This is a genomic window from Rhizobium sp. WCS2018Hpa-16 (genome assembly GCF_031843705.1).
GTDB lineage: Bacteria > Pseudomonadota > Alphaproteobacteria > Rhizobiales > Rhizobiaceae > Agrobacterium > Agrobacterium tumefaciens_C.
Genome location: NZ_JAVTIX010000007.1, coordinates 1 through 115,343, shown reverse-complemented (window position 1 = coordinate 115,343; position 115,343 = coordinate 1). Strand labels below are relative to the sequence as shown.

Annotated in this window: 95 protein-coding genes, 1 tRNA gene, 1 other RNA gene and 2 pseudogenes; 44 read left to right on the top strand and 55 right to left on the bottom strand. The window is 57.0% G+C overall.

The genetic code is table 11. The annotated features are described in order from the left end of the window. Positions 1-9: 9 nt before the first annotated feature. Complete coding sequence (locus RQI55_RS18720; protein ID WP_243255085.1) at positions 10-1,380, bottom strand: APC family permease; 1,371 nt, start codon at positions 1,378-1,380, stop codon at positions 10-12. Between the two features lie 492 nt (positions 1,381-1,872). On the opposite strand from RQI55_RS18720, the gene RQI55_RS18715 reads away from it, so the two are divergent. Beyond that, positions 1,873-3,966, top strand: a complete 2,094-nt coding sequence (locus tag RQI55_RS18715) for a methyl-accepting chemotaxis protein (RefSeq protein ID WP_243255086.1) — start codon at positions 1,873-1,875, stop codon at positions 3,964-3,966. A gap of 9 nt (positions 3,967-3,975) precedes the next feature. Here RQI55_RS18715 and RQI55_RS18710 read toward each other — a convergent pair whose 3' ends face one another. The 12 genes from RQI55_RS18710 to RQI55_RS18655 form a co-directional block, all read right to left on the bottom strand. Next, positions 3,976-4,464, bottom strand: a complete 489-nt coding sequence (locus tag RQI55_RS18710) for a MaoC family dehydratase (protein ID WP_243255087.1) — start codon at positions 4,462-4,464, stop codon at positions 3,976-3,978. Between the two features lie 92 nt (positions 4,465-4,556). Continuing rightward, the gene (gene glgX, locus RQI55_RS18705) at positions 4,557-6,506 is read right to left on the bottom strand and encodes a glycogen debranching protein GlgX (protein WP_243255088.1); all 1,950 of its coding nucleotides are present in this window, start codon (positions 6,504-6,506) and stop codon (positions 4,557-4,559) included. Between the two features lie 221 nt (positions 6,507-6,727). Continuing rightward, positions 6,728-8,359, bottom strand: a complete 1,632-nt coding sequence (locus tag RQI55_RS18700) for an alpha-D-glucose phosphate-specific phosphoglucomutase (protein ID WP_243255089.1) — start codon at positions 8,357-8,359, stop codon at positions 6,728-6,730. Further along, on the bottom strand, positions 8,360-9,799 hold the full coding sequence (glgA, locus tag RQI55_RS18695) for a glycogen synthase GlgA (protein ID WP_243255090.1): 1,440 nt from the start codon (positions 9,797-9,799) through the stop codon (positions 8,360-8,362). It lies immediately after the preceding gene. Between the two features lie 5 nt (positions 9,800-9,804). Continuing rightward, positions 9,805-11,067, bottom strand: a complete 1,263-nt coding sequence (gene glgC, locus RQI55_RS18690; RefSeq protein WP_192067118.1) for a glucose-1-phosphate adenylyltransferase — start codon at positions 11,065-11,067, stop codon at positions 9,805-9,807. A 69-nt stretch (positions 11,068-11,136) separates the two neighbouring features. Then, the gene (glgB, locus tag RQI55_RS18685) at positions 11,137-13,344 is read right to left on the bottom strand and encodes a 1,4-alpha-glucan branching protein GlgB (RefSeq protein ID WP_243255091.1); all 2,208 of its coding nucleotides are present in this window, start codon (positions 13,342-13,344) and stop codon (positions 11,137-11,139) included. Then, the gene (locus tag RQI55_RS18680; protein WP_042617605.1) at positions 13,344-15,806 is read right to left on the bottom strand and encodes a glycogen/starch/alpha-glucan phosphorylase; all 2,463 of its coding nucleotides are present in this window, start codon (positions 15,804-15,806) and stop codon (positions 13,344-13,346) included. The genes glgB and RQI55_RS18680 overlap by 1 nt, the downstream gene beginning before the upstream one ends. A gap of 225 nt (positions 15,807-16,031) precedes the next feature. Beyond that, entirely contained in the window at positions 16,032-17,321 is a 1,290-nt protein-coding gene (locus RQI55_RS18675; RefSeq protein WP_311276921.1) for a TadE/TadG family type IV pilus assembly protein, read from the bottom strand. Positions 17,322-17,504: 183 nt separating this feature from the next. Continuing rightward, positions 17,505-18,386 carry a transglutaminase family protein gene (locus RQI55_RS18670; RefSeq protein ID WP_192067123.1) on the bottom strand — a complete coding sequence of 294 codons (882 nt, stop codon included), beginning with the start codon at positions 18,384-18,386 and terminating at the stop codon, positions 17,505-17,507. 3 nt (positions 18,387-18,389) lie between these two features. Further along, on the bottom strand, positions 18,390-20,798 hold the full coding sequence (locus RQI55_RS18665) for a circularly permuted type 2 ATP-grasp protein (protein WP_409233752.1): 2,409 nt from the start codon (positions 20,796-20,798) through the stop codon (positions 18,390-18,392). A 1-nt stretch (position 20,799) separates the two neighbouring features. Beyond that, positions 20,800-24,129, bottom strand: coding sequence for a DUF2126 domain-containing protein (locus RQI55_RS18660; RefSeq protein WP_243255093.1), 3,330 nt, complete (start codon positions 24,127-24,129; stop codon positions 20,800-20,802). Next, a complete protein-coding gene (locus tag RQI55_RS18655) occupies positions 24,083-24,343 on the bottom strand; it encodes a hypothetical protein (RefSeq protein ID WP_243255094.1) in 261 nt (86 codons plus the stop codon). The genes RQI55_RS18660 and RQI55_RS18655 overlap by 47 nt, the downstream gene beginning before the upstream one ends. Positions 24,344-24,442: 99 nt before the next feature. On the opposite strand from RQI55_RS18655, the gene RQI55_RS18650 reads away from it, so the two are divergent. After that, the gene (locus tag RQI55_RS18650) at positions 24,443-26,203 is read left to right on the top strand and encodes an ABC transporter ATP-binding protein/permease (protein ID WP_243255095.1); all 1,761 of its coding nucleotides are present in this window, start codon (positions 24,443-24,445) and stop codon (positions 26,201-26,203) included. Positions 26,204-26,320: 117 nt separating this feature from the next. Here the strand turns inward: RQI55_RS18650 and RQI55_RS18645 are convergent, their stop codons facing one another. The 4 genes from RQI55_RS18645 to RQI55_RS18630 form a co-directional block, all read right to left on the bottom strand. Then, positions 26,321-28,315, bottom strand: a complete 1,995-nt coding sequence (locus RQI55_RS18645; protein WP_311273245.1) for a PhoX family phosphatase — start codon at positions 28,313-28,315, stop codon at positions 26,321-26,323. A gap of 206 nt (positions 28,316-28,521) precedes the next feature. After that, on the bottom strand, positions 28,522-28,710 hold the full coding sequence (locus tag RQI55_RS18640; protein ID WP_243255097.1) for a hypothetical protein: 189 nt from the start codon (positions 28,708-28,710) through the stop codon (positions 28,522-28,524). Between the two features lie 210 nt (positions 28,711-28,920). Then, on the bottom strand, positions 28,921-29,697 hold the full coding sequence (hisN, locus tag RQI55_RS18635; RefSeq protein WP_243256918.1) for a histidinol-phosphatase: 777 nt from the start codon (positions 29,695-29,697) through the stop codon (positions 28,921-28,923). A 319-nt stretch (positions 29,698-30,016) separates the two neighbouring features. Further along, complete coding sequence (locus RQI55_RS18630; RefSeq protein WP_042617597.1) at positions 30,017-30,901, bottom strand: N-formylglutamate amidohydrolase; 885 nt, start codon at positions 30,899-30,901, stop codon at positions 30,017-30,019. 182 nt (positions 30,902-31,083) lie between these two features. Between RQI55_RS18630 and cpdR the strand changes: the two genes are divergently transcribed. The 3 genes from cpdR to RQI55_RS18615 all read left to right on the top strand — a co-directional run bounded on the left by cpdR (position 31,084) and on the right by RQI55_RS18615 (position 32,011). Then, positions 31,084-31,446: a cell cycle two-component system response regulator CpdR gene (gene cpdR / locus RQI55_RS18625; RefSeq protein WP_027675545.1), complete on the top strand. Its 363-nt coding sequence runs from the start codon at positions 31,084-31,086 to the stop codon at positions 31,444-31,446. 81 nt (positions 31,447-31,527) lie between these two features. Continuing rightward, a tRNA-Val gene (locus RQI55_RS18620) sits at positions 31,528-31,602 on the top strand. Between the two features lie 169 nt (positions 31,603-31,771). Continuing rightward, complete coding sequence (locus RQI55_RS18615) at positions 31,772-32,011, top strand: hypothetical protein (protein ID WP_192067135.1); 240 nt, start codon at positions 31,772-31,774, stop codon at positions 32,009-32,011. A gap of 556 nt (positions 32,012-32,567) precedes the next feature. Here the strand turns inward: RQI55_RS18615 and RQI55_RS18610 are convergent. The 6 genes from RQI55_RS18610 to RQI55_RS18585 all read right to left on the bottom strand — a co-directional run bounded on the left by RQI55_RS18610 (position 32,568) and on the right by RQI55_RS18585 (position 39,565). After that, the gene (locus RQI55_RS18610; protein WP_243255098.1) at positions 32,568-33,032 is read right to left on the bottom strand and encodes an NfeD family protein; all 465 of its coding nucleotides are present in this window, start codon (positions 33,030-33,032) and stop codon (positions 32,568-32,570) included. Position 33,033: 1 nt separating this feature from the next. After that, on the bottom strand, positions 33,034-34,098 hold the full coding sequence (locus tag RQI55_RS18605) for an SPFH domain-containing protein (protein WP_192067140.1): 1,065 nt from the start codon (positions 34,096-34,098) through the stop codon (positions 33,034-33,036). Between the two features lie 91 nt (positions 34,099-34,189). Then, positions 34,190-35,239 (bottom strand): ferrochelatase, encoded by a 1,050-nt coding sequence (gene hemH, locus RQI55_RS18600; RefSeq protein ID WP_243256919.1) that lies wholly within the window; start codon positions 35,237-35,239, stop codon positions 34,190-34,192. 194 nt (positions 35,240-35,433) lie between these two features. Continuing rightward, positions 35,434-37,374 carry a 5'-nucleotidase C-terminal domain-containing protein gene (locus RQI55_RS18595; protein ID WP_243255099.1) on the bottom strand — a complete coding sequence of 647 codons (1,941 nt, stop codon included), beginning with the start codon at positions 37,372-37,374 and terminating at the stop codon, positions 35,434-35,436. 202 nt (positions 37,375-37,576) lie between these two features. Further along, a complete protein-coding gene (gene omp10, locus RQI55_RS18590; RefSeq protein ID WP_042617592.1) occupies positions 37,577-37,948 on the bottom strand; it encodes an outer membrane lipoprotein Omp10 in 372 nt (123 codons plus the stop codon). A 168-nt stretch (positions 37,949-38,116) separates the two neighbouring features. Continuing rightward, positions 38,117-39,565 carry a homospermidine synthase gene (locus tag RQI55_RS18585; RefSeq protein ID WP_243255100.1) on the bottom strand — a complete coding sequence of 483 codons (1,449 nt, stop codon included), beginning with the start codon at positions 39,563-39,565 and terminating at the stop codon, positions 38,117-38,119. 255 nt (positions 39,566-39,820) lie between these two features. Between RQI55_RS18585 and RQI55_RS18580 the strand changes: the two genes are divergently transcribed. Continuing rightward, on the top strand, positions 39,821-40,723 hold the full coding sequence (locus RQI55_RS18580) for a sensor domain-containing diguanylate cyclase (RefSeq protein ID WP_243256920.1): 903 nt from the start codon (positions 39,821-39,823) through the stop codon (positions 40,721-40,723). Here the strand turns inward: RQI55_RS18580 and RQI55_RS18575 are convergent. Both RQI55_RS18575 and RQI55_RS18570 read right to left on the bottom strand, forming a co-directional pair. After that, positions 40,720-41,355, bottom strand: coding sequence for an aminotransferase class IV family protein (locus tag RQI55_RS18575; protein ID WP_042617590.1), 636 nt, complete (start codon positions 41,353-41,355; stop codon positions 40,720-40,722). The two genes, RQI55_RS18580 and RQI55_RS18575, sit on opposite strands and share 4 nt — an antisense overlap. Before the next feature lie 89 nt (positions 41,356-41,444). After that, on the bottom strand, positions 41,445-43,289 hold the full coding sequence (locus RQI55_RS18570) for a M3 family oligoendopeptidase (RefSeq protein WP_243255101.1): 1,845 nt from the start codon (positions 43,287-43,289) through the stop codon (positions 41,445-41,447). A 169-nt stretch (positions 43,290-43,458) separates the two neighbouring features. Here RQI55_RS18570 and RQI55_RS18565 point away from each other — a divergent pair. The 4 genes and pseudogenes from RQI55_RS18565 to RQI55_RS18555 all read left to right on the top strand — a co-directional run. Continuing rightward, positions 43,459-44,649 (top strand): annotated as a pseudogene (locus RQI55_RS18565) (sigma-54-dependent transcriptional regulator); the annotation flags it as partial. Positions 44,650-44,820: 171 nt separating this feature from the next. After that, positions 44,821-45,018 (top strand): annotated as a pseudogene (locus tag RQI55_RS24270) (helix-turn-helix domain-containing protein); the annotation flags it as partial. Positions 45,019-45,333: 315 nt separating this feature from the next. Next, positions 45,334-47,130, top strand: a complete 1,797-nt coding sequence (locus RQI55_RS18560) for a DUF882 domain-containing protein (protein ID WP_409233753.1) — start codon at positions 45,334-45,336, stop codon at positions 47,128-47,130. A gap of 582 nt (positions 47,131-47,712) precedes the next feature. After that, positions 47,713-49,920 (top strand): ice nucleation-like protein, encoded by a 2,208-nt coding sequence (locus tag RQI55_RS18555; RefSeq protein ID WP_311273243.1) that lies wholly within the window; start codon positions 47,713-47,715, stop codon positions 49,918-49,920. A gap of 139 nt (positions 49,921-50,059) precedes the next feature. Here the strand turns inward: RQI55_RS18555 and pyk are convergent, their stop codons facing one another. Together pyk and RQI55_RS18545 are read right to left on the bottom strand one after the other, a co-directional pair. Continuing rightward, positions 50,060-51,499: a pyruvate kinase gene (gene pyk, locus RQI55_RS18550; protein ID WP_042617586.1), complete on the bottom strand. Its 1,440-nt coding sequence runs from the start codon at positions 51,497-51,499 to the stop codon at positions 50,060-50,062. Next, complete coding sequence (locus tag RQI55_RS18545) at positions 51,499-51,981, bottom strand: DUF1036 domain-containing protein (protein WP_042617585.1); 483 nt, start codon at positions 51,979-51,981, stop codon at positions 51,499-51,501. Before RQI55_RS18545 ends, pyk begins: the two co-directional genes overlap by 1 nt. A 194-nt stretch (positions 51,982-52,175) precedes the next feature. On the opposite strand from RQI55_RS18545, the gene RQI55_RS18540 reads away from it, so the two are divergent. The 5 genes from RQI55_RS18540 (at position 52,176) to RQI55_RS18520 (ending at position 56,155) form a co-directional block, all read left to right on the top strand. Then, on the top strand, positions 52,176-52,964 hold the full coding sequence (locus tag RQI55_RS18540) for an N-formylglutamate amidohydrolase (protein WP_311273273.1): 789 nt from the start codon (positions 52,176-52,178) through the stop codon (positions 52,962-52,964). Between the two features lie 12 nt (positions 52,965-52,976). Beyond that, a complete protein-coding gene (locus RQI55_RS18535; RefSeq protein WP_311273242.1) occupies positions 52,977-53,282 on the top strand; it encodes a DUF1244 domain-containing protein in 306 nt (101 codons plus the stop codon). Positions 53,283-53,438: 156 nt separating this feature from the next. After that, on the top strand, positions 53,439-53,693 hold the full coding sequence (locus RQI55_RS18530) for a DUF2312 domain-containing protein (protein WP_042617583.1): 255 nt from the start codon (positions 53,439-53,441) through the stop codon (positions 53,691-53,693). Between the two features lie 107 nt (positions 53,694-53,800). Then, the gene (locus tag RQI55_RS18525; RefSeq protein WP_192067154.1) at positions 53,801-53,992 is read left to right on the top strand and encodes a CsbD family protein; all 192 of its coding nucleotides are present in this window, start codon (positions 53,801-53,803) and stop codon (positions 53,990-53,992) included. A gap of 264 nt (positions 53,993-54,256) precedes the next feature. Further along, positions 54,257-56,155, top strand: a complete 1,899-nt coding sequence (locus RQI55_RS18520) for a potassium transporter Kup (RefSeq protein ID WP_243255105.1) — start codon at positions 54,257-54,259, stop codon at positions 56,153-56,155. A 30-nt stretch (positions 56,156-56,185) separates the two neighbouring features. Here the strand turns inward: RQI55_RS18520 and RQI55_RS18515 are convergent, their stop codons facing one another. Next, positions 56,186-57,127: an alpha/beta hydrolase gene (locus RQI55_RS18515; RefSeq protein ID WP_311273241.1), complete on the bottom strand. Its 942-nt coding sequence runs from the start codon at positions 57,125-57,127 to the stop codon at positions 56,186-56,188. Between the two features lie 405 nt (positions 57,128-57,532). On the opposite strand from RQI55_RS18515, the gene RQI55_RS18510 reads away from it, so the two are divergent. Then, positions 57,533-58,015, top strand: a complete 483-nt coding sequence (locus RQI55_RS18510) for an Hsp20 family protein (RefSeq protein ID WP_243255107.1) — start codon at positions 57,533-57,535, stop codon at positions 58,013-58,015. A gap of 31 nt (positions 58,016-58,046) precedes the next feature. On the opposite strand, the gene RQI55_RS18505 is transcribed toward RQI55_RS18510, so the two are convergent. Then, positions 58,047-59,072, bottom strand: a complete 1,026-nt coding sequence (locus RQI55_RS18505; protein ID WP_243255108.1) for a bile acid:sodium symporter family protein — start codon at positions 59,070-59,072, stop codon at positions 58,047-58,049. A 105-nt stretch (positions 59,073-59,177) separates the two neighbouring features. Between RQI55_RS18505 and RQI55_RS18500 the strand changes: the two genes are divergently transcribed. Then, on the top strand, positions 59,178-60,038 hold the full coding sequence (locus RQI55_RS18500) for a LysR substrate-binding domain-containing protein (protein ID WP_243255109.1): 861 nt from the start codon (positions 59,178-59,180) through the stop codon (positions 60,036-60,038). A gap of 3 nt (positions 60,039-60,041) precedes the next feature. Here the strand turns inward: RQI55_RS18500 and RQI55_RS18495 are convergent, their stop codons facing one another. Beyond that, positions 60,042-61,097 (bottom strand): low specificity L-threonine aldolase, encoded by a 1,056-nt coding sequence (locus RQI55_RS18495; RefSeq protein ID WP_042617576.1) that lies wholly within the window; start codon positions 61,095-61,097, stop codon positions 60,042-60,044. A gap of 364 nt (positions 61,098-61,461) precedes the next feature. Between RQI55_RS18495 and gltB the strand changes: the two genes are divergently transcribed. The 4 genes from gltB (at position 61,462) to RQI55_RS18475 (ending at position 69,191) form a co-directional block, all read left to right on the top strand. Continuing rightward, entirely contained in the window at positions 61,462-66,201 is a 4,740-nt protein-coding gene (gene gltB / locus RQI55_RS18490) for a glutamate synthase large subunit (protein ID WP_311273240.1), read from the top strand. Between the two features lie 71 nt (positions 66,202-66,272). After that, complete coding sequence (locus RQI55_RS18485) at positions 66,273-66,896, top strand: DUF4274 domain-containing protein (protein ID WP_311273239.1); 624 nt, start codon at positions 66,273-66,275, stop codon at positions 66,894-66,896. 94 nt (positions 66,897-66,990) lie between these two features. Then, positions 66,991-68,448: a glutamate synthase subunit beta gene (locus tag RQI55_RS18480; protein WP_042617574.1), complete on the top strand. Its 1,458-nt coding sequence runs from the start codon at positions 66,991-66,993 to the stop codon at positions 68,446-68,448. A gap of 245 nt (positions 68,449-68,693) precedes the next feature. Beyond that, positions 68,694-69,191: a GrpB family protein gene (locus RQI55_RS18475; RefSeq protein WP_243255112.1), complete on the top strand. Its 498-nt coding sequence runs from the start codon at positions 68,694-68,696 to the stop codon at positions 69,189-69,191. An 87-nt stretch (positions 69,192-69,278) separates the two neighbouring features. Here the strand turns inward: RQI55_RS18475 and RQI55_RS18470 are convergent, their stop codons facing one another. From RQI55_RS18470 to RQI55_RS18460, 3 genes are all read right to left on the bottom strand, one after another. Then, on the bottom strand, positions 69,279-69,764 hold the full coding sequence (locus tag RQI55_RS18470) for an AAA family ATPase (protein WP_243255113.1): 486 nt from the start codon (positions 69,762-69,764) through the stop codon (positions 69,279-69,281). A 64-nt stretch (positions 69,765-69,828) separates the two neighbouring features. Then, entirely contained in the window at positions 69,829-71,040 is a 1,212-nt protein-coding gene (locus RQI55_RS18465) for a DUF459 domain-containing protein (protein WP_311273238.1), read from the bottom strand. Between the two features lie 102 nt (positions 71,041-71,142). Beyond that, the gene (locus tag RQI55_RS18460) at positions 71,143-72,366 is read right to left on the bottom strand and encodes a lytic murein transglycosylase (protein ID WP_311273237.1); all 1,224 of its coding nucleotides are present in this window, start codon (positions 72,364-72,366) and stop codon (positions 71,143-71,145) included. Positions 72,367-72,564: 198 nt separating this feature from the next. Between RQI55_RS18460 and galU the strand changes: the two genes are divergently transcribed. Continuing rightward, positions 72,565-73,452, top strand: coding sequence for a UTP--glucose-1-phosphate uridylyltransferase GalU (gene galU / locus RQI55_RS18455; RefSeq protein WP_243255116.1), 888 nt, complete (start codon positions 72,565-72,567; stop codon positions 73,450-73,452). A gap of 117 nt (positions 73,453-73,569) precedes the next feature. Here the strand turns inward: galU and RQI55_RS18450 are convergent, their stop codons facing one another. After that, a complete protein-coding gene (locus RQI55_RS18450) occupies positions 73,570-75,096 on the bottom strand; it encodes an outer membrane beta-barrel protein (RefSeq protein ID WP_311273236.1) in 1,527 nt (508 codons plus the stop codon). Between the two features lie 269 nt (positions 75,097-75,365). On the opposite strand from RQI55_RS18450, the gene RQI55_RS18445 reads away from it, so the two are divergent. Both RQI55_RS18445 and RQI55_RS18440 read left to right on the top strand, forming a co-directional pair. Beyond that, a complete protein-coding gene (locus RQI55_RS18445; RefSeq protein ID WP_311273235.1) occupies positions 75,366-75,827 on the top strand; it encodes a hypothetical protein in 462 nt (153 codons plus the stop codon). A 60-nt stretch (positions 75,828-75,887) separates the two neighbouring features. Then, positions 75,888-76,883, top strand: a complete 996-nt coding sequence (locus RQI55_RS18440; protein WP_311273234.1) for a KpsF/GutQ family sugar-phosphate isomerase — start codon at positions 75,888-75,890, stop codon at positions 76,881-76,883. Between the two features lie 21 nt (positions 76,884-76,904). Here RQI55_RS18440 and RQI55_RS18435 read toward each other — a convergent pair whose 3' ends face one another. From RQI55_RS18435 to RQI55_RS18415, 5 genes are all read right to left on the bottom strand, one after another. Then, a complete protein-coding gene (locus tag RQI55_RS18435) occupies positions 76,905-77,606 on the bottom strand; it encodes a hypothetical protein (RefSeq protein WP_311273233.1) in 702 nt (233 codons plus the stop codon). A 101-nt stretch (positions 77,607-77,707) separates the two neighbouring features. After that, the gene (gene ykgO / locus RQI55_RS18430) at positions 77,708-77,833 is read right to left on the bottom strand and encodes a type B 50S ribosomal protein L36 (RefSeq protein WP_007607121.1); all 126 of its coding nucleotides are present in this window, start codon (positions 77,831-77,833) and stop codon (positions 77,708-77,710) included. A 127-nt stretch (positions 77,834-77,960) separates the two neighbouring features. Continuing rightward, the gene (locus tag RQI55_RS18425) at positions 77,961-79,070 is read right to left on the bottom strand and encodes a 5-(carboxyamino)imidazole ribonucleotide synthase (RefSeq protein ID WP_243255120.1); all 1,110 of its coding nucleotides are present in this window, start codon (positions 79,068-79,070) and stop codon (positions 77,961-77,963) included. Beyond that, the gene (gene purE, locus RQI55_RS18420; RefSeq protein WP_042617795.1) at positions 79,067-79,534 is read right to left on the bottom strand and encodes a 5-(carboxyamino)imidazole ribonucleotide mutase; all 468 of its coding nucleotides are present in this window, start codon (positions 79,532-79,534) and stop codon (positions 79,067-79,069) included. Before purE ends, RQI55_RS18425 begins: the two co-directional genes overlap by 4 nt. Positions 79,535-79,581: 47 nt before the next feature. Then, positions 79,582-79,785, bottom strand: a complete 204-nt coding sequence (locus tag RQI55_RS18415; protein WP_042617568.1) for a YdcH family protein — start codon at positions 79,783-79,785, stop codon at positions 79,582-79,584. 236 nt (positions 79,786-80,021) lie between these two features. On the opposite strand from RQI55_RS18415, the gene RQI55_RS18410 reads away from it, so the two are divergent. Then, a complete protein-coding gene (locus RQI55_RS18410) occupies positions 80,022-80,198 on the top strand; it encodes a YdcH family protein (RefSeq protein ID WP_042617567.1) in 177 nt (58 codons plus the stop codon). A gap of 106 nt (positions 80,199-80,304) precedes the next feature. On the opposite strand, the gene RQI55_RS18405 is transcribed toward RQI55_RS18410, so the two are convergent. After that, positions 80,305-81,072: a sulfite exporter TauE/SafE family protein gene (locus RQI55_RS18405; RefSeq protein ID WP_243255121.1), complete on the bottom strand. Its 768-nt coding sequence runs from the start codon at positions 81,070-81,072 to the stop codon at positions 80,305-80,307. A gap of 105 nt (positions 81,073-81,177) precedes the next feature. Between RQI55_RS18405 and RQI55_RS18400 the strand changes: the two genes are divergently transcribed. From RQI55_RS18400 to RQI55_RS18375, 6 genes are all read left to right on the top strand, one after another. Then, on the top strand, positions 81,178-81,831 hold the full coding sequence (locus tag RQI55_RS18400) for a thiamine phosphate synthase (protein WP_243255122.1): 654 nt from the start codon (positions 81,178-81,180) through the stop codon (positions 81,829-81,831). 8 nt (positions 81,832-81,839) lie between these two features. Beyond that, positions 81,840-83,045 carry a tetratricopeptide repeat protein gene (locus RQI55_RS18395; protein WP_409233751.1) on the top strand — a complete coding sequence of 402 codons (1,206 nt, stop codon included), beginning with the start codon at positions 81,840-81,842 and terminating at the stop codon, positions 83,043-83,045. A 152-nt stretch (positions 83,046-83,197) separates the two neighbouring features. Continuing rightward, positions 83,198-83,998 carry an inositol monophosphatase family protein gene (locus RQI55_RS18390; protein WP_042617563.1) on the top strand — a complete coding sequence of 267 codons (801 nt, stop codon included), beginning with the start codon at positions 83,198-83,200 and terminating at the stop codon, positions 83,996-83,998. Positions 83,999-84,211: 213 nt separating this feature from the next. Further along, entirely contained in the window at positions 84,212-85,231 is a 1,020-nt protein-coding gene (locus RQI55_RS18385; protein ID WP_243255123.1) for a flagellar motor protein MotA, read from the top strand. A gap of 2 nt (positions 85,232-85,233) precedes the next feature. Beyond that, the gene (locus RQI55_RS18380) at positions 85,234-86,265 is read left to right on the top strand and encodes a peptidoglycan -binding protein (protein ID WP_243255124.1); all 1,032 of its coding nucleotides are present in this window, start codon (positions 85,234-85,236) and stop codon (positions 86,263-86,265) included. Positions 86,266-87,370: 1,105 nt separating this feature from the next. Beyond that, a complete protein-coding gene (locus RQI55_RS18375) occupies positions 87,371-89,017 on the top strand; it encodes an FAD-binding dehydrogenase (protein ID WP_243255125.1) in 1,647 nt (548 codons plus the stop codon). Here the strand turns inward: RQI55_RS18375 and RQI55_RS18370 are convergent. Beyond that, a complete protein-coding gene (locus RQI55_RS18370) occupies positions 89,014-90,825 on the bottom strand; it encodes an ABC transporter transmembrane domain-containing protein (RefSeq protein ID WP_311273232.1) in 1,812 nt (603 codons plus the stop codon). The two genes, RQI55_RS18375 and RQI55_RS18370, sit on opposite strands and share 4 nt — an antisense overlap. A 207-nt stretch (positions 90,826-91,032) precedes the next feature. Here RQI55_RS18370 and rpmE point away from each other — a divergent pair, with 207 nt between their 5' ends. Further along, positions 91,033-91,254, top strand: a complete 222-nt coding sequence (gene rpmE, locus RQI55_RS18365; RefSeq protein WP_042617559.1) for a 50S ribosomal protein L31 — start codon at positions 91,033-91,035, stop codon at positions 91,252-91,254. Between the two features lie 185 nt (positions 91,255-91,439). Here rpmE and RQI55_RS18360 read toward each other — a convergent pair whose 3' ends face one another. From RQI55_RS18360 to RQI55_RS18350, 3 genes are all read right to left on the bottom strand, one after another. Continuing rightward, positions 91,440-91,955 (bottom strand): DUF1465 family protein, encoded by a 516-nt coding sequence (locus tag RQI55_RS18360; RefSeq protein ID WP_192064445.1) that lies wholly within the window; start codon positions 91,953-91,955, stop codon positions 91,440-91,442. A gap of 354 nt (positions 91,956-92,309) precedes the next feature. Beyond that, positions 92,310-92,504, bottom strand: a complete 195-nt coding sequence (locus RQI55_RS18355; protein ID WP_192064444.1) for a DUF1192 domain-containing protein — start codon at positions 92,502-92,504, stop codon at positions 92,310-92,312. Next, a complete protein-coding gene (locus tag RQI55_RS18350; RefSeq protein ID WP_192064443.1) occupies positions 92,501-93,775 on the bottom strand; it encodes an MFS transporter in 1,275 nt (424 codons plus the stop codon). Before RQI55_RS18350 ends, RQI55_RS18355 begins: the two co-directional genes overlap by 4 nt. 129 nt (positions 93,776-93,904) lie before the next feature. Here RQI55_RS18350 and RQI55_RS18345 point away from each other — a divergent pair, with 129 nt between their 5' ends. Continuing rightward, entirely contained in the window at positions 93,905-94,060 is a 156-nt protein-coding gene (locus RQI55_RS18345; RefSeq protein ID WP_192064442.1) for a hypothetical protein, read from the top strand. Positions 94,061-94,085: 25 nt separating this feature from the next. On the opposite strand, the gene RQI55_RS18340 is transcribed toward RQI55_RS18345, so the two are convergent. From RQI55_RS18340 to RQI55_RS18325, 4 genes are all read right to left on the bottom strand, one after another. Further along, positions 94,086-94,565, bottom strand: coding sequence for a 2TM domain-containing protein (locus RQI55_RS18340; protein ID WP_042617554.1), 480 nt, complete (start codon positions 94,563-94,565; stop codon positions 94,086-94,088). Positions 94,566-94,783: 218 nt separating this feature from the next. Further along, the gene (locus RQI55_RS18335; protein WP_192064440.1) at positions 94,784-95,809 is read right to left on the bottom strand and encodes a class I fructose-bisphosphate aldolase; all 1,026 of its coding nucleotides are present in this window, start codon (positions 95,807-95,809) and stop codon (positions 94,784-94,786) included. Positions 95,810-96,065: 256 nt separating this feature from the next. Further along, positions 96,066-97,268, bottom strand: coding sequence for a phosphoglycerate kinase (locus RQI55_RS18330; protein WP_243255127.1), 1,203 nt, complete (start codon positions 97,266-97,268; stop codon positions 96,066-96,068). Positions 97,269-97,343: 75 nt separating this feature from the next. Then, on the bottom strand, positions 97,344-99,218 hold the full coding sequence (locus tag RQI55_RS18325) for a potassium/proton antiporter (RefSeq protein WP_243255128.1): 1,875 nt from the start codon (positions 99,216-99,218) through the stop codon (positions 97,344-97,346). A 323-nt stretch (positions 99,219-99,541) separates the two neighbouring features. Between RQI55_RS18325 and RQI55_RS18320 the strand changes: the two genes are divergently transcribed. Together RQI55_RS18320 and RQI55_RS18315 are read left to right on the top strand one after the other, a co-directional pair. Then, complete coding sequence (locus tag RQI55_RS18320) at positions 99,542-99,832, top strand: type II toxin-antitoxin system RelE/ParE family toxin (protein WP_042617549.1); 291 nt, start codon at positions 99,542-99,544, stop codon at positions 99,830-99,832. Positions 99,833-99,841: 9 nt separating this feature from the next. Continuing rightward, positions 99,842-100,168 carry a HigA family addiction module antitoxin gene (locus tag RQI55_RS18315; RefSeq protein WP_243255130.1) on the top strand — a complete coding sequence of 109 codons (327 nt, stop codon included), beginning with the start codon at positions 99,842-99,844 and terminating at the stop codon, positions 100,166-100,168. Positions 100,169-100,253: 85 nt separating this feature from the next. Here the strand turns inward: RQI55_RS18315 and gap are convergent, their stop codons facing one another. Beyond that, entirely contained in the window at positions 100,254-101,264 is a 1,011-nt protein-coding gene (gap, locus tag RQI55_RS18310) for a type I glyceraldehyde-3-phosphate dehydrogenase (protein ID WP_243255131.1), read from the bottom strand. 99 nt (positions 101,265-101,363) lie between these two features. Beyond that, positions 101,364-103,346, bottom strand: a complete 1,983-nt coding sequence (gene tkt, locus RQI55_RS18305) for a transketolase (RefSeq protein WP_192064436.1) — start codon at positions 103,344-103,346, stop codon at positions 101,364-101,366. 323 nt (positions 103,347-103,669) lie between these two features. Between tkt and RQI55_RS18300 the strand changes: the two genes are divergently transcribed. The 4 genes from RQI55_RS18300 (at position 103,670) to RQI55_RS18285 (ending at position 106,199) form a co-directional block, all read left to right on the top strand. Beyond that, a complete protein-coding gene (locus RQI55_RS18300) occupies positions 103,670-103,942 on the top strand; it encodes a DUF4164 domain-containing protein (protein WP_042617545.1) in 273 nt (90 codons plus the stop codon). Positions 103,943-103,955: 13 nt separating this feature from the next. Beyond that, a complete protein-coding gene (locus tag RQI55_RS18295) occupies positions 103,956-104,333 on the top strand; it encodes a cell division protein ZapA (protein ID WP_311273231.1) in 378 nt (125 codons plus the stop codon). A 96-nt stretch (positions 104,334-104,429) separates the two neighbouring features. Then, a non-coding RNA gene (ssrS, locus tag RQI55_RS18290) (6S RNA) lies at positions 104,430-104,588 on the top strand. A gap of 75 nt (positions 104,589-104,663) precedes the next feature. Beyond that, positions 104,664-106,199, top strand: a complete 1,536-nt coding sequence (locus tag RQI55_RS18285) for a site-specific integrase (RefSeq protein ID WP_311273230.1) — start codon at positions 104,664-104,666, stop codon at positions 106,197-106,199. 95 nt (positions 106,200-106,294) lie between these two features. On the opposite strand, the gene RQI55_RS18280 is transcribed toward RQI55_RS18285, so the two are convergent. Further along, positions 106,295-106,543: a helix-turn-helix transcriptional regulator gene (locus RQI55_RS18280; RefSeq protein WP_311273229.1), complete on the bottom strand. Its 249-nt coding sequence runs from the start codon at positions 106,541-106,543 to the stop codon at positions 106,295-106,297. A gap of 87 nt (positions 106,544-106,630) precedes the next feature. Between RQI55_RS18280 and RQI55_RS18275 the strand changes: the two genes are divergently transcribed. From RQI55_RS18275 to RQI55_RS18265, 3 genes are all read left to right on the top strand, one after another. Continuing rightward, positions 106,631-107,365: a hypothetical protein gene (locus RQI55_RS18275; RefSeq protein ID WP_311273228.1), complete on the top strand. Its 735-nt coding sequence runs from the start codon at positions 106,631-106,633 to the stop codon at positions 107,363-107,365. A 10-nt stretch (positions 107,366-107,375) separates the two neighbouring features. After that, positions 107,376-107,708 carry a hypothetical protein gene (locus RQI55_RS18270; protein ID WP_311273227.1) on the top strand — a complete coding sequence of 111 codons (333 nt, stop codon included), beginning with the start codon at positions 107,376-107,378 and terminating at the stop codon, positions 107,706-107,708. A 337-nt stretch (positions 107,709-108,045) separates the two neighbouring features. Next, a complete protein-coding gene (locus RQI55_RS18265) occupies positions 108,046-108,573 on the top strand; it encodes a hypothetical protein (RefSeq protein WP_311273226.1) in 528 nt (175 codons plus the stop codon). 83 nt (positions 108,574-108,656) lie between these two features. Here RQI55_RS18265 and RQI55_RS18260 read toward each other — a convergent pair whose 3' ends face one another. Next, positions 108,657-109,184 (bottom strand): hypothetical protein, encoded by a 528-nt coding sequence (locus RQI55_RS18260; RefSeq protein ID WP_311273225.1) that lies wholly within the window; start codon positions 109,182-109,184, stop codon positions 108,657-108,659. Between RQI55_RS18260 and RQI55_RS18255 the strand changes: the two genes are divergently transcribed. Beyond that, on the top strand, positions 109,176-109,901 hold the full coding sequence (locus RQI55_RS18255; RefSeq protein ID WP_311273224.1) for a hypothetical protein: 726 nt from the start codon (positions 109,176-109,178) through the stop codon (positions 109,899-109,901). The genes RQI55_RS18260 and RQI55_RS18255 overlap by 9 nt on opposite strands. Positions 109,902-110,009: 108 nt before the next feature. On the opposite strand, the gene RQI55_RS18250 is transcribed toward RQI55_RS18255, so the two are convergent. Beyond that, complete coding sequence (locus tag RQI55_RS18250) at positions 110,010-112,313, bottom strand: hypothetical protein (protein WP_311273223.1); 2,304 nt, start codon at positions 112,311-112,313, stop codon at positions 110,010-110,012. Positions 112,314-113,157: 844 nt separating this feature from the next. Here RQI55_RS18250 and RQI55_RS18245 point away from each other — a divergent pair. Further along, the gene (locus RQI55_RS18245) at positions 113,158-113,733 is read left to right on the top strand and encodes a recombinase family protein (protein ID WP_311273222.1); all 576 of its coding nucleotides are present in this window, start codon (positions 113,158-113,160) and stop codon (positions 113,731-113,733) included. Positions 113,734-113,835: 102 nt separating this feature from the next. Here RQI55_RS18245 and RQI55_RS18240 read toward each other — a convergent pair whose 3' ends face one another. Together RQI55_RS18240 and RQI55_RS18235 are read right to left on the bottom strand one after the other, a co-directional pair. After that, complete coding sequence (locus tag RQI55_RS18240; RefSeq protein WP_311273221.1) at positions 113,836-114,564, bottom strand: hypothetical protein; 729 nt, start codon at positions 114,562-114,564, stop codon at positions 113,836-113,838. After that, positions 114,561-115,343, bottom strand: a 783-nt coding sequence (locus RQI55_RS18235) for a hypothetical protein (RefSeq protein ID WP_311273220.1), incomplete at its 5' end; no start/stop codon positions are given. The genes RQI55_RS18240 and RQI55_RS18235, both read right to left, overlap by 4 nt.

Here is a 115,343-nt window from a genome sequence, read left to right as displayed (position 1 = left end):
TTGCGTTCTTTAAACTGCTTTACGCTGCATCTTCATGAAGCTGATCGTCGCGAGCCATAGCAGCACGCCAATGAAGAGCAGCACACCAGCGATGGAATATTGCACCGGGTCGCGGCCTGTCCATGGGCCGACGAGGAAGAAACAACTAGCGGCGCCGATGATCGGCACGATGGTCGGGGTGCGGAAATGGTTGTGTTCCACCTTGTCCTTGCGTAGAACCAGAACAGCGATGTTGACGATGGTGAAAACACCCAGCAGCAGCAGCGCCGTGGTGCCACCCAGTGCGGGCACGCCGCCTGCAAAGGCGATGAGGCCGATGGCGATGATGGATGTGAAGACGATGGCGATATAGGGGGTCTGGCGCGCCTTGTGGACCTTGCCGAGCGCTGGCGGCAGAACGTTCTCGCGGCTCATGCCATAGATCAGGCGGCTTGCCATCATCATGTTGATGAGCGCGGAATTGGCGACGGCAAACATGGTGATGACACCGAAAATGCCGATGGGGAAGTTTGGTGCGCCGGCTGCAACGACTTTCAGCAAGGGCGTTTCACCTTCACCAAGCTCGGCTGCGGGAACCAGCGTGATGGCCGAGATGGCAACGAGAATGTAGATGACGCCCGTTATCGCAAGGCCGCCTAGAAGCACCTTCGGGAAGATACGCGAGGGCTGCTTGCACTCTTCAGCCATATTGACCGAATCCTCAAAGCCGACCATGGCGAAGAAGGCAAGCGTAGTGGCTGCTACCACCGACCACATGACGCCGCTATCGCCCGCAGGCTCAAACGTCCAGACTCGGGACACGTCTCCCTGACCGTTGCCGATGGCCCAGAAGCCAATGCCGATAATGATGAGAAGGCCGGTCAGTTCGACGACCGTCAGCACCACATTCATCTTCACGCTTTCGCCCACGCCGCGAAAATTGATGAGCGCGATGGCGGCGATGAAGGCGATGGCGACACCCGTGACGCCGAAGGCACCAAAATCAAACCCCGTGACGGTCGTGAAATTGGCGGCAAAGGCGCGCGACGCTGTGGCGGCGGACGTGACGCCCGATGACATGACGGTAAAAGCGACCAGAAACGTGATGAAATGCACGCCAAAGGCCTTGTGCGTGTAAAGCGCTGCACCGGCAGCCTTGGGATATTTCGTCACCAGTTCCAGATAGGAGCAGGCGGTGAGCAGCGCCACGCCGAAAGCGATGAGGAAGGGAAGCCAGACAACACCTCCGACTTTTGCGGCAACCTGACCCGTTAGCGCGTAGATGCCGGTGCCCAGAATATCCCCGACGATGAACAGGAGCAGAAGGCCGGGGCCGATGACCCGCTTGAGCTCCGTTTTCGGCTCGGACGTATCGTCGACCTGCGTGACCGGTGTTGCCATGAATTTTTCCCCCTCAAAGCATGTTTCCTTCAACGCGGAGTGCGCTGACGGGTTCCGGGCTTGGGACGAGAAAAGTTGCGCACAATGCATGTTTCCTCAAGCGGTGCACAAGAAGAGCATGAGGATGGAGACATCCGATATGGAATTTCGGTTTGAAATTGGGGTCGGAATTCCGATGTTTCGGCGCGGGGCACGGATTGCAACCATGCGGAGGAAACGATTCGTTTGCGTTATGGGGTGATCGCTATCTCAGAAAGTAATGCGAGGAAGTTTTATTGGTGAACTTTCAAAATCAATTGACGAACTGCAAGCTTGATGACGTCTAAGACTGGCAATTCGATAATTTTATCGGTTTTTTCTGCCGTTTCCCCGTAATTCCAAGGTTATTCGGCAAATTCAATCTGTAGTTTAATAGTTTATTTATCCAGCGGAGTAGACTGTCATAAAACTGTCATAAAACTTTCACAATCGACCGTAAGCGAGGAAATGCCAATGTTTCTTTCGAGGTTTTCTATTGCTGCCCGCACATGGATGCTGGCGTTTTTTTCTCTGCTTGGAATGTTGAGTGTTGGATTTCTGTTCTGGGATGCTCAGGAGTTTGAAGAACACACAGAAGAACAACTCAGTTTTTCAAAGAAGATATCCGATCAGGTGACGGAAGCTGGATATCTCTTTCAAAATCTTCGTTTGAGTGCAGGACGGTTTTTACAATCGCCGACGGAAGAGCTTGAAAAGCAGGTGGATGCCCGCCACGCCAAGCTTGTTGCCGCGGTGAATGCCCCTTTGGCCGCGCTTGCGCCTGACACCGCCGAGGCAAAGCAATTGGTGCTTTTGCGCCAGCAGGTGGATGTCTATGGCGCAGCGTTCAAGCGGCTGGCTGGAACCACGCGGGAGCTCGGCTTTACGGCGGATGATGGTTTGCAGGGCCAGTTGCGCGGCGCCATCCATGCCGTGGAAAAGATATTGACCGGCAGTAACAATCCGACTGTGGAAGTTCTGCTGCTGAAAGCCCGCCGCTATGAGAAGGATTTCATGCTGCGCGGTGAGCAGAAATATATCGAGCAGCTCGACAAGAGTGTCGATGCCATGGAGGCGCTTCCCGCTTCCACCTATGCGGCGGGCCAGAGCGCGGATATTTCGGGTCTGTTGGAAAAATATCGCAAGGCTTTTCATGATTTTGCAGAGCGGTCGGTTTCCCAGCGCACGATGACGGAAGAGCTGCGGCAGATGGAGCTGCGACTTGATCCGCAATTTGAAGCGCTGAGGCAGTCTCTTGCTTCAACGCAGGCGGCAACGGAGGCTGCTGCCACTGCCGATAATGCCCGCCGGATGCTGATTCTGATGGGCACGCTTGTGGTTGCCGCTGCGGTGCAGCTGGCTCTGGCGGTTATTGTCGGTCGCTCCATCGTTCGACCTTTGCGCGGACTGACCCAGGCCATGAGCCATCTGTCCGCCGGGCAACTGGATGTCGATATTCCCGGCAAGGGAACCGGTCACGAATTGGGAAGCATGGCGGAAGCCATGGAGATTTTCCGCTCCAACTCTTTGCTGAAAGAAAGCCTGGAGGCAGAAACAATTGCACAGCGCGAGGCGGCCGAGCGTGAACGCCACGCCAACGAATGGCAGGCGCAGCAGCGGGTTTCTCAGCTGGACCATGCAACGGCCCTTTTGGGGCAGGGTTTGCAGGAACTGGCCAATGGCAATCTTGCTTTCTCAATCGAAACGCCGCTGGCGCCGGAATTCGAGCGGTTGCGGCAGGATTTCAACCGCTCCGTGGCAGAGCTGGCCAATACGCTTTCCACCGTGGTGGAGGCTGCCCATTCCATCGATGGAGGTGCGGGCGAAATCAGCGGCAGTGCTGCCGATCTTTCCAGCCGAACGGAACAACAGGCTGCCTCGCTTGAGCAGACGGCGGCGGCGCTTGATCAGATCACGACCAACGTTCAGGGTTCCACCGAGCGCGTGCAGGATGCGCAACAAGTGGCCGGGCAGGCGCAGCAAAGCGTGGCAGATTCCGCTAAGGTTCTGGCCCGCATGACCGAAGCCATGTCGCTGATTGAAAGCTCATCGCAGCAGATTACCAGCATCATCACTGTTATCGATGAGATTGCTTTCCAGACCAATCTTCTGGCCTTGAATGCCGGTGTGGAGGCGGCGCGTGCTGGGGAGGCTGGTCGTGGCTTTGCCGTCGTTGCGCAGGAAGTGCGCGAGCTGGCACAACGCTCCTCCAAGGCGGCCAGGGAAATTCGTCTGCTGATCGGGCAATCGGGCTCTCATGTGCGCGGCGGTGTGGAACTGGTGACGGACACGACGCAGGCGCTTGGCGAGGTTCAGGTGCATATTCAGACCATCAACGAGCACATGGCCTCCATCGGCATTGCAGCCAAGGAGCAATCGACCGGCCTTGCCGAGGTCAATGCTGCGGTCAACCAGATGGATCAGGTCACCCAGCGCAATGCCGCCATGGTGGAGGAAGCGACAGCCGCAAGCAACATGCTGGCGCAGGAAAGCAAACGTCTGCGCGAGATGATCAGCCGCTTTGCTTTGGCTGATAAGCGGCACGGCCAAGTGCGCAAAGCGGCATAAGGCGCGCGCTCAATCGTCTTCTGGCCTGTCTTCCGGGTTGAACTGGCTGATGGTGGTCCAGCGGGCGGTGAGGGCGGGTTTTTTCTCGTCTTCGATTTCCACGGTCACGTCATAGGTGGTCATTAGCATGGCTGCGCCGCGAAAGCGGGCTTCGGCGAGGGTGAAATGGCCGCGAATGCGGGCGCCGCTTTTGACCGGGGCGACGAAGTGGAGTTTGTCGAAGCCGTAATTGATGCCCATGGTCTGTTCGCGGATCTTGGGCAGGGCGCTGTAATTCATGGCAGACAGGAGCGACAGGGTGAGAAAGCCGTGGGCGATGGTGCCGCCAAAGGGGCTCTCGGCTTTCGCCCGCTCAGGATCTGTGTGGATGAACTGGTCATCCTGCGTTGCCTTGGCAAAGGCATCGATCATGGGCTGATCAACGGTGATCCAGTCGGACACGCCGACTTCGGTATCGACAAGGTTTTTGACCTCGGACAGAGAGATTTCCTTGGGCATGGTTGCTCTCGATGTTTGTTATCTCAGGGGTAGTGTCAGCACATTCAGTAGGAATGACTCTAACGAACAACAGGCTTTTTGCAACGCAGCAATCAGCCCTGCCGGTAGAACACCACCGAGCGGGCCGGGAGATAGGCCGGGTTGCCGAAATCCGTGCCCATGGGCTGCCATTGTCCCGGCAGCGTGAAGGGCACGATATCGTGGCTGCGGTTGAAGAGGATGGAAAGGCGTGTGGCTTGATCCGTCTGCGTGTCATGGGTTTTGAGCAGCATGGCAAGCGGCGTGCCATCAGATCTTTCCCAATCCGCCACCGTCATCGGCTCGCCGGATGGCGAGAGCCACTCGACATCGTCGCTCAGGCTGGAGAAGAAGCCGGCCTCGCTGAATACATCGAAGCGTTTGCGCAGGGAGGTGAGAAAGGCGGTGTGCTCGATCAGTTCCGGCGAAAGGGAAGACCAATCCACCCATGTGATGGCATTGTCCTGACAATAGGCATTGTTGTTGCCCTGCTGGCTACGACCGCCTTCATCTCCCGCTGTGAGCATGATGGTGCCACGGGTGACGAACAGGGTGGAGAGCATGGATTTGATGTCTGCAATCCGGGCGGCCTGGATCGCCGGATCGTCGCTCAGGCCCTCAACGCCATTGTTCCACGAGAAGTTCTCGTTGTTGCCGTCGCGGTTGTCCTCGCCATTGGCTTCGTTGTGCTTGTGGCTGTGGGAGACAAGATCGTAAAGCGTGAAACCATCATGGGCGGCGAGGAAGTTGATGCTGCGGGTTTGCGTGCGGTTGTGGCGAGAGAAAATGGCGGATGAACCCGCCAGCGCATCGGCCAGCGCGCCGGTGGTTGCGGCATCGCCGCGCCAGTAACGGCGCAGATCATCGCGGGCGCGGTCGTTCCATTCGAGAAACTGCTCCGGGAAATTGCCGAGCTGATAGCCGCCGGGGCCGATATCCCACGGCTCCGCAATCATCACACGGTCATGCAGCAACGGATCGGCGTGGATGGATTTCAGGGTTTCGCTATCCGCATCGAAGCCTTTTGCGGTGCGGGCGAGAATGGGGGCGAGATCGAAGCGGAAACCGTCTATGCCCGCATGGGCCACGAAGTGCCTGAGTGTTTCGACGATAAGCTGGCTAATTTGCGGATGATCGCAGGCAAGTGTGTTGCCGGTGCCGGTATCGTTGACCAGCGTGCCGGGATCATCAGGCAGATTGCGATAATAGGTGAGGTTATCCAGCCCGCGCAGCGACAGGGTGGAGCCGAAGCGGTCGCTTTCGCCCGTGTGGTTGAAGACGAGATCGAGGATGACGCCGATACCCTCTTCATGCAGCGCGGCAACCGTACCCTGCAATTCATCCATGCCACCGGGGCACAGGCGCGGATCGAGCGCCATGAAGCCGACGGGATTATAGCCCCAGCCATTGGTAAGACCGAGCGGGGGCAGGTGACGCTCATCAATCCAGGCGGTGATCGGCATCAGCTCGATGGCATCGACACCGATGGTCTTCAGGTGTGCGATGATGGCGGGATGGGCGAGGGCTGCGACTGTTCCCCTGATCGTCTCGGGCACATCCGGGTGCAGCATGGTGAGCGGCTTGACGGCCACCTCATAGATCAGACCACCGCGCGAAAACAGCGGCCCTTGCCGCTCCACGGGCTTGTGCTGCGAGACGATGGCTTTGGGCATGACGTGAGCGGTGTCGGTGCCGAAGGTATAGAGCGCGGCATCATGGGCGAAGGGTCGGTCGATCTCAATGGCATAGGGGTCGAGCAGAAGTTTCGACGGGTCGAACCACAGGCCATGGTCAGGCGCATAGACGCCATCGGCGCGAAAGCCGTAGCGGGTGCCGATGGGGGCATCTGTGGTGAGGTGGTGGATGTCATTTTCATCGCGCTGCATGGGCAGGCGGGCGGTCTGTGTATTGCCGGTTGCATCGAACAGGCAGAGGTCGATCTGCGAGGCGTGGCGGGAATAGACGGAGAATGCAGTGCCGTTTGCCGTGAGGGTTGCGCCTGATGGGGAAACGGTGGGGGGCATTGTGTGTCCGTTCGTCTTTAAGGTTTGTGGGTGGGGCTTACCCCCCTCTGTCCTGCCGGACATCTCCCCCACAAAGGGGGAGATCGAATCTAGGCTCCCCTTGACAATCTCTAACGTCAAGATTGGGGCAATGTTGGTGCGCCCAGTTGATCTCCCCCTCAAGGGGGAGATGCCCGGCAGGGCAGAAGGGGGGAAGCCCCACCCGCTGCGCTAGCGAACCGTCAGGTAATCACAGTCGGCGCATCGCGGCCCGTATGCGTCTTGATGCCAGCAATCGTGTCGGCCACCGAGATCAGGTCGGCCAGAGCCTCCTGGGTTTCGATGTTGTGGCGGGATGCGTCTGCCTCATAGCGTTCGACGTAAAGGCGGAGAGTCGCGCCGGATGTGCCGGTGCCGGAGAGGCGGATGACGATGCGGGAGCCGCCTTCGAAGAGGATGCGGATGCCCTGGTTCTTGCTGACGGACTGATCGACCGGATCATTGTACGCAAAATCATCCGCAGCCTTGACCTTCAACGCGCCATAGGTGGTGCCGGGCAGAGTGGCCAGTTTTTCGCGAAGGATGGCGACCAGCGTGTTGGCGGCGTCGCTATCAACCTCTTCATAGTCGTGGCGCGAATAATAGTTCCGGCCATATTCGGCCCAATGCTGGGTCACGATATCCTTGACGCTTTCCTTGCGGGCGGCAACGATGTTCAACCAGAACAGTACGGCCCAGAGGCCATCCTTTTCGCGCACATGGTTGGAGCCGGTGCCGAAGCTTTCTTCGCCACAAACCGTGACCTTGCCAGCATCCAGCAGGTTGCCGAAGAATTTCCAGCCGGTTGGCGTTTCATACATGCCGATGCCGAGCTTTTCAGCGACACGGTCAGCCGCAGCACTTGTTGGCATGGAGCGGGCAATGCCGGAAATGCCGGCGGCATAGCCGGGTGCGAGCGTTGCATTGGCGGCAATGATGGCGAGGCTATCGGACGGTGTCACGAACATGCCCTTACCGACCACCATGTTGCGGTCGCCATCACCATCGGAGGCAGCGCCGAAATCAGGGCCATCGGCACTCATCACGTCGTCATACATTTCCTTGGCATGAACGAGGTTCGGGTCCGGGTGGTGGCCACCAAAATCAGGCAGTGGAATGGAGTTGCGCACGGAACCGGCGGGTGCGCCAAGGCGCTTTTCGATGATTTCAACCGCGTAAGGGCCGGTGACGGCGCTCATGCTATCAACCACGACCTTGAAGCCACCGGCGATGAGTTCGCGGATGGCTGCGAAATCGAACAGCTCTTCCATCAGGGCTGCATAATCGGCTACGGGATCGATGACCTCGACCGCCATGCCGGCAACATCATAGGTGCCGATCGTATCCAGATCCACATCGGCAGCCTGGGCGATGCGGTAGGTTTCGATGGCCTTGGTGCGGGCGAAGATGGCATCGGTAATCTTTTCCGGTGCCGGGCCGCCATTGCCGATATTGTACTTGATGCCGAAATCTTCGTTCGGGCCGCCGGGATTGTGGCTGGCTGAGAGAACGATGCCGCCGAAGGCCTTGTATTTGCGGATGATATGCGATGCGGCGGGCGTGGAGAGAATACCGCCCTGACCGACCAGAATTTTGCCGAAACCGGCAGCCGCGGCCATCTTGATGACCTTCTGCGTGACTTCGCGGTTGTAATACCGACCATCGCCACCAATCACCAGCGCCTGTCCGGCAAAGCCTTCCAGGCTGTCAAAGATCGACTGGATGAAGTTTTCCGCATAGTTTTCCTGAGCAAACACAGGCACTTTCTTGCGAAGGCCCGACGTGCCAGGCTTCTGATCCTGAAATGGTTTTGTCTGAACAGTGGTGATCGTCATTTATTGGCCTTTCGAAATGAGGTGGGCATAAAGGTCGGCATAAAGGCCTGCACTTTTTTCCCAGGAAACGTCCGATTTCATGCCCTGCTTCTGCATCTGCGTCCACAATTTTGGTTCGCGATAGAAGCGCACGGTGCGGCGAATGGCATGCCGCAAACCGTCAGCGGTGATGGAGGAGAACTGCACGCCGGTTGCGACCTTGGCAGCAATGGCGGCGTGGTTGGCATCGATAACGGTATCGTTCAGCCCGCCATTGCGGGCCACGACCGGAATGCAGCCGTAACGCAGGGCATAAAGCTGGGTGAGACCGCAGGGCTCGAAGCGCGAGGGAATGATGATGGCATCACAGCCCGCCTGCATGAGATGCGACAATGGTTCATTGTAACCGATGGCGACGCCGACGCGGCCGGGATGGCGCGAGGCGGCCGCCAGAAGCGCGCCTTCCAGCGAGATTTCACCAGCGCCCAGCACCACCAGACGGCCACCCATGGCAACGATATCGTCAACGACTTCGCTGACCAGATCAATGCCCTTCTGCCATGTGAGGCGCGAAATGACACAGAACAGCGGCCCGCCATCCTGGTCGATGCGGAAATGATTTGCCACCGCCGCCTTGTTCAGCGTTCGCAGCTTGGGGTTGGCCGAGGAATAATTGTGGTTGATCAGGTGGTCGCTTGCCGGGTCCCAGACCTCGGCATCGATGCCGTTGACGATGCCATGCATGACATGGGCGCGGCTTCTGATAACGCCCTCCAACCCCATACCGAATTCCGGCGTGAGGATCTCTTCGGCATAGGAGGGGCTAACGGTGGTGATGGCGGTTGCCGTCTGCACGCCGCCCTTCAGGAAGCTGACATCATTGTAATATTCGATGCTCTCGGTGCTGAAGGCATGCGCGGGAAGACCGAGCTGGCTGAAGATATTGGCACCGAACTGCCCCTGAAAGGCGATGTTGTGGATGGTGAGGATGCTCGGAATTTCCGGCGTCTCGGCATAGCGCATATAGACCGGTGCCATGGCGGCCTGCCAGTCATGGGCGTGTAGAAGGTCCGGTGTCCAGCCCGGCAGCTTGCTAGCGGCGATCTCGGCTGCCGCTAGAGACAGTGCCGCAAAACGTTTCCAGTTATCTGCAAAATCCTTGCCCGTGGAATCGAGGTAGGGACCGGCGAGGCGATCATAATAGGCGGGCGCATCGAGGATGAGAAGGTCAAGACCTTCGTGATGGGCTTCCAGAATATCGGCATGTTCGCCGAGCAGCTCCATCTCGGCGATCTTGACGGCATCGGTCACCGCTGCCTTCACCGCCGGATAACCGGGAATGAGTGTGCGGGTGGTGACGCCGAATTTATTCAGGGTGATGGGAAGCGCGCCGGCAACATCTGCGAGCCCCCCTGTCTTGATGAGTGGATAAACTTCGGATGCAACCGAAAGAACTTTCATGAGGTCTACAGATCCAGCTTGTCGATCATCGATTGGGTTATCAGGCAAATGCCGCTATCTGTGCGGCGGAAGCGCTTTCCATCCAGTTCCGGGTCCTCGCCAACGATCAATCCTTCCGGAATGACCACGCCATGGTCGATCACCACATTGCTGAGCTGCGCGTGGCGACCGATCTTTACACTCGGCAGTACTACGGCATTCTCAAGGCGTGAGTATGAATTGGCCCTGACACCTGTGAACAACAGGCTTCGGTTGAGAGACGAGCCGGAGATGATGCAGTCACCCGCCACAACGGACGAGGTGGCGGAGCCGCGGCGCTTGTCATCGTCATGGACGAATTTGGCGGGCGGCAGAATTTCCGCATAGGTCCAGATCGGCCAGGACTTGTCGTAGATATCCAGATCCGGGACGATGTCCGTCAGGTCGATATTGGCCTGCCAGTAGGCATCGATGGTGCCGACATCGCGCCAATAGGGTTCGTGCTCGAAATCTGACCGCACGCAGGATGCCGCGAAGCGGTGCGCGACGGCTTTGCCGTGCTCGACGATATGGGGAATGATATCCTTGCCAAAATCGCGGCTGGAATTTGGATCGGCGGCATCGCGGCGCAGACAATCCATCAGGAACTTCGTGTGGAACACGTAAATGCCCATGGAAGCGAGCGCCATGTCCTCATTGCCGGGAATGCCCGGTGGGTCAGCAGGCTTTTCGATGAAGGCGATGATTTCGTCTTTTTCATTCACATGCATGACGCCGAAGCCGGTGGCTTCCATGCGCGGAACTTCAAGGCAACCGATGGTAACATCTGCGCCTGAATCCACATGCTGCTGCAGCATGTATTCATAGTCCATCTTGTAAATATGGTCGCCCGCCAGAATGACCATATATTCCGGGCCGTGGGATTCGATGATGTCAATATTCTGAAAGACCGCGTCGGCGGTGCCTTCATACCACTGCGTTTCCGACACGCGCTGGGAGGCGGGTAGAATGTCGAAGCTTTCATTGCGTTCCGGGCGGAAAAAGTCCCAGCCGCGCTGAAGGTGGCGGATCAGCGAGTGCGCCTTGTACTGTGTGGCTACACCAATGCGGCGAATGCCGGAATTGAGCGCATTGGACAGCGCGAAATCGATAATGCGCGCCTTTCCGCCGAAATAAACGGCAGGCTTGGCGCGGCGATCCGTCAGTTCTTTCAGGCGGCTGCCACGGCCACCGGCGAGCACGTAAGCCATCGCATCGCGCGCCAGCGGCTGAATTCTTTTCTCACTCATAGCAATCCTCCCATAAAATTCCGTATGTTCCCACGATATAAGGGCGTCGATTTTGTGTTCGACGCCTTTTTAGTTTTCGAGCTCCAGCATGATGACGGCCAGCGGCGGCAATGTCAGTGTTGCGCCAATTGTGCCGCCTGCATCCACAGCCTGAACGCGTCCGCCATTGCCCTTGCCAGTGCCGCCATAAATCTCAGCATCGGTGTTGAGCACTTCCCGCCAGCGACCGGCTATTGGCAACGGCACGTAGAAATTCTCCCGGTACACAGGCGTCAGGTTGGAGATTACGGCGACAGGCTTTTCGCCCGGTCCCAGACGCAGCCACGCCAGAACCGAATTTTCGTGGTCATCGGCAATCAGCCACTGGAAGCCTTCCGGCTCGCAATCGCGCGCATGCAGCGCACCCTTGGAGCGGTACATGAAGTTCAGGTCGCGCACGAGGCGGCGCATGCCCTCATGCATATGATATTGCAGCAGGTTCCAGTCGAGCGAGGACTTCTCGCTCCACTCACTCCATTGCGCAAATTCCTGGCCCATGAACAGCAGCTTCTTGCCGGGATACCCCCACATGAAAGCATAATAGGCGCGAAGATTGGCGAATTTTTGCCAGTCATCGCCCGGCATCTTGGCAATCATCGAGCCCTTGCCGTGGACGACTTCGTCATGCGAAATCGGCAGCACGAAGTTCTCGCTGAACGCATAGAGCAGGCCGAAGCTGAGTTCCTGATGGTGGAACTTGCGGTGGACAGGCTCGCGCTGGAAGTAGCTCAGCGTGTCGTGCATGAAGCCCATGTTCCACTTGAAGCCGAAGCCAAGCCCGCCTTCGTGCACTGGCTGTGAGACCTTCGGCCAGGAGGTGGATTCCTCGGCAATGGTCATGACGCCGGGATGATGTCCGTAGATCAGCGTGTTCATCTGCTGCAGGAAACGCACGGATTCGAGGTTTTCGCGCCCGCCATATTCGTTGGGAACCCACTCGCCTTCCTTGCGGGAATAATCGAGATAAAGCATCGAAGCGACTGCATCGACGCGCAGGCCATCGATGTGGAATTTCTCGGCCCAATAGAGCGCGTTGTTGACGAGGTAGGACATGACCTCGAGGCGACCGAAATTGTAGATCGCGGTGTTCCAGTCCGGGTGAAAGCCCTGACGCGGATCGGCATGTTCGTAAAGTGCGGTGCCATCGAACCATTTCAGGCCGTGCTCATCTACCGGGAAATGCGCAGGAACCCAGTCGAGCAGAACGCCGATGCCGACCTTGTGCGCGCCGTTGACAAAGCGGGCAAAGCCTTCCGGCTCTCCGAAACGTGCGGTGGGCGCATAGAGACCGGTGGTCTGGTAACCCCAGGACGGATCATAGGGATGTTCTGAAATCGGCATGAACTCGATATGGGTAAAGCCCATGTCGGCACAGTAAGGGATCAGTCGTGCGGCCAGCTCATCCCAGGTTAGAAACTCGCCGTTTTCACCAAGCTGCCAGGATGAGGCGTGGACCTCATAAATGCTGATGGGCTGGCGGCGCTGATCGACGCTGGCCCAGTGCTTGCGGTGTGCATCGTCGCTCCATTCCTGAACCAGTTCCGGCGTGGTGACGGATGCGTTCTTTGGGCGAAGCTCGGCGCGGCGGGCATAGGGGTCCGCTTTGAGTGGCAGCAGATCGCCATGCGGGCCGATGATTTCAAACTTGTAGCTGCAACCGGCATAGACGTCTGGCGCAAAGATTTCCCAGATGCCGGTGTCCTTGCGGAAGCGCATGACGTGGCGGCGGCCATCCCAATTGTTGAAATCTCCCACCACTGAAACGCGCCGGGCATTGGGTGCCCAGACGGCAAAATGAAAGCCTTCGACGCCTTCAAGCTTGAGAGGATGCGCGCCCATCTTATCAAACAGACGCAGATGCGAGCCTTCGCGCACCAGATAATCATCCATGGGACCGAGAACCGGGCCGAAGCTGTAAGGATCCGTCACCGCCCATTCCGCATCGTCGCGCAGCGCGCGGTAACGGATGGGCTGGCGTTTTGACAGGGTGATGGGGCCTTCGAAGAAGCCGTCTGGATCGGTGCGGACAAGCGTGCCCGCAACGTTGCCGTCCAGTGTCATGACGGTGATTTCTTCCGCGCCGGGGATGAAACAGCGCGCCACAAAGCCGTCCGGTGCCTGGTGGACACCCAGAACGGCAAAGGGGTTGGAATGCAAACCGCTCTTGATTGCCTCGATCTCAGCCTTAGCGATAGTGCCAGTCTTTTTCTCTTCGGCAGCATTGAGCGGTTTTTTCATCAGGCTCTCCAGATTTCGGACGCATATTGCCGGATTGTCCGGTCGGACGAGAACCAGCCCATGCGCGCCGTATTGTGCACGGTTTTTTCGTACCAGCTCTTGGGATCGCTCCAGATCGTATCGACGTCACGCTGTGCCTGGGCGTAAGCGTCGAAATCTGCGGCGACCATGAACCAGTCATTGTTGTAGATGCCGTCCATTAGCCCAGCAAAGCGCGAGGGGTCATCCGGCGAGAAGACGCCCGATGCGATGGAGGACAGGGCTTGTGACAGTTCGGCGGAATTTTCGATGATGGCGCGTGGATTGTGTCCATCGGAGCGGGCCTTGGAGACCTCTTCCGCCGTCTTGCCGAAGATCATGATGTTGTCTGCTCCGACATGTTCGAGCATTTCGACGTTTGCACCATCCAACGTGCCGATTGTAAGCGCGCCATTCAGACCAAATTTCATGTTGCCGGTGCCGGATGCTTCCATGCCAGCCGTGGAGATCTGTTCGGACAGATCAGCCGCCGGAACCATGATTTCCGCAAGAGACACGTTATAATTTGGAATGAAAACCACCTTCAGAAGACCGCGAACCGCCGGGTCGTTGTTGATGACACGCGCGATATCATTGGCGAGCTTAATGATAAGCTTTGCATTGTGATAACTTGGCGCGGCCTTACCAGCAAAGAACTTAACGCGCGGCACCCAATCCAGTTCCGGGCGCGAGCGAATTTGATCGTAAAGGGCGACGGCTTCCACGAGGTTTAGAAGCTGACGCTTATATTCGTGGATGCGCTTGATCTGGATATCGAACATGGCCGATGGATCAAGGCGGATGCCCATGCGCTGCGCGACCAGATTGGCGAGGCGCACCTTGTTCTGACGCTTGATCTGCGCAAACTTCTCGCGGAAGCCGGCATCGTCAGCAAAGGGGTCGAGGGCAACGAGCTTTTCCGCATCGTCCAGAAAATCATCGCCGATGGACTGGCGGATGAGGTCGGTCAGGCCGGGGTTGCACTGCATCAGCCAGCGGCGTGGGGTAATGCCGTTGGTCTTGTTGTTGATGCGGTTTGGATAGAGCATGTGAAGGTCGGAAAACACCGTTTCCTTCATCAGTTCCGTGTGAAGGGCCGACACGCCGTTGATGGAATGCGAGCCGATAAAGGCGAGATTGCCCATGCGCACGCGCCGTTCTCCACCTTCCTCGATGAGCGAGATGGAGCGGATCTGCTGGTCCACCAGCTTCTTTTCCTTGCGGGCAAAGACCAGCGTCTGGGCATTGATCGCGTAGATGATCTGCATGTGGCGCGGCAATAGGCGCTCCAGCAAGGGCACGGGCCAGCTTTCCAGCGCTTCGGGCAACAGCGTGTGGTTGGTGTAGGAGAATGTGCCCTGCGTGAGCTTCCACGCCTCATCGAAATCCAGCCCATGCACGTCGCACAGAAGGCGCATCATTTCGGCGATGGAAATGGCCGGATGCGTATCGTTGAGCTGGATCGAGACCTTGTCCGGCAGGTTGGTGAAATCAGGATATTGCTGCAAGTGGCGGCGCAGGATGTCCTGTAGGGATGCCGACGAGAAGAAATATTCCTGGCGCAGGCGCAGTTCCTGTCCCGCCGGGTTGGCATCGGCAGGGTAGAGAACGCGGGTGAGCGACTCGGCCTTGTTGCTTTCGCGCAGCGCGCCGATGTGATCGCCCGCATTGAAGGCGGCAAGCAGGATCGGGTCGATGGGCTGTGCCGACCAGAGCCGCAGCGTGTTGACGCGCGTGCCGCGCCAGCCGACGACCGGCGTGTCGAAGGCGGTTGCAATCATGCGCTCGGATGGCTTCCAGACGAACCGCTCAGGGTCTTCATATCCACCGACGGTTTCGACGCCACCGCCAAAGCCGATTTCATAGGAGCTTTCGCGGCGCTCGAACTCCCATGGGTTGCCGTGGGCAAGCCATGTCTCAGGCAATTCCACCTGCCAGCCATCGGCCATCTGCTGGCGGAAAAGGCCGTGAACGTAGCGAATGCCATATCCGTAAGCCGGAATATCGACGGTTGCCATGGATTCCATGAAGCAGGCGGCGAGGCGGCCAAGACCACCATTGCCCAGCGCCGCATCCGGTTCCAGGCCGGCAATGACGTCATACTCGACACCAAGCGAGGTCAGCGCTTCCTTGATCTGGCCCATCAATCCGAGGTTGGAGATGGCGTCGCGCATCAGGCGACCAATCAGAAACTCCAGCGACAGATAATAAACGCGCTTGGAATCATGCTGGTAAGCCTTGCGGGTGGATTCCATCCACTTGTCGATGACGCGGTCGCGGATGACGAGAATGGTGGCTGTCAGCCAGTCATGCGGCTTTGCGACCTTGACGTCCTTACCGATGCGGTAGGTCAGTCGCTCAATGATTTCGGAAGCAAGAACTTCCGGTTCGGAGCTGCGCGGGGCGGGGCGGGGAAGATCGTTTGTTTCGAGTTTATTGATCATTGGTCGGTCAGCACCTTGTTGGGAGGATAGTGTCTGATTCTGTCGATCGGCGCGGCTGTCGTGGTTGCAATTTATGCACCGATACGCGGTCGTGGCAACAGCCGTTTTGTCGGAAACGTGAATGACTTAGAGAGTTAAGACATGCTTATAAACGCCGTGTGAAAACAATAAAAAACCACGCAAACCGGCGTGGTTTGCGTGGTGTATCAGAGGACAGTTAAAACTTTAGTTTGTAAGGCGGCTGACGTTTCCTGCGGCTTTCTTGGCGATATCGCCAAAGGCCGCGACAATCTCTTCCATATTCTCGGGCGCGTAGTAGTTGTCGATGCTTGTGGCGCAGGCCTGAAGCAGAGACTTGCCCTTGTCCGGCGCCATGAAAGCAACCGTATATATCTTGATGTCATCTGCCTTGGCTCGGGCGCAGGTGGTTCGCACAGCATTGTCTACGAAAGAAGACCAGTTTGCGCTGTTGCCGGTCATTTCACCGTCCGTCATCAGCACGATGATCCGCTGGAAAGACTCGTTTCCGGATTCTTTATGGGCGTTGGCTTCTGCCGGATTGGACGATTTTAGTGCTTCAAAGGCGGCGCTGAGCGCCCCGCTTGCGTCGGTGCCGCCCGTTGCCGAGAGCGCATTAACGTAGCCGCCCGATCTCTTGGTGCCCCAGTCCAGGCCCTGCGTTGGCGATGCCTTGTCATTGTAAGCGATGGCGCTTGTTCTGACCAATTGGGACGCAGGATTTCCATTGGATTTATAGGTGGGGTCGGATGTGTTGAGAGTCTCGACGAGAAAGCTGACAGCCGTCTTGAGCGAGGTGATCTTGTCAACGTAGCAGGGGCGGGTGCTCCGCATCGGGTTCGGCCAGTTGGCCGCATCATAGTTGGAGCAACTGTATTTGCTCTTGTCGACGGTGTCGGTTTTGAACGCCATGGATCCCGAGCGATCTAGGACAAGATACATGGACAGCGGCGCGCCATTGTTGAAACTGCTTTGCGATGTGCTGGTGGCGCTGAGCGTGATCGATTTTGCGCCGATGAATTCCAGCATCGGATTGAGCGGCATCTGGTAATTGATGGTGGTGGAAACCTTGAAGCCGGTGCCCTTATCCGTCTTGAACCGGGATGTGGCGGTTCCGATTGCCACGCCAGCCGCCTTCTTTTCCACGTCGCTCAGCGCATTTGCTGCGAGTGCCGGGTCGAGCATTTTTTTGTCATCGTCACTCAATTCCTGCGCAAATTCAGAGGCGCTGAGAAATCTGGTCACTTCGGTCTTGAGCTCTTCATCGCTCTTTTCGCCGGCGGATTCGCGGAATTTCGTGGCAGCGGCAAGTGTTGCTGCGTCGGCGGCATTCTGCATATCGGATTTGACCTGAAGGGCTCTGGTGAGCTCAAGCCCGGCGCCCGCCACGCCCATCAGAAAGGGCAGCGTCAAGGCTGTCATGATTGCAAAGTTACCCTGCCGGTCGCGCAACAGAGCGCCCAGACGTGTCTTCATTCCAGCCCTGTTGAACATCATGTCCACCTGTTCAATTGTAACCCTTGTGAGAGGTCTACAGGCGGGTAATGTAGATTTTCCTAACGTTACGTCAGCAATTTTACGGAATGCTCGAAACGGCACATTTTTCTATTGAAAAACAGGGAGATGCGCCAAGCTGGCGCAGCGCGCTGTGCCATTTCGAGGCAGAGCTGTGCGTCTTGTCTATTCCTTTACGGGAATGACGTCGACGGCCTGCGTTGCCTGCTGGTTTCCGTAGCTTTTCAAGACACCGATGACGGGGGCGACATCGGAGTAGTCGCGACCGTAACCCACCACGATGTGGTCATTGCCTGCGACGATGTCATTGGTCGGGTCCAGCTCGATATAGCCTGTCGTTTCGCCGCACCACACGCGCACCCAGGCATGCATGGCGTCTGCGCCCTCCAGCCGCTCCTTGCCCGGTGGTGGGGTGGTGCGCAAAAAGCCGCTGACATAGCCTGCGGGAATACCGAGGCTGCGCAGCGCCGAAATCATGATATGCGAGAAATCCTGACAGACGCCGCGTTTCAGTTTGAAGGCTTGAGCGGGGGTTGTATCGACGGTGGTTGCCTCGCCGTCATATTTGAAATCCTTGTAGATGCGTTTGCAGAGCGCCAGTGCAATATCACGGATGGTCATGTCAGGCGTGATGATTTCGCGCGCATAGGCGGCAATCGCTGCGTCTTCGCCGATGCGCGGGCTGAAGCCTGCGAGATGATGCGGGGACTGCGCATCAAGCGACCAGACGGTCGCCAGTTCCCGTGGCAATCGCGACAGTGTCGGCGAGAAATCCGCCGGTAGTGACGCACTTTCGACCGAAACGCGGGCCTGCATGCGAATATCCAGCTTATCGTGCGGTGCGCGCAGAAAGACCGAGGTCGCGCTTTGCTCGAAAAAGTCGTTGAATGCGGTGCGCTCTTCCGGCGTGGGGGACACGCTGAGCGATCCGGCGATCAGCCGTTGCCGTCCGGGGATGGACAGGGGCATGACGCGAATGATGTGGCGCGCACCGGATGCCAGCGTATCGTAGAGATAGCCCATGTGCAGATTGAGATCGTAAAGCATGGATTATCCGAGATATGTCTGGGCCAGAAGGTCCGAAAGATGTTCGAGATCCTGCTCCAGCTGCCGGAAGACAGCGGGCGACAGGTTTTCCGGCGTCAGTACGGCAAGCCCTGAATGAATGCGCATGACTTCGCGGTAGAAGGGCGACATCTGGCCGTTCACGAAGGCATTGGGCAGCTGCTCGACCTCGGTGCGGATCTCGTTGAGCTGGAACAGGATGGAGCGCGGATTGAGCGGATCAAGGCCGAGCAGGTCCATCACCGTCAGCGCGGCGGTGTTGACATTGTAGCGGCGGCGATGGGTCATGACGCTATCGCCGATTTCCAGCAGCATGTCATAGGACCCGTCAGGCGCATCCGGCCCGCTCATATGGCCGAGAAGCCGTGTGAGATGCAGCCCGCGCTCCAGATAACGGCCGATGGAGAGGAACCGCCAGCCGGTGAAGCGGTACATGTTTTCATGCACCAGACCGGCAAAGCCAGCCAGCTTGCGCAACAGCACCGTCATGGCGTGGGTTGCGTCATCACCGGCTGCGACCTTGCTCTGGAAGCGGCGTGCGGTTTTGGCGAGATCGTTCAATGCCAACCAGCCATCCGGCGAGAAGCGGTCGCGGATATTGCTGGCGGAATAGATCGCGCTGTTGAGATTGGCGATGAGGCTTGCCGGAACGGCGACCTCGACATCGATATCGATGGTTTCGAGATATTCGGTGACGTGGGCCAGCAGCGGCTGCTTCGGGTCTGCCGACTCGGCAAAGCGGGCATGCCATGCGCGCAGAATGCGCAGCGCACCTTCGGCCCGCTCGATATAACGGCCAAGCCAGAAGAGATTGTCTGCCGCACGGCTGGGCAAGCTGCCCGGCATGTTGCGGATAAAGTCTTCTTCGGCGGGAAGAAGCGTTGTTCGTTCCACCGGCTTATTCGAGACGATCCACACATCGGCAGCGCTGCCGCCAGCCTGCATGGCAATGGCCGCCGTATCATTGCTGCGACCGATGCGGGCGAAGCCGCCCGGCATGACCTGCCAGCCATCCTGCGTGCGGGCTGCAAAAACGCGCAGGCTCATGGGGCGCGGCACCAGCTTGCCATCGACATAGGCCGGTGTGGTGGACAGCGTTACTGCTTCCTGGCCCACCAGCTTGTTGCCATCGCTCGCCAGCCAGTCGCCGATGGAATCTTTTGCCGTTTCGCGCAGCGACGAGCCGAGAACCGACTGGCCGTTATCATCAAAGAAGGGCAGGCGCGAATAGGCCGGGCCGATGACCATGCGCTCTATATTGCGCGCCACATGTTCCCGCTCGGAAGGCTGGCCGCACCACCATGTCGCAATGGAAGGCATGGCGAGGTCTTCGCCCAGCATGTTTCGGCAGATAGCAGGCAGGAAGGCCAGCAGTGCACGGGTTTCCAGAATGCCGGAGCCGAGCGCATTGACGATGCTGAGCGAGCCGGACCGCAGCGCCTGCACCATGCCGGGCGTGCCGATATGGGAGTTCTGATCCAGCTCCAGCGGATCTGTATAGGAAGCATCAAGCCGCCGCCACAACACGCCGATGGGTTTGAGGCCCGCCACTGTGCGCACCATGACGCGGTTGTTGACAACCGTCAGGTCTTCGCCTTCCAGCAGCATGAAGCCGAGATAGCGGGCGATATAGGCGTGTTCGAAATAGGTTTCGCTGGCAGGTCCGGGCGTTAGAACCGCAATGCGCTCATCCGGGTGCTGGCGGTGGGATTGCAGCGTATCGCGAAACCCGCCGAAGAAGGATGCGAGGCGATGGACGTGGGATTCGGCATAGATATCGGAAAAGGCGCGGGTGGTGGCGACGCGGTTTTCCAGCGCAAAGCCTGCACCCGAAGGGGCCTGCGTGCGATCTGCCAGCACCCACCAGTTACCATCAGGTCCGCGACCGATTTCGAACGAGCAGAAATGCAGGTAGTGGCCATTTGCCGGTTTGACGCCCGCCATGGCGCGCAGATATTCCGGGTTGGAGGCGATGAGCGCAGGGGGCACATAGCCCTGCTGCACCAGCCGGTTCTCGCCATAGAAATCGGCAACGACGCTTTCCAGCAGATTGGCGCGCTGGACAATGCCGCGCGTGACAGCCTCCCATTCCTTCTCATCGATGAGGACGGGAATGTGTGAGATCGGCCAGTTGCGTTCGCTGTTCCCTTGCGCGCTGTAGTCACGGTAAAACACACCGGCATCGCGCAGGTAACGGTCTGTGCGGGCAAAACGCTCATGCAACTCGCGTTCGCTCATATGCGACAGCGCATTGACGAATGTCTGCCAGACCGGGCGAATGCGACCGTTTATATCGAGCATCTCATCGGCAATGCCGGGCAAGGACTCGTAGCCCAGCATGGTTTCCATGCCGGGCTTTGTCTCTATCCGTTGTCTTGCCGGTGTCTTTGCCAACTCACACTCCCTGCGGGCGTCTTAAATCAAGCGTCAGCGGAAATTCCGGCGACGCCGCTTCCGGCCACAAAGGATAATGTCCGGCCGTATGTCCCCACGGTTCGAAACGGGCAAGCCGTCTGGCTTCTGCCTCATTTCCGTTGATGGGGAACGTCTCATAGGTGCGCCCACCGGGATGGGCAACATGATAGATGCAGCCACCGATCGATCGGTTTGACCATGTATCATATATGTCGAAGGTCAACGGAGTGTTGACTGGCAGAGCGGGATGTAGCCCCTGCGCGGGCTGCCATGCCTTGAAGCGAACGCCCGCGACAGACACGCCGGAAACATCTGTCTGCTTCATCGGCACGGCACGGCCGTTGCAGGCAACGGTGTAGCGGGATGGATTGGAGGTTTCCAGCCGGACCTGCAGACGCTCCACCGAGGAATCGACATAGCGAACCGTGCCGCCAATGGCACCCTGTTCGCCCATCACATGCCAAGGCTCCAGCGCTTGACGGAGCTCGAGCTTGGAGCCTTCATATTCCACCTCTCCGAAGAAGGGGAAGCGGAACTCCAGCTGTGCCGTGAACCATTCCGGCTTCACATCAAAGCCGTTTTCCTTGAGGTCCGCCAGAACATCGAGGAAATCTGCCCAGATGTAATGGGGCAGCATGAAGCGGTCTGCCAGAGCTGTTCCCCAGCGCACGAAACGTCCGCTCGACGGGTTTTTCCAGAAGCGGGCGATGAGGGCGCGGACCAGCAATTGCTGGGCCAGCGACATGCGGGCATTCGGCGGCATTTCAAATCCACGAAACTCGACAAGGCCGAGGCGTCCTGTCGGGCCATCCGGTGAAAACAGCTTGTCGATGCAGATTTCGGAACGGTGGGTGTTGCCGGTGACATCCGTCAGCAGGTTGCGGAACAGGCGGTCCACCAGCCACGGCAGAGGCGGGGCGCCTTCACCTGGCATCGGCACCTGCGCCATGGCGATTTCAAGCTCGTACATGCTGTCATGACGGGCTTCATCGATGCGCGGTGCCTGGCTTGTCGGGCCAATGAAGAGGCCTGAGAACAGGTAGGACAGCGAAGGATGGCGCTGCCAATGCAGCACGAGGCTTTTCAACAGGTCGGGACGGCGAAGGAACGGACTGTTTTCAGGATTGGCCCCGCCCACGACCACATGGTTGCCGCCGCCAGTGCCGGTGTGGCGGCCGTCGATCATGAACTTGTCTGCACCGAGCCGTGTCTGGCGTGCGTCTTCATAGACCGCCGTGGTGATATCAACGCAATCCTTCCAGCTTTCTGCCGGGTGGATGTTGACCTCGATGACACCGGGATCGGGCGCGACGCGGATGACATTCATGCGCTCGTCATGGGGTGGTGTGTAGCCTTCGATATGGACGGGAAGCCCAAGATCGGTCGCGGCTGCCTCGGCTGCGGCAACGAGGTCGAGATAGTCTTCGATGCGCTCCACCGGTGGCATGAAGACGCAGAGGCGTCCGTCACGCGCTTCAACAGACATGGCGGTGCGGACTTCACCGTTGATATCGCTGATGGATTGCTCGATGCGCTCCTGCGTTGCACTGTCTGATGCCTGGAACGAGGCTTCCGGCAGAGCGCGGGCCGAGGGCGCGACGGAATCGGGCAAGGGTCCGCGAGGCACAGAAGGGTCAGCCGGGTGGATATAGGGGTATTTCGACGGCGGCACATGGGGCAGGGTGCCGAGCGGAATACGATACCCGACCGGGCTATCACCCGGCACAAGGAAGATGCGGCCGCGCCTTGTCTTCCATTTCTCGCTCATCCAGCGTTTTTCCGATGTCGCCTTGGCGTTCCAGGCCTGTACCGGCAGAACATAGCCCGTGGGCGTCGTCAGTCCGCGCTCGAACACGCGGGCGATGCGGTTGCGCTCTTCCGGGTCTTCAAGCTTGGAATTGGATGGATCAACATTATCAGGAAGGTTGCCTTCCTTGACCAGCCATTCCGCCGGATCTTCGTAAGCTGGCAGCACCAGTTCCGGTGCGATGCCGATGTTTGAGGCGATGGTGGTCAGCAGCTTTTCTGCATCTTCCGATGTCACGCCGGTATCGGCACCTTCGCGTGCTACGAGATCAGGATTGTGCCAGACGGGCTTGCCGTCCTTGCGCCAATAGAGCGAAAAGGTCCAGCGCGGCAGGCTTTCGCCGGGATACCACTTGCCCTGACCGTAATGCAGAAAGCCGTTGGGTGCGAAGCGTTCCCGCAGCTTGCGGATCAGCACGTCGGCCTTTTCGCGCTTAGTGGGGCCTACGGCGTCGGTGTTCCATTCGCCGGATTCGAAATCATCGATGGAGACGAAGGTCGGTTCGCCGCCCATGGTGAGGCGCACGTCCTGCTCAGCCAGAACCTTGTCCACCTGTTCGCCCAGCGCATTGAGGCGATCCCAGCTTTCGTCGGAAAACGGCTTGGTGATGCGCGGATGCTCGGCCACGCGGGTGACCTTCATGTCGAAGGCAAATTCCGTGTTGGCCTCGCCGTAATAACCGCCGGAAATGGGGGCTGCATTGCTGAAATGGGGTGTTGCGGCCAGCGGCACATGGCTTTCGCCGGTCAGAAGGCCCGAGGTCGGGTCAAGACCCACCCAGCCAGCACCCGGAAGATAGACTTCCGCCCAGGCGTGAAGATCGGTGAAATCCACTTCCGTTCCCGATGGGCCATCGAGTGCCTTCAGATCCGGTGTCAACTGGATGAGGTAGCCCGAGACGAAACGCGCCGCAAACCCCAGATGGCGCAGGATCTGCACCAGAAGCCAGCTTGTGTCGCGGCACGAACCCTTGGCGGTTCCGAGCGTTTCTTCCGGCGTCTGAACACCGGTTTCCATGCGGATGACATAACCGATATCGCGTTGCAGGCGAGCGTTGAGGCCAACGACCATGTCGACCGTCGGCTGTCCCTCGGTCCAGTCGAGGGTTTTCAGATAGTCTGCAAGAAGCGGGCCTGTCGGCTCCGGCGTCTGGTAGATCGAAAGATCGGCCTTCAATGTTTCGGGATATTCGAAAGGCCAGTAGGTGGCGCTTTCCTCGACAAAGAAATCAAATGGATTGTAGACCGTCATATCCGCGACGAGATCGACCTCGATCCTGAATTCGGTCACCGGATCAGGAAAGACAAAACGGGCGAGGAAGTTGCCGTAGGGGTCCTGTTGCAGGTTCACGAAGTGATTGGCAGGCGTGACCTTCAACGAGTGGCTGATGACCTTGGTGCGAGAATGCGGCGCAGGCTTTAATCTGATGATCTGCGGTCCAAGGCGGATTGGACTGTCATATTTGTAATGCGTCAGATGATAGATGCTTGCTTTGATCGACATACTGGCCCTTGCCCGGTTTTTCCGGATTGCGCGGATGGTGCCGCCCCTCTTTGATTGTCCATTTTGATATCCCCGACAGCGCAGCCGGGTTTCCCAATGAACTCTTATTGCTGCGACTTTGTGCAATGCACGCAAATAAAGCAAGGACGTTTTGCCCGCCGTCATGCATTGCGGCGCTTGCAAGCTTTTCCGGTGTTTGTTGGGAAGTGGACAAGCTTTGCCGTCATGCTATTGCTGTCATCACATGCAATGATATTCGACGGCCTAACAAAAGTCCCACAATTTACAAAATCATGGAAATGGCAAGGTACTGATGGCGCAAGGTAATCCTTCCACCGAAACCGTGGTCCCCCCCTCGTTCGATCTGGATTTCAAATCGCAATTGAAGATGATGGGCAGTGCTTTCTGGACCTCTCCGGTGCGCGGCAGGCTTATTTTTTTGATGGCGGCCCTGCTGACCGTCATTCTGGTGACGGCCTATGGTCAGGTGAGGCTGAACCAGTGGAATGCGCCATTCTACAACGCGCTGGAGCGACGCGATCTCGCAGCCTTTCTGAGCGAGCTGAAAGTCTTCGTCGTCATTGCTGGAACACTCTTGCTGCTCAACGTCTTCCAGACGTGGTTGAACCAGACGACGGCGCTGAACATGCGCGAGGGCCTTGCTAAGGACATGGTGGACCAATGGTTCAAGCCGGGGCGCGCAGCAAGGCTTGCCGGGTTTGGTGCGATTGCCGTTAACCCGGATCAGCGGCTGCATGACGATGTGCGCAATTTGGCCGAAAGCAGTACCGCACTTGCCATCGGGCTGGTCAATGCCACCATCATTCTCGTCAGCTTCATTGGCGTGCTCTGGGGTCTTTCGGCGGGCTTTGCCATAGATATTGGCGGCAAGATGGTGGAAATTCCGGGCTACATGGTGTGGGCAGCGCTGATCTATGCGGGCTCTGCGTCGTTTCTCAGCAACCTCGTGGGCTACCGGCTGGTGCCGCTGAATGCGGAACGCTACTCCAAGGAAGCGGAATTGCGCTTCTCGCTGATGCGGGCCAGCGAAAACGTCACCGCGATCACGCTTGCGCGCGGCGAAAAGAACGAGCGTCACCGCATCGGTGAAGATATCAATGCCGTGCTGGCGGTTATCCGGGGGCTGGCCATGGCGCTGACCCACCTGACATGGGTTTCCTCGGGATATGGCTGGCTTGCCGTCGTCGCGCCGATCCTGATTGCCGCACCGGTCTATTTTTCCGGAAACCTGAGCTTTGGTGGCTTGATGATGGCCGTGGGTGCCTTCAATCAGGTCAATGTCGCCCTGCGCTGGTACATCGACAATTTCGGCCCCATCGCCTCCTGGAAGGCCAATCTGCAGCGCGTATCGGTGTTTCGCAATGCCTTGATCCAGATGGACAGCGTGGAGCGCCATGGCAATGCCATCGAAATCGAGCGGACCACGACAGGCCCGGTGCGGCTGACATCGGTTGAAATCTCGCCGGAGGCCGGTGGGCTGGATCTGTCGCGTGTTTTCCGTCTGCGCGAGGCGCCTGTTGAAATCAATGTTGGAGACCGGTTGATTGTGAACGGCGATCAGGGCGTCAACCGGCGCCTGTTCTTCGCTGCCCTTGCCGGTCTGTGGCCGTGGGGGCGCGGCACCATCACCATGCCGCCGCGTGAGGAATCGCTTTTCATTGCCCAGCACGGCTATCTGCCCGCCGCCCCCTTGCGCGAGATTTTGTGCTATCCGCGCAGCCCGCAGAAATTTCAGGAACAGGAGTTTCTGGATGCCATGGAAAAATGCGGCCTCAGCCACATCATTCCGCGCATGGGCGATCATGTGCGCTGGGACAAGACATTCGATTCAGACGAGCAGGCCTGCGTGCGCGTTGCCAATGCGCTGATGCTGAAGCCGCGCTGGCTGTTTATCGATGATCTTCTCGAAGGTCTGGAAACCGAAACCGTGGACAGGCTGGTAGCGGTGCTGGCCGGGATGAAGGACACCGCCATCGTATATATTGGCCGCTCCGATGCCATCATGCAGGTTCTGGAACCGCGTGTCGTGCATCTGGACCTGATCAAAACCTAGAGAGTGCGGGGCGGCAGGTCGCCTTTCCCTTTTACGCAATTGAAGAGGCCGGGGCGATGGTATCGCCCCGGCCTTTATTGTTCTCGCAGTTGAGCTTTCACTCCGCTGCCGGTGTCGTCAGACGGCGATCTTGCCGCCGCCGACCTTGGTGATTGCAACGACGGCCGGGCGAACCGGCATGTTGTCCTTGAAATCCGGCCAGCGCGTGGACAAATCCTCGTAGTAGGATGGGCGGCCATGGCCGGACCAGTCTTCGCCGCCATCACCCGGATGCTGAACGGCCACGAAGGCGGTTTCGTCATCAGGCGTAAAGAGCGGGCCGCACATTTCAGCGCCAACGGGGACGCGGAAGAACAGCTTCGATGTGGCGCGGGCTTCGCCTTCCGTATCCACGGCCCAGAGACCGTCGGTGCGGCCTGTCTGCTTGTTGTTGTTGCCGTCTGTCGAGACCCAGAGACGACCGGCAGCATCGACTGCACAGTTGTCCGGCATGCCGAACCAGCCATTCTTGGTCGTCTCGGTGGAGAAGGTCGCGCCAACAGCTGCAACGGAAGGATCGCCGCACTTCAGAAGCACTTCCCACTTGCCGGAGGTGGCTGTGAAATCGCCGTTGTTTTCGGCAATTTCGATGATGTGGCCAAAGGCGTTTTCTGCGCGCGGGTTGGCCGCATTAACCTGATCTGCCTTGCGCTTGGTGTTGTTGGTCAACATGACGTAGACCTTGCCGTTGACGCCGTTTGGCTGGACGTCTTCCGGGCGGTCCATCTTGGTGGCGCCCAGCACGTCACCTGCACGGCGGCATTCGATCAGCACATCGGCCTGGCTGGCGAAGCCGTTTTCAGCGGTGAGCGGACCCTGACCGTGGATCAGTGGCAGCCACTGCATGGTGCCGTCTTCGTTGAACTTGGCGACGTGAAGCGTGCCTTTGTCCAGCAGGTTCATGTTGGCCGCACGGTCGTTTGCGTTGAACTTGCCTTCGGTCACGAACTTGTAGACATAGTCGAAGCGTTCGTCGTCACCGAGATAGAAGACGACCTTGCCGTTCTTGGCAACGATCGATTCGGCACCCTCATGCTTTGTGCGACCAAGCGCGGTGCGCTTCTTCGGCGTAGACGTTGGGTCCATGGCGTCAACTTCGACGATCCAGCCGAAGCGGTTCGGCTCGTTTGGCTCTTTCGAAAGATCGAAACGGTCGTAGAAGTTGCCCCACTCATAGCCGCCTTCCGGCACGCCATAACGCTTGTAATTGGCGGCTTCCTTGTGGCCTTCCGGTAGCTTGCCGGTGAAGTAACCGTGGAAGTTTTCTTCCGCCATGATGTATGTGCCCCAGGGCGTTACGCCGCCGGCACAGTTGTTCAGGGTGCCGATGGCGCGGGTGCCCGTCGCATCTGCTGATGTTTTCAGGCGATCATGACCTGCGGCAGGGCCGGTGATTTCCATGGGCGTGTTGGTGGTGATGCGGCGGTTGTACTTACCATCCGTCACGACCTTCCACTTGCGATCGACCTTGCGGATTTCGACGATGGTGCCGCCATGGGCTGCCATTTCGACATCCACCTGCTCCTTGCTGAGCGCACCCTGCTTGATCTTGCCATCCACGACCTTGACGAGGCCCGGGAACATCAAATGAGGGTTGGTGTATTCGTGATTGACGACGAGCAGGCCGTGCTCGCTCGACCCGTCCAGCGGAATGAAGCCGACATAGTCGTTGTTGTAGCCAAACTGCCTGCTCTGGGCCTCAGCGGTCTGCTTGGTCGGATCGAATTCGGGAGCGCCTGGCAGCACCGCATCGCCCCAGCGCAGCAGGATATCGGCGTCATAACCCTCTGCCACGTGGTGGGTGGCATCGACGCCAGCTTCCACCTCGGTGAAGTTGAAGGCGGAGCCGCCCTTGCTCTGGGCGCGGGCTTCATCGGCGGTGATCAGGGCGACAGGGCTGATGGTCGCGGCAATTGCCGAAACGGCAAGGGAGCCCTGCAGAAAATTGCGACGTGAGAAGCGTTGGCTGATGATTTCGCCCATTGTGGGGTTGGCACTTGCGTTGTGGCCGTCACCATCTGCGTCTTCTAGTTGGGTAGTCGGGAATATCTTCTGGGGACAGTGCTCGTTCATCGGTTAGCCTCTTTGTTAAAACGCGCCCCTAGTCTGGAGCCGTTCTAACCTAGAGTTACAACATTACAGGTTTGCGACATTGCAGGCTTTCGCCGTGGATATCTGGCCGGGCCTGTGTTCGACACGGCTGTCAGGCTCCGCGTCTCTCCCCGGAAACGCGATGTCGCTGACGGCAAACCAACGATGTTTGTTGTGGTAGGAAAAGGTTAGAGTTTTAGCGGCGTCGATTTGACGGCTTTGGCAGTGGACTCGACCAACTGCGGCGCAGCCACATGTGTGGTGCCCAGTGGTGCGATGGCGGCAATCAGCAAAAGCGCGAGGATGGTGACGATGAAGAACACAGTCCAGTTTTCGCGTTTTTCTTTAACGGTATTCCCACTCCAGTCATATGCCATAGCGATCCTCGCCCTTTTAAGTACATTATGATGAAAGAGTACAACGTTAGAGTGCCGTAGTATGGTTAATCAAAGGTTAACGGCTCTGTCAATTCCCTTTTATACTGGAGTGCAGATTTGCGATTGCCATGTGGATATGTTCAGCGGCGATGCGCAAAAGGCAACTCTTGCGCGCATCGCATCAACTGCGAATGAAGGGTGTTGTCAGCCTCAAGCCCCGGCCAGCAGGGCCAGCGCCTGTTCATGCACGGCCTTGCTTCCGGCGGCGATGATGCGGCCCGCAGCTTCCGGCCTTCCGCCATCCCAATTGGTGATGATGCCGCCAGCCTGTTCGATGATAGGAATGAGCGCGCCGACATCGTACGGCTTCAGGCCCGATTCAATGACGAGATCCACATGGCCACCGGCCAGTAGGGCATAGGCGTAGCAATCCACACCATAGCGGAACAGGCGGACCTTTTCTTCCACCGCGCCGTAGAGCTTCGCTTCACCCGGTGTGAAGATATGCGGCGATGTGGTGAAGAGTATGGCGTCCGAGAGGGATTGGCAATTGCGCGTTTTGATCTGCCTGTCGCCGCCGGTGCCGAAATACCATGCGTTTTCGCCATCGGCAAAATACCTCTCGCCGGTGAAGGGCTGATCCATGACGCCCATGACGGCGCGACCTGACGATTGAAAGCCGATCAATGTTCCCCAGACTGGCAGGCCCGAAATGAAGGCGCGGGTGCCATCGATGGGGTCGATGACCCAGACATGCTCCCGGTCCGTGCCGACGCTGCCATGTTCTTCGCCCAGAATGCCGTGGTCCGGAAAGCGCTCCGTGATCAGCGCGCGGATGGCGGTCTCTGCTGCCTGATCCCCCTCTGTCACTGGATCATAGCCGCCATCCTGCTTGTTGGCGACGGCGATGCCGGTGCGAAACCGGGGCAGGGTCTCCGCTTTGGCGGCATCGGCAAGACGAAAGAAGAAGTCGCGATCTGGCAGCATCATTTTCCTCGGCAATGAAAGCAATTGGTCCATTGCATAACCCGGCAGGGCCGCTTCGTCCACATGGGGTTGAAGCCATGCTGTGCACGCGTCTTGTGCGTTGTAGCTTAAAATAATGGCAAAGTCGCAAAAATCAGCACAAAATATGAGCAAAATAAAATATGCTTGACAATTGTGCAGTTCTTGCTAGTGTCTCCTTACAGTCTTTGACTGTAAATACCCTCCTTGGGTGTTTCCTCCCTAGACTTGACCGCGCCAAGGCGCGGTTTTTTTTGGCCACATCGCGGCTATGCTCATCATTTGGATGGTTGGGCGCGGCCTATTCGGCGGCAAATGCCATGTCGATGGCGTATTCGGAAACGAACATCGCCATCTGCCGCATGAAGCTGTCGAGCGCCGCTTGCACCGCGAAAAAGTCCGGTGTTTTCACAAGCGTCTTCTCGTCCACATAAAGCGACCGGCTAACCTCGATCTGCAAGGCATGCAGTGAGCGAACGGGGCGTCCGTAATGTTCGGTGATAAAGCCGCCGGCATAGGGCTTGTTGCACACGGCGGTGAAGCCAAGCTCTTCCAGAACATAGAGAGCGGCGCGGGAGATTTCTGCAGATGCGCTGGTGCCGAAGCGGTCGCCGATGATGATGTCAGGGCGGACATTGGAATTGGCAAGGCGGATATTGCCCGGCATCGAATGGCAATCAATCAGCACCGCCATGCCGAAATTGGCATGGGTGCGCGAAACGAGCTTCCGCAGGCAGGCGTGATAGGGCTTGTAGATGCTCTCGATGCGCTCGATTCCCTCATCGACGGTGAGGCGGCGCGCATAGATATCCATATTCTCGGCCACGATGCGTGGTACCGTGCCAAGCCCGCCTGCGACCCGCATGGAGCCGATATTGGCGTAGGATGGGAGCGGGCCATCGAACATGCGCGGATCAAGCTCATAGGGCTCGCGGTTCACGTCCAGAAAAGCACGGGGAAAATTGGCCTTTAGCATCGGAGCGCCAAGATCGACCGCGCCTGAAAACAGCTCATCGACGAAATGATCTTCCGAGCGGCGGATCTCATAAGCGTCGAGGCGGGATGATTCGAGGAAGGAAATGGGGTAGCAGCGGCCACTATGGGGAGAGTTGAATACAAACGGAATGCTGTGAACGGCCGGTTCGTGCACTTCGAAGAGTTCGTACTCGCCCGTTACCCAGTCCATTCCGCCCCGTTTACCATGTCATAATTCTGCCAGAAGCTTCATGTTGCCAGTTAAGGCAGAGCAAGTCCATACTGTGTATCAGTCGTCCAAGCCACGATTCTGCCGTTCACATGATATTTACTGAACATGCGGTATGATCAGGGTAAGGTATTCCCAGAAATCCAGAAGCTACGGTCATTTAAATGGTACAGAAAATTCTTCTCGCAGAAGATGACAATGATATGCGCCGCTTTCTCGTGAAGGCGCTTGAGAAAGCCGGTTACAAGGTTTCCTCCTTCGATAACGGCGCAAGCGCCTATGACCGGCTTCGTGAGGAGCCTTTCTCGCTCCTGCTGACCGACATCGTGATGCCGGAAATGGACGGGATAGAGCTTGCCCGCCGCGCAACCGAACTCGACCCTGACCTCAAGGTCATGTTCATCACCGGTTTCGCAGCCGTTGCGCTCAACGCTGATTCGAAAGCACCGAAGGACGCAAAGGTCCTTTCCAAGCCATTTCACCTTCGCGACCTCGTCGACGAAGTGAACAAACTCCTTGTGGCATAAGGCTTCGCATAAACCTTTCACAAAACTGAAAAAAAGCAGTTGACGCTTCATCCAGTTTCGTGATTTATGCGCCGCAACGGAGGGCGTGTAGCTCAGCGGGAGAGCACTACGTTGACATCGTAGGGGTCACAGGTTCAATCCCTGTCACGCCCACCATCCAGTTTCAAAAAGGCTTTCGGGAAACCGAAAGCCTTTTTTGGTTTTGGTGCATGCGCACCCGAGTTGGGCGTTTGCACCAGCATTAAACCTGCAGGCCTGACACAATCATCACCCTTGCTTTTTACCTGTGGTATAGGTTGCCTCTATCCGCACAAGGAACAGCGCCATGGCTAAAATCAAACTGATCGTTCTTGCCGCCTACAAGGCCGACGACGAGGGCAACATGGTCGAGGCATTCGAGCCAAGGCAAATGCCGACCGAAGAGCGCGCCGTGCGCGAGGGCAAGGCTCTCTCAAGCCAGTATGACGGTGTTCTGGCATGGGCGCGCGATGCAGACCCCGACATGGGCGAATACGGCCCTCCTGTGATTATCTACCAGCATGGCGAAATTCCCGATATTGGATGATACTTGCTCGGGGCGGGGTTGCGCGGGCCGCTTCCGGTCTTGGCTGCCTCTGCATCCGTCGTAGCACCCAGATTGCTTTCAAACGCCTCAATGAAAGCAGCCGCCCAGTGTTAACCGGACGGCTGCAAATGGTGGTAAGCGTATTGAGGCGACTATCTGCCACCAGGTCTTTCTGACGCAGCACGACCGCCGCAGCGCGAGCCGTCGCTGGCCCTATCGCTGGCATAGTTACAAGCCGCGTTTGCAATGCTTCCGAAAGATAGAAGTGCAAGGATGGCAACAGAAAGAATTTTCATGAAATGATCCTTCATGCGCCGGATTGGCGCAATGCAGGAAGCGTTGCAGCTCACTTAAATAGCAAGCGCTAAATTAAAATATTCGAACCTTTATTGGGCTAGACTATAATTTCATTCTTCACGACGGTTATTTGAAGCCGATTCGGTAATATTGCACTTAGATGGACGCGCAGTTATCGAATGTATGGTCTGTGCCCATCCACACGCGGGGAAGGATCGCCCGTGGAAGGCAAACGCGTTGCGTCCCGGTGACTTGACCCTCAAACCTCGATCTTCTCCACCACCAATGTCCGACCATGGGCGGACGCTATGCGCACGCGGGTGCCGGCGGGGAGGTCGGTGCCTTGGACGGGCCACCAGGTGTCATCCAGCCGGATGCGGCCTCGGCTTTCGGCGATGGGTTCCTGCAGGGTTGCGGTGCGGCCTACGAGGCTGGCTTCGCGCTGGTTGAGGAAGGGCTCGTCGGTTTTGGCGTGGTTGCGGCCGTAATGGCGGCGTCCAAGGAGCGCGAAGGCGATGGAGAGCAGGGCAAACAGCAGCAGTTGAACATGCCAGCTCCACAGAGCCGTATCCCAGAGCGCCAGCGACACCGCGCCGATGACGAGCGCGGCGGCGCCGATCCAGATGAGGAACACGCCGGGGGCGACGAGTTCGGCGGCCAGCAGGAGGGCGGCGAGTATCCACCAACTCCACGGGCCAAGATCGGTCACGAGCCTGGCTATCATCTCAACGCTCCGTGGAAGGGCCGAACGGGTTGTTGGGGATGGTCACGTTGATGGTCTGGGCAGCCGGGCGGCTGGACGTTGATGGAACGGAGCTGCGCTGTTTGGGCGAGGCGGCTGTATCGGGCGTAGCCTGTGCATTGCTGTCGCGGCCGAACACTTCCTTGGCGATGGCGCCGATGCCGCCGAGAGAGCCGATCAGTGCAGACGCTTCCATCGGCATCAGCACGATCTTGGAGTTCTTGGCGGTGCCAATGGCGGTCATCGCTTCGGTGTATTTCTGGGCGATGAAGTAGTTGATGGCGTGGATATCACCGGCTGCAATCGCTTCTGACACCATGCGGGTGGCGTTGGCTTCGGCTTCTGCCAGACGCTCACGCGCTTCGGCATCGCGGAAGGCCGCTTCGCGCTGGCCCTCAGCCTCCAGAATGGCGGATTGCTTGGCGCCTTCGGCCCGCAGAATCTGCGCAGCGCGCGAGCCCTCGGCTTCCAGAACCTGCGCGCGCTTCTCGCGCTCAGCCTTCATCTGCCGGGCCATGGAATCGACAAGGTCCTTGGGCGGCGCAATGTCCTTGATTTCGATGCGGGTGACCTTGATGCCCCATGGGCCCACGGCTTCATCCACCACGCGCAACAGGCGGTCATTGATGGCATCGCGGTTGGACAGCAGCTCATCGAGATCCATGGAGCCCATGACCGAGCGGATATTGGTCATGGTGAGGTTCTGGATGGCCGATTGCAGATCGGTGATCTGGTAGGCCGCCTGCGCGGCGTTCAGCACCTGATAGAAGGCGACGGCATCTGCCGAGACGCTGGCATTATCCTTGGTGATGACTTCCTGGGTGGGAATATCCAGCACCTGTTCCATCACGTTCAACCTTGCACCGACGCGCTCGATATAGGGCGTGAGGATGTTGAGGCCGGGTTCCATAGTGCGGGTGTAGCGCCCGAAGCGCTCCACCGTGTAGCGATAGCCCTGCGGCACCGTCTTGATGCCTGCAAACAACGTGAGGATGACGAGCCCCACAACGACGATCACGACAATATCGAAACCACCCAGATCAAACATCGCCATCTCCTCATGTGCTGGCAGGTGTCAGGTAGAGCAATTCCAGCAAAAGTGTAACGCGGTTTTGCGTCCGGAATTGCTCAGGGTTGGGTCAAACCCAACCTTGCAACTCCCTGCGTACAACTTTCTCGAGAACCCGCATACCCTCAGAACTGTCATTCAGGCATGGAATGTGGGAAAACTTCTCGCCGCCATTGTGGTGGAAAATCTCGCCCGCTTCGCCTGCAATTTCTTCCAGCGTTTCCAGACAGTCGGAAACGAAGCCCGGATTCATCACGGCAATGCGCTTGACGCCTTCCTTGGCCAGCCGCTCCACTGTCTTGTCGGTATAGGGCTGCAGCCACTCTTCCGGCCCGAAGCGGGACTGGAAGGTGATCATGAAGCGGTCCTTGTCCAGACCCAGTTTTTCACGCAGCAGGCGACCCGTCTTCATGCACTGGCAATGGTAGGGATCGCCTTTCTTGAAGTAGGACTGCGGAATGCCGTGGAAGGAGGCGATGATCTTTTCCGGCTCCCAATCCAGCGTTGCCAGATGGGCTTTGACGGAGTTGGCCAGCGCATCGATATAGGTGTCGTCGTCGTGATAGGGCGGCACGGTGCGGAGCGCTGGCTGCCAGCGCTGCTTCATCAGATATTCGAAAGCCTTGTCGTTGACGGTGGCAGTCGTTGCCGCCGCAAATTGAGGATAGAGCGGAAACAGCAGGATTTTTTCACACCCTTGCGCCTTCAGCGCGTCCATGCGTTCGGCAATGCTCGGCTTGCCGTAGCGCATGCCCCAATCGACGACGACATTGGGCAGATCGGTCAGCATCTTCGCCAATGCCTCACCCTGGTTGCGGGTATAGGTGCGCAGGTAGCTTTCGTTCAGATCGTGGTTCCAGATTTCCTCATAGGCCTTGCCCACCTTCTGCGGGCGCTTGTTCAGCACGATGCCATAGAGAATGGGATACCAGAACAGGCGCGACCACTCGATCACGCGCTTGTCGCTCAAAAACTCCGCCAGATAACGGCGCATGGATTTGTAATCGGTGCCATCTGGCGTACCGAGATTGACGAGGAGCACGCCAACCTTTCCGAAGGCGACCTTCGGGTGGTCTGCGGGGAAATGCGCTGTTTGAGCCGTGGAGTTATCTGCGATCATGAAATCGTCCTGAACCTGCATTGTTTGATCAGCCATACGGCAGGACCATGGTGTTGGATCATCTTGTAAAGCATCGATATCACAATCTGAATTGAAATCTTGAGTTCAGGACGTGACATTTCAACGCGTAATCTTCTCACCCATATAAAAAGCCGGCCCGCAGCGCGGACCGGCTTCAATTTCGTGTCGGCAGATCAGTTGGCTGGAACGGTCAGTTCTTCGCCAATCTCGATGTGGTTTGGACGCTTCAGCGCATTGGCCTCGGCAATCTTCTTCCACTCCGTGCCATTGCCGTATTTCTCGGCAGCGATCTTCCAGAGAGAATCGCCACGGGTCACGACGTATTTTTCAGCAGCAGGTGCCATAGCGGCAGGCGCGGCTGTGGTTGCTGCCGGTGCCGGAGCGGTTGCGGCTGGCGCTGTTGCGGTGGCAGGTGCAGGCGTTGTGGCTGCTGGGGCCTGCGCCGTTGTGGCAGGCGTAGGTGTCGCGGGCTTGGCTTCCTTTGGTGGAGCCACATAGTCGGCAGGGGTGACGTCCATCACGCGGCCATCTGTGTAAGGCTTGTAGGGGCTGTGCGCGCCGATATAGGCGGCGACGGCATCTTCAAGGCTTGGTCCGAAGTCGTAAGGGTTGATGGCCTTGGTTGCGAAGGTCTTGAAGCCATCGCCGCCGGTGCGGGTGTAGTTGTTGGTCACCACGCCATAGGTCTTTTCCGGGTCGAGCTTGACGAAGGCGTCGCCTTCCTTGACCTCGACGGAGACGATGCGGCTGCCAGCGGGCTTGGAGCGATCGAAGGAATATTTCAGGCCAGCGGTCTGCACGAAGCGACCGGCACCTTCTTCGATCTGGCCTGCGCCATTTTCAAGAGCTGCCAGAAGATCGACACCCTTGATCTGGAATGTGGCAACGGAGTTCTGGAATGGCAGAACCGTCAGCACTTCGCCCATGGTCACAGGACCCGCATCGATGGAAGCGCGCAAGCCGCCGCCGTTCTGGATGGCGATGGTGATGCCCTGATCCTTGACGCGCTCCAGCAGCGCATCCGACACCAGGTTGCCCATGGTGCACTCCTTGGCACGGCAGACTTCGCGGGAGCCGTCGATGGCCGCTTCGGCAACGCCGATTTGCTTCTGCTTCATCTCTTCCAGCGGGGCGGCGAGTTCTGCCACACGCTTGGTAAAGCCTTCATCCGGCGTGACCGACGCGTCCAGCAGCTTTGGTGCGCCAGCGGTGGACTTGACCACGCCATTGTCATCAAAGGTAACGGTGAGGTCGCCGAGGAACTTCGAATAGGCATAGGCCGTGACGATGGGAACATCGATACCGGCGGGGTCCTTGACCAGCGTCGGGTAGGGGCCAGCCGCTTTCGGATCGGTGCTGGATAGCAATGTGTGGCTGTGTCCGCCGACGATCACGTCGATACCATCCACCGAGCGGGCGATTTCCTGATCCTTGACGTAGCCGACATGGGACAGAAGGACGATCTTGTTGACGCCCTGATCCTGGATTTCCTTCACAGCACCCTTGAGATAGGCGATCTCGTCGTCAAAGGTCACCTTGTCGCCGGGCGAAGATGTCTCGTTTGTGTCGGTTGCCAGAACGGAAACAATGGCGACTTTCTGGCCACCCATCTCCTTGATGAAGTATCCCTTGAACTTGTCCTTCAGTTCGGAGCCATCGGCGATTTTCGTGTTGCCGGAGATGATGGGGAATTTCAGCGCATTGATGAATTTCAGAAGCTCAGCCGGGCCGTCATCGAATTCGTGGTTGCCGATGGCCATGGCATCGAAGCCGATACCGTTCATGAATTCGGCAATGGGTACGCTCTTGTAGCGGGTGTAGAACAGCGATCCCTGGAACTGGTCACCAGCATCCAGCACCAGCACATTGGCATTGGTGCCGAGTTCGGTGCGGCGGGCATCGATGGCGCTCTTGACGCGGGCGATGCCGCCGAAGCACTCGTTCTTGCCAGCTTCCGCAGCGGAGCAGGTCGAATCCGACTTGTTGATCGCCTCGATCCGCGAATGCAGATCGTTGATGTGGAGAATATTGAGCTGATAGTCAGCCAGCGCTGCCCCCGCCGAAAGCGCGACGACCGATGCGGTCATCAGGCTGAATCTCAAAATCCTGTTCATCGTATCTCTCCTGTTGAAAGCGAAATGCTGAAGGGCTCGTCCCTGCCATCATAGCTATTGTGAAAGTGTGTCAGTCTTTCAACGATGATGTTTTCATCTCGGGCCATCTGCCGCAAGCAGAATTGTGACAGGTGTGCGCAAATAAAAACGCGCGCTTTAAGCGCGCGTTCAATCAACGTCGAAGAGAAATGTCGGAAGCGGATCAGCCCTGGCGGGTCAGCGTAAACTGGCTGTTGCTATCTGTCGTGCAGTTGAGCTGCGACGGGGAGATGAGCGCGCAATTGACACGCGACTGGGTGTTGCGCACCAGCGAGGTCATGTTGATCTCATAAAGCGTTGGCGACAGGGTGACATAGGTTCCCGACGCCAGCAGCGTGTTGGTGTCTGTGGAGCGAGTGGAGAACGCGCCCGCCTGGAACGTGGAAACGATGCCGTTCTTATCGACCCAGCGACCATCGACAGCCGGACCCTGCGCCGCGACGGGTGGCATGGGGCGAGGCGATGGGCCTGTTGGAGAACATGAAGCGGCTGCCATTGCGGCCAGAACCAAGGCTGCGCCTGTCTTGAAATTCATGTCTTAAGTCTCCTGCGATTCTTCCCGATCTATCAATCAGACCATGTATGGAAGTTGACTATATTGCAAGCGAACGGCCACCTCCATGCGCTGGTTCCCAACGCCTTCCACAAAAGGACAAGCGTTGCAAACCAGCACCAGTCTGCACCCTGAGGTGGGGCGGGGTTTCTAGTCGCGCACCAGAATATTGCGGAACTGCCATGGGTCGTTGGTGTCGATATCGTCCGGGAAAAGGCCCGGCCTGCCATCGATGGGCGTCCAGTCGGTGTAGTGACCTTCCACAGCCCCCAGATAGCGCCGCTGGACATTGAGGCAACGGCGATAGTCTACCTCATCGGCCTCAACGATGCCCGCTTGAGGGTTTTCCAGCGCCCAGACCATGCCCGAGAGAACGGCGGAGGAGACTTGAAGACCTGTGGCATTCTGGTTGGGAGCAAGCTTGCGCGCCTCTTCCAATGTCAGGCGCGAGCCATACCAATAGGCGTTCTTTTCGTGACCATAGAGCAGCACACCCAGTTCGTCGGAACCATCGGTCAGCTCGGCTTCTGTGAGCACATGCTGGACAGGCTGGGCATTGCCGCCATTGCCGAACATCTCGTAGAGCGAGAGCACGGCATCATTGCAGGGATGGTAGGCGTAATGGCATGTGGGGCGGAACTCCACATGGCCGCGCTTGTCGTGCACCGTGAAATAGTCCGAGATCGAAATCGCTTCATTGTGCGTGACCAGCAGGCCGTATTGGGGGCCGAGTGTCGGGCACCATGTGCGCACGCGGGTGGAAGCGCCGGGCTGATCGAGGAAGATCGCGGCCTTGTTGCCCTTTTTTTGCTTTTTGGCGTTTTTCGGCATCCATTTTTCGTGGCTGCCCCAGCCCAGTTCGGCAGGCTGCATGCCCTCAGCAATGAAGCCTTCGACAGACCATGTGTTCCAGAAGGTGTTGAAGGGCTTGGGGTCCTTTGCGCGCTGTGTGTCGCGCTCGGCAATGTGCACACCCTTGACGCCCAGCGTCTGCATCAGTTTTGCCCAGCCTTCACGGTCGTGGGCTTCGGGCTCGTCGAACTCCAGGCCTGTGTCATTTGCCAGATTGACCAGCGCCTGCTTGACGAACCACGAGACCATTCCCGGGTTTGCACCGCAGGTGGAAACAGCCGTTGTGCCACCGGGGCGACGGGCCTTTTCTTTCAGCATGGTCTGGCGCAGCGCATAGTTGGTGCGGGCGGCATTATCCACATCCGTGTCGAAGTAGAAGCCCGGCCAGGGTTCAACGACGGTGTCGATATAGAGCATGCCATATTTGCGGCACAGCTTCATCAGATCCACGGAGGAGGCATCGACCGACAGATTGACGCAGAAACCCTGTCCCTCGACATTCTTGATCAGAGGTTTCAGCACATCCTTGTAATTCTCTTGGCTCAGATGTGCACGGATATGGCGGATGTTGCGGCTTTGCAGATAGTCGGCAATGTCTTCCCGGGGGTCGATCACGACAAGGCGCGAGAGATCGAATTTGAAATGCCGCTCGATCAATGGAAGCGTACCGCGCCCGATAGAGCCGAAACCGATCATGATAATGGGACCGGTAATTTCGCCAAGGATCGGGTATTCAACGTCCGTCATTCTTTAATTTCCTATTGGAACACAAGGCTCAAGCTAGATGATTAGTCTGTAACAATAAAGGGTAGCCGGATGACGGGCGTGTGAAGGCTGACGAAAGGGTAAACCGATCCGCATGTGGGCGTCATCATTCCGGGCATAAATCACAGGTATGGCTTGAGACTTCGCGTTTCCATTCCAGGCATTATAATGCAACCACGCCGAATGCATGGTTCGGCTTGAGGAGGGCGCAAAATCGTGAGGCAAGAGACTGCCAATCTGGATAGTCTGATGGAACGCGTCATTGCCCTGCAGGACGCGACGCCTGTGTTTATTGCGCTTTTCGATACAAATGACAGGCTGCGACACGCCAACCGCGCCTTTCGCGAAGCCTTCAATCTGGCCAGCGACGCCTTCCCCATGTGGGGCGATATTCTGCGGGCGAATTACGTCGATCGAAAAGGCCTGATCATCACCACCACGGATTACGAGGCGTGGTTTCTGTCGGCGCAATCGCGGCGTGGCAAGCTGCCCTTTCGCGGGCTGGAACTGGACCTGCATGATGGCCGCTGGATCTGGATGACGGAGACCGTGCAGGATGATGGCTGGATGCTGTGTGTGGGAAGCGACATTACGGCACTGCGGCAAAACCAGCGCAGCCTGCGCCAGGACCGCGACATTGCCCAGCGCGCCGCGCAAACCGATGAGTTGACCGGAACCGCCAACCGCCGGTTCGTCTTTGCCAATCTCGATGCCCAGATGGAGAAAGTCCAGAAGGGCGCAGAAGGACCCTTCGGGCTCTGCGTCATCGATATTGATTTCTTCAAGGTCATCAATGATCGCTTCGGCCATCAGGGAGGCGATACGGTTCTGCGCGATTTCGTCAAGATCGCTCACTCAACGATCCGCCGTGCCGATTGCTTCGGGCGCGTGGGTGGCGAGGAGTTCATGCTCATCATGCCGCGCACGGCTTTGACGGATTGCGCTGGTATGGTTAAGCGTTTGCTGGAGAAAGTTAGAGCATCCTGCCCGTTTCCCGGCGCAACGGATTTTTCCTACAGCTGCTCGGCCGGGCTTTCGCTTTATCAGCCCGGAGAAACCGCTTCCGACCTGTACCAGCGGGCAGACCGTGCGCTCTATGCTGCAAAGCAGAACGGACGCGCGCGGGTGGAGTGGCTCTAGACCAATTCCGCAGCCACCAGCCCGTGCAGGGAATTGCCCACGAACAGCTTGCGACCTGCAAGATCCTGCGGCTTGAGGGATTGTCCCCGTGCCCTGCGCTCGCGGATAAGGTCGGCGCGGAGCACGCCGGGCAGAATGCCGCTATCGAGTGGTGGCGTCAGAAGCGCCCCTTCGGCGGTTTCCACGAAGATGCTGGTGGCCGAGCCCTCGCAGATTTCTCCGCGCTCGTTCAAAAGCAGCACCTCATCGGCCTCGGCGGTCGAAAATTCTGCGCGGGCGGCATCATAGGGCTCGCGGCGGGATGATTTGTGCCGGTAGAATGTGTCGGCGGAATCCAGACGGGTCTTTTCCGCGATCTTCAGCCGCCAGACCGCGTTGTCGCAGAGCGGAACGAACGGTTCCGCTGCCACGTCCAGTTCGCCCTTGTAGTTCATCACCACGCGCACGATCAGCGGCTGGGTGCCGCCGACAGCCGCGTTTAGTGCCTTGGCCGCGTCAGACGGTGCACGGAAGCCCAGTGCATCGGCTGAGCGCAGCAGGCGGCGCAGGTGCTGCTCCAGCCGTTTGAAGCCTGATGCAGGTTCCCAGCGCAGCGTTTCCCGCAATGTCAGGTCAGCCGGTTTGCGTTTCATGATCAGTGTCCATCAAGCTGTTCACGTAAGGTGAGGCATAAGAACCGGCGAAGCTTGCCCGAAAATGGGAGCGCCGCCGGTTTTCATGATTATTCTTTATCCAGAGTCTCCAGCTCGTCGATTAATCCTTCGATCATCGACAGGCCCTTGTTCCAGAAGGACGGGTCGGTGGCGTCAAGGCCGAAGGGCTTGAGCAGTTCGGAATGGTGCTTGGTGCCGCCAGCCTTGAGCAGCTCGAAATACTTGTCCTGGAACCCGGTGTCGGCGTTCTGGTAAACCGCATAGAGCGAATTGACGAGGCAATCACCGAAGGCATAGGCATAGACATAGAAGGGCGAGTGGATGAAGTGGGGAACGTAGGTCCACCAGCTTTCGTAGCCTTCGGAAATCCTGATCGCCGGTCCAAGGCTTGTCCGCTGCACAGACAGCCACAGCTCGCCGATCTGCTCGGATGTCAGCTCGCCATCCTTACGGGCGGTGTGGACCTTGCGCTCGAATTCATAGAACGCGATCTGGCGCACGACCGTATTGATCATGTCTTCCACCTTGCGGGCCAGAAGCGCCTTGCGCTCACGCAAGTCCGTGGTGTTGTCCAGCATCTTGCGGAAGGTCAGCATTTCACCGAAGACCGAGGCCGTTTCGGCCAGCGTCAGCGGTGTTGCGCACATCAGGGCGCCCCGTCCACCAGCGAGAACCTGATGGACGCCATGGCCCAGCTCGTGGGCGAGCGTCATCACATCCCGTGGCTTGCCGAGATAGTTGACGAGCACATAAGGGTGAGCTGACGGCACGGTGGGGTGGGCGAATGCGCCGGGTGCCTTGCCGGGGCGGGCAGGGGCATCGATCCACTGCTCATCAAAGAAGCGGCGGGCGATATCGGCCATCTCAGGGGCAAAATCGCCATAGGCCGAGAGCACCATGTCTTTCGCGTCTTCCCATGGAATGACAGCATTGGATGTATCGGGCAGCGGCGCGTTGCGGTCCCAATATTCCATCTGTTCCATGCCAAGCCACTTGGTCTTCATCGCGTAATAGCGGTGCGACAGGCGCGGATAGGCCTCTGTCACCGCTTGGGCCAGCGCATCCACAACCTCGCGCTCAACGCGATTGGCCAGATGGCGGCTGTCGGCGATGTCTTCGAATTTATGCCAGCGGTCGGAGATTTCCTTGTCCTTGGCCAGCGTGTTGGTAATCAGCGTGAAGACGCGCAGATTGTTCTTGAAAGTCGTGCTGAGCGCCTGAGCGGCGACCTTGCGCGTTTCCGGGTTTGGTTCCTGAAGCAGGTTGAGCGTTTCTTCCAGCGCCATGCTCTTGCCGTCGACCTCGAACCGCAGTTCCGACATGGTCTCATCGAACAGGCGATTGAAGGCGGCAGCACTTGTCATGGATTTTTCGAGGAAAAGCTGTTCCAGCTTGTCATCCAGTTGGTGCGGCTTGTCCTTGCGCAGATCCACGATCCACGGCGCGTAATGGCCCGTCAGCGGATCGTTGGCGATGGCCGCGTCGATCGTTGCATCGTCTATGCGGTTCAATTCCAGCGCAAAGAACAGCAGATGAGACGACATATCCGTCAGTTTCGACTGCGCATCGCCGTAAAGCTTGCCATTTGCAGGGTTGGACGTATCGGAAAAATAGGTGAGCCCGGCAAAGGAGCCGATGCGGCCGAGACTGTCATCCAGCGCTTCATATTCCTTGAGGGCGGCACCGAGGCCTTGATCGCCAGAGAGCTTGGCGGCGGCCTCAAGCTTTCCCTTCCATTTTGCTTCAAATGCCTTGGCATCGCTTGCGGCTTTTTCCAGCGCGCCCTTGTATTCCGGGGCATCCGCAGAGGTAAAGAGGTCGGAAAGCTTCCATGTGGGCAAGTCACCCAGGGCAGCACTTGCGGCTTCCGCGCCAGAAAAAACGGGCAGGGGGATCGGTGTCTTGAAGGTCATGTCAGGCTTTCCTCTTCATCTTTGCCCCAAGCATATGGGGGCTCTGTTTCCCGTGGCAATGCATAAAATGCAAGCAAATCTCAAAACTGGATGTTCAAGCCTTGCATGTCACATTCCCTCCAAAGGGACTGCATGAAGCACGTCCATAAACCGGAAACCGGAGCCTGACATGACAGCGCAAGTACTCGTTATCGATGACGATCCAGTTCAGCGCCGCTTGCTGAGACAAGCGGTGGAGCGTTATGGACATCACCCAATCCTTGCTGAAAACGGCCGGGTAGGGCTGGAGCTGTTGAAACAACACAGCGGCGATATCAGCGTTATCGTGCTTGATCTGATGATGCCGGAGATGGACGGATTGTCGTTTCTTAAGGCTGTTGGGGAGCTGGGTACGGATGTGCCCGTCATCGTGCAGACCGGTCAGGGCGGCATCGACACCGTGGTTCAGGCCATGCGCGCCGGGGCATTCGATTTCGTGGTCAAGCCCGTATCGCCCGAGCGGATCGGCTCGGCGATTGCCAACGCGTTGAAACTTGACCAGCGCGAGGCAAAGGCCCGTACCGGCAAGCGCTCCCGCAATCATGCGGTCAACTTCAACGATATCGTTTCGGCAAGCCCCGCCATGCTGCGGGTGATCGAGTTGGCGCAGCGTGCGGCGCAATCCAATATTCCGGTCGTGCTGGAAGGTGAGTCCGGCGTTGGCAAGGAAATGATTGCGCGTGCCGTTCAGTCTGGCAGCGACCGGGCGGGCAAACCCTTCATCACGGTCAATTGCGGGGCCATTCCGCACAATCTGGTGGAAAGCATTCTTTTCGGCCATGAGAAGGGTGCCTTTACCGGCGCCACCGAAAAGCACATGGGCAAGTTTATGGAAGCCGATGGCGGAACGCTGTTTCTGGACGAGATCGGCGATCTGCCGCTTGAGGTTCAGGTCAAGCTTTTGCGCGCCGTGCAGCAGGGCGAAATCGAGACCGTTGGCTCCACCAAGGTTCAGAAGGTCAATGTGCGGCTGATCTCAGCCACGAACAAGAACCTGATCGAAGAGGTCAAGGAAGGCCGCTTCCGCGAAGACCTCTATTACCGCCTCAATGTCTTCCCCATCACCATTCCAGCGCTTCGCCGCCGCAAGGAGGATATTCCCTATCTTGCACGCGTGTTTGCCGAGCGTTTCTCCATCGAGCAGAAATTGCCGCATGCGCTGGGCGTCAGCGCCGGTGCCTTGGCCTTGCTCACCGCTTATGATTGGCCGGGCAATATTCGCCAGCTGGAAAATGCTGTCTTCCGCGCCGTGGTGCTGGCGCAGGGCGACGAACTGACCGAAGCGGATTTCCCGCAGATAGCCTTTCAGGTTCCCGAGTTCAGGGATGATGTGGATGAGCGCGACCTGTCGGCTCACCGGCTGTCTGAGCGTTCGCTTCTGGTTGCGCCAGCTCCGGAGAGCCGTACAAGCGCTGCCGAAATTCTTTCTGTCATGGAAGCCATCGCTACGGATGAGGAGCGTTCAGCGGCGGTGTTTCCGGGCGGTAGCCTGATTGCATCGACCGATGACAGCGGCGACGTCCGAAAGATCGCTGATATCGAGGAGGAACTGATCCGTTTTGCCCTGCGATTCTACCGGGGCCAGATGAGCCAAGTGGCCCGCAAACTCGGCATTGGACGCTCCACACTCTACCGAAAGTTGAAGGATTATGGCATTGATCCCGATGATCCGCTTCGTGATGCCGCATGATGCATCAGGTGGGTGCTTAAATTAGCAAAACCGATATTTGTTAACTCCTGGGCAAGGATATTCACTTACGGTCTATAAACCTCTTGTTAGTATTCCATTCACTATATAGAGGATGAGTGTTCATGTGTGGCAAAATTGCCATCGTGTGACCGTAATTGAGGTTCATGTGGGGCAATGTGACGAATTGTCTGCCAGGCGGGGATCAAATTGCTTTATCTGCATCGGAAATTCGCGCTCTCGGGCAAGAAGGCGCGCAGCGTGATTAAAGATACATGCAAGAAGCTATCGGCACGCGTCGTGACTTGCGCGTGCCTGATGATGGCAGCTGTTCCCTTTATCGGGATTTCGGCCACAGAAGCGGCTGCTGAAACCCGCAGCCTCAAGCTTTATTATATCCACACCAAAGAAAAAGCCGTCATCACCTTCAAGCGCAACGGCAAGTACGACCAGAAGGGTCTGCAGGAGCTGAACCGTTTCCTGCGTGACTGGCGCCGCAACCAGCCAACCAAGATGGACCCGCGCCTGTTTGATCTGGTGTGGGAAGTCTATCGCCGCTCCGGTGGCAGTGATTATATCAACGTCGTTTCGGCCTTCCGCTCGCCTGAAACCAACGGCATGCTGCGGTCTCGCACAAAGGGTGTTGCAAAAAGCAGCCAGCACACGCTCGGCAAGGCCATGGATTTCTACATTCCCGGTGTAAAGCTTGCTCGCCTGCGTGAAATCGCCATGCAGATGCAGATTGGCGGCGTCGGCTTTTACCCCACCTCCGGTTCTCCCTTCGTGCATCTTGATGTCGGCAATGTGCGTGCTTGGCCACGCATGAGCCGCCAGGAACTCGTGCGAATTTTCCCCAAGGGCAACACCATTCACCTGCCAGCCGATGGCAAGCCTCTGCCTGGCTATGAGCAGGCGATGAGCGATTACAGAAAGCGTGTCAGCTCGTCCTCCATTCAGGTTGCCAGCACCGCTGGCGAAGGCCCTGCGTCTGCGCCATCGGGTGGCAAGCGTAAAACTCTGCTCGCGGCCCTGTTTGGCGGTGGCGATGAGGATGAAGATGCCGAAGGCATTGCAACGCCGGAAGTCGCCCCATCGCGTCCTTCGGCGCCTGCCGCTGCACCTGTGGCTGAGGAGACGGAAGAAGCGCCTGCTGCCGTTGCCGTTGCCTCCGCGCAGCCGGCTCCTGCCATTTCCGACGCGCCTTTGCCAACGGCTAGGCCTGCATTCCGCAATCAGGATGGACAGACCGGTCTAGCGACCGCGCTCTATTCGCCAACGCGCAACGCCGCGCAGGATGCTCTTCAGGCTGCAACCATGCCAACGCCGACGGCCGCTCCTGCCGAGCAGCAGTTCGCCGATCTGGCACAATATTCCATTCCCGTGCCGACACTGCTTGGTCCGCGCCGCTTGAAGGGTGACGCTGACGGTCCTATCGTAACGGCCTCTCTGGGTTCTGAAGATATGCCGGGCGATGCCTTGGCTGCTCATGTTCCCGTTCCTGCCAACCGTCCAGCCGTTGCCGAAGCACTGCTTGCCAACGCCAATTCCAACTTCGATGGCCAGGAAGATGATGCCGAGCAGGAGCAGGCTAGCCTTTCGCCTGTGGTTGTTGCGGCGCTGGAACAGAGCGGACAGGATGCGCGCTCCTCAATGACAGCAACTGCCATGCCATCGGCTGCACAGTTCCCGGCATCGCTGACACGCAGTGCCGCCACGCAGCCTGCTGCAAAGCCCGTGGAAACAGCCAGAGCTACGCCTGCATCAGCACCGCGTGACGATGCGAGCTACGGCGATGCGTTTGATGTCAAGCCACAGGCGAAGAATAGCGGTCTGACAGCTGGCCTGCCAACCAAGGGCTCGCGCCCCAGCAAGCAGGATGCCGTGGTTTCTCAGAAAGCCATGGTCAGCGGTGGTCGCTTGACGCAGGAAGCAATTTCCGACTGGGCCTTGAGCCAGGATAAGGGTGTGTCCGGCCGTGCCGTGAAAGCACCGCGCGTGGTCAATAACCGCATGCTCAGCCACGATATGTCGGCCTCTGCCGCCACCGCAAGCTTCCGCCCGGGTGCCAAGGCCATCGACTCGAGCCGGTTCAGCACACCCGTAAAAATGCCATGACGGATGCCGCCACAATATGGCGGCAGCTTTCTGGAGAATTTGGGTAAAGCGGCACCCCAAAGTGCCGCTTTATGCGTTTTGGGCCGGGTATTTTCCGGGTTAAACGGGCGGGTGAGGGATTGCGCGTCTTCGTGGATTTATTCTGTTCAAACACCAGGAGCATCCAGCCGGCTTGCGGCCAAAATGCCCTCATCGCTTGGTTGAGTGATCAATGAAGGCGATCTTGACGTGTAATATCTAGGCTGCTATCTTCGTATTTACCGGCTACATGAGAATGTAGTATGATTGTTGCATGTGAATACTCACGCCTTATCAATGCAATATTGTATTTTGACGCAAAGGCAGCAGTCCACGGGATTGCTTGCTGCATGAAGCAACCCAGCGCGTCGGCTCTAGCCAGCCATGTTTCCTAAAATTCGTTGTTTACGCTGCATATGTTTGGTGTTTGCTATTCTGGCTCTCGTCAATTCTCGTCATGACAGGTTCATTGTTGGGTTGCGGCCACTGCCGTTTCTCGAGCTTGGGACAAGATACGCTGCGTAATACTTTGGCTTGATCAGTAATTGATGGTGTTGCGCGCTTATGGATTCTGAAATCACCTCCCTTCCTCCCCGGCAGATTGCCCAGCTTCCGACGGCAACTGTTGCCGCCTTGACGACGTCTGACCTCGACGAGCTCAGTGCGGCGCAGCTAAGGGCCCTGACATCGACGCAGGTCGGTGTGTTGAGCACAGGTGTCGTTTCGTCGCTGACCACGAGAATGGTCAGTGCCCTTGCTCCGGCATCCGTCAGAGGATTGACGCTTGAGCAATTGGCAGCTGTCGGTCCGACGCAGGTCTCTGGAATGAGCGCGACGCAGGTCAAGTCGCTTTATGCAACCCAAGTAGAAGCATTTTCCTCCGCAGCGATCGAGGCGCTGGACGTCAGGCAGATTTCCGCGCTCACCAATCAGCAGACTGCAACGCTCTCAGCCAGCGAGCTCAACAGCTTTACTGGTGAAGAAATTGCCGCGATCAACAAAGGGTCGATTGCAGGCATTCCGGTGGCGACGATTGCAGGTTTGACAACCGACAAGATCGCTGCGTTCACGCCGTCGCAAATCTCGGCTTTCAAGACGGATCAGATTGCGGGCTTGACGACAAACCAGATCCTGTCGTTTTCGGGCACACAGTTTGGAGCTCTCACGTCCAGGCAGATTGCTGCATTTTCAACCTCGGTGATCGCAGCACTTACCCCTGCGCACATTGAGGCGATGACCACGCGGCAGGTTGGCGGGTTGACGTCGGACCAGTTTGAGGCGCTGACCACCTCCAGCCTCGAGGCTTTGTCGACCTTGCAGGTTGCCGGGCTTAAATCGCAGCAGCTTGCAACGCTGACGGCTGGCGAGCTGAATTCATTTAGTGCGCCAGAAATTGCGGCCTTGAGGAAAACCTCCCTGGTCGGGTTGGCAACGTCTGCAATAGCAGGTCTGACCACAAACAGTTTGTCAGCTTTGACAGCAGGGCAAATCGCCGCGTTTTCCTCTGAGCAGGTGAATGCGCTGAGCTCGGCGCAGTTTGCGGCGCTCAGCCCGCTGCAGTTTTCCGCCCTGACGCAAAAGCAGATTGCCGGACTGTCCTCTGACGTCATTGCAAGCCTTGACTCTTCCAAGCTTGAGGCCATGAAAACGAGGCAGATTGCTGCGCTGACGACCGCGCAGTTCGGTGCCTTGACATCTTCCGCTCTAGCAGGTCTCACGACCGCGCAAGTCGTGGGATTGACCGCGCAACAGGCTTCCACGCTGACCTCTGATGAACTGAGCACCTTCACGGCAGCAGAGATTGCATCGTTCAAGAGGGCGGCCATGTCGGGTTTGACGACATCGGCAATCGCCAGCCTTTCATCGGACAAGATATCCGCCCTGACGTCCACCCAGATCGCCTCGCTGACGTCGACGCAAATGGAAGCTCTCAGCACAGATCAGCTAGAGGCTCTCTTGCCCAGCCAGTTTGCGGCGATGAGAGCCAACCAGATTGCTGGTCTTTCGACGCAAGCCATTTCCAATCTTGATGCAGCGGAGCTGGCAGCCTTTACCGTCCAGCAGCTGAAGGCACTTTCCTCGACTCAGTTCGAAGCGCTCACCAGCGCCAATATTGAAGGCCTGACAAAAGTTCAGGTGGCAGGATTGAGCGGCAAGCAGACAGCCACGCTGTCTGCAGCGGAATTGAACGCCTTCACGGCAGATGAAATTACAGCTTTCAAGAAAGATGCGATTTCCGGCTTTTCGACGACGACACTTGCGGGTCTGACGACGAACCTCGTCGCTGCCCTGACGACTGCTCAGATCGCTGCTCTCTCGTCAGACCAGGTGAAAGCCCTCACGTCCACTCAGTTCGCCGCTTTGTCTCCGCAACAATTTGCGGCGATTGGGACCAAGCAGATTGCCAGCCTGTCGACTGATATGATCGCCGGCCTCACCAGCGATAAGGTGAGTGTGATGGCCACAAGGCAGTTGGGCGCGCTCACGTCCCAGCAGTTCGCAGCGCTCAGCACAGCCAATGTCCAGGCGCTGACCGTGGCGCAGGTCGCGTCACTGGGCACGAGCCAGCTCGCAACACTGGACTCGGCGGAGCTGAACTCCTTTACGACAGCTGAGATAGCCGCAATCAAACACACAACGATCCAGGCGCTGTCAACGGCAGCACTCGCTGGCCTTTCGGATGCAAACATCGCCGCGTTCACTACGCGCCAGATGCAGGCTCTGACTGAGGCGCAGGTCGCCGTTGTTATCGCGGCCTATCAGGACGTTTGATCGGACAAAGTCTGCGCTTGGGGCAGTTCTGGCGGAAGTGGTCAGTTGCCTCCCAGCGCAGATTTCTCAAAACAAAAGAAACGAAGAAAAAAGGCGCCCCGAAAGGCGCCTTTTTTAATGCGGTTGATTTTGAGATGGCTCAGACGCCGCTCTGGCCGTCAGAGCCGATATAGGCGATGCGGACCATGTTGGTCGCACCCGGTGTGCCCAAGGGAACGCCGGCAGAGATGATGATGCGGTTGCCGGGCTGGCCGAAGCCTTCGTCGACAACGATACGGCATGCACGGTTGACCATGTCATCCTGGTCGCTTGCATCGCCGGTCACAACACAGTGCAGGCCCCATACGACGGAGAGGCGGCGCGCGGTCTGAACGATCGGCGACAGGGCGATGATCGGCACCTGTGGACGCTCGCGCGCTGCGCGCAGACCTGTCGTGCCTGACGAAGTGTAGGTCACGATTGCAGTCAGGCCAAGCGTTTCGGCAATCTGGCGGGCGGCCAGCGAAATCGCGTCGGCGCCAGTTGCCTCCGGCTGCGGGCGCTGCGCGTAGATGATGTTGGAGTAGTAAGGGTCCTGCTCCACGGTGCTGGCAATGGATGCCATGGTGGAAACAGCCTCGACCGGATAATCGCCGGAAGCCGATTCGGCCGACAGCATGATCGCGTCTGCACCTTCAAACACAGCCGTTGCCACGTCGGAGACTTCGGCGCGTGTTGGAACGGCGGCTGAAATCATCGATTCCAGCATCTGCGTTGCAACGACGACAGGCTTTCCAGCCTTGCGGCAGGCGCGGGTCAGTTGCTTCTGGATACCTGGAACGGCTTCGAGCGGCATTTCAACACCGAGGTCACCACGGGCAACCATCAGCGCGTCTGATAGTTCGATGATTTCCTCGATGCGCTCGACAGCCTGCGGCTTTTCGATCTTGGACATCAGGCCAACGCGGTTGCCGGCAATCTTGCGCACTTCGACCAGATCTTCCGGGCGCTGCACGAAGGAGAGCGCAACCCAATCGACATCGTTGGTTGCCAGAACGGCATCCAGATCGACGCGGTCCTTGTCTGTCAGAACGCCGACGCCGAGCAGGGTGTCCGGCAGGCTGATGCCTTTGCGGTCTGAGATCTTGGTGCCGGAAACGACTGTGGTGACAATGCTCTTGCCATCGCATTTTTCAGCGCGCAGGTGCAGCTTGCCATCGTCGATCAGCAGGCGGTCGCCCGGCTTCACGGCTTCGAGAATTTCTGGATGCGGCAGGAATACGCGATTCTGGTCGCCAGGGGCTTCATTGTTATCGAGCGTGAAGCTCTGACCGGCAACGAGATCGACCTTGGTGTCGGCAAATTTTCCGACGCGCAGTTTGGGGCCCTGAAGGTCGGCCAGAATGCCGATGGGGCGGCCAACGCGGCTTTCGACCGAGCGGATGCGCTGGATGAGCGTGCGCATCACATCATGGCTGGCATGGCTCATGTTGATGCGGAAAAGATCAGCGCCGGCCAGGTGGAGCTTCTCGATCATCGCTTCATCGGAGGATGCAGGGCCGAGAGTTGCAAGGATTTTGACTTTGCGATTGCGCTTCATCAGTTCTGACTTTCCTGTGTACCTGGCGTGTCTGAAAGCTGGACCATCCAGCTTCCCTGTCGGCCCGTATCGTATTCCTTGAAACCCATTCTCTGGAAACTACGGGCATAGCAATCATCCACGCCTGTGATCTTGAACTCGTTTTCCGCGACGCACATGTTGACGTCGCCTGTCCACCTGCCGCCACGGGCAGCATCTTCGGCGTAGAGGTAATAATAGCGCGATTGCAGCTCACCTTCGATCAGCGTGGCGCATGTCGATGCGGGAACCTGCCACCAGCCTTCGCTGATCCAGCCTTCCTGCGCACGGTAGCCTATGGCCACGCCCACGAGGTTCTGCGTGCTGTTGCAGACACGGAAATCCGCCAGTGCCGGCTCTGCAAGAAGAAGCGGTGTGGTGAAGAGGGCTGCGGTGCACAACAGGCGGATCGCGCGCTGGTGTTTTTGGAGCTTAGCGGAGAATGTCTGTGTCACGGCTTCCATCGGGATTCCATGGTTATAAATGAGAACACTTCTTGGCGCGGACGCCCAAGAAAGTCAACGCAAGTTCAATCGATTGTATCGATATGGACTGTATCTGGCGGCAGTCGGGGTGGTCCCGAGGCGGTCTCAACTTGCGCGTGGCGCTGAGCCGTGGCATCAAGTGTCTCTCCCTTATCATCGCCAGAAATCTAGAGATGCCAGACTTCCAGCCATACGAAATCATAGATGGCGATTATGACAAAGGCATGGTTCTCCTTGCCGATCACGCCACGAACCTTCTGCCACCTGCTTATGGCGATCTCGGCCTGCCGCCACAGGCTTTTCAGCGCCACATCGCGTTTGATATCGGCATTGAAGGCCTGACCCGAAAGCTTGCTGCGCGGTTGGGTGTTCCGGCCGTCATGAGCCGATTTTCCCGCCTGTTGATCGATCCCAATCGCGGTGAAGACGATCCGACGCTGATCATGAAGATTTCCGATGGCGCGATCATTCCCGGCAATCATCCGATCACGAAGCAAGAGTGGAATCTGCGGCTCGATGCCTTTCATCGGCCCTATCACAAAGCGGTGGAGGGAGTGCTGTGCAGAGCCGCAGATGCAAGCGGCAAGGCACCGCTGGTGTTTTCGCTCCACTCCTACACGCCGTTCTGGAAACATGTGGCGCGCCCATGGCATGCCGCCGTGCTCTGGGACACAGACCACCGCGCTGTTGAGCCTTTGCTGGCCCATCTACGGGCGGCAGGCGACATTCTTGTGGGAGACAATGAGCCCTATGACGGCGCGCTCAAGGGTGACACCATGTATCGCCATTGCATGGTCAAGGGTCTGGCCCATGCACTTCTGGAAGTGCGGCAGGATTTGATTGGCGATGAGGCGGGGATTGAGGCCTGGGCTGCGCGCCTTGCTCCCATTTTTGCCGCAATGAATGCTGATCCCACCCTCCATGACTACAAGCAGTTCGCATCGCGGACAGGGCCCTATTGAGCGGAGAGCAGCATGACCGAACTTGACGAGCGTCAGAAGACAGAGCTTGAGGCGGCAGCATTCCGCAGGCTGCTCAACCATCTGCGCGAACGCAACGATGTGCAGAATATCGATCTGATGAACCTTGCCGGCTTTTGCCGTAACTGCCTGTCCAACTGGTATGCGGATGCAGCGCGCGATGCAGGCCACGAAATCAGCAAGGATACGGCCCGTGAGATGGTCTACGGCATGCCCTACGATACCTGGAAAACGCTTAATCAGGGCGAGGCCAGTGACGCCCAGAAAGTCGCATTCGAGCAAAACAAGCCCCACGAATAAAGCACCAGCACCGGAAACGGCTTGACGCGGCGGCCCGGGACGGGCAGTTCACCAACCTTGAAAATTCAGCTGCCATCGCAGCCTGGAGGCTCGTGCCTCCAACCAGTTTGAATGAAGCGGCTCTTCATACAGGGCCCACCCGCAAAGGATAGAAGAATGGACGAAACAGCCACAACCGAAACCGTAGCCGCCGCCGAACTGCGTCAGTTCATCGAACGCATCGAGCGTCTTGAAGAAGAAAAGGCTGCGATCTCAGGCGACATCAAGGATGTCATGGGCGAGGCAAAGGGCCGTGGTTATGACACCAAGGCCATCCGCACCATCATTCGTCTGCGCAAGAAGGACGCCAACGAACGTATCGAGGAAGAAACGATCCTGCAGACCTATATGGCCGCGCTTGGAATGGAATAATGCAGTGGCCGACCTGAGTTGCTGACCAAATTTTCCGGGAACCATACTGCTTCCTAACCCGTTGTTCCACCAATCGAGCAATCCAGCTCACAATAAGGAGAACGATCATGGGAAGCACAATGGACAAGGTTAAGGGCAAGGCAAACGAACTCGCTGGCGAAGCACGTCAGGCGGTAGGCGATGCGACCGACAACCACGAGATGGAAGCCAAGGGCGCAGCTCAGGAAGCCAAGGGTCATGCACAGCAGACCAAGGGCGAAGCCAAGGAAAAAGTGAAAGACGTGATCGACCGCGCATAACGGTTGCAGTCAACACATCAAGGGCTCCGAACTCAGTTCGGGGCCCTTTTTTTATGGCGTGAGGTTGGGTTCACAACCGCGATCGGCGGCATTTTTTGCCTCGGGCTGTCGGCGCGTGGGTTGTGTACAACGGCTGCATGAATGGAAAAATCAGGCAGGCGTTACCAGAATGGTTTTTGACTGCACACAATCCGTTGCCGGAAGCTCACAGTTGCGTCATAAAGACCAAAAGGCCAGACGGCCGTACCGCCTGAAAGGCCTGAAATGACATCGAATGCGCCTGCGTCAGAGACGCGGAAGTTCCTCGTTCTGCTGCTCGGATCCGTTGGGGTTGTGTATGGGGACATTGGAACCAGTCCGCTTTATGCCTTTCGTGAAGCACTTCGCCCGTTCTCTTCAGACGGCGTGCAACAGATCGAGGTGATCGGTCTCATCTCGTTGATGATCTGGACGCTGACCATCATCGTCACATTCAAATACGTCCTGTTTCTTTTGCGTGCAGACAATGACGGCGAGGGCGGAACGCTGTCTTTGCTTGCGCTTTTGATGAAAAAGACGGGAAGTTACATGCCCGCACTTTTTTTCGCGGGTCTGATCGGCGCGGCGCTTTTCATCGGTGATGCGATGATTACGCCAGCGCTTTCCGTCATGTCTGCGCTTGAGGGCATGAAGCTCGTCACGCCTGCCTTCTCAGATTACGTTTTACCCCTTTCCGTCGCCATCATGCTCGGCCTGTTTGCGGTGCAATCGAAGGGCACAGAGGCTGTCGCCAAGTTTTTTGGCCCCATCACCGTTGTGTGGTTTCTCGCCATGGCCTGGGGCGGGTTGATCCATGTTGGGGATGATCTGACGATTCTTCAGGCGCTCAATCCTGTCAACGCGCTCTGGTTCGTCACCCATGCGGGGTGGGCCGGGCTGGTCGCTCTTGGCGCTGTGTTCCTGACGGTGACAGGCGCTGAGGCCTTGTATGCCGATCTCGGTCATTTCGGACGCAAGCCGATCAGCGTCGCCTGGTTTATTCTGGTGTTTCCGGCACTTGGCCTCAACTATCTCGGTCAGGGCGCGCTGGTCCTCAGCAATCCGGCAACCATCGATAATCCTTTCTATCTGCTCTATCCGGAATGGGCGCTGCTGCCCATGGTCATTCTGGCGACCATGGCCACCATCATCGCCAGCCAGGCGGTCATCACCGGTGCGTTCTCGCTCGCCCGTCAGGCGGTGCATCTTGGCTTCCTGCCTCGCCTTGCCATCAAATTCACGTCGGAGACGAATACGGGGCAGATTTACGTGCCGTCCGTCAACATGATCCTGCTCATTGGCGTCATCGTGCTGATCCTTACATTCGGGTCTTCGGAATCGCTGGCGACCGCCTACGGTATCTCGGTGACGGGGGCGATGGTGGTTACGACGCTCATGGCGTTCCAGTTCCTGCGCTCGGTCTGGGGCTTCAAGGCCATCACAGCCGGTCTGCTGCTGGCACCGCTGCTGATGATCGAGACGGTGTTTCTGATGGCCAACATGCTGAAGGTCCATGATGGCGGCTGGGTGCCGCTCGCTCTGGCAGCTGCGATCATCATGGTCATGTGGACATGGACAAAGGGGTCACGCTATCTGCGAACCAAGATCGCCAAGAACGATATTCCGCTGGGTGACTTCATCAAATCGATCGAAAGCTCGATTGACCGCGAATCCTCCAGCGCACCCGTGACTGTTCCCGGAACCGCTGTGTTCCTGACAAGCGTTCCCAACATGACGCCGGGCGTCTTGCTCCACAACCTCAAACACAACCATGTGCTGCATGAGCAGAACGTGATCCTGACGATCTGGACGCAGGACAAGCCCTATGTTGCCGAGAGCGAACGTGTGCATATGACACGGCTTTCCAAGCGGTTCATGCAGCTTGAAATCACTTTCGGCTTCATGGACGAGCCCAATGTCACGAAGGCGCTTTCGCTGTGCAAGAAGGCTGGGTTCAAGTTCGAGATCATGCAGACGTCCTTCTATCTGGGACGCCGAAACCTCATCGCCACGCCGAATACAGGACTGCCGCGCTGGCAGGAAGACCTCTATATCGCCCTGTCCGATTTCGGCATTGACCCCTCAGCCTATTTCAATCTGCCCCCCAACCGTGTGGTTGAACTGGGAGAGCAGATCGCGATCTAGGCGGTTCGTCTTACCAGAACGCTACGCGCTTTATTCAACGGGCGCGAAGAACGTGTCGATCGCGGCCAGCGCCTGACGGCGGTAGACATCGCGCTCCAGAAACAGCTCGTGGCGCGCGCCCGTTACCGGTATCAATTGCGCGGCACGGAAGTTGCGCGAAAGCTCTTCCTGCGCCGCATAGGGCGTGATGCTATCGCGGATGGGTGCGAGCAGAAGCGTCGGCACGGTGATATTGGTCAGATGCTCCTGCCGGGTCACCCGCGGCATTGTCTTCAACGCTTCATACAGCCAGCGCGCCGTGGGTGCGCCAATGAATAGCTCCGGATGCTCGGTGCCGATGGCGGCATTGCGGGCAAATCTCACCGGATCTGAGGTGAGCGGATTGTCTTCGAAAGACCGCGCACGATGATCCTTGCCCACCTGCATTCCGCCGAGGCCGATGAGGCTCAGCGTCGTAACGACAGCCTTGATGAACCAGCCCGGCATGGATTGTCCGCTCAAGCCAATGAAGGGCGCGCTCAGCACCATGCGCTCTATGCGGTTGGATAGGGCAGGTGCCATGGAAAGTGCCGCAAGCCCGCCGGTGGAGTGGGCCAGCAGGAAGAAGGGAAGGCGCGCATCGGGCAGCACCACCTGCTCCAGAAACAGCGAAATATCCTTCTGATAATCGGAAAAACGGCGCACATATCCGGCATGGACGTTCTTCAGCAAACGCTCGGAGGCGCCCTGGCCACGCGTATCGAAGGTGGCGACCCAGAAGCCCTTGGCGGTCAGGTCATTGATGGTCTCGAAGTATTTTTCGATGCACTCATTGCGGCCATGCAGGAGAACGATGGTGCCGCGGGCCACTGAATGGCTGGAGCGAAAGATCGCATAGCGCAGCTTCTTGTTCTTATGACCTGTAAACGTGCCCACGATGTGATTGTCGGGCACGGGGTTGCCCTTGGTCGCGTGCAATGTGGCTTCGGTCATGGGGTGTTTTCCGACTTGGCACTGAAGAGGTGTTTCAGAACGGGATAAGTGGCGCGCCCATTTGCGTCAAAGGAAAACATGCGCGTGAAAGGAAAAGTTGCCGGAACCGTCGGGCTTAGCAGTCGCGGTTCCGGCCAATATGACAGAAGAAGAAGGGACGTTATCCTCCTGCCGCCGGAGAAAGCCTCCGATGTCGCTTGTTTAGCGTAGGTAAAATGAACGTTTTCAGAATTGCCCGTTCAGATGAAGTTCACATGTGAAGCGGCGCTAAAAAAGCTCTTGAACTTCTCATAAGCCCTTCCCATCTCTTGGTTACGGTCGCCAGAACGGGGCCGTAACCCGGGTCACTCATCGCCAGAATGGGATGAGGCCTTATCGCAAACAGTCGCTTCCTAGGAGGACACCATGCGTCACGTTGATTTTTCCCCTCTTTACCGCTCCACAGTCGGTTTCGACCGTCTTTTCTCCATGCTCGATGGTCTTGGCCAGCCGGAGCAGGCGCAAGCCTATCCGCCCTACAACATCGAGCGTACCGGCGAGAACAACTACCGCATCACCATGGCGGTGGCCGGCTTTGATGAGAGCGAACTCAGCATCGAATCCCGCGCCAATGTTCTGACGGTCAAGGCTGAAAAGGCCGATGAGACCAAGGAGAGCGAAGGCGAATTTCTCTATCGTGGAATTGCCAAGCGTGCTTTCGAGCGTCGCTTCCAGATGGCCGACCACGTGGAAGTGCAGAACGCTTCCCTGAAGAACGGTCTGCTGCATATCGATCTTTACCGCAACATTCCAGAAGCCATGAAGCCACGCCGTATCGCGATTGTTTCAGACGTTTCGGATGAGCCACGGCAGATCGAGGCGCAGGTCACGCCAGCGCAAGTCAACTAATCCTACATTCCAATGTTACGGACGGCCCCTTTTATGGGGCCGTTTTTGTTTGTGCGGGCATGGCATCCGCTTTTGTAGATGTCGGCTTTTCAATGGTCGTTTTGTTGCGCGCATAGCGTTGGGCAATCGCCGCGCAGGCCATCAGCTGGATCTGGTGGAACAGCATCAGTGGCAGGACGATTGCGCCGATGCTTTGGCCAGCGAAAATCGCGCCTGCCATGGGTACGCCGCTTGCGAGGCTTTTCTTCGAGCCGCAGAAGGTGATCGTTATCTCGTCTTCCTTCTTGAAGCCCATGAGGCGGCTTCCGAACATGGTGATGAGCAACACGGCGGTCAAAAGCACAATATCGACAGCGATCACCACGCCGATGTCACGAAGAGTGAACTGGTGCCAGATGCCTTCGACGACAGCGTCGCTGAAGGCGAGATAGACGACCATCAGGATGGAGCCACGATCGACGGGAGCGAGAAGGGACTTACGGGCGCGGATCCAGTCGCCGATCCAGGGCTGCAGGCACTGGCCAAGAATGAAGGGAAGCAGAAGCTGGAGGAAAATCTGGAGGAAGGCATCCAGCGAGAAGCCGCCGCCATGGCCGCCCACGGTAAACAGGAAGCCGACGAGGACAGGGGTAAGGAACATCCCGAGAATATTGGACGCCGATGCCGCGCAAACGGCTGCAGGTACGTTGCCGCCAGCCATGGATGTGAAGGCGATAGAGGATTGGACGGTGGAGGGCAGCACGCAGAGGAATAGCACGCCCATATAGAGCGGTGCCGGCAGGATCTCCCGCGGGATATAGCCCAGTGCGACGCCGAGGAGGGGAAACAGCCCGAACGTGACGAGCAGGATGACGAGATGCAGCCGCCAGTGCAGCACCCCCGCAATCACCACATCCCGGGACAATCTGGCCCCATGCAGGAAAAACAGCAGAGCGATTGCACATTTGGTGGCGATGCCGAAGTAGTCGGCCCACTCGCCACTGATCGGCAGCAGGGAGGCGAGAATGACGGTGGCCACCAGCATCATGGTGAAGCGGTCTGGCAGGAAGCGGCTCATGGGGGAGATCTTTCCGTTATCCGGTTTTTTCTTGAAAGGAAGCCTAATATCGCTCATCATGATTCAAGATGCAAAGACTAACAGTTATCACATTTCAGGATAACCATGCTCAACCTGCAACATCTGGCCAGCTTCGTTGCGCTGGAGCAGACGATGAATTTCACCCAGGCCGCAGAACGGCTGGGCATCGGGCAATCCACACTTAGCCAGCATATTCAGCGGCTGGAAGCATCGCTCGGGCAGCGCCTGATTGCCCGCGATACCCACCGCGTGCGGCTGACGCCGGAGGGTGAGGCGCTTCTGGGTTACGCGCGCAACATGCTGGATATCAACAGCAAGGTGGCGGCGCTGTTTGGAGAAAGCAGGCTGCGCGGTCGCTTGCGCCTTGGTGTTTCAGAAGATTTCGTTGCCAGCCGGCTCACCGTCATTCTTGAAGACTTCACAAGGCTTTATCCGCTTGTCGATCTGGAGCTGACGGTTGCGCTCAGCGGCGTGCTCTATGAAATGCAGGATAATGGCGAGCTGGATGTGGTGCTGGCCAAGCGGCGGCTGGGAGATCAGCTCGGCCATTTCCTCTATCGCGAACCGCTGGTGTGGCTGGCGCGGGACCCTGAGGCCGTTCTGGGCCGAGACAGCGCGCTTCCGTTGATTGCCTTTCCGCCACCCAGCATCACGAGAAAAGCCGCGCAGGAGGCTCTGGATCGCGCTGGCGTTTCATGGCGCATCGTCTGCACCTGCGGCAGCCTGAGCGGGCTGACGGCGGCGGCGCGTGCGGGAATGGGCGTTCTCGTTCAGCCGCGCAGCATGGCCCCGTCGGGGTTGCGCGAATTGCCCAAGGGCGCGTTGCCTGCGCTGGAAGACGTGGAATTCGTCCTCCAGCCGCGCAAGGGCGCCGATGCGGAGCTGGTCGAGGCGCTTTCCCGGCTGGTCATGGCGAAGGGCATGGTGCCGGGAAGCTCTCTTTAAGCGTCAAGCAGTCCCGCAGATGCGCAGGAAGTCATCCACGTCGTTCTCAAGCGTCGCAAAGCTTGTGACGAGGCGGATGAGTTGTTCGTTTTCGCCCACCGGTTCCGGCATGTCGTGGGGCACGGGCCAGTCGTAGAAGCTGGCACCGGCATCCTTTGCCGCCTTCGCCTTGTCCTTGTTCAGCACCACGAACAATTCGTTCGACTGGGTCTGCCACGCCAGACGTGCACTGTTGGATGCCGACAGGCCCTCGCGCAGGCGGGTAGCCATGGCGTTGGCATGGGCTGCCAATTCCAGCCAAAGGTCATTGGCGAAATAGGCATCGAATTGCGCCGCCATGAAGCGCGTCTTGGAGAAAAGTTGGGCGGAACGCTTGCGAATGAAGGGCAGGTCTTCTGCCGTTTTCGGATCCATGTAGACAATGGCTTCGGCGCACCAGCAGCCGTTTTTCGTTGCCCCAAAGGACAGAATATCGACGCCGCGCTTCCATGTCATTTCGGCAGGTGTTGTGTCCAGCGCCGTCAGCGCATTGGCAAAGCGTGCGCCATCCATATGCAGCGGCACACCGGCTTTTTTAGCAATGTCAGAGATCGCCTGGATTTCATCCAGCTCGTAGATGGTGCCCTGTTCGGTCGCCTGCGTCAGCGTTACCAGCATGGGCTGGCCCTGGTGGATGGAGCCGGGCGGGAAGCGGCCAATGGCGGCTTCAAGGTTCTTCGGCAGCATCTTGCCGTTCGGTCCGGCAACCGGCATCAGGCGCGAGGCATTGGAGAAATAGACGGGCGCGCCGCACTCATCCTCGATCACATGCGCTTCGGAGTGGCAAAATGCGATGCCTCCGGGCCGCGCAACACTGGCCATGGCCAGAGAATTGGCAGCGGTGCCCGTGCCCACGAAGAACACGGCCACTTCGCGCTCGAAGATTTCGTTGAAGCGTTTCTCGATGGCCCGGTCCAGCTCACTCGTGCCGTAGGCGGCGGCAAAACGCGTGGATTCCTTCATCAGCCGCTCGTTGATGGCGGGATGGGCACCTGCCCAATTGTCGGAAGCAAAAAACATGGGTCTGCACTTTCGATGAGTTGATGATGGCTGCGGTGCCTTGGTAGGCCAAGAGATAGTCGTTTTATGGGCATATTTTGCGGAAGGCAAATCCGGTAATGAAAGCAACGATTTCGCCCTGTCGCCGGAATAAAATTGCGTCGAATTCGACCCCCGAGACACGAAACGTCATTTTGCGGGTTTATAATTTGTTAGGGTGGACTTGCAGAGCAGGGATGTTTCTGTCAAAATCCAATCAGAATTGAGACAGCAATGCTGTCCTAAATTGACAAGCGGACGCGATGCCACTATCCAGAAATGGGGCGAGGCAGACCATCCGCCTCTCTGCGTGAAGCCATGCAACGTGTTGCAGGAGGGATGAAACATGACGATGAAGCTGGACGGCGAAAATGCCACTGCTGCCGTAACCGATGACTGTCCGACGAGCGCCCAGCCGAAGGCTGCCGCACGCGCGACCATTGGCGGCCTTCCTCCAAAGCAGGGTCTTTATGATCCGCGCAACGAGCATGACGCCTGCGGCGTGGGCTTCGTTGCCCATATGAAGGGCCAGAAGTCGCACCAGATCGTCAAGGACGGCCTGTTCATCCTCGAAAACCTGACCCACCGCGGTGCTGTTGGTGCCGACCCTTTGATGGGCGATGGCGCGGGCATTCTGGTGCAGATCCCCGACAAGTTCTTCCGTGAGGAAATGGCGCTTCAGGGCATCACGCTGCCCAAGGCTGGCGAATATGCCGTCGGCCATATCTTCATGTCGCGCGATGCGGCCCAGATCGAGCATTACAAGAAGGTCATCATCGACGTGGTGGCTGAAGCTGGACAGCAGTTCATCGGCTTCCGTGATGTGCCTGTCGATAACTCTTCGCTGTCTGAGGCGCCTGATATTGCCGCAACCGAGCCGCACCACGTGCAGGTCTTCATCGGTGCTGGCCGCAATGCCGCCACCAATGCGGATTTCGAGCGTCAGCTGTTCCTGATCCGCAAGGTCATTTCCAACACCATCTATAATGCTGGCGGCGGCAAGGAAGCGCAGGATTTCTATCCGGTTTCGCTGTCGTCCTCGACCATCGTCTATAAGGGCATGTTCCTCGCCTATCAGGTTGGCGCCTATTACAAGGACTTGGCCGATCCGCGCTTTGAAAGTGCCGTCGCACTGGTTCACCAGCGCTTCTCGACCAACACCTTCCCATCCTGGAAGCTGGCGCACCCCTATCGCATGGTTGCGCATAACGGCGAAATCAACACGCTGCGCGGCAACGTCAACTGGATGGCGGCGCGTCAGGCTTCCGTTGCATCGCCGCTGTTTGGTGAAGACATTTCCAAGCTCTGGCCGATTTCCTATGAGGGACAGTCGGATACCGCCTGCTTCGACAATGCGCTCGAATTCCTGGTGCGTGGCGGCTACTCCATGGCGCATGCCGTAATGATGCTGATCCCCGAGGCGTGGGCTGGCAACCAGTCCATGTCGCCTGAGCGCAAGGCATTCTACGAATATCACGCCGCTCTCATGGAGCCATGGGATGGCCCGGCTGCCGTTGCCTTTACCGATGGCAAGCAGATTGGTGCAACGCTCGACCGTAACGGTCTGCGTCCTGCTCGTTATCTCGTGACCGATGACGACCGCATCATCATGGCATCTGAGGCCGGAACCTTGCCGGTGCCGGAAGAACGCATCATCAAGAAGTGGCGTTTGCAGCCCGGCAAGATGCTGCTGATCGACATGGAAAAGGGCGCGATCATTTCCGATGAGGATGTGAAGCGCGAACTGGCGACCAAGCATCCTTACCGCACATGGCTTGATCGTACCCAGCTGATCCTCGAAGACCTGAAGCCCGTCGAGCCTCGCGCTCTGCGTCGTGACGTGTCGCTGCTCGACCGTCAGCAGGCCTTTGGTTACACCAGCGAAGACACCAAGCTTTTGATGTCTCCGATGGCCACAACCGGTCAGGAAGCCATCGGCTCCATGGGCACGGATACGCCGATTTCGGCCATGTCGTCCAAGTCCAAGCTGCTCTACACCTATTTCAAGCAGAACTTCGCGCAGGTTACCAACCCGCCGATCGACCCGATCCGTGAAGAGCTGGTGATGAGCCTTGTTTCCTTCATCGGCCCGCGTCCGAACATTCTGGACCATGAGGGTGCAGCGCGTGCCAAGCGTCTGGAAGTGCGCCAGCCGATCCTGACCAATGGCGATCTGGAAAAGATCCGCTCCATCGGCCACACGGAAGACCGTTTCGACACCAAGACGCTCGACTTCACCTATGATGTGGAGCGTGGTGCCGAAGGCATGCCTGAGATGCTGGACCGTCTTTGCGAGCGTGCGGAATCCGCGGTTCGTGGTGGCTACAACATCATCGTGCTGTCAGACCGTCAGGTCGGGCCGGATCGCATCGCCATTCCAGCGTTGCTGGCAACCGCTGCCGTTCACCACCACCTGATCCGCAAGGGTCTTCGCACATCGGTCGGCCTCGTGGTCGAAACCGGCGAGCCGCGCGAAATCCACCATTTCTGCCTGCTGGCAGGCTATGGTGCCGAGGCCATCAACCCCTATCTCGCCTTCGATACGCTTCTGGACATGCACAAGCACAATGCATTTCCGAAGGAAGTGTCCGAAGACGAAGTGGTCTATCGCTACATCAAGGCTGTCGGTAAGGGCATTCTCAAAGTCATGTCCAAGATGGGCATTTCCACCTACCAGTCCTATTGCGGCGCGCAGATTTTCGACGCCATCGGCCTGTCTTCCGAGTTCATCGAGCAGTATTTCTTCGGCACCGCCACGCAGATTGAAGGCGTTGGCCTGACGGAAATTGCGGAAGAAACCGTATCGCGCCACAAGGATGCGTTCGGCAAGGACCCGATCCTCGCCAGCACACTGGATATTGGCGGCGAATATGCCTACCGCATGCGTGGCGAAAGCCATGCCTGGAGCCCGGATGCGGTTGCCACCTTGCAGCACGCCGTGCGTGGCAACAGTCAGGAGCGTTACCGCGAATTCGCCGAAATGGTGAACGAGACGAACCTGCGGATGAACACCATTCGCGGCCTGTTCAAGGTCAAGGGTGCGGAAGCTGTGGGCCGCAAGCCGATCTCCATTGATGAGGTCGAGCCAGCTGTCGACATCGTCAAGCGTTTCTCGACCGGTGCCATGTCCTTCGGCTCTATCAGCCGTGAAGCACACACCACGCTTGCCATTGCCATGAACCGCATTGGCGGCAAGTCCAACACGGGTGAGGGCGGCGAAGAATCCGATCGTTACCTGCCGCTGCTCAACGGCCAACCGAACCCGGAACGCTCTGCCATCAAGCAGATCGCCTCTGGCCGCTTCGGTGTGACGACGGAATATCTCGTCAATGCCGATATGCTGCAGATCAAGGTTGCGCAGGGTGCCAAGCCCGGCGAAGGCGGCCAGCTGCCCGGCCACAAGGTGGATGCAACGGTTGCCAAGACCCGCCATTCCACACCGGGCGTCGGCCTCATCTCGCCACCGCCGCACCACGATATCTATTCCATCGAAGATCTGGCGCAGCTAATCTACGACCTGAAGAATGTTAACCCGGAAGCCGATGTTTCCGTGAAGCTCGTGTCTGAAGTTGGCGTCGGCACGGTTGCTGCCGGTGTTGCCAAGGCCCGTGCGGACCACATCACCGTGTCAGGTTTTGATGGCGGCACGGGTGCGTCTCCGCTCACATCGCTCAAGCATGCCGGTTCCCCATGGGAAATCGGTCTTGCTGAAACACAGCAGACGCTGGTCATGAACGGCCTTCGTTCACGCATCGCCCTTCAGGTGGATGGCGGCTTGAAGACGGGCCGCGATGTCATCATCGGTGCATTGCTGGGTGCGGATGAATTCGGTTTCGCCACCGCTCCGCTGATTGCTGCCGGTTGCATCATGATGCGCAAGTGCCACCTCAACACTTGCCCTGTGGGCGTTGCCACGCAGGACCCTGTTCTGCGCAAGCGCTTCAAGGGTGCGCCTGAGCACGTCATCAACTACTTCTTCTTCGTGGCCGAAGAAGTGCGCGAAATTCTTGCCTCGCTTGGCGTGTCCAAGCTGGATGAGATCATCGGCGCTTCCGAACTTCTCGAAAAGGATGAGATGCTGGCGCATTGGAAAGCCAAGGGTCTGGATTTCAGCCGTATCTTCCACAAGGTCGATGCGCCGAAGGAAGCGACCTACTGGACAGAGCGCCAGAAGCACCCGATCGACGATGTTCTCGATCGCAAGCTGATCGAGAAGTCCATGCCATCGCTTGAAAACCGCGAGCCTGTGGTTTTCGAAGTGCCGATCAAGAATGTGGACCGCTCTGCCGGTGCCATGCTTTCGGGCGCGCTGGCCAAGCGTTGGGGCCATAAGGGCCTGAAGGACGATACCATCCACGTCACTCTTCGTGGCACGGCTGGCCAGTCCTTCGGCGCGTTCCTCGCACGCGGCATCACCTTTGATCTGGTGGGTGACGGTAACGACTATGTCGGCAAGGGCCTGTCAGGTGGTCGCATCATCGTGCGTCCGCCAGAAAACGCCCGCATCGTGGCCGGAAACTCGATCATCGTCGGCAACACGGTTCTCTATGGTGCCATCACCGGCGAGTGCTATTTCCGTGGCGTGGCGGGTGAACGCTTTGCCGTTCGCAACTCCGGTGCACTCGCCGTTGTCGAAGGCGTGGGTGACCATGGCTGCGAATATATGACCGGCGGCATTGTGGTTGTTCTAGGTGAAACCGGACGCAACTTCGCAGCCGGCATGTCTGGCGGCGTGGCCTATGTTCTGGATGAGCAGGGCGATTTCGCCAAACGCTGCAACATGGCCATGGTCGAGCTGGAGCCGGTGCCGGAAGAAGACGACATGCTGGAAAAGCTGCACCATCACGGTGGCGATCTCATGCACAAGGGACGTGTGGACGTTTCCGAAGACATGACCCGCCACGACGAGGAGCGCCTCTACCAGATGATCTCCAACCACTTCCATTACACAAACTCCAACCGCGCCAAGGACATCCTTGACCGCTGGAGCGAGTTCCGCCCGAAATTCCGCAAGGTCATGCCGGTCGAATACCGCCGTGCGCTTGAGGATATGGAACGGATGAAAATGGGCGTGGCTGCGGAGTAGTTGCTGCCTGTGGTTACGGTTCAACAGGCATCCTGGTGTCAGTATGTCTGTTTGAAACAAAGAGTATTGGAATGGTTGAAGAATTCGAATTTTATGATACCGAGCAAAGGGCTCTGATCGACTGGCTTTCAAGCCGCTCGCCTGACGTATGGCATGTGGTTGCAGAATATTTAAACCCGGATTACGCCGAAGGTGTCATTGAATGGATACTGAACCAGCCACAATGCGACCGTGCAACAGCTGCGTTTTTCTTTTGGCGTTTCGAGCCCGCACGCAATATTCTTTCTCGTTCTCCCGATCAGGAAGAGGATGAATACAACTTTTACTTTCGCTTAGTTGGAAAGGCGAATGAGGGCTTTTATTCCAACTCCAATATTCTTTATCGAGGCAACGACCTGCCGACAGGCGAAGTTTGTGAATGGACGTTGAAAGAAGCACAAAGTTTTCGAGAGCTTGCTAGTCAAGGATCTGAAACAAAATTGGCATGGACATTGCCAGAAGCGTTTGTCCCGGTGTTTGGAAAACGCGCACCGGCAATTGCTGAAAATGACGATCCGGCAAAATCACAAGAGCTCCGGGCTCTGCTTGAAGATCTGGGTGTTATATTCCCCTCGCCGCAACCGGCGAAGCCGCCGCAGGGGGGTATGGTGTTATCTTTGGGCTGGCTAAAAAACCTTGGAAAGAAAAAGCGTTAGGGCCGGAAGGAAATCTTCTGCGGAATACACAATCAACACTCGCTTGGCTGACATTCAGCTAGAATAAGCGATCGGTGAAATTTGAGGTAAGATCATGGGCAAGGTTACAGGTTTTCTGGAAATAGACCGTCAGGTTGGCAAGTATCAGCCGGCGTCGGACCGTATTCGCCATTTCCGGGAATTCACCATTCCCATGTCGGACCCAGAGGTACAGAAGCAGGCGGCGCGCTGCATGGACTGTGGCATTCCCTATTGCCACGGCCCAACCGGCTGCCCGGTTCACAACCAGATCCCCGACTGGAACGATCTGGTTTATAACAACAACTGGGAAGAGGCGATCCGCAACCTCCACTCCACCAACAACTTCCCGGAATTCACCGGCCGTGTCTGTCCCGCACCCTGCGAAGAAGCCTGCACGCTGAACCTTGAAGATGCACCGGTTGCCATCAAGACCGTGGAACAGGCCATTGCCGACAAGGCCTATGAGCTTGGCTTCATCGTGCCAAAGCCCGCAACCGTGCATACTGGCAAGAAGGTCGCCATCATCGGCTCCGGCCCATCGGGTCTGGCTGCTGCCCAGCAGCTTGGCCGCGCTGGCCACGAGGTCCATGTCTATGAGCGGGAATCCAAGGCTGGCGGTTTGCTGCGCTATGGCATTCCTGATTTCAAGATGGAGAAGAACTTCATCGATCGCCGCGTCGAGCAGATCAAGGGCGAGGGCGTGACGTTCCATTACGGCGTCAATGTCGGCGTTGATGTCACCGTTGAAACGCTGACGGCAGAGCACGATGCCGTGCTTTATTGCGGCGGCTCGGAAACCCCGCGTCCAGCCGGTATTGGCGGCACCGAGTTTCACGGCGTGCATGATGCCATGCCTTATCTCGTGCAGCAGAACCGTCGCGTCGGTCGCGAAAACATCGACAGCATCGGCTGGCCTTCCGATCCAATTCTCGCCGGTGGCAAGCACGTCGTCGTGGTCGGCGGCGGTGATACGGCCTCGGACTGCGTCGGCACGGCATTTCGCCAGGGTGCAGTCAAGGTGACCCAGCTCGACATTCGCCCGATGCCGCCTGAAAAGGAAGACAAGCTCGCCGTCTGGCCCTATTGGGCAACCAAGATGCGCACATCTTCCAGCCAGGCCGAAGGCGCCGCCCGTGAATTCCAGGTGGCGACGCTTGAATTCGTGGGTGACGAAGATGGCGTGCTGACCGGTGTGAAGTGCTGCCAGGTGGATGACCGCCGGAAGCCGATTGCCGGCACGGAATTCATCATCAAGGCCGATCTCGCCTTCATCGCCATCGGCTTCTCCGGCCCGTTCACAGACAGCGTTCTGAAGGAACTGGACGGCAAACTGACGCTCAACACCGACCGCCGCGGCTCCACCAACGTCGTCGCCAATGACCGCGACTACAAGACCTCGGTCGACAAACTCTGGGTCGCAGGCGACGTACGCCGCGGCCAGTCCCTGGTCGTCTGGGCCATCCGCGAAGGCCGCCAGGCCGCCCGCGCGATTGATGAAGCGCTGATGGGCGAAACGCTGTTGCCGAGCTGAGGTCCAGCACTTGAAAAGTTAAGGCCTCCGAAGGTTCTGCCTTCGGGGGCTTTTTGCTGGTGAGCTATTGATAGGCTGACGACACGCGGTGTGCTGATCCACGTTGGGTGGATAATTCCGAGCGGGCGTATAGAGCTTTGACCGTTGTAAAGCGGCCAATGCAGCATTTCTCCAACAGCGGACATTGCCAGCTATGACATAGACGTTATTCTCGCGGATGAGTTCGATGTGTCAGGGAAAATGAAATGGCACTTACCAGTCAGATAACGCCGTACAACGAACAGTGGCCGTCGATGTTTCTTGCCGAGAAGCGGCTGATTGCTGACGTCTTCGGGCCCGATCTAATTGGCATCCACCACGTCGGCAGCACGGCCGTCGTAGGATTGTCGGCAAAGCCAGAGATCGACCTACTGGTTGAAGTTCGCGAGCAAACAAAACAGGTCGAGCGCGATCAGTCGATGGTTACATTGGGATATGTCCGCGGCTCAAACCTGTCACAAGGGCACCACTTCTATCGAAAGGATGTTGATGGTGTGAGAACGCACAAGGTCCATGTCTGCTTGACTGGCCATTGGCAGATCGAACGCATGATACGCTTCCGAGACCTATTGATCGGCAATGCTCAGATACGCCAGGAATATCAGCGATTGAAGCTTCATTTAGAGGCCTCTAATCGCGATGGCATTGGGGAGTATCTCGCAAAGAAAGCTCCCTTCATCAGACTTGATGGGACCACGTCCTGAATAGTCGAGCGAGCAGATGACCGCGTCGGGCCAACAACCGTCATGACGCCGATGCGCCACAAGCTGCCATCGAATGTAAAGTGCCTATCAGAGGCCGACCAGAAAATCGGCGACCTCAGATCGGCTCGTCAGCCTATATCTGTGCTGGGAATGTTGCTCGTAGAACAAGTGGTGCGCCTCAAAGGAATTCAGGTGGTTCTTTCGCAGACGATAGCCACGAGTATACTCCAGCAGTTCTTCGAATTGGTCTGGTGTTCCTCCATCGGTTTGCCCCCGTCTCATCAAATTTGAGATGCATTCGTCGTCGGCCAGATCGAGCCAGATCAATGTTGTTACGCGGGGAAAGACCTGCTTGAGAATTGAACCGTATATACCCTCCATGATCCACGAGGCGTTGCCTGCAGCTTCAGCGACGAGTTGATCACGCTCATTGCGTGGACGCTCTCCTGAAAAACCGGGTAACCAGTGCAAATCATCCAGATGCGTGACCGCAAACCCGAACTTCGCGGCCAACTCTTTCCCCAGCCACGACTTGCCGCTTCCGCCATTACCGACGATGAAAACCCGTTCCATGGAGCGCTCTTCCGCCGAATATGTTTGTCTTCACTCGTGCAACTATGACCCGGAATATCTTAGCCTATTTCGCCGCCGTTTCCGCTGGTGCAGGCATGCGGTAGTCATCCACGCGGCCCAGCGGTGCTGCGTCCATCAGGCCGCGTTTTGTGAGTTCTTCACGCGGGGATTCGGTGATGGAGAGTTTGGTGGCGGGTTTGTCGCCCAAGAGCACGTCGCCGCCATCCAGATCAGGGTCGGTCAGGCTGATGGGCTGGGTGCGGACCTGTTGGGCGTCGATGCCGAGTGCTGGCAGAGAGGTGAGGGCGGGCAGGTTGCGGCCATCGAGTGTCGTCAGGTCGGGGCTTGCGCCATCCAGATGACGGCGCACGAATTTCTCGACGTAGAAGGCGAGCTTCTGTTTTCCGGCCTGCGTCATGCCGATGCCATCTGCTTCGCGCAAACGCGCCTGCTGGCCGTTGACGTCGTAGCCTGTGGTCACGAACATACCGGCTTCGTCCACGAAGCCGTCCCACACATCGACGAACTCGCCGCCAGCCTTTTCGATATGGCTGCGGTAAAGGCGGTTGAAGCTGACGAAATCGGCGGTCAGCGATGGTGACTGGAAGGCGGGAAGACCCACCCACAGCACAGGCACCTTTGGGCGATTGGCAATGGCAATCAGAGCATCGATGCGGCGCTCATATTCTTTCAGCCAGGCCTCGGTGCCGTATTTTTCCTTGGTGTCGCCCATCACCATCATCTGGCGGTCGTTGGAGCCGAGCATGATGACGATGGTGGCCGGGCTGGTTTCCTTGATGAATTGCGGAAGATTGGCAAACCAGTCGTAATAATCCGTGCGCACAAGCCCGGATGATCCGTTGGAGCGGACATCGACGGTAATGGCGGGCGAACTCTGGAAGCTGGAAACAAGGCCTTCGCCCATATTGCCAGCCAGAAAATCACCGATGACCAGAACGCGGCGCGCATTTTCAGCCTTGGCCACGGGGCCGGGCTTTGCGGTGCGCATCTGCACCACGGATGGCGTCTTGCGCGGCGCGGCTGGGCGCGTCACGGCGCGGTTGTCGCGGGCGGCTGGTGGCTGGCGTCGCGTTCTTTCCGGCGGCGGCTGTCTGCGTTCCTGCTCATATGTGCGTTCATAGCGCCTGTTGGGGCTGCCGAACATCATTTCAAACAAGGTGCGGCGTTCACGCTGCTCCTGTGCCTGCGCATAAGAAACCGACACAGGCAGGCTGATGATAAACGCCAGAAACGCGGCACCTATGCGCCGCGTCATGCGTTGAAAATCGCCTGTGTTTACTCTCACCACGGCCTTAAGCTCCCGGACGGTTCTTCACGTATTATGATCTTCTAATTCTGGTGGCGTCCGCAAGCGCTGTCAATTGCGCAAGGCGCGCAGCAACAGGCGTGATGGCTCACCATCATTTTCCATGCCCATGCGTTTCTGGATGGCGCTGATGGCAGCCTTGGAGCCAGAGCCGAAGTTGCCGTCGACTTCGCCATCATAATAGCCAAGCTCTTTCATGCGGGTCTGCAATTCGAACTTTTCCTTCACGTCCAGCGTATTATCCGGGCGCGGCCAGCGCTGCTGCATGCCGCCGGTGCCTGCAATTTCATCGGCCAGAAGGCCCACCGCCAGCGCGTAGCTATCAGATGAATTGTATCGCTTGATGGTGAAGAAGTTTTTCGTCATCAGGAAGCCGGGGCCGTTGGAACCGCCCTGCATTTTCAGCATGGCACGGTCTGAGGCACGGGGGAAGCCCTTGCCGCTGGGGCGGGAAAAGCCGAGTTTCTGCCACTCGCCCATGGTCTTTGTCTGGCCTTCATAACGCCCGCCACCGTTTGGAACGACGGCCTCATATCCCCAGGTGCGGCCCGGCTCCCAGCCGTTCTTGGCCAGAAGGTTGGCGGCCGTCGCCAAAGCATCGGGAATGGAGTGCCAGATGTCGCGCTTGCCATTGCCATCGGCGTCCACTGCGTAAAGCAGGTAGCTAGTAGGAATGAACTGCGTGTGGCCCATGGCTCCTGCCCAGGAGCCGGTCAGCTGCTTTGGCGTCACATCACCGGCCTGCAGAATTTTGAGCGCCGCAATCAGCTGGTTGCGGGCAAATTTGCCGCGTTTCGGGTCGGAATAGGCAAGGGTTGCGAGCGCCTGTGGAATGTTGTGCAGGCGTTCCGGCTTTTCCAGAACTGCGCCATAATTGGATTCCATCGACCAGATGGCGAGGATGACGTGCTTGTCCACCTTGAAGTTGCGCTCGATCCAGTTGAGGGTCGTGGCGTGCTTCATCTTCATTTCACGGCCAATGCGCACCGTGTAGGGATTGACGCGGCTATCGACGTAATCCCAGATCTTGGTGGTGAATTCCGGCTGGAAGGTTGCCTTGCGCAGGGCGTCCGGGTCAGGCTCGGTCACGCCTGCAAATGCCTTCTGGTAGGTCGATTTGCTAATGCCTTCCTTGGCGGCGGTGGCATAGAACTGGTTGATCCACTGGCGGAAACCTGCATCAGCATTGGCAGGTGATGGCGCAAAAGCGATTGCGATGCCCGCAAATGCCATGCAGCCAAATTTGCGAATGTGGGAAAGGATCAGCTTTTTCATCGGCAGTCTTTCGTTTCTCTCGAATTTCATTTCGATTGCGAGATACGCATCGGGCTTGACGATGTTTTAACAACTCAAAGTCAACAAATTCTTTACCATTAACTATGGGTAACGTCATCACTTACAAAAGATCGCCACTTTTGCCATAACAATGTCGTGGGTGATATTTGATCGAGCGAATCCCTCAAGGAGGAACGTGTGGTAGAACAGAAGAAAATTCGAAAAGCAGTTTTCCCGGTAGCGGGTCTTGGAACACGTTTCCTGCCCGCAACAAAAGCAGTTCCAAAGGAAATGCTGACCGTGGTCGACAAGCCGGTCATCCAGTATGTGGTGGATGAGGCTGCCGAAGCGGGTATCGAGCACTTCGTCTTCGTAACCGGCCGTGGAAAAGGGGTGATCGAAGATTACTTCGATATTCAGTTCGAGCTGGAGCAGATGCTGCGCGAGCGCAACAAGAACGCCGAACTGACGCTGCTGACGGGTATTTTGCCCAAGGCAGGAACTGCAAGCTTTACGCGCCAGCAGGTACCTCTTGGTCTTGGCCATGCCGTCTGGTGTGCGCGTGATATCGTTGGCGACGAGCCATTTGCGGTGCTGTTGCCAGACATGATCATGCACTCTGAAAAGAGCTGCCTCAAGGGCATGGTCGATCTTTACGATCAGACAGGCGGCAACGTCATCGCGGTTCAGGAATGCGAACCCGACCAGGCCCACAAATACGGCATCGTCGGCGTTGGCGAAACTGTTGGCGAAGGCTTCAAGATCACGGAAATGGTCGAAAAGCCTGCCAAGGGCACTGCGCCATCGAACTACTACATCAATGGCCGTTACATCCTTCAGCCCGAGATTTTCAATATTCTCGAAAATCAGGAACGCGGCGCTGGCAACGAAATTCAGCTGACCGATGGCATGTTGTCGCTGGCCAAGAGCCAGGACTTTGCGGGTTACCGCTTCAACGGTGAAACCTTCGACTGCGGCGCAAAGGATGGCTTCATCCTGGCAAACGTAGCGTTTGCTTTGGAACGTGGCGATATCCGTCCGTCCATCGAGGGCCCTCTGAAGGCGCTCGTCAACAAGCTGAAGTAAGGTCTCAAACCTTTAAACGACAAATCCCGGCCTTCGTGCCGGGATTTTTGTTCCAGAGCAATCCAGCAAAAGTGGGAACCGGTTTTGCGTCCGGAATTGCGTAAACTAAGGGACGCTCTAGCGCCGTAATGTCAGACCCGCGCCAATCCGCCATTGGCTGTTGTCGGTCACGGGCGTCGTCTCGTAGCTTATGTCAGTGGTCAGATCGAGATATCTGTTGATGTTCCATGTCAGCCCCGCACCAACAGTATATTCCGTTTCGTCCCGAATGCTGGAGGTGAGGTAGGAGCGGCGCTCCAGCCCGGCCGTCAGCCGTGCCACGAGGTCGCTGCGTAGCTGATGCGTCAGGCCCGTCGTCAACTGCCTTGAAATCCAGCCGCCGCGCGCGCCACCGGCAAAATCTTCAATGGTGGTGCGAAGGCCAAGGCTGACATCGGTGCCGCGCTGGGGCGACCAGACGATGTTGCCATCCATCGCCAGCGCATTGATGGCCGCCAGACGGTCGTCATCATATCCCTTGCGAAGATAACCGATGGCGGCTTCCCCGCGCAGCTTTTCACCCAGATCGACCTGCGCGCCGACTTTCGCACCATAGGTCTGCGAGGAGCGTTCATAGCCGGTATTGTCCCGCGTCTGGTCGTAATTGGTCAGGCCTGCGGTGACTTCCAGAAAGGGGACGAGCGCGGGCGATAATTCATAACCCAGCCGCCCGCGAATGCCCGCGCCGTAACGGTCGCGGTCTGCAAGGCTGATGGATTGGCCGTTGACGCCCTTGGCATCCGTATAGACGGTGCGGGAAAGATCCAGCGCGGCAAGGGCTTTCAAGATACCGACATTACGCTCCACAGATGCACCAGCGCTGAACACATGTTCGCCGCCCTGCACGGAGGCGTTGGAGATGGCGTTGGGATCATTGGTGTCTTCGCGGCTGAAGGCATATCCGGCTTTGAGGTTGGCCTGTGTGCCGTCACCCAGATCAAGGCGAAGGTCGGCGCCTATATTGGCGGTCGGCTCTTCGCCCGCGCTGCTGCCACCCAGATTGCGCTGATAGGCACCCTCGCCAGTGATGGTCAGTGCATGGCGCGACCAATCGCTGGTCAGCGTGCCGCGAATGGCAGTGGTCGAATAGGTGCGGCTTGTGGAGCCGGTGGAAAATGTCTTGTTCTCGTGGTTCAGCGTCTGGCTGATGGAAGGGCGAAGCGTCAGCGTTCCCAGGCGAATGCCGGGCGCGGTGCCATCATCGTTACGTGCATTTTCACCGCCATCCACGGTGGGCTCGGCCCCGTTTTCAGAGGTGACAGCAGCCTCCGCCGCACCGTCGAGGTCTTCCGGTATGGCGTCGCCGGGGTTGGAAAGCGGGCGCGTGGCGCTGGTGGTCAATGGGTCAGGGGTAACCGCTGCCGGTGCTGGCGGTTGGCGGTTAGGGCTGTCGGGATCTATGACGGATAGATTATTCTGACCGATAAAGGGATCGGAACTCGTCAGGGTTCGAAGGCCGGACGTCTGGGGTGGCCGGTTGGCCGATTGGGCGAGGGCCGCTGTTTCAGGCCACAGCACGGCACAAGCAAACAGCGCCGGGGCCAGCAGCACCGGGGCGGCTGTCCGCCACGTCGAAAGACGTTTTGCGGTGCTGTGATAATCCATGCGTGCTTCTACTCGGTCCCGACAAAATCTCGCCGCCAAAGGCAAATCTTCCGCTTCCTGCAGCTCAGACGCTTCAATCGTTATAAGCGTCTGTTTTTCTTGCAGTATATCAGCCACTGGCGGTGCTGTGGTGAAATCGCAGTCTGCCCGTACATGGTTATTTTATGGTTAACATTCTGTAAAAAATGGCAGGTGCGTGCTGCTCTTCAACCGGCGGACCGTCTGGTCTATAGGAAGGCCAGAACATGCTACGTCTTGGGAGTCTTGCAGTGAACAGATCTTTGCGATGCGCCGCCTGCCTTGCTGTTACCGCGCTGCTTTTGCCGGCTGCTGGCAGCGCTTCTGATTTGCCTTCGCGCAAGGCGGGGCTTTGGATTATTTCCTCGAAAGACAACCCGTTTGCAAACTGGTCTGCCTGCGTGGATGATAGCAAGGACAATGTCATCAACACCGACATCTGGACCGATTTTGCCGCTGAATGCGAGGTTCTTCATACGGAAAAGACTGAGAAGGGGCGCACGTTGCTTGCCCAGTGCCAGTCCGGCCTCACAGGTAAGGTCAAGCTTCTGGTGGAATTGTCAGGGGATTTTCAGTCGCAGTACCACTTGGAATCGACGACCGTCTTTGCGGGCAAGGACGGGGAGGAGGCGCAGAGTTTCACAATTGATGCGCGCCATGGGGGCGAATGCCCCACGGGCATGCTGCCCGGCCAGAAAAAGATGGCGCGCTAAAGCCGCGCCTCAAGCTTGTCGCCAATAGACATGTTTTGTGGAAAAGAGTATCAGTCCGGCATGATTACGAGAGCTGTCACACTGGTTGAAAACAACGCCATCGAGTCTGCGCTGCGGACTGTTTCGATCGAGAGAAACGGTCTGGCCGCTTTGGAGCAGGCGCTTCAGGGCGATCTGGGTGATAGATTTTGCAAGGCCATCGATGCCATCGGCAAGTCGGATGGGCGTCTGATCATCACCGGTGTCGGCAAAAGTGGTCACATCGGCTCCAAGCTCGCAGCCACCTTCGCATCCACGGGAACACCGGCCTTTTTTGTGCACGCAGCGGAAGCCAACCATGGCGATCTGGGCATGATCGGCGGCAATGATGTGGTGCTGGCCATTTCCAAGGGTGGTGAAAGTGCTGAGCTTCGCAGCATCATCAATTACACCAGACGTTTTTCCATTCCGCTCATCGCGCTGACCTCATCTGAAAACGGCTCTCTCGCCAAGGCGTCGGATATCGTCCTGCTTGTTCCCAACGAGCAGGAGGCCTGCCCGCATGGGCTGGCCCCCACCACATCCACCATGATGCAGCTTGCCTTGGGCGACGCTCTGGCCATCGCCCTTCTGGAAGCGCGCAGCTTCACAGCTGGTGATTTTCGCGTGTTTCATCCGGGCGGAAAACTCGGCGCTAGCCTCGCACTTGTCGGCGATATCATGCACACCGGAGACCGTCTGCCGCTGGTGCCGAAGGGCACCGCGTTGCGCGAAGCCATCGGCGTTCTCGCAAGCAAGCACTTCGGTTGCGTGGCCGTGCTGGATGAGGATGGCTGTCTCTGCGGTATTGTGACCGAGGGTGATCTGGCTCGAAACCTTACGCGCAATCTGTCGGAGCTTCGGGTCGATGATATCATGACCGTTACGCCGAAAACAGTCAGCCGACACGTTTTGGCGACTGCCGCGCTCGCAACGCTGGAGAAACATCATATCGGCGCTCTGATTGTGATTGATGAAGATAACAGGCCCATTGGCCTTATCCACTTCCACGATCTTCTGCGCATCGGCGTGGCTTAAATCATCAGCCGCTGACTGGCGTCAGCTGCGCGTTCCCGCGAGTTTCTCGGTCAGGTCACTTGCCTCTTTCTGGGCATCCTTGTCTGCGGGGTAAAGCGCCAGATACTGCTCCCACACTTTCAGCGCCAGCGCGTCGCGCTCATTGCTTTCAAGAATATTGGCAAGGCTGGCAAGGGCCGGAAAAAAGCGCGGTTCTTTTTGCAGCGTACTGTTGAGGTCGGCCATGGCCTTACGGGTGTCGCCATCCGCATAGTGCACCAGCGCACGCCGATACCAGGCTTGCGCGAAGTCCGGCTCCAGAAGAATGGCCTGATCGAGAAAGTCATAAGCCGCAGCTTTGCGCTTTTCCTCAGCGGCTTCTTCAGACCATGTCAGGAGCAGATTGATGGTGGCGCTGCCGGAATCCGTCCACTGACCAACAATCTCATTGGCAATGACGCGGGCTTTTTGAGGGTCGCGCTCTTTCTTCAGGCTGGAAAACAGACGGCTCAAGGCAGCGTCAGGTGTGGTGTCCGGCTGTGCCGCGGCCCCCGCATTCGCGGTGGGGGAGGCAGCTTTTCCATCAGGTGTCTGCGCTTTGGGCGTCTGGACTTCTGGCGTTTGCAGTTGGGGTGTTTGCACCTGGGGAGCCTGCGCGGCGGCGGGCGTGGTCAGGTGCGGGGCGCTGGCAAAAGCAGCTCCGAGGCAGGTAAATGTGATGGCTCGAAAACAAAACTGGCGCATCTGGACAGGATAATCCAGCTGCGCCAATTATGAAATCGAATTTTGCAGTCTATCAACAATGTGATCCGCCACGACGAGACGGGCACAGATGCAAACGTTAATCAGCCCTGACGAGCCTTGAAACGTGGGTTCATCTTGTTGATGATGTAGACGCGGCCCTTACGGCGAACCAGACGGTTGTCGCGGTGACGGGCCTTAAGCGCTTTAAGCGAGTTCTTGATTTTCATTTTTCTGGTCCGCAGTTTGGCGTGGCGCTTCTTGCCACGCATATCTCAACAATCAAAAACGCGCTACGAGGGCGCGCTTTTTTCGGTTGGCTGGCAAATACCCCGTCAGTCCCAGCCTGTCAACACATTAAGGCATATTTTGCCGGGAAAGACTTGGTTTTCCGGGGCTCGTTACCTGCGTAACATGGCCCATCTTGCGGCCTGCACGCGCTTCCGTCTTGCCATAGAGATGCACAAGGCAATCCTCTTTTGCCAGCCAGCCCGGCACATCGTTGATGTCGTCGCCGATCAGGTTGGTCATTACACAATCGGAATGCCGCTGTGTGGAGCCGGGAGCAAGCCCCGCCACTGCACGAATATGCTGTTCGAACTGCGAAACCACGCAGGCTGCTTCCGTCCAGTGGCCGGTATTGTGCACACGTGGCGCGATCTCGTTTGCGACCAGCGATCCATCGCTCAGAACAAAGAACTCGATACCGACAACACCGACATAATCCAGCGCAGCCAGCAGTTTCCCGGCGGATTCCTCGGCCACGGCTCTGGCAGAATTGGAAAGATTGGCCGGAACGGTGGAGGTGTGGAGAATGCCGGAAAGATGTACGTTTTCGGCAGGGTCGTAGCAGGTCACTGTTCCATCGGCAAAGCGGGCGGCAATGATGGAGATTTCACGCTCGAAGGGTACGAAGCTTTCGAGGATGAGGGCCACGCCACCCATCGCCTCGAAGATGCCGGTCAGGTCTTCACCGCCCTTGAACACGCGCTGGCCCTTGCCGTCATATCCCATGCGGCGGGTCTTCAGCACGCCTTTGCCGCCAAACTCCGCAAGGGCGGCTTCAAGACCTGCCTGATCGTCCACTGGCCGGAAACCAGCGGTCGGGATGCCGCAATCATTGAGGAAGCGCTTTTCCGTCAGCCGGTCCTGCGAGGCGCTGAGCGCCTGCGGTGGCGGGTAGACGGGCACAGATGCCGACAGCGTCTGTGCGGCCACGACGGGCACATTCTCAAACTCATAGGTCACGACGTCGCAAACGCTGGCAAGCTCGGCCAGCGCCGTCTCGTCATCATAGGCGGCCACGATCTGCCGATTGCAGAGCTGTGCTGCCGGACAATCCGCCTGCGGTTCCAGCACGATGGTGCGGAAGTTGAGGCGGGCAGCAGCCATGGCCAGCATACGCGCAAGCTGACCGCCACCGATAATGCCGATGGTTCCGGATTTCCCTTGAAGTTTCGATATCATTGCGGCGTATCCAGCGGGTATTCTGCAATGGCCGCTGTCTGGCGGGCGCGGTATTCGTCCAGCCGGTCTGCCAGATCTTCGTCAGACAGTGCCAGCACGGCTGCGGCCAGCAGGGCTGCATTGATGGCGCCGGCGCGACCGATGGCCAGCGTGCCGACGGGAATACCGGCGGGCATCTGGACGATGGAATAGAGACTGTCCTGACCCGACATGGTTTTTGACTGTACGGGAACACCGAAGACCGGCAGCGGCGTCAAGGCGGCTGTCATGCCGGGCAGGTGGGCTGCGCCACCGGCACCTGCGATGATGACCTTGAAACCTTCGTCGCGCGCGCCGCTGGCAAAGCTGAACATGCGCTCTGGCGTGCGATGGGCGGAAATGATGCGCGCTTCATATTCCACATCCAGCGCGTCCAGCGTATCGGCGGCGTTTTTCATGGTTTCCCAGTCAGACTGGCTACCCATGATGATGGCGACGGGCGGTGTTTCTGTGCTCAACGGTGATCTCCGTATCAGGCAATAATATCGGGAATAATCTGGTCTTCGATCTGAGTCATCTTGTCTTTGATAACCAGCTTCTTCTTCTTCATGCGCTGAATGCGCAACGCTTCGCAGTTGGTCTGCATCATGGCGTTGATTGCCGCATCGTAATCTTCGTGTTCCTGGCGAAGTCGCGCAAGCACCAGCCGAACGTCGGCCTGATCCTGATCGGGCATCTCTGTCTTCCCCATTTTAAGACAACCGGACCGCCATCCGGCTATTTTGTTGTCGCTCTTGGTGCCTGTACCATCAAATCACGGTAACGGGAAGTTTCCCTTACAACCAAATTGCCCCATTATGGCCTTCATTTCGCCTTCGACAAGCGCGGCGTTCCATGTCACATTGCTGTCGTAAACCTGAAACTCCTGCGATGGAGCGCGGGAGGTAGGTTCAACAAGGAAGGACGTGCCGCATGACCATTCAGGCTCATATTGCATCGCTGGAAAAGAAACACGGTGCTCTTGAGGAGGAGCTAGAAACCGTATTGGCTTCTCCCTCCTCAGATGATCGGCAGATTGTGGATCTTAAACGCAAAAAACTGCGCCTGAAGGACGAAATGCAGAGGCTGCAAGCCTCCACCAAGCATTAATCGCCTAAAATCTTTGTTGCCTGACGTCAGTATTGTTTACGTCGCAGCCTGAAAGCCCGGCTCTGATTGCTACCGCGATCAGGGCCTTTTGTTTGGCTTACGGTGGCTAGATCGGTAGCCCATCCCATAGAAGCTTCAGCGCCGCGAGAAAGGCCATGGCATACATCAGCGGATAAAAGATCGCCGGCTTCATGTATTTCACCACTTTTGCCCCGGCAAAGGTTGCCACCATGGCAACCGGCAGCAGCATGGCCGATGTCGTGAGGTTTGCGGAATCAAGCGCGCCCAGCGCAAAATAGGGAATGAGCTTGATCGCATTCATGATGGCGAAGAAGCGAACGCTCATGCCGGTATAGACCTTCGGGTCCAGTTTCAGCGGCAGCACGTAAATCTGGAAGGGCGGGCCGCCTGCATGCGCCACGAAGCTGGCATAGCCCGAAAGGCTGGACCAGATGGTCGCCTTCACCGGGCTCTGGGCTTTGGCTGGTGCTTCCTGCCCGCCGCGCGCCGTGCGATAGGCCTCAAAGAAATAGCGGATGACAAAGATGATGGTGACGCTTGCCACGACAAGGCGCATGGCATCGGCTGAAATCATGCTGGACATCGCCCAGCCGAGCGTAATCCCTGCAATCGCCCCCGGCAGCATGAGCAGCAGCGTCTGGCGGTGATTATATTTGCGCCAGGCCATCAGCGCGACCAGATCCATGACCACGAGGATCGGCAAAAAGATCGCCGCTGCCTGCACCGGTGGCACGGCCAGCGCCATCAAAGGCACGCCCATCAATGCCAGCGCGCCGCCCAGCCCGCCTTTGGAAAGGCCAACAAGGATAACAGCGGGGATGGCGACGAGAAAAAAATGAAAATCATGCAGCATGGATGAAGGTTGATCCTTTCGCCTGTCCGGTCTATCGGAATTGCTATATGAAAACGAGTGCAGATTGCGCGGGAAGCGTTCTGTCTGCGGAAAATGGAAAAACCGATGTCTGCACCCAAAAACCGTTGCCGCCTCGTTCTGATCGTGCCTGCGCATGATGATGCCGACCATCAGGCAAAGACGCTGCAAGATGCGCTGCGTGGCGGCGATGTCGCGTCCGTCATCATTCCCCAATATGGTCTTGACGACGCGACCTTCCAGAAATTGGCAGAAGTGCTGGTTCCCATCGTGCAGGAAGCGGGTGCGGCGGCACTGGTGGCTGGCGATAGCCGCACAGCCAGCCGCGTCAAGGCGGATGGCCTGCATGTGCTGGGCGGTGCGGAAGCTTTGGCTGAAGCCATGGAGAGTTTCTCGCCGAAACTCATCGTTGGCGGCGGCAATGCCGATGACCGTCACAAGGCGCTGGAGCAGGGCGAGAGCAACCCCGATTACATGTTCTTCGGCAAGCTGGAAGGCGATATCAAGCCGGACGCGCATTCCAAGAACCTCGCGCTTGGCGAATGGTGGGCTTCCATGATCGAAATCCCGGCCATCGTTATGGGCGGTTCCGATGTCGCCTCTGTGGTTGCCGTGTCGGAAACCGGCGTCGAATTCGTCGCCCTGCGGGATGCCGTTTTCGGCCATGCCGGAGGTGCCGCGCAGGCGGTTGCTGAAGCGAATGCGCTGCTGGACGAAAAAGCGCCACGGTTTGGCGGTTGATACAGGCGATGATCGCTCGTTTGCTTCGTTTCCGTCTGTCCGTTTCGGCTCTCGCTCTGGCTTGCGCGATTGTGCCGCATGCCGTTTTTGCACAGGATCCGAAACCGGCACAGCCACAATCCGAGCTTCTGCCGGGTGTGGGAACGAGCGCGCCGCAGCCCGATACGATGACACCGACCGATGAGGATACGGATTTTGGCCCCGCCAAAGCCGATGGCCCCGAAGTCCTGTCGCGTCCGTCTGACGCCAATGCCGAGCCGATCCGCAAGGGTCGCGTCGGCGCTGACGATCAGAAGGATTTGCAGCCTTCCGAAGGGGTCACTGTCTACCAGCGCATGGGGGCCGAGCTTCCAGCCCTTCCGGCAGAGAAGAAATTTACCGGCAAGGTGGATGAGGCCTTCGGCCACTATCAGCGCGGTGAATATGTGCAGGCGCTGTCCAAGGCTCTGGCGCGCGCGGAAAAAGGCGATGCACCGGCCCAGACGCTGGTCGCAGAGATGATGTCGCGCGGCTTCGGCATTGCCCGCGATGACAAGACCGCAGCCTTCTGGTTCGAGCAGGCGGCAAAGGGCGGCGATCCCGTCGCCATGTTCAAATATGCCCTCATTCTGATGGAAGGCAAAGTCGTCAAGCGTGATAAGACGCTGGCCGATGATTACATGCGCCGTGCCGCTGAGGCTGGCAATGCCGAGGCGGAATTCAACTGGGCGCAGATCCTGGTGTCGCAGGCGCCGGGACCCAATGGCCTTCACTCCGCTTTGCCATTTTATGAGAAATCGGCCGAAAAGGGCGTAGCCGACGCGCAATATGCCGTTTCGCAGATCTATTGGAACCTCAACGACATACCGCCCGAGAAGAAAGCCAAGTCCCGCGACTGGCTGACGCGGGCTGCAAAGGCAGGTTTTGATACGGCCCAGGTGGATCTTGGCGTCTGGCTCGTCAACGGTGTGGGCGGTGCGCGTAATCTGGAAGAGGGCTTCCGCTGGCTCCTTGGTGCGGCCCAGCGCGGCAATGTCGTTGCCCAGAACAAGATCGCTCATCTCTATATTCAGGCGCTCGGCACCAAGCCGGATCCAGTCGAAGCCGCCAAATGGTACGTGCTGTCGCGCCGCGCTGGTCTCAAGGACCCCGGATTGGAAGATTTCTACCTCGGAATCGAAGAAGAACAGCAAAGAAAAGCCATCGACGCTGCAAACCGCTTCCGCCCTGCCTGAGTTGGAGGCCCCTTCGGGTGTCTCTCGGCTTTTTACCTTGAATTCCAGCGCGTTTTGTGGTCTTGAACCGCAAACTTTCAATCAGAAACCGCATTTGCGTGCCTGCCGGAAATTTCGGCTAGCAGGTTCAGCCACCTTTCAGGAACAACGTCATGGCCCGTTCAGCCCTTCTCAATGTCATGGTTCAGGCCGCTCTCAAGGCCGGAAAATCGTTGGCTCGTGACTTCGGTGAAGTTCAGAACCTGCAGGTTTCGGTCAAGGGCCCCGGCGATTTCGTGTCGCAGGCAGACCTCAAGGCTGAAAAGATCGTCCATGACGAGCTGATGAAGGCCCGCCCGACCTATGACTTTCTGGGTGAGGAAGGCGGCGAAGAAAAGGGTTCTGACGGCGCGCATCGCTGGATCGTCGATCCGCTGGATGGCACCACCAACTTCCTGCACGGCATTCCGCAATTTGCCGTTTCCATCGCGCTGGAGCGCAATGGCGAAATCGTCGCGGGCGTCATTTTTAACCCCGCAACGGATGAGCTTTTCACGGCAGAACGCGGCAGCGGCGCGTTTCTCAATGATCGCCGCATTCGCGTAGCCGCCCGCAAGCAGATCACCGATTGCGTCGTCAGCTGCGGCGTGCCGCATCTGGGTCGTGGCAATCACGGCAAGTTCTTGGTGGAGCTGCGTCACGCCATGGGCGAAGTGGCTGGCATCCGTCGTTTCGGCGCTGCGTCGCTGGATCTGGCCTATGTTGCGGCAGGCCGTCTCGATGGTTTCTGGGAAGCGGATCTTTCCCCTTGGGATATGGCTGCCGGTCTCGTCATCATCCGTGAAGCGGGCGGTTTCGTCAGCGACATGAAGGGCGGACAGGATATTCTCGGCACCGGCACCGTCGTTGCCGGTAACGAATATATTCGCAAGGCCCTTCATGAAGTCGTCAATCGACCCATTCCGGGCCGTTAAGCCTCTTTTTTCGCTCGTCAATCTCCAGAGGAGGCGTTTGTCGACGCCTCTCTTGAACAAGGGTTGAAAAACCCTTGGGACGTTACCGGCTTTTCACTTCAATTCGTCGCAATTTTCCACTAGCTTCCGCTCGTAACCGCGATCATGCGTTTGCGAACCGCTGCAAGGCGTGTTCAAACGTGTGTTGCGGCAGGTCCAAAGGGAATGAGCATTATGGCGGATACGGAACGGCTGGACGTTGGCGTCGAGAGAGAGGTGACGAAGGAATATCACCACAAACTGTCGAGCCCCACGCCATTTTTGTGGACGATGGTCATCTTCCTCATCATCGTCGCCTTCCTCGCCGCCATTCTGTTCCGGCAGGCGCAATCGGCTTTCATGACCAATCCGGGCCTGAACGGCTTCATTCTCGGCGTTCTGGTCATCGGTATCATCCTTGTTTTCACGCAGGTTCTCTCGCTTCGCCCGGAAGTGCGCTGGTTCAACGGCTTTCAGGCGGCAGGCGCAGTGGACAAGGTCGGCCGCACGCCAAAGCTTCTGGCGCCCATGCGCGCCGTCTTCGGCAGGCGCACCGATGTGCGCGTCTCCACCGTCACGCAGCGCTCCCTGCTGGATAGCATCGCTACGCGGTTGGACGAATCGCGCGATACGTCGCGCTATCTCATCGGCCTTCTGGTGTTTCTCGGGCTGCTCGGCACATTCTGGGGCCTCATCGGCACCATTGCCGCCATCAGCGGCGTCATTCAGGGCCTTGACCCTACATCGGGCGACACCAACGATATTCTCTCGTCTTTGAAGTCGGGTCTTACCGCGCCTCTGTCGGGCATGGGCACCGCGTTTTCGTCGTCTCTGCTCGGTCTGTCCGGCTCTCTCATTCTCGGTTTTCTGGACCTTCAGGCCGGTCGCGCCCAGAACCGCTTCTATACCGAGCTGGAAAACTGGCTTTCTTCCGTGACCGATACCGGCAAGGATATGGGCGCGGATGGCAAGTCTGGCGCTTACGGTGCCGCTGGCAGCGAGCGTTCGCTCGCCGCCATGACCAGCCTTGCGGAAGGCATTCAGGGCCTCGTCAAGAACATGCGCGGCGAACAGCAGATGCTGCGCGACTGGATCGAGGCGCAGCAGGAGGAATCCAAATCCCTGCGCCGCACGCTGGACAGGTTGTCGGCGCGCATGGATGCCGACCAGAAATACGCCAGAAGTTCATCCCGCCACGATAACGGGAGCGAGTGATCATGGCGCTTGGGCGCAACCGCCGACGCGACCGGGGTGTCGATTACTGGCCGGGTTTCGTGGATGCCTTGTCCACGCTTCTCATGGCCATCATGTTCCTGCTCACCGTGTTCGTGCTGGCGCAGTTCATTCTCTCGCGGGAAATTTCCGGCAAGGATGAGGTGATGAGCCGGCTGAACAACCAGATCGCGGAACTGACCGAATTGCTGGCGCTGGAAAAGGGTAGCAAGCAGGATATTGAAGATACGCTGGCCAATCTCCAATCCACGCTGGCCGTGTCGGAAACCGAGCGTTCGCGCCTGCAATCCCTGCTGGACTCCGGCGCGGGCAATAGTTCAGCCGCCAATGCCCGCGTGGGTCAGTTGACGGGTGAACTGGAAGATGCGCGCCAGACAGGTGCGCGTGCCTCTGCCCAGATCGACCTTCTCAACCAGCAGATCGCAGCGCTTCGCGCCCAGATTGCCTCTGTCGAAACCGCCTTGCAGGCATCTGAAGCGAAGGATTCTTCCTCTCAGGTCAAGATTGCCGATCTCGGTCGTCGCCTCAATGTGGCGCTGGCCCAGCGGGTGCAGGAGCTGAACCGCTATCGCTCGGATTTCTTCGGACGCCTGCGTGAGATCCTGTCGGACCGAGAAAACATTCGCATCGTCGGCGACCGCTTCGTCTTCCAGTCGGAAGTGCTGTTTCCATCAGGCGGCAATGATATGAACCCGGCAGGTCAGGACGAAATGGCCAAGCTCGCCATGGCCCTGATTGATCTCGCCAAGGAAATACCCGCCGAAATCAACTGGGTTCTGCGCGTGGATGGCCACACGGATAATGTCCAGCTTTCGGGCACTGGCCGCTTCCGCGACAATTGGGAACTTTCCTCTGCCCGCGCGACCTCCGTGGTCAAATATCTCATCTCCAAAGGCGTCCCCGCAAACCGCCTCGTCGCGGCTGGCTTTGGCGAATACCAACCCTTGGCAGATGGTGATACGCCTGAAGCGCGCTCGCAGAACAGACGCATCGAGTTGAAGCTGACCGAAAGGTGAGCGCTCCGCTCCGCTCGCTATGGCTTACCTCTCCCTTTGTAGGAGCGGACAGAAAATCACGATCTTAGCGCAGCTAAGTCGTAGATTTTCTTGGGTAGAGGGGTCGTTCCCCAACCACTAGCGCTCCTATATCGCAAGATATTTCCGATCTGAATCAATGCTTTAATAAAAATCTCCGAAAATCCGCCAAAAATCGATCTGCACTTTCTCAATGACGGGCGAATCACCAGCACAATGCCCCCGTTCCGCCCTCGGATACACCGCAAGGCGTTGCGGCGAGGCGGAACCGGCGCTGGTGGTGATGAGGCTACGCAACCTTTCATCACCGGGGTCTGGCAGCGATCTCCCCGGGGGCAACGGGTGAGGGGATAGCGCCGGTTTCGGACCGGCTGGCGCAATCTCCTCCATGTTCGATCCGGCCTGATGCTTGTGCGTTGCGAAGGCCTTACGGGTTCGTTTCGCGTCTGCGTCAGTCCGGCTCGTCAGCCACCGGGCGTACCGACAGCCCTTCGCCTATGGTCGAACGCGACCGGATGGCGGAACGGCGAAAGTCAGGCGGTACACAGGAACACGCTGCATCTGCCCTGCATCGCAAATGGTGCGGACGGATCGTGAGGGACGCATCGGCCAAAAGCCTATGCCCACCTCGTGGAAAACGGATCGCTTGTGCACGCGCCTCGATCAATCGGCGCGGATGTCAGGCGAAGGCAGGTGCGGCCGAACTGGCAGGGGGTATCCTTTAGGAGATGCCGCCGCCCGGAATGGGGAAGGGTTGGACCTTGGTCATGTCCGACCGGTTTTCCGGCAAGGTTCGCCCTCGCCATCCGGGAATAGCCAGCCGTGGCAAGAGATCGTGGGCGGACATAAATCGCTGAACGGGGCGCTGAAAGGTGCCACTCCTTACACTACCCAACGAGGCAACTTCCAGCGCCCCGTCCGAAATACCCATGGCCTCAAATGGCGATGGTCAGAATTGAGAAGATCAAGCCACGGGCAGATGCTACCGCGTGAACGGCGAAGCTTGGCTGAAGGAATGCGCTTCTGCATCCGTTGCAAAAAAATTGACGTTTGCGTAAAGGTAATCCGATCTATCCGGGAGGGGTTGATGGAGCAATTTGACGTTATTGTCGTGGGCGCGGGACTTGCCGGTCTGGTGGCGGCCAGCGAGGCTGCCGAGCGTGGGCTGAAAGTCTGTCTGCTGGATCAGGAAGGCGCGCAGAATCTCGGCGGGCAGGCCTTCTGGTCGCTGGGCGGTCTTTTTTTCGTCGATAGTCCTGAACAGCGCTTCATGCGTGTCCGCGACAGTCTCGATCTTGCCCGGCAGGACTGGTTCGGTTCCGCCGCCTTTGACCGGCCAGAGGACCATTGGCCGCGCCTTTGGGCTGAAGCCTATCTGAATTTCGCAGCTGGTGAGAAGCGCGCATGGCTGCATGGGCTTGGCATGCGGTGGTTTCCGGTTGTCGGCTGGGCCGAACGCGGCGGCGCGCATGCCCATGGTCACGGCAACTCGGTGCCGCGCTTCCATGTGACCTGGGGCACCGGCCCCGGTGTACTGGAGCCCTTCGTCAGAAAGGTCAAAACCCTTGCAGAGACCGGGCGCATCGTTCTCAAATTCCGCCATCAGGTCGATGTGCTTGATAGCACCAATGGTGCGGTGACCGGCGTTTCCGGCATGGTGCTGTATCGGGACACCGTTCAGCGTGGGCAAAGCAGCAGCCGGCTCGGTATTGATACATTTCAACTTACCGCCTCGGCGGTCATTGTCACATCGGGTGGCATTGGTGGCAACCACGCGCTGGTGCGCCAGAACTGGCCGGTCGAGCGGCTGGGGCAACCACCAGCAGAAATGGTCTGCGGCGTTCCTGCCCATGTGGACGGGCGCATGGTTGCCATCACAGAAGCGGCGGGCGGTGCCGTCATCAACCGCGATCGCATGTGGCATTATACCGAGGGGGTGAAGAACCATGATCCGATCTGGCCAAACCATGGCATCCGCATTCTGCCAGGTCCGTCATCCTTCTGGTGCGATGCGCGGGGTGATCGGTTGCCAGCGCCTGCCATGCCGGGTTTCGATACGCTGGGCACGCTGAAAATTCTGCGTGAACGGGGCAGCGATTATAGCTGGTTCATTCTGACCAAGGCGATCATCAAGAAGGAATTTGCACTATCCGGTTCCGAGCAGAACCCGGACCTGACGGGCAAGAATATTCGCCTTCTTCTCAAACGTCTGGGCAAGGAGCCGCCCGGTCCGGTCAAGGCTTTCATGGAGCACGGCGAAGACTTTGCCGTTCGCGATACGCTGGAGGAACTGGTGGACGCCATGAACGCGATCACCGGTGAGGCGCATCTGGATACAGGCCACATTCGCCACCAGATCGAGGCGCGGGACCGGGAGCTGACCAACGGTTTCAGCAAGGATGCGCAGATCACCGCCATCAGGGGTGCGCGCAATTATCTCGGCGACAAGCTGATGCGCACTGCCAAGCCCCATCGTTTGCTGGACCCGGCAGCCGGACCCCTGATTGCGGTTCGCCTGCACATCCTCACCCGCAAAACGCTAGGCGGTCTGCACACCGACCTCCATGGCCGGGTGCTGGATGGCAACGGCGAGGCGGTGCCTGGGCTTTACGCGGCGGGCGAAGTCGCAGGCTTCGGCGGCGGCGGCATGCACGGTTATAATGCGCTGGAAGGCACCTTCCTTGGAGGATGCCTGTTTTCCGGACGCGTGGCTGGTCGGAGTGTCGGAGGCTAGCTGGATTTCAACAGCGTGACGACCTCGTCCTCGCCTGATGTCTGGAACTGAAGACGGGCGAGTTTCGCATAGAGGCCGCCCTGTCTCGAAAGGCTCTGATGCGTGCCCTCCTCGATGATGCGGCCTTCATCCATCACCAGAATGCGGTCGGCTTTCAGCACGGTTGCGAGGCGGTGGGCGATGACGATGGTGGTGCGTTTGGCAATCAGCTGATCCAGCGCCTTCTGCACCAGCGTTTCGCTCTCGGCATCCAGCGCAGATGTTGCTTCGTCAAGAAGCAGAATCGGCGCGTCCCGCAGAATGGCGCGGGCAATGGCGATGCGCTGGCGCTGGCCACCGGACAGTGTGACGCCGCGTTCCCCAACAATGGTGTCGTAGCCGCTACCGAGCTTGGCAATGAAGCCATCTGCCTGAGCGGCAATCGCGGCGGCCTGCACGTCTTCGCGGCTGGCATTGGGTTTGCCAAAGGCGATGTTGTCGTGAATGGACGCGGCGAAGATCGCCACATCCTGCGGCACGATGGCCAGCCGCGACCGCAGCTCTTCCAGCGTGACCGAACGGATATCGGTGCCATCCACCATGATGCGGCCGTTCTGCGGATCGTAAAAGCGCATCAAAAGCGAAAAGACGGTGCTTTTCCCAGCGCCCGATGGCCCGACAATCGCGACCGTTTCACCAGCCGCAACCTTGAAGGACAGGTCGGATAGAATCGGTCTGCCAACGGCCTGTGGATAATGGAAAGCAACACTTTCGAAGCTTGCTTCGCCACGGGCTGGAGCAGGCAGGGCAACTGGCGCTGCGGGATTTTCGACCGGCGATCTCTCCTGAAGCAGCTCGGACAGCCGCTCGGCGGCACCGCCTGCTTGCGAAAGCTCGCCCCAGACTTCTGAGAGCTGGCCGAGCGAGCTTGCGGCGATGACGGAATAGAGAACGAACTGGCTGAGCGTGCCAGCCGAAATCGTCCCATTTAGAACGCCATGTGCGCCATACCACAGAATGGCGACGACGCTGCCGAACACGAAGCTGATGGCGACGGCTGTCAGAACTGCGCGGGCGCTGATGGCTGCGCGGGCGCCGCGATAGGCCGTTTCGACCGCATTATTATAGCGAGAGTTGGCCAGCACTTCCGCATTGAAGGACTGGATGGTGCGGCTGGCGGAAACGGTTTCGGCGGCAAAGGCAGAGGATGTGGCAAGGGCATCCTGCGTGATGCGTGACCGCGAACGGACGGAGCGGCCAAAGGCGATCAGCGGGAAGACGATGAGCGGGATGGCCAGCAGCGCAAGGCCGGAAAGGCTGGGGCTGGTATAGACCATCATGACCACGGCACCCAGACAGAGCAAGATGTTGCGCAGCGCCTGCGAGGCCGATGAGCCGAAAGCGGAGCGGATCTGCACCGTGTCGGCGGTCAGGCGCGAGGCCAGTTCGCCGGAGTGGTTTACATCAAAGAATGCCTGGGACAACGATGTGAGGTGGGCAAACACATCGCGGCGAAGATCGGCAACGACCCGCTCACCAATGGTCATGACGTAATAATAACGCATGGCGCTGGCCAAAGCGAGCACGACGGCAATGGCCAGAAGCATGGCGAAATAATTGTTGATCATGGCGCCATCGGCACCTGCAAAGCCGTGATCGACGATCCGGCGCACGGCAAGCGGCAAAGCGAGCGTCATGGCAGACGACAGCACAAGGGCGAAAATGGCGGCTGCAACCAGCCCGCGATAGCGCTTCAGATAGGGGAACAGGCTCGCGAGAGGCTTGGGCGATTTGCGCATGGCCGATTTCGGTTCCTGAATGTCTGCCACGATCAACTCCTACATTTGCCGACATGCTGTTGTGCCAAGTGTTGACCGAGCATCAGCAGGCACTTGTTATCTCGGTGACCTTCATGTATAGGCTCCGCATCGAATTGGGAAGCCATGGCCAAATGGTCTGGAGCTTCATTATTGAATTGGCTCAGTTGACGCAATTGCGACAAATGGTCCGCATGTCACTAAAGCAGGAAGATTGTTATGAAGGCTGAAATTCATCCCGACTATCACATGATCAAAGTGGTCATGACCGATGGCACAGAATACGAAACACGCTCCACATGGGGCTCCGAGGGTCAGGTCATGAACCTCGAAATCGATCCAAGCTCGCACCCTGCCTGGACAGGCGGCAACCAGCAGCTGATGGACCGTGGCGGTCGCGTTTCCAAGTTCAACAAGCGTTTCGGCGGCCTCGGCCTCTAAGCTTCTTGATATTGAAAAGAATAGAAAAAACCCCGGAGCGATCCGGGGTTTTTTGTTGCGTGCAGTTTTGGGGCGTTTACCGCTCCGCCTGTGAGGGGCTAAATTTTACAGAGCCCGAGAACAAAAAAGGCAGACCGAAGCCTGCCTTAGAAGTGTTTCGTCGTCTGCAAAGCCGACTTGGCGTCTCAGTTTCCTGAGAATGCGGTACGGAGCAGGTTGAGCTGCGCCTGAACGCTGTTCTCATTGTCTGGAACCTTGGCGGCTTCAGACGGGCGATAGATTTCGCGGTCGAGAAGGGCGACGCGGTTCTGGAGGCGAAGCGAACGCTCGACGAGATCGCGGAACGATTCCGGCAGGTCACCCCAGCCGGGAGCGTTGCGATCAACGTTGAAGTTGTCGAGACGGACTTTGTTCTTCTCGCTCAGAACCTGATCGCGGCTCATTTCGCCATTGTTGACAGCGCGCTGGAGAAGAAGCCAGGAAGCCATCTGCATGAGGCGGGTTGTGAGACGCATGGATTCTGCGGCGTAAAGAACCGAGGCCATCCGTGGCAATACTTTGGAAGCTGCGCGCCCGGAACCGTCGAGGTAGGTCGCAGTTTCTTCTACCAAAGTCATGCCCTCAGAATAAAGGCTCTTGAACTGGTTGGAAGCTGCAGCACGGCCAGCAAAGCTGATAGTATTCAAAACCTGTTCTGACATTTTTTCAAATCCTGCTTACGCACCATACTACGGCAACGGAACTGAGGCGTAATAGTTCCGGCGTCTTTGTATTTTCAGGATGATAGCAATAGCCCAAATACGCAAGCTGATTATTAAAGAAAGGTTAATACCCACAGCTTTGGTCGTTTTGGGGCTGGACAAAAAAAGAGCCGCAAAAGCGGCTCTCAAGGTAAAACAGGGAGAAAAATCAGACCAAATCGCCGATAGGAGAAACTGCCTGAGGTTCAGCAGAACTGAACATGTATATTAATCGCTTAAAAAGCTTAATTTTTGGTTAATGGTAAACGAAATTCTGACCCGCTGCGTAACGTTAATGGAACGTCACGCAACCGATCAGGAGCGGAACAGGGTTTCTGCTGACTTTCGGCCCGCTGCCTTCTTCTCACGCTCAACTTCCAGTCTTGTTATTTCCACTTGAAGTATTGTGATGCGCGCCGTCAGCTCGTCCACCGACAATGGCGAGAGATCGCCACCCACAACATGGGTGGTGGCTGGGGGCTTCATGGATGGTTCGTCAAAGACACTCATATTCCGGCTCCTTTTTCCAACTCCGCCTCATCCTCGGGATATTGCGGGGCGCGAGGATCGAGCGAGGCGCTTTCAGGGGTGATCTGTGCCATGGCGGTGGTGGAGAAATTGTCCTTCTCTTCCGCAGGCAGAGCGGCGCGTTGGCGCGAGCGGAACATGGCATAGGCGGTGATGAGCAGGTGCGAAATGGCCGTGACCCAGAAGAGAGCATAGGGGCCGAAGGAGGTCATGATCGGGCCGCCGAGGGTCGGGCCAATGATGGTGCCGATGCCATAGAGCAGCAAGAGCCCACCAGAGACTTTGACGAAGTCTTCTGAGGAGGCGTAGTCGTTGGCATGCGCGACCGCGATGGGGTAGAGCGCATTTGCTGTGGCGCCATAGACCGCGATCATACCGATCAGCACATAGGCGTGGCCTGGCTGGACGAGGGTGACGGCAAGGCCTGCAAGGGCCGCCACGCCGGACAGACCGGCTAGCACATAGCGGCGGTCGATCCTGTCGGAGAGCTTGCCCGCTGGAAACTGTGCCAATGCGCCGATGAAGATGGTGACACTGACCATGATGGCGATGGTGGTGGGGTCAAGGCCCGCACGCGCGCCGAAAACCGCGCCTAAGGTGCCGTATGCGCCGTTGGCGATGCCGATCAGCAAGATGCCGATGAATGAGACGGGTGAGTTTCGATAAAGTGCTGGAAGATCCAGCTTGACCTTTTTGAGAGGCTGAGGGCTTTCCGCTTTCGACAGCATGGCGGGCATGATGGCGACGCAATAGATGATGGCGCAGACCATGAAGAGCGAGGTGTTGCTGACGGTGCCGAATGGGACGAGCAATTGTCCTGCCACGACGCCGAACAGGGTGATGGCGATGTAAAGGGAGAAGATCGCGCCACGGCTTTCATTGGTAGCGCGCTCGTTCAGCCAGCTTTCGATGATCATGGAGGTGCCAGCGGTGCAGAAACCGGTCAGCGCACGCAGCGCGACCCAGGATACATCATCGACGAAAAGTCCGGTTAGCAGAACTGTGAGGCAGATGAGGGCGACAAAACTGCCGAAGGCCCTGATATGACCGGCGCGCCGCACGATGCTGGGTGCCACAAAACAACCAACGACGAAGCCCGCAGCCCATGACGTGCCGAGAAAGCCCAGCACTTCGTTGGAATATCCTTCTGCCGATCCCCTCACGGGCAAGAGAAGGCCCTGGAGACCATTGCCCAGAAACAGAAACAAGGTGCTGGTTAAAAGGGCGAATACGGGTAGAAGGTTTCTGCTCATAAGGCCACTCTCATGCTAAGCGATTGGTTGCGCCGCTGTGGATGGCGCGCGAATGGGGTATGTGTCTTTGGTGAGCGTTAAAAATGTCCAGCCTGTGACACTGTGACAATAAAGCCAAAAGGTTTCGGGATGACGAAGGCAATAGGGCTTTTTTTACTACTGGCCATGGTCGTCCAGATTATTCGCCCGCTTGGCCTGCCGGGCCTGCGCAAACGCGCCGACTTCTGGAAACTCGCAGTGATTGCCTTTGTCATCTGGTCTCTAGTGTTACTGCTGCGGCCCTGAATAGAGCCGCAGCATTCTGAAATCTTCAAAGTTTTCTCTTCAGATAATGCTCCACCTGCCGCTTTTCCCAATCCGCATTGAGGAATGGCACCTTGTCGAATGTTCGCAAACCATGGCCGATGACGGCAAGACCCAGCCCAAGTGCTGGCCAGATGGCCCAGAAATAATGCGGGCTGGTGAGAAGGTTGACCACGGCAAGGAACACAACAAGCACGACATATCTGGCGACGTGCATGTAAAATGCCTTGATGTTGCGCACGCGGGCGAAGGCGACAGCCTCTTCCGCTTCGATGCTGTTTATGGGTGTTGCGGGCATGTCTTTGGGATCCTGTTCGGTGAGTTGCGATACATCGATCTCGAAGATGGACGCCAATGTTTTTGAGGTCTCCAGACTTGGCGCCTGCCCACGCTCGATCCGCTGGATGGTCCGTGTGCTGAGGCCGCTGATGGTCGCCAGTTGTTCCTGCGACCAGCCGCGTTGAAGTCTCAGTTTCTGTATCAACATTGATGTCTCTCCACGTTCGATGCCGAACACCTGCCTTCGATGCCGCACCACTGCCACGTCACGGGGCCGACTGTCGGGTTCGTGTCGGGTGACGCAGGTCGCAAGCCGAGTTGATCATGCTTTGACTGGAGAGGATTTTGAAGGGGAATGGAAAAACAAAACCGCCCGCAACGATGTTGCGAGCGGCGTTTGGACTGGTCTTGAAGCCGGAGGCTGGATCAGGCGGCTTTTTCAAGCTCCTGCTTCCAGTTGCCCAGTGCGGCAAGCGTGTTCATTTCTGCGCGGTGGCGGAAGGCGCGCTGGCCGGCGGCGACATTCTCGGACTTGCCGCCCCATGCCTTGAGAGCCGTATCCTGAAGGGCGCGACCATAGGAGAAGGTAAGGGCCCATGGCAGATCGTAGCCAGCGTTCATGGCGCTCAGATGTGCGGTTGCTTCTTCGGCGGACTGGCCGCCTGAGAGGAAGGCAACGCCCGGAACGGCTGACGACACGGTGGCCTTCAAAACCTTGACGGTCTTTTCTGCGACTTCTTCGACGGATGCCTTGCGGGCGTTCTTGCCATCGATGACCATGTTTGGCTTGAGGATCATGCCTTCGAGGTTGACGCGGGCATCGTACAGATCGGTGAAGACGGTGCGCAGCACCCATTCGGTCACTTCGGCACAACGATCAATGCTGTGGGTGCCGGGTTCACCATCCATCAGAACTTCAGGCTCAACGATGGGAACGATGCCAGCCTGCTGACATAGGGCGGCATAACGGGCGAGCGCCTGAGAATCCGCCTTGATGGAGCCCCATGTGGGCAGGCCCTGGCCGATGTTGATGACGCCGCGCCACTTGGCAAAACGCGCACCGGCTTCGTAATAGGTCTTCAGGCGATCCGCCAGGCCATCGAGACCTTCGGTCACTGTTTCGCCGGGGAAGTTGGCCTGCGGCTTTGCACCCGTATCGACCTTGATGCCGGGAATGCTGCCCGCTGCCTTGATGATATCAACGAAAGGCGTGCCATCGGCGGCCTTCTGGAACAGGGTTTCTTCATAGAGGATGACGCCGGAAATGCACTTCGTCATTGCATCTTCGGTGCGAAACAGCATTTCGCGATAATCGCGGCGGCTGTCTTCGGTGGATGCCAGACCGATGCTGTCAAAGCGCTTCTTGATGGTGCCGGTGGATTCATCTGCTGCCAGCAAACCTTTGCCGTCGGCAACCATTTTCACTGCGATGTCTTCAAGACGTTCCGTCATTTTCAATCTCCCTAAGCACGATGAATCTGGGTTAGCAGAAGAATTTGGGAAGGAAAATGGCACGCTAAATCATTGAAACGATTGAAATCATTTCAATCGTTTGAAACTTCAGGAAATCTTTAAAAATATTTAAATGAGGGGTTGGGTCCCGCTGCGCGCACGTGACGCCATGTCTGGCGCGGTCCCCGGAAACAAGTCTAGGGACGAAGAAAGCGCTCCCGCCCTCCAGGTGGAGAGCGGGACGCGGTGTTCAAGTTTACTTCTGTTCCTGAAGGATGGCGACGCCGGGCAGGACCTTGCCTTCCATCCACTCCAGAAACGCGCCGCCTGCGGTGGAGATGTAGGTGAAGTCATCGGCCACGCCTGCATGGTTGAGGGCGGAGACCGTATCACCACCACCGGCCACGGAAACGAGCTTGCCGTTTCGGGTGCATTCGGCTGCATATTGCGCGGCGGCGACAGTTGCCTTGTCGAAGGGTGCGATTTCGAAGGCGCCGAGCGGGCCGTTCCAGACGAGGGTTTCAGCGCGGGAAATCCAGCCCTTGATGGCTTCGACGGATTTGGGGCCGACGTCGAGTACCATCGCATCTTCAGGGATTTCGCTGATATCGACGACTTCGTTTTCGGCGTTGGCCTTGAATTCGCGGGCAACGACGCCGTCTTCCGGCAGCACGATGGCGCAGCCTGCGGTGGCTGCTTCGATCATGATCTGCTTTGCGGTTTCGGCCAGATCATGCTCGCAGAGCGACTTGCCGACCTGTGTGCCGCGTGCGGCCAGAAAGGTGTTGGCCATGCCGCCGCCGATGACGAGCGCATCGACCTTCTTGACGAGGTTCATCAACAGATCGATCTTGCTGGAGACCTTTGCGCCGCCAACGATGGCAACGACGGGGCGCACGGGTGCGCCGAGGCCTTTTTCCAGCGCCTCAAGCTCTGCCTGCATGGTGCGGCCAGCATAAGCGGGCAGGTGGCGGGCCAGGCCTTCCGTTGAAGCATGGGCGCGGTGTGCTGCGGAGAACGCATCGTTGACGTAGATATCGCCGTTCTTGGCAAGCTCGGCCACGAAGGCCGCATCGTTCTTTTCTTCACCCTTGTGGAAGCGTGTGTTTTCCAGAAGCAGAATATCGCCATTGGTCATGGCGGCGACGGCATCCGCTGCGGGTGCGCCAATGGCATCCGAGGCGAAATGGACCTTCTGGCCCAAGACGTCTTCCACCGAGGAGGTGATGAGGGACAGCGACATATCCGCGACGGGCTCGCCCTTGGGGCGGCCGAAATGCGCCAGCAGAATGACTTTTGCGCCCTTCTTCGACAATTCGAGGATCGTTGGCGCAACACGCTCGATGCGGGTCTTGTCCGTTACCTTACCGTCAGCAACCGGCACGTTGAGATCAACGCGAACGAGAACGCGCTTTCCGGAGATGTCGGTGAGGTGATCGAGGGTCTTGAAGGCTGGCATGGATCGATCCTGATATCGTTGAAAGGATTGGCTTTGCGCGCGACCATACTATGCCTGACCGGTGGTGCAAGTCGCTCAATCATGATTTTCGCTCTGGCCGGGGTCACGTGTCGCTGACGGTATCGTGTTACCGGGCACGGCAGGCGCTTCGCGTTGCTTTTCCTTGGCGATATGGCTGCGGATGCGCTGGTTGATCTCCTTGAAGCTGATGAAAACCGGAAGCGCCGTGGCCGGTTCGACCGGCTCCAGCGAGATGCCGACGCTGGAAATGGCGTGGTTTTCATCCAGATCCCGCACAATCAGAATGAGCGAGCCCAACCTCACGCGGTCTGCATATTCGGCCTTGCCGCCGAAACGGTTCTGGATGAGTTCGGCAACCGTTAGTGACTGTTCCTGCGTCGTCAGAAGGCCGGGGCCGTAGGAGGCATCCAGTTCTTTCGCCGGGCGCTGGGGGGAGATGGCGAAGGTGCCGAAGATGTCCTCATCATCCTTCGTCAAAGGTTTGGCGCTGGCAAACAGCCGGTCCAGAAGGCGGGTGTAGCTGGGCATGACGAAGAGATAGACCAGATCGTTCTCGCGCAGCCGTCCGGCATATTGGTAACGGATGGACTTGCCATCCCGCACCACAAGCGAGGGCATGGCCCAGCGGGGAATGCGCTCGCCCTGCAACACGGCGCTGCCCTTGGCCACGCGGTAGGAGATGAGTTCGTGGTTGGCGGTGCCGGGCAGGTCCACCTCCAGCTTGTCGACATCACCCATGCGCGGCGGGACGATGAGACCCAGCTTCGTGGCCACGGGCTTGATGGTCCATCCCTGTATCAGAAGTGAAACCAGCACGATGATGAAGGCTGCGTTGAAATAGACATCTGCACCCGGCAATCCGCCAAGTGCAGGAAGGATGGCGAGCAGAATGGAGACCGCGCCGCGCAGGCCGACCCATGCGACGAAGGTGGTTTCCTGCTGGGTGTAGTTGAAGGGCATGAGGCTGAGCCAGACGGCAAGCGGGCGTGCGATGAAGATGAGAAACAGCGCCAGCAAGACCGCCGGTATGATGATGGCCGGAAACTGCGAGGGCGTGGCGAGCAGCCCGAGCATCAGGAACATGATGATCTGCGCCAGCCACGTCATGCCCTCATGGAAACGTCGGATCGCGCCCTTGGCAAACACCGTGCGGTTGCCAGCGACGATGCCCGCCACATAAACCGCCAGAAAGCCGCTGCCGTGCATTGCGCCGGTGAAGGAAAAGACCAGAAGCGCCAAGGCCAGAACAAGGATCGGCACCAGTCCGCGATCCACTTGAAAACGGTTGACGACATTGGCGATCATCCAGCCGCCGAGAAGGCCGAAGACCACGCCGAGGCCCATTTCCTGCAAGAACAGCAACAGGAAGCTGCTATCGAAACCGGCAAGACCTTCGCCCTTGGACACCACTTCGACCAGCGCGATGGTGAGGAAAATCGCCATGGGATCATTGGTGCCGGACTCCACTTCAAGGGTGGACCGCACCTGATCACGAATATGGATGCCGCCGATGCGCAGGAGGAAGAACACGGCCGCCGCATCTGTCGAGGCAACGATGGAGCCGAGCAGCAGTCCTTCCAGCCAGGAAAAGCCCAGAAGAAGCGCGGCTGCGCCTGCGAAAAACACCGATGTCAGCACCACGCCGACGGTGGCGAGCGCAATGGACGGCCCGGCTGCCAGCCGGAAGGACTGGACCGATGTGCCGAAGCCTGAATCAAACAGGATGACGGCCAGCACCAGCGAGCCCATCATATAGGCCAGCGGATTGTTGCTGAAATGGATGCCCAGCCCATCCGTGCCAGCGGCAAGGCCTATCATCAGGAACAAGAGCAGAAGCGGGGCGCCGAAGCGGTAGGCGATGAGGCTGGAAAAGGCGGCGACAAGAACAAGGACGGTGGCGACCAAGAGTAAGATGTAAAACGATTCCACGCACACGTCCTTCCATGAAGGTCGCTTGCCACGTATGCTCCCGCACGTCAGCAATCAATGCGCCACGTTTTGGACGGCCACGGCGCGCTGTTTCACGCAGAGGTCAGGGCAAGGCGAGGTCTATCGAATGGTACGGCAGGGAGCGATGCGAACACACACGCGACCGAATCCCTAGTCTTGATTTTTCCGGGCGAAAATAGACGAGAGCAAGGCGGCGGCTAGAAATTCATGAAAGATGTACTATCGAACGCAATCGCAATGAACGGTGAGATGATGCGTATAGCGTAGCTTGACGCTTTTCACCTGATTTGCTAGCTTTTGATATGAAAATTCGAAACGTGATCCATAAAGGTTTACGCCGCCTGATCGAAGATGATGACGCGACCGGCCTGCAGTCTGCCGTAGTCCCGAAACTTCTTCGCATTGTTTCGTTCCTTCAGGAAATGGAACGGGAGGAGGAGTTGCGCACGGTTCCAAGCTGGAAGGCTCATCAGCTTGTGGGTGATCGTAAAGGGACCTGGAGCCTTTTCGTGACGAAGAATTGGCGGATCACGCTGCGGATCGATCAAGCTGAAATCGAAATTGTCGATCTTGACTATGAAGACTACCACTAGGAGGTGGCTATGAATGCGATGCAAGGCATCCGCCTGAAGAACCCTGCTCATCCCGGCGGTTTCATCAAGAGCGAGATTATTGAGGCGCTTGAACTATCGGTAACGGCTGCGGCGCAGGTCCTCGGCGTTACGCGCGCGGCATTGTCTGCGCTGTTGAATGAGCGTTCTAACCTGTCGCCGGAGATGGCGTTGAGAATAGAAAAAGCCTTCGGGGTGTCCATGGATACGCTCATGAGGATGCAGAACAGCTTTGACATTGCTCAGGCGCGCAAGCGTGAAGGTGAGATTCATGTCGCACAGTTCCGTCCAAGCCATTCGATGACCCGATCGTGCTGACTTTGCCTGAGACGTGACACCCTAAAACGAGAAAACCCGGCGAGATCGCTCTCGCCGGGTTTTGCTGTTCATAGACAGAACGAAATCAGATGGTCTTGGCGAATGCCACGGCTGTGTCCGACATGCGGTTGGAGAAGCCCCATTCGTTGTCGTACCAGGTCAGGATGCGCACGAAGTTGCCTTCCATGACCTTTGTCTGGTCTGTCGCGAAGATGGAAGAGTGGCTGTCGTGGTTGAAGTCACGGGAAACCAGTGGCTCGTCCGTGTAGCCGAGAACGCCCTTCAGCGCGCCGTTGGATGCGGCCTTGATGGCTTCGTTGATTTCTTCGACCGTGGTGTTTCTCTTGGCCACGAACTTGAAGTCGACAACCGATACGTTTGGTGTTGGAACGCGGATCGATGTGCCGTCGAGCTTGCCCTTGAGGTGCGGCAGAACGAGGCCGACAGCCTTGGCAGCGCCGGTCGATGTTGGGATCATGGACAGGGCTGCGGCGCGGGCGCGGTACAGGTCCTTGTGCATGGTGTCCAGCGTTGGCTGGTCGCCCGTGTAGGAGTGGATCGTGGTCATGAAGCCGTGGTCGATGCCGACGACGTCATCCAGAACCTTCACGACCGGCACCAGGCAGTTGGTGGTGCAGGAAGCGTTGGAGATGACGAGGTGATCCTTCGTCAGCTGGTCGTGGTTGACGCCGAAAACGACCGTCAGGTCCGCACCTTCGGCAGGAGCCGAGATGATGACGCGCTTTGCGCCAGCGGTGAGGTGGGCGGCGGCCTTGTCACGGGCAACGAAAATGCCTGTGCATTCCAGCGCGATATCGACGCCGAGTTCCTTGTGCGGCAGCTGTGCAGGGTCGCGAACGGCGGTTACCTTGATCGGCTTGCCACCGGCAACGATGATGGTGTCGCCTTCGACCTTCACGTCTGCAGGGAACTTGCCATGGATGCTGTCATAACGCAGCAGGTGCGCATTGGTCTCGACCGGGCCGAGGTCGTTGATGGCAACGACTTCGATATCGGTACGGCCGGATTCCACGATGGCGCGAAGGACGTTGCGGCCGATGCGGCCGAAACCGTTGATGGCAACTTTAACTGTCATTGAGATACTCCCTGTCAATATATTCGAATTTTGTTTGAAATGGTGACAGCCCGGAGAGGCGAATGGCATGTCCGCCGCCCCAGGTTTTGTTCAGGCCGTTCAGCCGAGCTTTGCTTCAGCCGCAGCAACCACTGCTTCTGCAGTGATGCCGAACTTCTTGTAAAGCTCCTTGGCAGGTGCGGATGCGCCGAAGGAGTGCATGCCGATGAAGTCACCATCATTGCCGATGAAGTAATCCCAACCCTGACGGATGGCGGCTTCGACACCGATCTTGACAGGCGACGTGCCGATGATGGCTTCGCGGTAGGTTTCTGGCTGTTCCATGAACAGTTCGAAGCAGGGAACCGACACAACGCGTGTGGAAATGCCCTTTGCCTTCAGATCAGCTGCGGCCTTGAGTGCGATTTCCACTTCCGAGCCGGAGGCGAAGATCGATACCTTCGCATCGCTATCCGAAACCAGCTCATAGGCTCCGTGGGAGACGAGGTTCTTTTCCTCGTAGTCCTTGCGGGCCGGTGTCAGGTTCTGGCGGGTCAGCGCCAGCGCAGATGGGCGGTTTTTCTGATGCAGGGCGAACTGCCAGGCTTCCGCTGTTTCCGTTTCATCCGCAGGGCGGAAGACCAGAAGGTTTGGAATGGCGCGAAGCGCAGCGATCTGCTCGACCGGCTGGTGGGTCGGGCCGTCTTCACCAACGCCAATCGAGTCATGGGTCAGAACGTGAACGACGCGGATGCCCATGAGAGCGGCCAGGCGGATGGACGGACGGCAATAATCCGAGAAGATCATGAAGCCGCCAGCGTAAGGAATGAGACCGCCATGCAGCGCGATACCGTTCATGGCGGCTGCCATGCCGTGCTCGCGGATACCGTAGTGGAGGTAACGGCCGGAGAAATCGGTCGGTGTGATCGACTTCATCTGGCTGGTCTTGGTGTTGTTGGATGGCGTGAGGTCGGCAGAGCCGCCGATGGTTTCAGCCAGAATGCCGTTGATGACTTCGAGGGCATCTTCCGATGCCTTGCGTGTGGCAACGGTTGGATTGTCAGCAGCGACCTTCTTCTTGAAGGCATCGATCGAGCTGTCGAAATTGCCCGGCATATCGCCAGCAAAGCGGCGCTTGAACTCAGCCTTTTTGTCCGCGTCTGTCGCTTCGAGGCGTGCGATCCATTCCTGGCGAGCCTTGGTGGAGCGCAGACCGGACAGACGCCATGCGTCGAGCACATCTTCTGGAATGACGAATGCTTCGGCTTCCCAGTTTGCGTTCTTGCGGGCGGCAGCAATTTCTTCGGCACCCAGCGGGTTGCCGTGCACCTTGTGCGTGCCCTGCTTGTTTGGCGCGCCAAAACCGATGATGGTCTTGCAGGCGATGAAGGTTGGGCGGTCGGACTTGTGTGCGGCTTCGATGGCGTTTGCAATCGCTTCCGGGTCGTGACCGTCGATCTCGATGGTGTTCCAGTGAACGGCCTTGAAGCGCGCGATCTGGTCTGTGGAATCGGACAGGCCAACTTCACCATCGATGGTGATGTTGTTGTTATCCCAGAACAGCACGAGCTTGTTGAGCTTCAGGTGGCCAGCAAGCGCGATGGCTTCGTGGCTGATGCCTTCCATGAGGCAACCGTCGCCGCACAGCGCATAGGTGTAGTGATTTTGCAGATCCGAACCGAATTCTTCTTCCAGCTTGCGTTCGGCAATGGCCATGCCAACTGCGTTGGCAATGCCCTGACCGAGCGGACCTGTTGTCGTTTCAATGCCGGTAGCATGGTTATATTCCGGGTGACCTGCGGTCTTGGAATCCAGCTGACGGAAGCGCTTGATCTCGTCGATCGTCATGTCCTCGTAACCGGTGAGGTAGAGGAGCGCGTAAAGCAGCATGGAGCCGTGACCGGCAGACAGCACGAAGCGGTCGCGGTCTGGCCACTGCCAGGCCTTCGGATCGAATTTCATGTAACGGGTGAAAAGGACCGTGGCCACATCCGCTGCGCCCAATGGCAGGCCGGGGTGGCCGGAATTGGCCTTCTCCACAGCATCCATGGCAAGAAATCGGATTGCATTGGCCATCCGGTCGTGTTTATCGCGAGAAATCATGGCTTTTCCGTCTGTTCCGGGTGAAAGGAGATAGCCTTATGACTATCCAAAAAGCGGTTTGATCCATAGCAGGTGGTGCGGGCGAGTCAATAAAACCAGGGCCGCTTGCGGTTCGATCTTGAACAAAAATCGTTTCGCATGATGGCGACATTTGGACGCCCGCCACGTTTGCGCCCTTGCGGTGGTGCATTCATCCACAGCGCAAAGTGTTTGAATGTATTGGTTTGATTGACGTAGAGGTTAACAAAGTCATATCGTGCAGCGGCCCTGATTGACACCAAGCGACAACGATTCGGCTTGTGGCTTGCGGTTTGGAAGAAACGATGACGGCGGAAAAAACCATACACATCGCGTTGTCGGAGCTTAGCTCCGCCATCAACAGCCTTGAAAACGCAATCGACATGCGGATCGAGCGCCAGCGCGAGAGCGGCGAGGTTGAGAACGAGGTGAAGCGCGTGCATGTGGACCGTGCGCGCCTGGCGCAGGAGCTTGACCAGTCGCAATTTCGCGCCAACCGCCTTGAGGAAGTCAATCGCGAGGTTTCCCGCCGCCTTGTGACGGCAATGGAAACGATCCGCGCAGTGCTGGACCGGTAAGGACTTAAAATTCATGGCTCAAGTAACGGTGATGATTGACGGCAAGGCCTATCGCATGGCCTGCGAGGCAGGGCAGGAAGCGCATCTGACCGATCTCGCCAGCCAGTTCGACCAATATGTCGGCCACCTGAAAAGCCAGTTCGGCGAGATCGGCGATCTGCGCCTGACGGTTATGGCGGGCATCATGATAACAGACGAAATGTCGGAGCTTTCCCGCAAGATCGAAGCGCTGGAAAAGCAGGTTGCGACGCTTCAGCACAGCCATGATGGAATGGCCCAGAGCAAGGCGAGGACCGACGAGCTGGTGGTGAATGCCATCTCGGATCTGTCATCGCGCCTGAACGGTATTACCGAAAAACTGGTGGCAAGGCCCAAGCCTGCGGTGAATTAGTACGGCCTGACCGGGCGATTTCACGCTTGGCGCTCCTCATGCGAAATTATGGCGTCGCCCCCTTCCGCATGTTCACGAACTTCCCTATATAAAGAATGCGTTCTGCGCTTCTCGACAGGAAACTCAATCCCTGGGGCCATACTCGATCCAAAGGGAGCTGTCCCTGGCCAGGCCCGTGGGCTTGGACATATGGCGCCCACCTACGTTTGTAGGCACCCAGGATCGTAAAACTCCATCGGTCGCCGCGGATCGCACTTTATACCTTTGATTTTATTGAGTTTCGGATCTTGTTGCAGCTTTTTAACACCGATTTTGACACCGGTGTGAAAATTGACCGGTCCGGCAATGTCAAGTCAATATCGCCTTCATCTGCATTCCAATGGCTATTATTATCATCGGGTCAAAGTCCCTGCTGATATTCGCTTGTTGTACGGTAAGCAGATCGTGCAACTATCACTCAGGACGCGCGATTTTAGAGACGCTGTTCGGCGGCTCCCGGCTGTGATCGTCGAGGTAGATCGGCAGTTTTCCCAATTCCGAAACGATATCGCAGATACTTTCGGGGCGTTAAGTCGCCTTGATAACAATCTTCTTCCCCCCGTTTTTACTCGAAAGAATGCGCCTGCAATCGCTTCGTTTCATTTGGTTGAAAAAATCAGGGGCTTGGTGCGGGCTGAGATGACTTTGATCAATGATGGAAGCGATCAGTTTCTTGCTGTCCGTAACAGCGCTACGCCCACGGAAAAGCGTTCTTTGCCAATGATGTCCGATATCGCGATTGAATGCTTTGAAGCAGTGGCAAGGCAGAAAAACTGGAGTGCCAAAACCAGCGCATCTAGAAGAACACAGATCAATCAGGTGATCGATATTTGTGGTGACAAACCGTTAAACGAATACACCCAACGCGATGTACGACTGCTAAAAACGGTGCTCTTTGCTCTGCCTCCCCAATCCCAAGGAAAGAGGCAATTCCGCGGACTTTCGAAGGTGGAAATTGCGGATGCTGCAAAGAAGTTAGGCTTGCCGGGTCTTTCAGCCGAGAGCGTCCGGCAGATTATGACTGCGATGAATATTGTTTTTGGGTGGGCAAGGGCAGAATACGACAACACCCTTCAGAACATCGTGCAACCTATGATTCCATCACCATCCAGTGGCGGCAGTAAGAAAGACAAAAGAGACGCATTCTCCATTTTTGAGCTTCAACAGCTTTTCAACAGCTCGGTTTTCTCCAAGGTGAAAAGCGTCAAAGCTTGGCACGAACCGGGGGAAGTCGCCATGCAACATACCGGGCGATATTGGGTTCCTCTTCTTGCGTTATTCGCTGGTGCGAGACTGATGGAAGCTGTTCAGCTTGCGCGGGAGGATATCGGCTGCGAAGGCGATGTTTGGTTCATTGACATTAATGACGACGATGAAGAGCGAACAGGTAAGAGGGTGAAAAATGGCTCGTCTCTCCGGCGCATTCCAGTACACGCCACGCTTGTAGAGCTTGGCTTTGTCGAATTCGTGAAAACTGTTTCCGATGGTGAGCGTCTGTTCCCTGACATTCCCATTGGTCCTGCCACTCAGCGGCATCGCTACGCTTCAAAGATGTTCAACAATCTTCTCATGAAAGCTGGCGTAAAAGGACCGAAAAAGGTTTGGCACTCGCTTCGACACTCGTTCGAACAGGCTTGTCGCGACAGCCGCGTTGATAGCGCGATTATGGATCAGTTGCAGGGACATTCGCAGAAAGGAATGCGTGGCGTTTACGGTGCCGGTTACAAGCTGCCAGCGCTCCACGAGGGCATCAAGTCGATCATATATAACGGACTTGACCTCCAACATGTTCATCCCTTCTTATCGAGCGGAAAAGTCAGGTTGTAAGGCGCTGGGGTATTTGTCGAGCGCCCTTGATCATTGTTGTTCCCCAAAATCAGCGCATGCAGCTTTTTGCAGGAACGGTCCCAGGATCAATGCTCCTACTGCTCCAAAATAGTAGGGATCAGTTTTTTCAGCTCTTCTGAGGCATCGAACCCGATCACTTCAGCTATTCGGACGTATTCAATTACGTCAATTCTTCTTTCTTTACTTTCAAGGTGCGCTACCCAAGGCTGACTTTCGCCTAAAGCTTTTGCAACCTCGTCTTGTTTTAAGCCTGCCTTTTTACGCTTCTCAATGATGAGTTCGACTAGAGCCGATTGTCCCACAGAACGAATAGTTTTCTTCATGTGAATGGCCCCTTGATTGACAGGGCTCTTCAGATATATGGGAGAATGATATATGGAAAAAATCCATATTAGAAAAATATAATAAAAATGGATGATGAGGGCGGTGTGGCATCTGAGAATTTATGGAGAGGTTGCAAGACTTGCGGAAAGCAAATTGCTGTCAGAGCAAAGGCTTGTCCGCATTGCGGACATCAGCATTCCCGGTTTCGTCGGTTTAAATGGGCAGCGATTGGTCTCGTTTCCTTCACCGTGATTGCAGCTTTCGCCGCGCCCAAAGAGCAGGACGGACAAGCGCAGCAAAATGGCGCGCAAACAAAGCCTGTGAACGCTTCTGCGTCTAAGCCAGCCACTCTTCCTTTGCCCGAGAAGCAAGCAGCGCTCATTGCGGCGCTCTCCGAACATGAGACGCTGTTCAATTCAGCGACGAATGAACTTCAACAAAGCGCTATCCGGGATAAACGTCGTGTCGCGATCCTTGCAACACTTGGTCAGCAACTTCGTATCGAAGGCTGGTCGGGAACGCTCATGAAGCTAGAGACGAACAGCGAAGGCAAGGCGATCATAACAGTTAGGATCGCTCCAGGCGTCGATCTTTTGACATGGAACAATTCACTTTCGGACAGCGTGCACGGCACCATGATCGACAAAGGCACCCCGCTCTACGCTGCCATGATGAACATGGCTGTCGGCGACAAAATCAAGGTTTCTGGGAATTTCGTTTCAGCCGATGCCGATGGAATTTTCGAAAACAGCATGACCATCCGAGGCGCTATGACGGCTCCCGAATTTCTTTTCCGGTTTGATGCAATTTCAAAACAATGAGGTATGAAATATGGCTCTAATCAATTGCCCTGAATGCAGTGAAAGTATTTCTAACACCGCATTCAAATGCCCTAAATGCGGCGTCCAGTTGCGCAAGCCTAAGCGGGGTTTTTTTGGCAAGCTTTTCAAATGGTCCTTTGTTGCGTTCAATATCTTGATGGCGATTTGGGTTGTTGGTGGCTTCAACGCAGCTACCAAAGATTATGACGCCCTATCTGGTGCTGAGCAAACGGGGGCAGCGATTGGAACTGGCTTAGGCGTGGCAATGCTAATGGCGCTGTGGGTAATAGGTACAGTCATTCTTGGGATTTTCGTTATCTTCACTCGCCCGAAAGCCGTTTAATGTTCAGAATAATTGCTACAGTTACTCTTCTGGTTTCCTGTGCCACCGTGGGATTTTCGCAAGAAAAATGCGTGACGGAAACAGACGTGTTGAAATACGTGAAGCAGCAACGAATGGTCGAAGGTCGTTGTTATTGGAACACCAATACAGCTGGGTCTGATGAAGAATTTCAATGCGTGAGAACATGGGTCTCACCTAATAAGACGTACTTTTCGGTCGAAGATCAAAATGGCTGTTTTGTAAACCCACGCACAATCAGTCAGAGAGAAATGAATAAGCTGTATAGGGTCAAGGCGCCAAAGCACGCCTGCGATGACTGTGGTTAGGAATGGCGGGGATGGTGAGAGGACTTTCTACAGTCGTTGTTGCAGCAATCGCAGTTATGGCTCATGCCAATTCGGCGGACGCTGACAGTTTTGACTTTTCATCTTTTCAAGTGAAAACCCTTTATCAAGGCAAAGCAAAAATGCCCGATTTTAAAGGACAAGATGCAGATTTTGCACCCTTTGGGACACGCATAAAGGACGCTATGAAGTCTGGCGTGACGTTCGCTGGAGAATTTTCTGTTGCGCAGTTTGGGTGCGGCACCGGCTGCACAACGGTAGTGGTCGCGAACAATAGGACCGGGCGGCTTTACAGCTTCCCCAGAGGGGGTGAGTTCAATCAGGGGCTTACGCTCGAATTTAAGCCGAGCAGCAACCTCATGCTGGTGCGCTGGTACACAGACAGCTTATGGGAATCTTGCGTGCTTGAATCGTTGATATTCGAGAGCGGCAATTGGATTGCCAAGGATGCTTTTGCGGGAAAGGGTGATGAGGCTTGTGCCGGGGACGTGCTGCAAAGCGCGTTCAAAGCAAGGGAATAGGTAAGGCGTTCGTTGCTCTTTCCGAAAGAGATGCTGATCACGATCGAGACCAAGCCGAGTTTCGACTATTAGCGCTGTTGTGATCAGAATTGGGAAGCGTTCCAGTCGATGCTCCAGCATGTCTGTGGCAGGTTTGCGAGAAGATCAGACAACTCCCTAACAACACTCTCGTCGTCACTTCGCCGGGTTGACTGTCTTACCCAAACCAACGCGCTGCGCTTACTGTTAGTAGTTGCTGCAATACCGAGCTGCGTTGCGATCCGATGGTAAAAACGCTGATCCACATCCAAAACTATCTGCTGTCGCCACGTTCCAAAACCATTTGAAATCAGTGTTTTCTCCAAACCATATTTCCCGGCTGCGAAGCCAGAATCTGCCAAAACCATGGCATTCATTTTAAGGGCGTTTTCTTGGGAATCCACCGGCATATCCTCATTTTCTCGATTGTCAGCAGCCGTGAGAGCAAAGAAACGGTAATGGCATAAAGATTTACTTGAGAAAGCATTCCCATATTCGTTCGTTCGACTGATCATCCCACGCAACAAATTATGATTGTGAGCGTTAGCTGGTGCCCGGCTGTTTTGAGCCGGAAGGGGATTATCATGAGCCATACTTTTACGCCGGGAACACCCGGCGTCTACGACATCGCTGTCGCAAAGTCCTTCATCGAGTCTTTGGAACCTGAAGAAGAGCAACAGCAATCGATGGTGATGTTGTTGAATCTGGGCAATCTTAGCAGCTACGTGAATGACTATGCAGCAGCAATTGGGCTTCACACCCATGTTGGACAACTTCGCGCTGCTGTCGTCAAAGAGATGGCTCCAGATACCCTGGAATTCAACAACAACATGCACATGCTGAAAAATTGGGATGAGATGGCAGGGCGTGAAGCTGCCATGACGATCTTCCATGTCGGTAAGGCGTTGGTGCAGATCAAAGCCAACATGCGGTTCACACCAACCATCAAAGCAGATGTTGATAGCGACTCACTGAGGAAAGCAACGGGAGAATTGGAACGGGCTTTTCCGAACTACAATTTTGCCAGACACGCTGCTGGTCATCGGGCAGAATCCATGGCTTCTCTTGAGAAGGTCAAGGAACACGCAATTGAAATTGAGGGTGGTCAGCAATTTATTATGGGCGTCATTGAAGATGATGACTACGTTGCGACGTTCGAAAAAAAACTAATTCGGGTTCCTTTGACGGAGGACGCGCGGCGTCGTCTCAACAATGTTGTTGCATCTATCTATTCAGCGTTTCCAAAGCTTTTGCACATCCTTCCTCAATTGAATTTTGGGGCTGGAAGAACGCAAGCTCACGAAGCATAGCTCAAAGTTCTATTTTGAAGAAAATTATAACGGGTGACCTGTTACTTTAGCAAAGAGTTGAAGCAGGGCGTGGTGGGGGGTGCGCGCTACCCGCTGAACTTCACCGCATTATGGATGCTCCATATGTGACCGGGGAAGGCTTCTCATCAACCGCTTGGCTGCGCCTTTGTCGCCAGCTTTGCCGAAGTGATGAGCTTTCGCAGTCAGCGCCCTGATCTTTTCATCGACTGTCAAACTGGTTCTATTCAGAGCCATACCAGCACGTTTGAATGCATCGTCTCGATTGCCTGGTGTCGCATCAGATACGAATGCCTCCACAATAGCATCTGCATCCGGTCTCTCATGCAAGGCGATTAGCGATGTTTCCGGAACTAGTGGTGTTTCCTCTTCCGCGACACGGCGTTGAAGATACTGCCGCACGTCAAGCATACCGATCTGGCGTGACAACACGTCCTTCCAGACACGTTTGAATATGAAGACATCCGCATTCCATTTCGATTTCACCGGCATCAGAATCCATTTGTTGATGCTGGCACCATTCTTATCAACTGCATCGACGGTTTCATTTTGAAAGCGAGCAAGAATATCCCCTTTGAGAACCTTGAAGACATGGCGATAATTTTTGTCGTTCACCGCGCGGTCCATGAATACCAAAGCATGAAAGTTGTACGGATAGCCTTTATGTGAAAAGCTTTGATAGATAAGGTGAGACAAGCCACGAGACGAGAGATAGTCTGACATTTCAGTCGGCGATGTAACTGCATCATCGAAGTCGAGCACCATAACCTTTGATGAAAGAAGATTGTCAGCAACTAGATGGTTTGACAGGTCATTAAAGCTTCCTTCTCTGAACTGTGGACAATCCCGTTTGAACTTCTTTTCGATGAATGCTGAACGCTGAAATAGTTCGGCAAAGTCGTCTATCTCGTATGTAGCAATTGTGGGGTCTTGGTCGCCACCATGAGACCATACTCGACAACCATACCCTTCGTATTGAATGGTTGCCTTGTCCATAAGAAGACGGTCCTTTTCTGCTTGATCTGCCCTCCAGCGAGCAACACGAGCCGTTACTGTAATGGGTGCTGCCTTTTCGATCCTTAGCTCTTCGTATCCAAGATCAATGAATGCTGGCATACGGCAACCGATAAGCTTTTGAAGCCACGTTGCCTGTCGCTGATCGAATACGAAAAAGCTAACCGCTTCACTGCTTTCCATGTTGCGGAAACTGGTACGACCAAAAAACTGGTAGATGCGCTCGAACGTCATTGAACGAACTGCTTCGTCCGCCGATATCAAAAGGAAATTTGCGAAGAAGGAAAAATCCATCGGGGAATAGTTCAGTGCAGCAAGATGAACTGCAACATTTCGATCCTGCAATTCATTCCAACCGCGTGGATCAGGCGAGACCTTTATCCCATTCTTCGACTTCCATTCATAGGGCTGCTGCAAAATCCCCTTCACCTTCTCGGGGTTATTAAAGGTGTAGATATGATGGGCTTCGGAACATATTGTGTCGACGGCGGCGGAAGCTTTATCAAAAAAAGGCTGCGCACCAATCGTTTCTAAAAGACCTTTCGTGCAATCCGCCTTAGAGAAGTAATAGATCGACGTCTGATCCGCCTTATTTGAGTGATCAGAGTACCGACCTTTGATCGCTGGATGCGGTACAAAATTGATTTCGCTGGAAAGAACGAGAAAAAATAAACTGTCGGTAAAGTTGGCACCCATAACAGTCACCGATTTGAAACCATCGAATATTGAAGCTTTCATAAGTACGAAGAAGGTCAGTCGTTTCCCGTCTGCATACATGAATTTTGTGTAAGAGCTTGCGGAGAGAAGTGTCCGATAGTTACTACTCCATGCTGTTTCTAATACCTTTGGCAGCGACGGCTTTTTTTGATCCTCATTCACAACCAAAACTTCTTCGGTCTGGTATTTCGCAAGAAATTCCGCTCCCTGCGTTGTCACGAACACATCGTAGAAGTCAGGTGTTTCTTTCGTCGCTTTGGTCGCGATCAGTCGCTTAATCGTGTCCTTGGACGTGACCATTCCCTTAAGCGTAATCGCTTCGTAGACATTGGGAATCTCATCAAGAATGAGATGATGCTTACCAGTGTATTTGCGGTCGATCTTCAAAATGACATCGCGGTTGGCGATGATGACTTTATGATTATTTTGAACCAGAAGATCGCGAACAGCGGTCGCACATCTGCGGGTATTTGTGCTGTCGATCTGAACACAATCTATGCCAAGGTCCAGCAAGTTCTTCGCCGTCTCTTGGGAAAGCTTTGTGTTGGGAGTTCCGATTAGGAAGTGTTCGGTGTCACCAGATGCCACGATGAATTCTATCATGCTGTGCGTCTTGCCTGAACCAACAAGACCGTCTACGAAATTTACTAAAGGCTTGGTCATAAAAGTATCCTCTTAAACAAAAAACAAAAGGTCGTAGCTCTGGTGGAAACGCTACGACCTTTCAAAGACTTTTGCTTTTTGGAGGATGCGAACCTAAGCTGATGCTGACCCATAAATCATGAGCCATTCCACCAGCTTCGATTTACAACGATATTTAGCAATCTAGATCAGTGAATCTTTGCGATTTTGATAGATTTTTCGTCTAAAATTATCTCAAAACAGGATTTATTTTCCTACTTCTTGTCCGCTAGAGGTGCCGTGAATTGTTTTATTCTTCGCCTACGGCTCAGTTGAGCTTCGCTCAAGACAACTTGACTTCTTAATGAGTGATTTCTGGAATGGTTGGCGCTAACCAGCACATTGATAGTCGAAAAAATTGATCATTTTTGTAACAAGAGTCTATTATACTATTAGGCGCCCGTTACGTTTTTGACGATATTTTTCGACTATCAATGTGCTGGTTAGCGCCAACGTATCAGTCTTCAATCCAGTTCACATGAGCGAAGCGAATTCGAGCCGTAGGCGAGAGTATGTAAGTCACGCAAATAACAAACGTTCGAAAGCCAGCACCTCACTTCATTCATTTTAAGATCGCCCTCTACAGCCTCTGTAAATGAAGGGTTTTGAAAGCCGAAGTTCCGCTAACCTAGCCAAGGGTACTGTAATTAACCCCCGCCGGAAATTATGGTCGCTCTCAGTGCAGGGAAAATCAACAAGACCGTTATTTGGACGGCTGTAGCGTCTCAAAATGTAAACATAGCGAGACTGTTCTAACACCCATAGTTGACGTGTCTTTTTTCGTGTCTTATAACTGATTCCTACAAAGTCATAGGAGTTTTAAGACTTGGCACTCATAGGCTATGCCCGTGTTTCATCGGTCGGACAAGAACTAGACGTTCAGCGCAACAAGCTACTGGACGCCGGGGTCGAGCCAGACCACCTCTTCGAAGAGAAGAAGTCCGGGCTGGATAGCGGCAGACCCCAACTGAAGGAAGCCCTGCGTTTTGCTCGAAAGGGTGACACGTTCATGGTTTCCCGGATCGACCGTTTGGCACGTTCCACGGCTGACCTTCATCGTATCGTTGCCGACCTACAAGACAGAGGCATTAGCTTCAAATGTCTGGATCAACCGGAAATTGATACCACATCGAAATATGGGAAGTTGATGTTCGGCATTCTGGCATCGATATCCGAATTCGAGACTGATCTTCGCAAGGAGAGACAGATGGATGGCATCGCTGGAGCAAAGGGCAAGGGCGTCAAGTTTGGGAGGAAGGTCCAGTTGACCGATGATGTCGTTGCCACCATTCATAAGATGCGAAATGATGGCGCTCTGATCAAGGAAATTATGGACGCAACATCACTAAGCAAGGCAACCGTTTACCGAGCCTTGGCAGCAAGCTTGATTGTCCTCAAATAGAGAACAACGACGATCTATTGTTCACCTAAGACGAATGATAGCAGAATCTGCTGAGTTGGGGCGTCCAGGCGCGCAACTTCGTCAAGCGTTGCGCTGATCATCTCAGTCGTCGCTTACGTGCATTGATTCCCACATCGCTTCCTTAAGCGCCTGACTGCTTAGAAGACTGATAATCTCAAGTTTCATTGCTTCGGCTTTGAAACGAGTTTGAACATGCACGTCATCGGAAGGATGGTCACCACCGTACACGTGATCGACAGCCCAACTTGCCGCATTGGTTTCGTGAAAGAAAAAAAGTTCGACACACTTTTGATCAATGTCTTCTAGGTACTCTTGAACCTCGTCTCCAAATACGAATCCGCTCTTTTGAACCTCCGTGTGAAGTGCGTTCCAGTTTCCGGTCGTGATGCCATTAACCTCAAACTTCGCGTGAAGAGCAACTAACGTGTTGTAAATTGCAAACCGTTGCTCAAATAGGCTTAGCCGATAAGTCCTATCTGCCGTGTCTTCCGCCAATGCATGTTGCTGTTGAAGCAGGGCGCTCTGCTCTTTGATCGTGACTAATTGAGCATCTACGATTTCGCTATTTTTCTGGAATTGGTCGCGCGTGTCTACAAGTTCCTGCCGCTGAGTGAGGACTGCAGCTACAAGCCATATCACCGCAATTGGCTGAAACCCACCAGCAAGAAAGTCACCGATTTCATTTAGGGAAGCAGTTGTCGGGTACTTTGTGACTCTATCGAAGCCTATCCACAAAAAGAAAATGGCAAAGTAGACAACCGTAAAACCAGTGGCGATGAAAAGCCAATTGATGTTTTTCCATTTAATCATTGCGGCATTCCGCAAATTGAACTCATTTTGATCTTGAATTTTTCACGCAGGTCGGATGATGCAGGGTTGCGTAATTCAGCAAGATATCGCTTGAACTCATCAGCCACTTGCTCGTGAAACTCCGTCCGAATAACACGGATAGTAGCATCTTCACCAAACGAGATCATATCGCCGGTCACGCCAACGATTAGAGCTTCAGTAGAGCCCTTATGATGCATGGCGCAACGCCCTTGGCTATAAAGGTTTCTGGCTGCGTCTTCATTCGTGAGCGGATGACAAACGCTTCGGGTGAACGGCTCCGATGCGGAACAAAACTTTCCAAACAACTGGGAACTAACGCCGTTATTGTGCTTGATTTTTCCCTCTTTGAAGCCCTGAGTCGTTTCTATCACCATAAAATCCAAAGCCAGTATCGCGAAACCGAAAGTGGGCTGCGATCCTTCAAATGGTGCGTTGATGAGATATTGAGCAGGTTTTAAAAACCGCTCGGTGATGGGGTCATTTAAAATATCGACAGCAGTGTTCCAATCGTTTTCGACCGGATTATTGTTATCGAGCCTTAGCGCTTTCCAACGCTCAACTTTGTACTTAGGGCTGATATTGATGTCGTCGCCGCTTCTCGATCCCATCACACCACCAACGCCATGCTGTGAGCTTTCAAGAAGTCCGCGCATTTCATGTCGTACTGGATGTGAATACGATCCATGTTGAACTTTGGATTCTTTGACGTTGCCCCCAAGTTTTATCCAGTTTTGAGTTCGCTCCAGCGGTTTTGGGTT

Coding starts and splice junctions, on each gene's coding strand:
- RQI55_RS18575 (WP_042617590.1), bottom strand. CDS start 41,355: ATGAAACGCAAACCGGCTGACCTGACATTGCGGGAAACGCTGCGCTGG.
- hisN (WP_243256918.1), bottom strand. CDS start 29,697: ATGCTGCCAGATCGCGACTTCTTCTTTCGTCTTGCCGATGCCGCCAAA.
- RQI55_RS18510 (WP_243255107.1), top strand. CDS start 57,533: ATGCGTCACGTTGATTTTTCCCCTCTTTACCGCTCCACAGTCGGTTTC.
- RQI55_RS18645 (WP_311273245.1), bottom strand. CDS start 28,315: ATGAACGAGCACTGTCCCCAGAAGATATTCCCGACTACCCAACTAGAA.
- RQI55_RS18525 (WP_192067154.1), top strand. CDS start 53,801: ATGGGAAGCACAATGGACAAGGTTAAGGGCAAGGCAAACGAACTCGCT.
- RQI55_RS18720 (WP_243255085.1), bottom strand. CDS start 1,380: ATGGCAACACCGGTCACGCAGGTCGACGATACGTCCGAGCCGAAAACG.
- RQI55_RS18715 (WP_243255086.1), top strand. CDS start 1,873: ATGTTTCTTTCGAGGTTTTCTATTGCTGCCCGCACATGGATGCTGGCG.
- RQI55_RS18530 (WP_042617583.1), top strand. CDS start 53,439: ATGGACGAAACAGCCACAACCGAAACCGTAGCCGCCGCCGAACTGCGT.
- RQI55_RS18505 (WP_243255108.1), bottom strand. CDS start 59,072: ATGAGCCGCTTCCTGCCAGACCGCTTCACCATGATGCTGGTGGCCACC.
- RQI55_RS18465 (WP_311273238.1), bottom strand. CDS start 71,040: ATGACGCGGCGCATAGGTGCCGCGTTTCTGGCGTTTATCATCAGCCTG.
- RQI55_RS18520 (WP_243255105.1), top strand. CDS start 54,257: ATGACATCGAATGCGCCTGCGTCAGAGACGCGGAAGTTCCTCGTTCTG.
- RQI55_RS18515 (WP_311273241.1), bottom strand. CDS start 57,127: ATGACCGAAGCCACATTGCACGCGACCAAGGGCAACCCCGTGCCCGAC.
- RQI55_RS18610 (WP_243255098.1), bottom strand. CDS start 33,032: ATGATAGCCAGGCTCGTGACCGATCTTGGCCCGTGGAGTTGGTGGATA.
- RQI55_RS18585 (WP_243255100.1), bottom strand. CDS start 39,565: ATGACGGACGTTGAATACCCGATCCTTGGCGAAATTACCGGTCCCATT.
- gltB (WP_311273240.1), top strand. CDS start 61,462: ATGACGATGAAGCTGGACGGCGAAAATGCCACTGCTGCCGTAACCGAT.
- rpmE (WP_042617559.1), top strand. CDS start 91,033: ATGAAGGCTGAAATTCATCCCGACTATCACATGATCAAAGTGGTCATG.
- RQI55_RS18320 (WP_042617549.1), top strand. CDS start 99,542: ATGAAAATTCGAAACGTGATCCATAAAGGTTTACGCCGCCTGATCGAA.
- RQI55_RS18300 (WP_042617545.1), top strand. CDS start 103,670: ATGACGGCGGAAAAAACCATACACATCGCGTTGTCGGAGCTTAGCTCC.
- RQI55_RS18385 (WP_243255123.1), top strand. CDS start 84,212: ATGGCGGATACGGAACGGCTGGACGTTGGCGTCGAGAGAGAGGTGACG.
- RQI55_RS18330 (WP_243255127.1), bottom strand. CDS start 97,268: ATGCCAGCCTTCAAGACCCTCGATCACCTCACCGACATCTCCGGAAAG.
- RQI55_RS18360 (WP_192064445.1), bottom strand. CDS start 91,955: ATGTCAGAACAGGTTTTGAATACTATCAGCTTTGCTGGCCGTGCTGCA.
- RQI55_RS18555 (WP_311273243.1), top strand. CDS start 47,713: ATGGATTCTGAAATCACCTCCCTTCCTCCCCGGCAGATTGCCCAGCTT.
- glgX (WP_243255088.1), bottom strand. CDS start 6,506: ATGCCCCCCACCGTTTCCCCATCAGGCGCAACCCTCACGGCAAACGGC.
- RQI55_RS18595 (WP_243255099.1), bottom strand. CDS start 37,374: ATGAACAGGATTTTGAGATTCAGCCTGATGACCGCATCGGTCGTCGCG.
- RQI55_RS18375 (WP_243255125.1), top strand. CDS start 87,371: ATGGAGCAATTTGACGTTATTGTCGTGGGCGCGGGACTTGCCGGTCTG.
- cpdR (WP_027675545.1), top strand. CDS start 31,084: ATGGTACAGAAAATTCTTCTCGCAGAAGATGACAATGATATGCGCCGC.
- omp10 (WP_042617592.1), bottom strand. CDS start 37,948: ATGAATTTCAAGACAGGCGCAGCCTTGGTTCTGGCCGCAATGGCAGCC.
- RQI55_RS18670 (WP_192067123.1), bottom strand. CDS start 18,386: ATGCTTTACGATCTCAATCTGCACATGGGCTATCTCTACGATACGCTG.
- RQI55_RS18400 (WP_243255122.1), top strand. CDS start 81,178: ATGTCTGCACCCAAAAACCGTTGCCGCCTCGTTCTGATCGTGCCTGCG.
- RQI55_RS18680 (WP_042617605.1), bottom strand. CDS start 15,806: ATGATCAATAAACTCGAAACAAACGATCTTCCCCGCCCCGCCCCGCGC.
- glgC (WP_192067118.1), bottom strand. CDS start 11,067: ATGAGTGAGAAAAGAATTCAGCCGCTGGCGCGCGATGCGATGGCTTAC.
- RQI55_RS18395 (WP_409233751.1), top strand. CDS start 81,840: ATGATCGCTCGTTTGCTTCGTTTCCGTCTGTCCGTTTCGGCTCTCGCT.
- hemH (WP_243256919.1), bottom strand. CDS start 35,239: ATGATCGCAGATAACTCCACGGCTCAAACAGCGCATTTCCCCGCAGAC.
- RQI55_RS18240 (WP_311273221.1), bottom strand. CDS start 114,564: ATGATTAAATGGAAAAACATCAATTGGCTTTTCATCGCCACTGGTTTT.
- RQI55_RS18340 (WP_042617554.1), bottom strand. CDS start 94,565: ATGTTGATACAGAAACTGAGACTTCAACGCGGCTGGTCGCAGGAACAA.
- RQI55_RS18450 (WP_311273236.1), bottom strand. CDS start 75,096: ATGGATTATCACAGCACCGCAAAACGTCTTTCGACGTGGCGGACAGCC.
- RQI55_RS18710 (WP_243255087.1), bottom strand. CDS start 4,464: ATGCCCAAGGAAATCTCTCTGTCCGAGGTCAAAAACCTTGTCGATACC.
- RQI55_RS18425 (WP_243255120.1), bottom strand. CDS start 79,070: ATGATATCGAAACTTCAAGGGAAATCCGGAACCATCGGCATTATCGGT.
- RQI55_RS18570 (WP_243255101.1), bottom strand. CDS start 43,289: ATGACCTTCAAGACACCGATCCCCCTGCCCGTTTTTTCTGGCGCGGAA.
- RQI55_RS18640 (WP_243255097.1), bottom strand. CDS start 28,710: ATGGCATATGACTGGAGTGGGAATACCGTTAAAGAAAAACGCGAAAAC.
- RQI55_RS18475 (WP_243255112.1), top strand. CDS start 68,694: ATGGCACTTACCAGTCAGATAACGCCGTACAACGAACAGTGGCCGTCG.
- RQI55_RS18495 (WP_042617576.1), bottom strand. CDS start 61,097: ATGTTTTTTGCTTCCGACAATTGGGCAGGTGCCCATCCCGCCATCAAC.
- RQI55_RS18615 (WP_192067135.1), top strand. CDS start 31,772: ATGGCTAAAATCAAACTGATCGTTCTTGCCGCCTACAAGGCCGACGAC.
- RQI55_RS18435 (WP_311273233.1), bottom strand. CDS start 77,606: ATGCGCCAGTTTTGTTTTCGAGCCATCACATTTACCTGCCTCGGAGCT.
- RQI55_RS18485 (WP_311273239.1), top strand. CDS start 66,273: ATGGTTGAAGAATTCGAATTTTATGATACCGAGCAAAGGGCTCTGATC.
- RQI55_RS18335 (WP_192064440.1), bottom strand. CDS start 95,809: ATGACGGAACGTCTTGAAGACATCGCAGTGAAAATGGTTGCCGACGGC.
- RQI55_RS18355 (WP_192064444.1), bottom strand. CDS start 92,504: ATGAGTGTCTTTGACGAACCATCCATGAAGCCCCCAGCCACCACCCAT.
- RQI55_RS18410 (WP_042617567.1), top strand. CDS start 80,022: ATGACCATTCAGGCTCATATTGCATCGCTGGAAAAGAAACACGGTGCT.
- RQI55_RS18560 (WP_409233753.1), top strand. CDS start 45,334: ATGATGGCAGCTGTTCCCTTTATCGGGATTTCGGCCACAGAAGCGGCT.
- RQI55_RS18295 (WP_311273231.1), top strand. CDS start 103,956: ATGGCTCAAGTAACGGTGATGATTGACGGCAAGGCCTATCGCATGGCC.
- RQI55_RS18660 (WP_243255093.1), bottom strand. CDS start 24,129: ATGTCGATCAAAGCAAGCATCTATCATCTGACGCATTACAAATATGAC.
- RQI55_RS18270 (WP_311273227.1), top strand. CDS start 107,376: ATGGCTCTAATCAATTGCCCTGAATGCAGTGAAAGTATTTCTAACACC.
- RQI55_RS18700 (WP_243255089.1), bottom strand. CDS start 8,359: ATGACGATCACCACTGTTCAGACAAAACCATTTCAGGATCAGAAGCCT.
- glgA (WP_243255090.1), bottom strand. CDS start 9,799: ATGAAAGTTCTTTCGGTTGCATCCGAAGTTTATCCACTCATCAAGACA.
- RQI55_RS18345 (WP_192064442.1), top strand. CDS start 93,905: ATGACGAAGGCAATAGGGCTTTTTTTACTACTGGCCATGGTCGTCCAG.
- RQI55_RS18250 (WP_311273223.1), bottom strand. CDS start 112,313: ATGACCAAGCCTTTAGTAAATTTCGTAGACGGTCTTGTTGGTTCAGGC.
- glgB (WP_243255091.1), bottom strand. CDS start 13,344: ATGAAAAAACCGCTCAATGCTGCCGAAGAGAAAAAGACTGGCACTATC.
- gap (WP_243255131.1), bottom strand. CDS start 101,264: ATGACAGTTAAAGTTGCCATCAACGGTTTCGGCCGCATCGGCCGCAAC.
- RQI55_RS18500 (WP_243255109.1), top strand. CDS start 59,178: ATGCTCAACCTGCAACATCTGGCCAGCTTCGTTGCGCTGGAGCAGACG.
- purE (WP_042617795.1), bottom strand. CDS start 79,534: ATGGGTAGCCAGTCTGACTGGGAAACCATGAAAAACGCCGCCGATACG.
- RQI55_RS18480 (WP_042617574.1), top strand. CDS start 66,991: ATGGGCAAGGTTACAGGTTTTCTGGAAATAGACCGTCAGGTTGGCAAG.
- pyk (WP_042617586.1), bottom strand. CDS start 51,499: ATGAAGCGCAATCGCAAAGTCAAAATCCTTGCAACTCTCGGCCCTGCA.
- RQI55_RS18265 (WP_311273226.1), top strand. CDS start 108,046: ATGGTGAGAGGACTTTCTACAGTCGTTGTTGCAGCAATCGCAGTTATG.
- RQI55_RS18540 (WP_311273273.1), top strand. CDS start 52,176: ATGCCAGACTTCCAGCCATACGAAATCATAGATGGCGATTATGACAAA.
- RQI55_RS18380 (WP_243255124.1), top strand. CDS start 85,234: ATGGCGCTTGGGCGCAACCGCCGACGCGACCGGGGTGTCGATTACTGG.
- RQI55_RS18605 (WP_192067140.1), bottom strand. CDS start 34,098: ATGTTTGATCTGGGTGGTTTCGATATTGTCGTGATCGTCGTTGTGGGG.
- RQI55_RS18350 (WP_192064443.1), bottom strand. CDS start 93,775: ATGAGCAGAAACCTTCTACCCGTATTCGCCCTTTTAACCAGCACCTTG.
- tkt (WP_192064436.1), bottom strand. CDS start 103,346: ATGATTTCTCGCGATAAACACGACCGGATGGCCAATGCAATCCGATTT.
- RQI55_RS18275 (WP_311273228.1), top strand. CDS start 106,631: ATGGATGATGAGGGCGGTGTGGCATCTGAGAATTTATGGAGAGGTTGC.
- RQI55_RS18650 (WP_243255095.1), top strand. CDS start 24,443: ATGGCGCAAGGTAATCCTTCCACCGAAACCGTGGTCCCCCCCTCGTTC.
- ykgO (WP_007607121.1), bottom strand. CDS start 77,833: ATGAAAATCAAGAACTCGCTTAAAGCGCTTAAGGCCCGTCACCGCGAC.
- RQI55_RS18390 (WP_042617563.1), top strand. CDS start 83,198: ATGGCCCGTTCAGCCCTTCTCAATGTCATGGTTCAGGCCGCTCTCAAG.
- RQI55_RS18255 (WP_311273224.1), top strand. CDS start 109,176: ATGAGCCATACTTTTACGCCGGGAACACCCGGCGTCTACGACATCGCT.
- RQI55_RS18630 (WP_042617597.1), bottom strand. CDS start 30,901: ATGGACTGGGTAACGGGCGAGTACGAACTCTTCGAAGTGCACGAACCG.
- RQI55_RS18280 (WP_311273229.1), bottom strand. CDS start 106,543: ATGAAGAAAACTATTCGTTCTGTGGGACAATCGGCTCTAGTCGAACTC.
- RQI55_RS18545 (WP_042617585.1), bottom strand. CDS start 51,981: ATGGAAGCCGTGACACAGACATTCTCCGCTAAGCTCCAAAAACACCAG.
- RQI55_RS18460 (WP_311273237.1), bottom strand. CDS start 72,366: ATGAAAAAGCTGATCCTTTCCCACATTCGCAAATTTGGCTGCATGGCA.
- RQI55_RS18260 (WP_311273225.1), bottom strand. CDS start 109,184: ATGGCTCATGATAATCCCCTTCCGGCTCAAAACAGCCGGGCACCAGCT.
- RQI55_RS18440 (WP_311273234.1), top strand. CDS start 75,888: ATGATTACGAGAGCTGTCACACTGGTTGAAAACAACGCCATCGAGTCT.
- RQI55_RS18675 (WP_311276921.1), bottom strand. CDS start 17,321: ATGATGTTCAACAGGGCTGGAATGAAGACACGTCTGGGCGCTCTGTTG.
- RQI55_RS18405 (WP_243255121.1), bottom strand. CDS start 81,072: ATGCTGCATGATTTTCATTTTTTTCTCGTCGCCATCCCCGCTGTTATC.
- RQI55_RS18470 (WP_243255113.1), bottom strand. CDS start 69,764: ATGGAACGGGTTTTCATCGTCGGTAATGGCGGAAGCGGCAAGTCGTGG.
- RQI55_RS18315 (WP_243255130.1), top strand. CDS start 99,842: ATGAATGCGATGCAAGGCATCCGCCTGAAGAACCCTGCTCATCCCGGC.
- RQI55_RS18535 (WP_311273242.1), top strand. CDS start 52,977: ATGACCGAACTTGACGAGCGTCAGAAGACAGAGCTTGAGGCGGCAGCA.
- RQI55_RS18415 (WP_042617568.1), bottom strand. CDS start 79,785: ATGCCCGATCAGGATCAGGCCGACGTTCGGCTGGTGCTTGCGCGACTT.